76 protein-coding genes, 3 pseudogenes and 1 riboswitch (1 of these 80 running past the window's edge) are annotated in these 115,343 nt (G+C 63.5%); of the genes and pseudogenes, 54 read left to right on the top strand and 25 right to left on the bottom strand.

What is annotated here, in order from left to right; genetic code table 11:
- The 3 genes from folP to BMYO_RS03260 all read left to right on the top strand — a co-directional run.
- Nucleotides 1–105, top strand: partial view of a dihydropteroate synthase gene (gene folP / locus BMYO_RS03270; RefSeq protein ID WP_094667142.1) — the final stretch only. The gene continues 780 nt to the left of window position 1, outside the view; the window shows 105 of its 885 coding nt (coding positions 781–885); the start codon falls outside the window, past its left edge; the stop codon is at nt 103–105.
- A gap of 119 nt (nt 106–224) precedes the next feature.
- The gene (gene folK / locus BMYO_RS03265; protein WP_094667141.1) at nt 225–1,802 is read left to right on the top strand and encodes a 2-amino-4-hydroxy-6-hydroxymethyldihydropteridine diphosphokinase; all 1,578 of its coding nucleotides are present in this window, start codon (nt 225–227) and stop codon (nt 1,800–1,802) included.
- Nucleotides 1,803–1,977: 175 nt separating this feature from the next.
- Nucleotides 1,978–2,505 carry a DUF3180 domain-containing protein gene (locus BMYO_RS03260; RefSeq protein ID WP_094667140.1) on the top strand — a complete coding sequence of 176 codons (528 nt, stop codon included), beginning with the start codon at nt 1,978–1,980 and terminating at the stop codon, nt 2,503–2,505.
- A 91-nt stretch (nt 2,506–2,596) separates the two neighbouring features.
- Here the strand turns inward: BMYO_RS03260 and BMYO_RS03255 are convergent, their stop codons facing one another.
- Together BMYO_RS03255 and ettA are read right to left on the bottom strand one after the other, a co-directional pair.
- Nucleotides 2,597–3,505 carry an acyl-CoA thioesterase gene (locus BMYO_RS03255; RefSeq protein ID WP_094667196.1) on the bottom strand — a complete coding sequence of 303 codons (909 nt, stop codon included), beginning with the start codon at nt 3,503–3,505 and terminating at the stop codon, nt 2,597–2,599.
- A gap of 399 nt (nt 3,506–3,904) precedes the next feature.
- On the bottom strand, nt 3,905–5,584 hold the full coding sequence (gene ettA / locus BMYO_RS03250) for an energy-dependent translational throttle protein EttA (RefSeq protein WP_094667139.1): 1,680 nt from the start codon (nt 5,582–5,584) through the stop codon (nt 3,905–3,907).
- 602 nt (nt 5,585–6,186) lie between these two features.
- Here ettA and BMYO_RS03245 point away from each other — a divergent pair.
- Nucleotides 6,187–6,627: a hypothetical protein gene (locus BMYO_RS03245; protein WP_094667138.1), complete on the top strand. Its 441-nt coding sequence runs from the start codon at nt 6,187–6,189 to the stop codon at nt 6,625–6,627.
- 132 nt (nt 6,628–6,759) lie between these two features.
- Here the strand turns inward: BMYO_RS03245 and BMYO_RS03240 are convergent, their stop codons facing one another.
- Nucleotides 6,760–8,232: an MDR family MFS transporter gene (locus BMYO_RS03240; protein ID WP_211276816.1), complete on the bottom strand. Its 1,473-nt coding sequence runs from the start codon at nt 8,230–8,232 to the stop codon at nt 6,760–6,762.
- 402 nt (nt 8,233–8,634) lie between these two features.
- On the opposite strand from BMYO_RS03240, the gene BMYO_RS03235 reads away from it, so the two are divergent.
- Together BMYO_RS03235 and BMYO_RS03230 are read left to right on the top strand one after the other, a co-directional pair.
- Entirely contained in the window at nt 8,635–9,129 is a 495-nt protein-coding gene (locus tag BMYO_RS03235; protein ID WP_094667137.1) for a MarR family winged helix-turn-helix transcriptional regulator, read from the top strand.
- Nucleotides 9,126–10,634, top strand: a complete 1,509-nt coding sequence (locus BMYO_RS03230; protein ID WP_094667136.1) for an MFS transporter — start codon at nt 9,126–9,128, stop codon at nt 10,632–10,634. Before BMYO_RS03235 ends, BMYO_RS03230 begins: the two co-directional genes overlap by 4 nt.
- Nucleotides 10,635–10,700: 66 nt before the next feature.
- On the opposite strand, the gene BMYO_RS03225 is transcribed toward BMYO_RS03230, so the two are convergent.
- The 9 genes and pseudogenes from BMYO_RS03225 to BMYO_RS03185 all read right to left on the bottom strand — a co-directional run bounded on the left by BMYO_RS03225 (nt 10,701) and on the right by BMYO_RS03185 (nt 26,369).
- The gene (locus BMYO_RS03225; protein WP_211276815.1) at nt 10,701–11,402 is read right to left on the bottom strand and encodes an FHA domain-containing protein; all 702 of its coding nucleotides are present in this window, start codon (nt 11,400–11,402) and stop codon (nt 10,701–10,703) included.
- Nucleotides 11,403–11,429: 27 nt separating this feature from the next.
- Nucleotides 11,430–11,903, bottom strand: coding sequence for a variant leucine-rich repeat-containing protein (locus BMYO_RS12545; protein ID WP_420807289.1), 474 nt, complete (start codon nt 11,901–11,903; stop codon nt 11,430–11,432).
- 207 nt (nt 11,904–12,110) lie between these two features.
- Nucleotides 12,111–12,347: pseudogene (locus tag BMYO_RS12540) on the bottom strand (variant leucine-rich repeat-containing protein); the annotation flags it as partial.
- Nucleotides 12,348–12,375: 28 nt separating this feature from the next.
- On the bottom strand, nt 12,376–13,440 hold the full coding sequence (locus BMYO_RS12020) for a PP2C family protein-serine/threonine phosphatase (protein WP_233428097.1): 1,065 nt from the start codon (nt 13,438–13,440) through the stop codon (nt 12,376–12,378).
- The gene (locus BMYO_RS03205; protein ID WP_233428126.1) at nt 13,437–15,800 is read right to left on the bottom strand and encodes a transglutaminase TgpA family protein; all 2,364 of its coding nucleotides are present in this window, start codon (nt 15,798–15,800) and stop codon (nt 13,437–13,439) included. The genes BMYO_RS12020 and BMYO_RS03205 overlap by 4 nt, the downstream gene beginning before the upstream one ends.
- 182 nt (nt 15,801–15,982) lie before the next feature.
- Entirely contained in the window at nt 15,983–17,209 is a 1,227-nt protein-coding gene (locus BMYO_RS03200; RefSeq protein ID WP_094667134.1) for a DUF58 domain-containing protein, read from the bottom strand.
- A 43-nt stretch (nt 17,210–17,252) separates the two neighbouring features.
- Nucleotides 17,253–18,698, bottom strand: a complete 1,446-nt coding sequence (locus BMYO_RS03195) for an AAA family ATPase (protein ID WP_094667133.1) — start codon at nt 18,696–18,698, stop codon at nt 17,253–17,255.
- Nucleotides 18,699–18,811: 113 nt separating this feature from the next.
- Nucleotides 18,812–24,832 carry an Ig-like domain-containing protein gene (locus BMYO_RS03190; protein WP_094667132.1) on the bottom strand — a complete coding sequence of 2,007 codons (6,021 nt, stop codon included), beginning with the start codon at nt 24,830–24,832 and terminating at the stop codon, nt 18,812–18,814.
- Between the two features lie 112 nt (nt 24,833–24,944).
- Nucleotides 24,945–26,369 carry a serine/threonine-protein kinase gene (locus BMYO_RS03185; RefSeq protein ID WP_094667131.1) on the bottom strand — a complete coding sequence of 475 codons (1,425 nt, stop codon included), beginning with the start codon at nt 26,367–26,369 and terminating at the stop codon, nt 24,945–24,947.
- A gap of 126 nt (nt 26,370–26,495) precedes the next feature.
- Between BMYO_RS03185 and BMYO_RS12015 the strand changes: the two genes are divergently transcribed.
- From BMYO_RS12015 to BMYO_RS03150, 6 genes are all read left to right on the top strand, one after another.
- Nucleotides 26,496–31,088: a PD-(D/E)XK nuclease family protein gene (locus BMYO_RS12015; protein ID WP_233428095.1), complete on the top strand. Its 4,593-nt coding sequence runs from the start codon at nt 26,496–26,498 to the stop codon at nt 31,086–31,088.
- On the top strand, nt 31,085–35,548 hold the full coding sequence (locus tag BMYO_RS12010) for an ATP-dependent DNA helicase (RefSeq protein WP_233428093.1): 4,464 nt from the start codon (nt 31,085–31,087) through the stop codon (nt 35,546–35,548). Before BMYO_RS12015 ends, BMYO_RS12010 begins: the two co-directional genes overlap by 4 nt.
- A gap of 349 nt (nt 35,549–35,897) precedes the next feature.
- Nucleotides 35,898–37,277 (top strand): MFS transporter, encoded by a 1,380-nt coding sequence (locus BMYO_RS03165; RefSeq protein ID WP_094667130.1) that lies wholly within the window; start codon nt 35,898–35,900, stop codon nt 37,275–37,277.
- A gap of 477 nt (nt 37,278–37,754) precedes the next feature.
- Nucleotides 37,755–38,510, top strand: coding sequence for a 4-hydroxy-tetrahydrodipicolinate reductase (gene dapB / locus BMYO_RS03160; RefSeq protein ID WP_094667129.1), 756 nt, complete (start codon nt 37,755–37,757; stop codon nt 38,508–38,510).
- 180 nt (nt 38,511–38,690) lie between these two features.
- The gene (gene dapA / locus BMYO_RS03155; protein ID WP_094667128.1) at nt 38,691–39,596 is read left to right on the top strand and encodes a 4-hydroxy-tetrahydrodipicolinate synthase; all 906 of its coding nucleotides are present in this window, start codon (nt 38,691–38,693) and stop codon (nt 39,594–39,596) included.
- A gap of 64 nt (nt 39,597–39,660) precedes the next feature.
- On the top strand, nt 39,661–41,532 hold the full coding sequence (locus BMYO_RS03150; RefSeq protein ID WP_094667127.1) for a ribonuclease J: 1,872 nt from the start codon (nt 39,661–39,663) through the stop codon (nt 41,530–41,532).
- A 49-nt stretch (nt 41,533–41,581) separates the two neighbouring features.
- Here the strand turns inward: BMYO_RS03150 and BMYO_RS11660 are convergent, their stop codons facing one another.
- Entirely contained in the window at nt 41,582–41,758 is a 177-nt protein-coding gene (locus tag BMYO_RS11660; protein ID WP_158216935.1) for a hypothetical protein, read from the bottom strand.
- On the opposite strand from BMYO_RS11660, the gene pepN reads away from it, so the two are divergent.
- The 24 genes and pseudogenes from pepN to BMYO_RS03035 all read left to right on the top strand — a co-directional run bounded on the left by pepN (nt 41,757) and on the right by BMYO_RS03035 (nt 75,685).
- A complete protein-coding gene (gene pepN, locus BMYO_RS03145; protein ID WP_094667126.1) occupies nt 41,757–44,366 on the top strand; it encodes an aminopeptidase N in 2,610 nt (869 codons plus the stop codon). The genes BMYO_RS11660 and pepN overlap by 2 nt on opposite strands.
- A gap of 295 nt (nt 44,367–44,661) precedes the next feature.
- Complete coding sequence (locus BMYO_RS03140; RefSeq protein WP_094667125.1) at nt 44,662–45,657, top strand: sulfite exporter TauE/SafE family protein; 996 nt, start codon at nt 44,662–44,664, stop codon at nt 45,655–45,657.
- Nucleotides 45,658–46,716: 1,059 nt separating this feature from the next.
- Complete coding sequence (locus BMYO_RS03135; RefSeq protein ID WP_158216934.1) at nt 46,717–49,620, top strand: choice-of-anchor A family protein; 2,904 nt, start codon at nt 46,717–46,719, stop codon at nt 49,618–49,620.
- Nucleotides 49,601–50,887, top strand: a complete 1,287-nt coding sequence (locus BMYO_RS03130; RefSeq protein ID WP_094667123.1) for a prealbumin-like fold domain-containing protein — start codon at nt 49,601–49,603, stop codon at nt 50,885–50,887. Before BMYO_RS03135 ends, BMYO_RS03130 begins: the two co-directional genes overlap by 20 nt.
- A gap of 132 nt (nt 50,888–51,019) precedes the next feature.
- Complete coding sequence (locus BMYO_RS03125) at nt 51,020–52,648, top strand: SpaH/EbpB family LPXTG-anchored major pilin (RefSeq protein WP_094667191.1); 1,629 nt, start codon at nt 51,020–51,022, stop codon at nt 52,646–52,648.
- Nucleotides 52,649–53,004: 356 nt separating this feature from the next.
- Entirely contained in the window at nt 53,005–54,051 is a 1,047-nt protein-coding gene (locus BMYO_RS03120; protein WP_158216933.1) for a Cna B-type domain-containing protein, read from the top strand.
- Nucleotides 54,052–54,207: 156 nt separating this feature from the next.
- A complete protein-coding gene (locus BMYO_RS03115) occupies nt 54,208–55,110 on the top strand; it encodes a class C sortase (RefSeq protein WP_233428091.1) in 903 nt (300 codons plus the stop codon).
- Between the two features lie 179 nt (nt 55,111–55,289).
- Nucleotides 55,290–55,703: a helix-turn-helix domain-containing protein gene (locus BMYO_RS03110; protein WP_094667120.1), complete on the top strand. Its 414-nt coding sequence runs from the start codon at nt 55,290–55,292 to the stop codon at nt 55,701–55,703.
- Nucleotides 55,704–55,736: 33 nt separating this feature from the next.
- Nucleotides 55,737–56,279: a PIN domain-containing protein gene (locus BMYO_RS03105; protein WP_233428082.1), complete on the top strand. Its 543-nt coding sequence runs from the start codon at nt 55,737–55,739 to the stop codon at nt 56,277–56,279.
- Between the two features lie 247 nt (nt 56,280–56,526).
- Nucleotides 56,527–57,912, top strand: coding sequence for a phosphoglucosamine mutase (gene glmM / locus BMYO_RS03100; RefSeq protein WP_094667118.1), 1,386 nt, complete (start codon nt 56,527–56,529; stop codon nt 57,910–57,912).
- Nucleotides 57,913–57,989: 77 nt separating this feature from the next.
- Nucleotides 57,990–58,643, top strand: coding sequence for a peptide deformylase (locus BMYO_RS03095; RefSeq protein WP_094667117.1), 654 nt, complete (start codon nt 57,990–57,992; stop codon nt 58,641–58,643).
- A gap of 193 nt (nt 58,644–58,836) precedes the next feature.
- A complete protein-coding gene (locus BMYO_RS12295) occupies nt 58,837–58,968 on the top strand; it encodes a hypothetical protein (protein WP_263390578.1) in 132 nt (43 codons plus the stop codon).
- A gap of 317 nt (nt 58,969–59,285) precedes the next feature.
- Nucleotides 59,286–60,407 (top strand): peptide chain release factor 2, encoded by a 1,122-nt coding sequence (gene prfB, locus BMYO_RS03090; RefSeq protein WP_094667116.1) that lies wholly within the window; start codon nt 59,286–59,288, stop codon nt 60,405–60,407.
- 311 nt (nt 60,408–60,718) lie between these two features.
- Nucleotides 60,719–61,637 (top strand): annotated as a pseudogene (gene ftsE, locus BMYO_RS03085) (cell division ATP-binding protein FtsE); the annotation flags it as partial.
- Between the two features lie 679 nt (nt 61,638–62,316).
- Entirely contained in the window at nt 62,317–63,240 is a 924-nt protein-coding gene (gene ftsX / locus BMYO_RS03080; protein WP_094667115.1) for a permease-like cell division protein FtsX, read from the top strand.
- A gap of 100 nt (nt 63,241–63,340) precedes the next feature.
- Nucleotides 63,341–64,681, top strand: coding sequence for a CHAP domain-containing protein (locus tag BMYO_RS03075; protein ID WP_094667114.1), 1,341 nt, complete (start codon nt 63,341–63,343; stop codon nt 64,679–64,681).
- A gap of 197 nt (nt 64,682–64,878) precedes the next feature.
- Complete coding sequence (smpB, locus tag BMYO_RS03070) at nt 64,879–65,355, top strand: SsrA-binding protein SmpB (RefSeq protein ID WP_094667113.1); 477 nt, start codon at nt 64,879–64,881, stop codon at nt 65,353–65,355.
- Between the two features lie 162 nt (nt 65,356–65,517).
- The gene (locus tag BMYO_RS03065) at nt 65,518–66,480 is read left to right on the top strand and encodes an ABC transporter substrate-binding protein (RefSeq protein ID WP_094667112.1); all 963 of its coding nucleotides are present in this window, start codon (nt 65,518–65,520) and stop codon (nt 66,478–66,480) included.
- Between the two features lie 153 nt (nt 66,481–66,633).
- On the top strand, nt 66,634–67,581 hold the full coding sequence (locus tag BMYO_RS03060) for an ABC transporter substrate-binding protein (RefSeq protein ID WP_094667111.1): 948 nt from the start codon (nt 66,634–66,636) through the stop codon (nt 67,579–67,581).
- 154 nt (nt 67,582–67,735) lie between these two features.
- On the top strand, nt 67,736–68,719 hold the full coding sequence (locus tag BMYO_RS03055; protein ID WP_094667110.1) for an amino acid ABC transporter permease: 984 nt from the start codon (nt 67,736–67,738) through the stop codon (nt 68,717–68,719).
- 132 nt (nt 68,720–68,851) lie between these two features.
- Nucleotides 68,852–69,601, top strand: a complete 750-nt coding sequence (locus BMYO_RS03050; RefSeq protein ID WP_094667190.1) for an amino acid ABC transporter ATP-binding protein — start codon at nt 68,852–68,854, stop codon at nt 69,599–69,601.
- Between the two features lie 617 nt (nt 69,602–70,218).
- Entirely contained in the window at nt 70,219–72,111 is a 1,893-nt protein-coding gene (glmS, locus tag BMYO_RS03045; protein WP_094667109.1) for a glutamine--fructose-6-phosphate transaminase (isomerizing), read from the top strand.
- Nucleotides 72,112–72,628: 517 nt separating this feature from the next.
- Complete coding sequence (locus tag BMYO_RS03040) at nt 72,629–73,564, top strand: pseudouridine synthase (RefSeq protein ID WP_094667189.1); 936 nt, start codon at nt 72,629–72,631, stop codon at nt 73,562–73,564.
- A gap of 930 nt (nt 73,565–74,494) precedes the next feature.
- Nucleotides 74,495–75,685, top strand: a complete 1,191-nt coding sequence (locus BMYO_RS03035) for a CTP synthase (RefSeq protein WP_158216932.1) — start codon at nt 74,495–74,497, stop codon at nt 75,683–75,685.
- Between the two features lie 278 nt (nt 75,686–75,963).
- On the opposite strand, the gene BMYO_RS03030 is transcribed toward BMYO_RS03035, so the two are convergent.
- Complete coding sequence (locus BMYO_RS03030) at nt 75,964–76,950, bottom strand: LacI family DNA-binding transcriptional regulator (RefSeq protein WP_169834033.1); 987 nt, start codon at nt 76,948–76,950, stop codon at nt 75,964–75,966.
- A 240-nt stretch (nt 76,951–77,190) separates the two neighbouring features.
- Between BMYO_RS03030 and BMYO_RS03020 the strand changes: the two genes are divergently transcribed.
- The 5 genes from BMYO_RS03020 (at nt 77,191) to BMYO_RS03000 (ending at nt 84,935) form a co-directional block, all read left to right on the top strand.
- On the top strand, nt 77,191–78,117 hold the full coding sequence (locus BMYO_RS03020) for a carbohydrate ABC transporter permease (protein ID WP_169834032.1): 927 nt from the start codon (nt 77,191–77,193) through the stop codon (nt 78,115–78,117).
- 55 nt (nt 78,118–78,172) lie between these two features.
- Entirely contained in the window at nt 78,173–79,180 is a 1,008-nt protein-coding gene (locus BMYO_RS03015) for a carbohydrate ABC transporter permease (RefSeq protein WP_094667104.1), read from the top strand.
- 198 nt (nt 79,181–79,378) lie between these two features.
- Nucleotides 79,379–81,457 carry a beta-galactosidase gene (locus BMYO_RS03010; protein WP_094667103.1) on the top strand — a complete coding sequence of 693 codons (2,079 nt, stop codon included), beginning with the start codon at nt 79,379–79,381 and terminating at the stop codon, nt 81,455–81,457.
- Between the two features lie 544 nt (nt 81,458–82,001).
- Entirely contained in the window at nt 82,002–83,351 is a 1,350-nt protein-coding gene (locus BMYO_RS03005) for an ABC transporter substrate-binding protein (protein ID WP_094667102.1), read from the top strand.
- Nucleotides 83,352–83,513: 162 nt separating this feature from the next.
- Nucleotides 83,514–84,935 carry an ABC transporter substrate-binding protein gene (locus tag BMYO_RS03000; protein ID WP_169834031.1) on the top strand — a complete coding sequence of 474 codons (1,422 nt, stop codon included), beginning with the start codon at nt 83,514–83,516 and terminating at the stop codon, nt 84,933–84,935.
- 206 nt (nt 84,936–85,141) lie between these two features.
- Here the strand turns inward: BMYO_RS03000 and BMYO_RS02995 are convergent, their stop codons facing one another.
- The gene (locus tag BMYO_RS02995; RefSeq protein ID WP_094667101.1) at nt 85,142–85,912 is read right to left on the bottom strand and encodes a type III pantothenate kinase; all 771 of its coding nucleotides are present in this window, start codon (nt 85,910–85,912) and stop codon (nt 85,142–85,144) included.
- Nucleotides 85,913–86,234: 322 nt separating this feature from the next.
- On the opposite strand from BMYO_RS02995, the gene BMYO_RS02990 reads away from it, so the two are divergent.
- The 7 genes from BMYO_RS02990 to BMYO_RS02960 all read left to right on the top strand — a co-directional run bounded on the left by BMYO_RS02990 (nt 86,235) and on the right by BMYO_RS02960 (nt 94,860).
- Nucleotides 86,235–87,932, top strand: a complete 1,698-nt coding sequence (locus tag BMYO_RS02990) for an ABC transporter substrate-binding protein (RefSeq protein WP_169834037.1) — start codon at nt 86,235–86,237, stop codon at nt 87,930–87,932.
- 193 nt (nt 87,933–88,125) lie between these two features.
- The gene (locus BMYO_RS02985) at nt 88,126–89,103 is read left to right on the top strand and encodes an ABC transporter permease (RefSeq protein ID WP_094667100.1); all 978 of its coding nucleotides are present in this window, start codon (nt 88,126–88,128) and stop codon (nt 89,101–89,103) included.
- A gap of 47 nt (nt 89,104–89,150) precedes the next feature.
- Nucleotides 89,151–90,119: an ABC transporter permease gene (locus tag BMYO_RS02980; RefSeq protein ID WP_169834036.1), complete on the top strand. Its 969-nt coding sequence runs from the start codon at nt 89,151–89,153 to the stop codon at nt 90,117–90,119.
- A complete protein-coding gene (locus tag BMYO_RS02975; protein ID WP_094667098.1) occupies nt 90,116–90,907 on the top strand; it encodes an ABC transporter ATP-binding protein in 792 nt (263 codons plus the stop codon). Before BMYO_RS02980 ends, BMYO_RS02975 begins: the two co-directional genes overlap by 4 nt.
- A 281-nt stretch (nt 90,908–91,188) precedes the next feature.
- Nucleotides 91,189–91,977, top strand: coding sequence for an ABC transporter ATP-binding protein (locus BMYO_RS02970; protein ID WP_094667186.1), 789 nt, complete (start codon nt 91,189–91,191; stop codon nt 91,975–91,977).
- Between the two features lie 536 nt (nt 91,978–92,513).
- Nucleotides 92,514–93,539, top strand: coding sequence for a pyridoxal-phosphate dependent enzyme (locus tag BMYO_RS02965; protein WP_094667097.1), 1,026 nt, complete (start codon nt 92,514–92,516; stop codon nt 93,537–93,539).
- A 136-nt stretch (nt 93,540–93,675) separates the two neighbouring features.
- Nucleotides 93,676–94,860, top strand: a complete 1,185-nt coding sequence (locus BMYO_RS02960) for a cystathionine gamma-synthase (protein ID WP_094667096.1) — start codon at nt 93,676–93,678, stop codon at nt 94,858–94,860.
- Nucleotides 94,861–94,986: 126 nt separating this feature from the next.
- On the opposite strand, the gene BMYO_RS02955 is transcribed toward BMYO_RS02960, so the two are convergent.
- The gene (locus BMYO_RS02955) at nt 94,987–96,654 is read right to left on the bottom strand and encodes a L,D-transpeptidase (protein WP_094667095.1); all 1,668 of its coding nucleotides are present in this window, start codon (nt 96,652–96,654) and stop codon (nt 94,987–94,989) included.
- Between the two features lie 237 nt (nt 96,655–96,891).
- Between BMYO_RS02955 and recQ the strand changes: the two genes are divergently transcribed.
- From recQ to BMYO_RS02935, 4 genes are all read left to right on the top strand, one after another.
- A complete protein-coding gene (gene recQ / locus BMYO_RS02950) occupies nt 96,892–98,850 on the top strand; it encodes a DNA helicase RecQ (RefSeq protein ID WP_094667094.1) in 1,959 nt (652 codons plus the stop codon).
- A gap of 282 nt (nt 98,851–99,132) precedes the next feature.
- Nucleotides 99,133–99,867 (top strand): ABC transporter ATP-binding protein, encoded by a 735-nt coding sequence (locus BMYO_RS02945; protein ID WP_420807287.1) that lies wholly within the window; start codon nt 99,133–99,135, stop codon nt 99,865–99,867.
- Complete coding sequence (locus tag BMYO_RS02940; RefSeq protein WP_233428075.1) at nt 99,864–101,141, top strand: COG1361 S-layer family protein; 1,278 nt, start codon at nt 99,864–99,866, stop codon at nt 101,139–101,141. The genes BMYO_RS02945 and BMYO_RS02940 overlap by 4 nt, the downstream gene beginning before the upstream one ends.
- Before the next feature lie 15 nt (nt 101,142–101,156).
- Complete coding sequence (locus BMYO_RS02935) at nt 101,157–102,656, top strand: ABC transporter permease (RefSeq protein WP_094667093.1); 1,500 nt, start codon at nt 101,157–101,159, stop codon at nt 102,654–102,656.
- A gap of 111 nt (nt 102,657–102,767) precedes the next feature.
- On the opposite strand, the gene metK is transcribed toward BMYO_RS02935, so the two are convergent.
- A complete protein-coding gene (gene metK / locus BMYO_RS02930) occupies nt 102,768–103,991 on the bottom strand; it encodes a methionine adenosyltransferase (RefSeq protein ID WP_094667092.1) in 1,224 nt (407 codons plus the stop codon).
- Nucleotides 103,987–104,047, bottom strand: a riboswitch (SAM riboswitch). It overlaps the preceding gene by 5 nt.
- 221 nt (nt 104,048–104,268) lie before the next feature.
- Nucleotides 104,269–104,553 carry a DNA-directed RNA polymerase subunit omega gene (rpoZ, locus tag BMYO_RS02925; protein ID WP_094667091.1) on the bottom strand — a complete coding sequence of 95 codons (285 nt, stop codon included), beginning with the start codon at nt 104,551–104,553 and terminating at the stop codon, nt 104,269–104,271.
- A gap of 235 nt (nt 104,554–104,788) precedes the next feature.
- Here rpoZ and ilvD point away from each other — a divergent pair, with 235 nt between their 5' ends.
- Nucleotides 104,789–106,654, top strand: coding sequence for a dihydroxy-acid dehydratase (ilvD, locus tag BMYO_RS02920; protein ID WP_094667090.1), 1,866 nt, complete (start codon nt 104,789–104,791; stop codon nt 106,652–106,654).
- A gap of 101 nt (nt 106,655–106,755) precedes the next feature.
- Here ilvD and BMYO_RS02915 read toward each other — a convergent pair whose 3' ends face one another.
- The 4 genes from BMYO_RS02915 to BMYO_RS02900 all read right to left on the bottom strand — a co-directional run bounded on the left by BMYO_RS02915 (nt 106,756) and on the right by BMYO_RS02900 (nt 109,919).
- Nucleotides 106,756–107,163 carry a Fur family transcriptional regulator gene (locus tag BMYO_RS02915; protein ID WP_094667089.1) on the bottom strand — a complete coding sequence of 136 codons (408 nt, stop codon included), beginning with the start codon at nt 107,161–107,163 and terminating at the stop codon, nt 106,756–106,758.
- An 8-nt stretch (nt 107,164–107,171) separates the two neighbouring features.
- Nucleotides 107,172–108,359 carry a 5-(carboxyamino)imidazole ribonucleotide synthase gene (gene purK, locus BMYO_RS02910; protein WP_094667088.1) on the bottom strand — a complete coding sequence of 396 codons (1,188 nt, stop codon included), beginning with the start codon at nt 108,357–108,359 and terminating at the stop codon, nt 107,172–107,174.
- On the bottom strand, nt 108,343–108,843 hold the full coding sequence (gene purE, locus BMYO_RS02905; protein ID WP_169834030.1) for a 5-(carboxyamino)imidazole ribonucleotide mutase: 501 nt from the start codon (nt 108,841–108,843) through the stop codon (nt 108,343–108,345). Before purE ends, purK begins: the two co-directional genes overlap by 17 nt.
- Before the next feature lie 83 nt (nt 108,844–108,926).
- Nucleotides 108,927–109,919, bottom strand: coding sequence for a zinc-binding dehydrogenase (locus BMYO_RS02900; protein WP_094667086.1), 993 nt, complete (start codon nt 109,917–109,919; stop codon nt 108,927–108,929).
- 331 nt (nt 109,920–110,250) lie between these two features.
- On the opposite strand from BMYO_RS02900, the gene BMYO_RS02895 reads away from it, so the two are divergent.
- Nucleotides 110,251–112,770 carry a 1-deoxy-D-xylulose-5-phosphate synthase gene (locus BMYO_RS02895; protein WP_094667085.1) on the top strand — a complete coding sequence of 840 codons (2,520 nt, stop codon included), beginning with the start codon at nt 110,251–110,253 and terminating at the stop codon, nt 112,768–112,770.
- Between the two features lie 72 nt (nt 112,771–112,842).
- On the opposite strand, the gene fmt is transcribed toward BMYO_RS02895, so the two are convergent.
- From fmt to BMYO_RS02880, 3 genes and pseudogenes are all read right to left on the bottom strand, one after another.
- A complete protein-coding gene (fmt, locus tag BMYO_RS02890; protein WP_094667084.1) occupies nt 112,843–113,805 on the bottom strand; it encodes a methionyl-tRNA formyltransferase in 963 nt (320 codons plus the stop codon).
- Nucleotides 113,806–113,861: 56 nt separating this feature from the next.
- The gene (locus BMYO_RS02885; RefSeq protein WP_094667083.1) at nt 113,862–114,566 is read right to left on the bottom strand and encodes an HAD family hydrolase; all 705 of its coding nucleotides are present in this window, start codon (nt 114,564–114,566) and stop codon (nt 113,862–113,864) included.
- Nucleotides 114,567–114,669: 103 nt separating this feature from the next.
- Nucleotides 114,670–115,343, bottom strand: a pseudogene (locus BMYO_RS02880) (primosomal protein N'); the annotation flags it as partial.

The raw sequence follows: 115,343 nt of genomic DNA, 5'->3' as shown, positions 1-115,343 counted from the left end.
GCGGAACACGGGGCCTGGGCAGTGCGCGTGCACGACGTGGCTGCGAGCCGGTCCGCCGTCATCGCCGGCAACGTGTGGCGCGCGTACCGGCAGTCGCAGGACTGAATCGGCGGAATCGACGGAATCGACCGAATAGACCCAGCGTCAGGCACCTCATCGACGTTCAACGAAGTATCGGCGCATCATCAGCGCATCTGGCGGAGTCAGGACAGAAAGCGAATCATATGGACATCATCCGACTGACCGGCGTACATGCCAATGGCACCCACGGCGTGCTGCCTTTTGAACATGAGCGCGCCCAGACCTTCAGCGTGGACGCCACGCTGTATCTGGACCTTGCCGCGGCAGGGCGCACCGACGCCCTCGCCGACACCGTGGACTACGGCCGCGCGGCCAAGGAGATCGTCGCCGTGATTGAAGGCCCCCATGTGGACCTCATCGAGAGGATGGCCCAGCTCATCGCCGATCGGCTGTTGGCGATGAAGCCGGTCGTCAAGGTGGATGTGACCGTGCACAAGCCGCACGCGCCCATCACCGTGCCCTTCGGTGACGTGTCCGTGTCCATCACCCGCGTGCGCGATGAAGAGGGTCGGGGCGTTCCGGCCGGAGACGCCGCAGAGGCGTCCACTGCCGCATCAGCGGTACCGTCAGACGCGACGGATGGTGCGGGCGTGCCGGCGGTAACGGACGCTTCGGCGCGAATGCATAAGGCCGTGGTGGCGCTGGGCGGCAACATCGGTGAAGTGGCCGCCACGCTGCGCGCCGCCGTGCGGGAGATAGACGGATTGCCCGGCACGCAGGTGGCCGGCATCTCCCCGCTGTTCCGCACCGCCGCGTGGGGCATGGCGGACGGGGCGCCCGACTTCCTCAACGCGGTGGTCGAGCTGGAGACCACGATGGGTCCGCACGCGTTGCTGGCCGCATTGCAGGGCATCGAGGCCGATCATGGCCGCACCAGGGAGCATCATTGGGACTCCCGGCCGCTGGATCTGGACATCATCGACTTCGATGGAATCACCAGCGCCGACGAGGACTTGGCGTTGCCGCACCCACGCGCATGGCAGCGTGCCTTCGTTCTTGCGCCGTGGCATGCGCTTGATCCCAACGCGCGTCTGGCCGGGGCGCATGGCGGGTTGGTTCACGACCTGCTGGCCGCGGCTCCCGATCGGGATGCGGTCAAGCTGGTCGCCGACGACTGGATGTTGGCCGGGCGTTCCGATGGTGACCGGGAACCGTCGCCCGCATCGGATGCGATGGGGGATTCCGGCGTAGGGACTGGGGCTGAGACGTCGCGGCCGTCATCGGTGCCGTCGGCGTCGTCACCGGAGCCGGTCTCCCGCTGGGCCGTCATCTCGATGGACTCCACCTCCACGGACGCCGAACGGCTGTTCCGCGAGGCCATCGTGACCATCGACGGCATCCCCGGCAATCAGGTGGAGGGCATCTCGCCGCTGTACCATGTGGCCCATTTCGATGGGCCGGATGCCATGAGCGCGGTGATCCGCGTCGAAACCAAACTGCCGGCTGCGGACCTCATCGCCGCGTTGGGGGCCGTCGAGTCCGCCCAGGAAGGGCTTCTCGACCTCGATCTGGTGGACATGGAAGGCGTGGTTGCGGACGAGCCGGACTGCCGTGTACCGTGGCCGTCTGCCCGTTCGCATGCCTCGGTGCTGGCCCCGTGGCTCGACATGGACCCGAACGCCGCACTCGGCGGCGATCCGGTGTCGTTCCTGTTGGCCATGGCGCCGGATGCGGCACAGGTGGGGCTGCTGTCCGATAATTGGATACTCGCGCCGCGCTGAGCGAAACGACGCGGGGCGCGAGTCCTCGGCGGCAGGGCGGAGGATAGTCTGGATACGGTGGAGCCGCGCGCGGCCCTGCGGCCACGCATGTGGCGGGTACGTGGCCGTATGCGCAGTTCCGCACACAGCTGTACACGTTAGTCATACACGTCAGTCATACAGGTAAGGAGCATTGATGAAGGCACGACGGACACCATGGTGGCAGTATGTGATCGCCGTCGCACTCGGCCTGCTGGCGGGCATCGGACTGGCCTCCTATGGGGAGAGCTCCGGACTGTCGCTCATCGGTGCGCCGTGGATCGTGGCCATCCTGCTCGCCGTGCTGGGCATCGCGGTGCTGGTGATGGCACTGCAGGTGCACAAATACGCGAACACCGATCCCAAGAAGAGGCCGCACAGTTTTGTGAATCCGACCGTGGCGGTGTACACGCTGGTGCTGGCCAAGGCGCTCGGACTCGCGGGCGCTGCGCTCGCCGGCTGGTATGGCGGCCAGATTCTTATGAGCGTCGGGCACTTCGAGGCGCCGTTCTACCATGACGCGATCATCGAATGCGCGGTGTCGGCCGTGGTGTGCGTGGCCGACATGATCATCGGCATCATCGGCGAATGGCTGTGCCAGCTGCCGCCGAACGAGGGACCGGAGAACCCCAAGATCAAGGCGGCGGCACGCCGTCAGTCCGCCGCGCAGGCATACAAGCAGTAACCGGGCGGCGGCTCCTGCTGCTTGTAGGCCACTGTGATATCGGGTTGGCTACTCGGCTGCTCCGCGACCTCGCTTCCGACCGCCTCCGGCGCTACTTCGATTCCGGTACGCGGACCATGGCCTCCTGGGCGATGGCGGCCACCAGCTCGCCGTCCTGCGAGTAGACCTTGGCCAGCCCGAGCCCGCGGCCGTGCGCGGCGGTGGGCGTGTCCTGCACGTAGAGGTGCCACTGGTTGATGTCCACGTCGCGGTACCACCACATCGAGTGGTCGAGCGAGGCATAGGAGATGCCCGGCGTCGCAATGGACAGACCGGCGCGACGCAGCACCGGCTCCATCATCACCTGATCGCATCCGAGCGCCAGCATCGCACGATGCATGACCTGCGGCACGTCCACATGGCCATCGGCCCTCATCCACACCATCTGCTTGCCGGAATCGCGCTCGGCGGATTCCTTGTCGGGGCGAAGCATGATCGTCGGCGTGATGTGGCGGATGTCGAAAGGTGACTTCTCAGCGTAATAGTCGGCGAACGGCGATTTGTCGGCGAACGGTTCCATCAGCTGCTTGGCGGACTTGAGCGTTTCCGGGTCCGGCAGTCCGGTGGGCATCGGATCGGCGAATTCGACGCCCTTCTGGCCGGCCTCCTGGAACGAGGCGATGGCGGTGAGGATCGGTCCGTCGGACTGGGTCACGTTGACCCGGCGCGAGGAGAACGAACGGCCGTCGCGCAGCGTCTCCACATCAAACAACAGATCCTGACGGATGTCGCCGGCCGCGATGAAGTAGCCGTGGATCGAATTCGGCAGACGCGAGGGCGCCACGGTCTTGGAGGCGGCGACCATCGACTGGGCGATCACTTGGCCGCCATAGACGCGGCCAGTGGGGAAGTAGAGGCTTTCGCCGTTGATATAGGTATGGTCGCGATATGCGGAAGGCTCGCCCAACGTGAGTACCTTCACCAGATGATCCAGCGGCGTGACGGTGACGGTATGGGCCATGATTCCTCGATTCATGTGTAGGGTTCGTTTTTCGCTGCTGGTTGGCAGTTTACGCATCGGCGGTTAAGAGATGGCTGAACGCCGTGTAACGAGCCTGTGAGAAAGGTAAACGTGAGGTTAGTCGTGGAATGTGGCCATGATGCGGACGCCGACATGGGCGTTGTCCGGGTGGTGCGGAGTGGTTTGGAGCTGCTTAGGGATTGCCGCCTGATGCGGTGGAGTGTGGAGAGTGGGCGGGCGCTGGGATCGATGGACCATTCGATTGACGGCTTATGGCACTCGGATACGGGCACTCGGATACGGCAAGGCGGCCGCCACCGACATGGTGACGGCCGCCTTACCGAATGATGCGTACGGGCCTATACCGACCCGCCGCATGCATGTCCGCTGACGGTCGGATCAGCCGCGCACGAGCTTCTTGTGCAGACGGTGCGGGCGGGCCGCGTCCTCGCCGAGGCGGGACACGCGGTTCTCCTGATAGGCCTGGAAGTTGCCCTCGAACCAGTACCACTTGGCCGGGTTCTCGTCATCGCCCTCCCATGCGAGGATATGCGTGGCGACGCGATCGAGGAACCAACGGTCGTGGGAGATGACCACGGCGCAGCCCGGGAAGGCGAGCAGCGCATTCTCAAGGCTTTCCAGCGTCTCGACGTCCAGATCGTTGGTGGGCTCGTCGAGCAGCAGCAGGTTGCCGCCCTGCTTGAGGGTCAGGGCGAGGTTCAGACGGTTGCGCTCGCCGCCGGAGAGCACACCGGTGAGCTTCTGCTGGTCGGAACCCTTGAAACCGAAGCTCGCCACGTAGGCGCGGGTCGGCACCTCCACGCCGGCAACCTCGATGAAGTCGAGACCGCCGGAGACCGCCTCCCACAGGTTCTTGTTCGGGTCAAGGCCCTCGCGGTTCTGATCCACGTAGCTGATCTTGACGGTGTCGCCGATCTTCAGCTCACCGCTGGTGAGCGGCTCGAGGCCCACGATGGTCTTGAACAGCGTGGACTTGCCGACGCCGTTCGGGCCGATCACGCCCACGATGCCGTTGCGCGGCAGGGTGAAGCTGAGGTCGTCGATGAGCACGCGGTCGCCGAACGCCTTGTGCAGGTGGTTGGCCTCGAGCACCAGCGAGCCCAGACGCGGGCCGGCCGGGATCTGAATCTCGGAGAAATCGAGCTTCTTGTTGTTGCGAGCCTCCGTCTCCATCTGATCGTAACGCTCCAGACGGGCCTTGTTCTTGGCCTGACGGGCCTTGGGGGAGGAACGCACCCAGTCGAGCTCGTCCTTGAGGCGCTTGGCGAGCTTCGCGTCCTTCGCGCCCTGGATCTCCATACGCTTGGCCTTGGTCTCCAGATACGTGGAGTAGTTGCCCTTGTACGGGTACAGGTGGCCGCGGTCGACCTCGCAGATCCACTCGGCCACATTGTCCATGAAGTAACGGTCGTGGGTGACGGCGATGACGGCGCCCTTGTACTGGTGCAGGAACTGCTCCAGCCACAGGATGGACTCGGCGTCCAGATGATTGGTGGGCTCGTCGAGCAGCAGCAGGTCGGGGGCCTCGAGCAGCAGCTTGCACAGGGCCACGCGGCGGCGCTCGCCACCGGAGCACACGTTGACCGGGGTGTCCGGGTCGGGGCACTGCAGGGCGTCCATGGCCTGCTCGAGCTGGGAGTCGAGATCCCAGCCGTTGGCGGCGTCGATCTCGGTCTGCAGCTTGCCCATCTCGTCCATCAGGGCGTCGAAATCGGCGTCCGGGTTGGCCATCTCCTCGCCGATCTCGTTGAAGCGGGCCACCTTCTCGGCGATCGGGCCGAACGCCATCTTGATGTTCTCGCCCACGGTCTTGGTGTCGTCCAGCGGCGGCTCCTGCTGCAGGATGCCGACCGTGTAGCCGGGGGTGAGCGTGGCCTCGCCGTTGCTCACGGTCTCCAGGCCGGCCATGATCTTGAGCAGCGTGGACTTGCCCATGCCGTTGGGGCCCACCACGCCGATTTTCGCGCCCGGCAGGAAGCTCAGGGTCACGTCGTCAAGGATCACACGGTCGCCGTAGGCCTTGCGCGCCTTGATCATTTGGAACACAAATTCTGCCATGAGGTGCAGCTACTCCTTAAAAATGTTGGAATTCCGCCGTTTCTTTGGTTCGTGCATGCAGATTGACACATGCGATCGACGGTCACCGTCCGTAGGTCGCGTTGCCGTCGTCCCGCCTTGTCGTCCGCTTCCATGCGGCGCGCGTCCGCATAGCGGCCGATTCCATGCCAAACCACCGCCCACCATGGTAACGGAAGGGCTGGAATGGCGGGGTGGTAGCGGGTTGGATGTGGTGACTCGTGCGTGGTCAGGGTCATCGAACGAGACACGGTGGGAATTCGCGCGGCGGTGCCGTCGGCGTGCCTGCGAGAGATGACTGCCACGGCTGCAGCCGTGGCGATGATGACGAGTGCAGCGATGAGGAATGAGGAAACTGTCGAGTATCGAGGATTCCGTAGGCCTTGGCGGCCATTGTTGTAGTCATTGCCATAACATTGCTGTAGTCGATGCCAAAAGTCTGCTTTAGTGTTTGTCGTATCTTTACGGGACGGCCGGTGGGACAGCTTATGGCGCGGTTTTACGAGGCTCGGGGCGGCGATGCGATGGAGTGACGAGTATCTGGAGTGAGAGCGGAAACGATACTGGCGAAACGGGGGCGATGCATGGGGCCGATCGGACAGGCGGAATCGTTGAAGCGGAAGGCGGCGTTCGTCGCCGGAGCGGAAAGCGTGGTGTGCTTCCTTGGATGGGTGGTCGTATTTGCTTTGGGGGCTGATCGTTCCGTACCACCGGGTTTTTGGAAGCTTGTCGTGCTGGTCGGGGTATTGATGGTCGCTCAGTTTCTATACGTGCGTCGGCTATTGGCGGACATACTATTGGCACAACCGACGTTCCGCCGTAACGAGGTGATGTTCGCCGTGGCGGGTGTGTCACTTGCCGTCCTGACGGGATGGTGGTGGCATACGGATTTCACCGGCATGGCCGGCGTCATCTGGCTTGTGGTGGTGACCGGGGTCGGACTCGTGTGCGGCACCGTGCTATGGACGGTGAATCGTACGTTCATCCGGATATTTCGTGGCCATATCCGGATAAACGTACATTGATGGGTACTCGCCGTACGTTCTGCCGGAAAAGATGGGGGAATGCCCGGACGAACGCACGCCCCATGACCGGTTGTCTCTGGGGTGGTTGGGGGTGTAATCGGCGCGATTCCCGCTGATGTGCGTCGGGAACCGCTACTTGATCCTGCGCCCGCGGTCGCGGATGAACAGGGAGGCGACGAGGCAGACCGCGCACACGATGGCCACGTCGTGGAACGAGGCGCGCATGCCGAGGGTGGAGGCGGCGGCCTCGTCCATTCCGGAGTGGACGGCGCTCGCGGCGTGCGTGTTCATGATGGTGATGAGCAGGGCGATGGCCATCGCGCCGGAGGTCTGGCGCATCGTGTTGTTCATCGCGGTGCCATGGGGGATGCGCTGGCCGGGCAATTGGTTCAGCGCGGCGGTGACCAGCGGCATCGAGCTGAACGCGGAGCCGGCCAGCAGCACCGTGAAGTAGAGCGCCGGCTGCCACACCGGCGTGTGCTCGTTCATCGTGGCGAGCAGCATCGCGGCCACGGTGAGCAGGGTGAAGCCGATCAGGGCGATCGGGCGGCCCCCGATGCGGTCGTAGAGACGGCCGGCCACAGGATTGAACAGACCCATCACGATGCCGCCGGGCATCATGATCAGGCCCGATTCGAGCGCATTGACGCCGAGGTCGTTCTGCAGGTACAGCGGCAGCACGTTCTCGATGCCGATGAACGAGGCGAAGCCGATCACCGACACGGTCAGGCACAGCGAGAACATCGGAATTGCGAATATGCGGAAGTCGAGCATCGGCTGGTCAAGCCTGAGCTGGCGGACGATGAGCAGCACAAGTCCCACTACGCCGACCGCCAACGAGACCAGCACCGTGGCGCTCGCCCATCCGGCCTTGCCCGCGTCGGAGAAGCCGAACAGCACGCCGCCGAAACCGAGCGTGGACAGCACCACGGACGCCACGTCGATATGCGGGTGCGTCGGCTCGCCCACGTTGTAGACGGTGAACCATGCGGCCGCGAGCACGGCGCCGGCGATGGCGACGAGGATGGCGAACATCCAACGCCAGCTGAGCCATTCGACCAACAGGCCGGAGATGGTGGGGCCTAGCGCGGGCGCAAAGGCGATGACCATGCCGAACATGCCCATGGCCTGACCGCGGCGTTCGGGCGGGTAGACGCGGAATAGCACGGTCTGCAGGAGCGTCATGAGCACGCCGGCGCCGCACGCCTGCAGGATGCGGCCGGCGAGCAGCAGCGAGAAGTTCGGAGCCAGTGCGCAGGCCAGCGAGCCGACGAAGAACATGCCCATCGCGTAGCCGAACAGCTGACGTGTGGTGAAGGTCTCAATGAGAAACGCGGTGATCGGGATCATGATGCCGTTGGTGAGCATGAACCCGGTGGTGAGCCATTGCACGGTGCTGTTGGGCACGTCGAACTCGTGCATGAGCGTGGGTAGGGCGGAGATCATCAATGTCTGATTGAGTACGGCCGCGAACGAGCCGATCATCAGCGTGATGATCATGGCGCCGGTGCCGGGGTGCACGGACTGCGCCTGCGGGGTTTGGGGACGGGCGGGCTTATTGGGGGCGTCGGTATCGGTGTGGCTGTCGGGGCGAATCGAGGTCATGGGTGCTTCATCCTCCATGTGACATCTGGAAGCGGCATTCGGTGCGAATCCATCGCATGCCGCATGTCATTGTAATGATGCGATTGCCCACGGGCGCGATCATGCCCGCGCCTGTTTCTCCGTCGTTTTGTTGGATGGGGTGGGTGGTTGGTCCTCAGACGGGTGGTACTCGGCATACTGGGCTGGCATGTGTATCGAGACCACCGGGTCGGTCCTCGGCGGGTAGGGCGAGCTCGTGGCGGGAGGGTCGCTGTGCCCGGCGGGTGGTGACTGTTTGGCGAGTGGTGGTTTGTCCGGCGAATGGTGGGCCGTTTGGCGCGTGCCCGGCTTTTATGTCCCTGCATGTCCCTATATAGTTACTTGCAGTAATTATCAATAGTAACTAATTAGGGGGTGTGACACATGGGGAACACCGAGCTGCCGGTGGAGGAGGTCCGTCGGCTGCTGGACGCCTGCTGGAAGGCGAAGACCGTCACCGAACTGATGCCTGCCCTGCCGAAAGGGCTGAAACCGCGGTACATCCACATCATCGACGCTGTCTGGCATCTCAATGAGCCCGGCGGACAGGACGTGGGTGCCGCGCGCGTGGGCGACGTGAGCGCGTTTCTGGGCGTCACCACGCCATCGATCACGAAACTGGTGGGGGAGATGGCCCAGCTGGGACTGCTCGTCAAACATGCCGATGCGTCCGACCGCCGCGCGGTGACGCTCACCCTTACCGCGCGCGGGCGTGAGCTCCGTCGCGTGTACGTGGAGGAATACCACGCGCGACTGAGTCATGTGCTGAGTGGGCTGACCGTCGAACAATGCGAGACCACCGTGCGCACGTTGAACGAAACGCTGCGTCTCATGGACGAATACCAGATGGACGAATACCAGGAAACGAGGATGTCATGACCGAAACGGTACATCATGGTTCACCGGCCGGCGTACCCGAAGCCGGTGACGGCGGCAAGCGGCCGGTTGCGGGCGGAATCGTCATCGCGGTGGTCTCGCTGGCGATCCTCACCTTCCTTGGCATCCTGTCCGAGACCTCGCTCAACATCGCCTACTCCACATTGATGGAAGAGTTCGCAATTGACGCCTCGGTGGTGCAATGGCTCACCACCGGCTACCTGCTCTTGCTCTCCGTGGCGATTCCAAGTTCTCCGTTCATGGTGCGACGGTTTGCCACCAAGGCGTTGTTCGTCGCGGCGGTGTCCATTTTCACCGCCGGCACGGTGCTGGGCGCATGCGCCGTGAACTTCCCGATGTTGCTGGCCGCCCGTCTGGTCATGGCCCTTGGCACCGGCATCTCGCTGCCGCTGATCACCAACATCATTCTGGAGAAGGCGCCGTTGGAACAGCGAGGGGCCATGCTGGGCATCGTGAGTCTGGTCACATGCGCGGCGCCGGCCGTGGGACCGGTGTTCGGCGGTGTGGTCATGGAATACCTCGACTGGCATTGGATCTTCTACACGATGTTGCCGTTCCTGCTGGTGTCGTTCCTGATGGGCGTGACCACGATCCCCGACATTCGCAAGGGTGAGGAGGCCTCGATCAGTGTGCCGTCCTTGCTGCTGGTGGCTTTGGGACTTGCCGGATTGATCGTGTCGGTGAGCTTCTTCGCCACATGGAACGGCGACTGGCGCTTCTGGGTCGTGCTGATCGGCAGTGTCGCGGTGTTGGCGGTGTTCGCTGCGGTGCAGCTGCATATGGCGCATCCGCTGATTGAAGTGCGCGTGTTCGCCTACGGCGGCTTCGCGCTGGGCATGCTCATCCTGCTCATGAGTTCGGGCGGAGTGCTCGGCGTGAACTTCCTGCTGCCGATCCTGCTGCAGCGCGGTCAGGGCATGGGGTCCATGAACGCGGCCCTCGTGCTGCTGCCCGGTGCCGTGGCCGGTGCGGTGGCCGCCCCGATGATCGGAGGTGCGCTGAAGAACCATTTTCCGCCGAAGTTCATCCTGCCGGGATTCGTGGGAGTGACACTTGTGGACGTCGCGCTTATCGTCGGCGCCTCCAACGTGTGGGCGGTCGCCGTGGCCTACATGCTGTTCATGACGTTCAGCGGATTCGTGCTCGTGCCCGACCAGACCCATGCCTTGAACCAGCTGCCGGCACGTCTCAATGCCGACGGGTCGGCGGTGATGAACACCGTGCAGCAGCTTGCCGGTGCCATAGGCACGGCCGTCGCCAGTGCGCTGCTCTCCGAATTCGTCATGATGGCATCGGCCGATGGCTTGGATGCGCCGGTGGCCAATCGTGGCGCGTTCGCGCAGAGCATGTGGGTGTTCGCCGCGATGGCGGTGTTCGGCGTGGTGCTGGCGGCGCTGATGTTCCGCTTCTCTGTACGCAAGTCACCCGAACTGTTCGAGGTGTCGGATGGTGATGCCGGCGATGACGGCACCGCCATCCGTGCGTGACGGTGGAATGACGGTGGAATGACGGTGGCGCAGGGACTGTGCTACCGCTATTCCACCTGTTCCGCGCTACTGTTCGGTCTGTTCGGTGAAGTGGAAGAACTGGTCTCCGATACGGACGGTGGACGGGGCCTCGAGCTGCCTTGGCGCGCCTTTGACCACCTGGGTCTCCTGCCCGTCCTGGATGATGTAGGTGCCGTTGAGCGAACCGTAGTCTTCGATCCACAGCGCGCCATCCGTATCGATGCTGATGGCGGCATGGTTGCGTGACGTGGTGCGCGTCGGGTCCTCCACACGCTCCGCCTTGGCGCCCTGCGGCACGTCCATGGACGGCTTGCGGCCCAGCAACGTGCTCTTGTCGATCACGATGGTCTGGCCGGTGACGTCGTTGTGAAGCAGATACGTCTTCTGCGGGGCCTTCGACGTGAAGGCGGAGGAGAGCACCGTGCTGTCCCAATCCGAGATGTCGTCTTCGGCGGCATGGGGCGTGATGTCCGCATGGGCCGGGCCGGATTCGGGTGCTGAGGATGGTTCGGGTGCGGTTGATATGGCTGATGATGAGGGTGCTGCGGATGATTCGGATGCTGATGCTGCGGCTGATGATTCGGATGTGGCTGGTGCTGCTGATCCCGATACGGTTGATGATTCGGGTGCTGCTGGTGTCACTGATGCCGTTGATGATTCGGGTACGTCTGCAACGGAATCCACTGTGGACCGGTCGTCCTCATACCAGCCGAATTCCGGTGCCGGGGGATAGGGGATGAAGGCCATGATCGCTGTCCTTTCCTTCGCTGGACGTTACTGGCGGGAGGCCAGGGCGGCATTGATCGCCGGATCGCCCAATTGGGCGAGCCAGTCCAGCAGTGCGGGATACGTATTGGGATTGCGCGCGATGCACACACGCAGTTCGGGCGCATATTGGGCGATCTGGGCGATTTGCATCTGATCGGTGGTGGTCAGTGCGAGCTGCACGGTGAATCCATAGGGGTTGGTCACCACCGGCTCCTCGAAGACCGGCTGGACGGGGGTGGCAGTGGGTTGCGCGGCGGTCTGGGCATACGCGGCATACGAATCGTTCGTCGGAGCGGCGCCGGTGACGTCGGCGGCCCCGGATTGATCGGTGCCGTATGCGGAGGCGTCCGCCGGTAGGTCCGAGACGGACTGCAAATCGGCGTATACCTCATGCTGAGGCGCGTCGTTGGCGGTGGCCTGATTATCTGCCGGCGTCCATGCACCATTGTTCCCGCCGTAAGACGCGGCATCCGAAGCCATGTCGGCGGCTGCGTACGATTCCGACGCGGCCGGGGCGGAGGGTGTCTGGGCCGAAGAGGCCTCAGCCGAATACTCCGGTGCGTCTGGGCCGACTTCCTGCGTTTGCGTATCGGGGGAGGGTTCTTCGCCCGCCGCGCCTGTTTCGACGGAGGACGTGTCGCCGGCATATGCGGTCTGCGAACTCTGCGGATTGTCGGATTCGGCCGTCTCCCTATCGACCACCGGGCCTCCGATGGCATCGGCAGTGAATCCGATCTGCGCCAGCGTCTCGCGGGCGCGTTCGTCGCCGAACTCGGCGAGCCAGCGCTTCAGTCCCGGATAGCATCGGGGGTTCACCGCCACATTGGCGCCGAATTCCGGGTTTTCGTAGGCGATTTTCGCCAGCAGCACCGGATCTGCGTTCGGGTCCTGTACGGCGGCGACCGCGGCATCGTAATCGACCATGGGTAATTCCTCCTTGACTCCCGTTCGGCTATGCCGAACGCAACGTTCGTAGTGTTTGCAGTGTTGAGTCTTCGATGACGCCGATTTCCTCACCCACGTTCAGCCTGTAGGCGCTGAAGGCGTGATGCTTGGGGGAGACCGGTGGCATATCGACCACAATCACAGTGATGTTGTCCGTGCCGCCCGCATTGAGTGCGGCGGCCAGCAGGGCGTCCACGGCTTCCTGCGGGTTGGCGTGGGCTGCGGCGATGGCGGCGATGCGATCATCGGGAACCTCGCCGTGCAATCCATCCGAGCAGACGATGAACCGTCCGACCATGTCCGCTACGTAGACATCCGGCTTGATGCCGTTCGGGTCGCCCAGACATTGGGTGATGATATTGCGTGGAATCGTGGCCTCGGCCACTTCCGGCAGCATGCGGCCCGAATCGATGGCCTCCTGACGCTGCGAATGGTCCCTCGTGATGCGTGTGAGCGAGGTGGCGTCCCATAACGGCGTGACATCGGTGAGTCCATCATCGGTCGTCGTCGGCTCTGCATCCGCGTCGGTCCGGGGCAGTGGATTCATGTGGTAGGTGCGTGAATCCCCTATGTTGACGACATAGGCCTGATCGATGAATTCGCGCGAGGCCTTGGCCGGCTCGGGGTTAGCGGTCGTTGCGGTCGCTGTGGACGTTTCCGCTCGCGTATTCGTTGAGGTTGGCGTAGCTGTCGCGGTCTCCTTGGACGGGGAGGTCGCCTCAGAAGGGATGCTCATCTTGGAAGGAGAGGATGCCTCGGACGGGACGGTCGGCAGGATCAGACCGGAAATCGTGGTACCGGCCACGCCGCCGAGCTCCAGTCCCAGAGCCAGAATGTCGTGTTGGGCTTCGGCCAAAGCGTTGTCGATATCGTCACGTCCTCGTTCGGGCTGGTCGGCGAGCCGGGCGAGCCGTTCCACGGCAAGTCTGCTCGCCCGTTCGCCGCCCATGCCGCCGCCCATGCCGTCACAGACCACGTATACGCCACGACGCGCGATGCCGCTGTCCTGATTGTTCCGGCGCCTCAGGCCCACGTCGCTGGCGATTGCGGTGCGGATGGAACCTGACCTCATGATTTCGTCCCCTTCTTGGGTGTGCGCGCCCTCGTTGCCGTGCGTTGCCGCTTCGATCTGTCGGCGCGCCTACTGGACAGTATAACCACGCTTTTCAACGAAAGTCTGGTCTTCAGACGCCGTAAGGCGGGCAGGGATGCGAGCATGGTTTTACGCAGCCGGTCCACGCTCCGCCAGTATGCGGCGGCCTGACTGGACAGTACCGCCTTGCCGGAGAACGAAGCGTAATCGGCTTCGCGCCCCAACTGGGTGAGGGCCTGTCCGCCGGTGCCGAGCTGGCGGGCTATGGACTCGGCCTGGTCGCGTCTGGTGCCCTTGGGGGTGATGCCGCTTTGTTCGGCGAGGGAGGAGATGGCGTTCCAGCCGGCGGCCACACGGGTTTGCGGGCTGCCATGACGCCTCGCGCGGGCCAGAGCGAGGGCCTTGATCAGAAGAATCAGGCCACACAGGATAAGCAGGGCCCACAGCGGGCTGCCATACAGCGCCACGGCTCCCGCCACCCTCTGGAATCGGGTCCAGAACAGGTTCGCCGAGTCGGCGTCGGCATCAGCGCCGGCCAGTGAGCTTTGCCCCTTGGCCTGGGTTTTGTCGCGCAGAGGGTCGGTGAGCGGCACGGGAGGCTGACGAACCAGCGTTTGCGGGTTCGGCGGGGTCAGATTCTGGTTTTCGTCGGGAATCTTGGTCTCCTTGGGAGTGGGATAGAAGGCCACCCATCCCAATCCCTGCAATTTGATTTCCACCCATGCGGTCACGTCGTTGCCGGTGAATTCGGTGACCGTGGTATTGCCCGTCGTCTTCTTCGTGCGCGCATCGGTGATATCGCCTTCCTGATTCTTGGGCAGGAATCCCATCACCACGCGGGAGGGCAGTCCCAGTTCGCGGGCCATGAGCGCCATGGCGGAGGCGTATTGCTCGGAGTCTCCCACCATGGCGGTGCCGGCGAGCAGCTTGTTCACCCGGTAGTTGCCATGGCCGGCCTCCGAAGGGTAATCGCCCTGAAGACCGTGGGAGAACCAACCGGACTCCCTGAGCGTATCGGCCAGCGCGGTTGCCGCGGCCCCGCCTGAGGCCTGACCGCCGGCTATGGATGTGGCCAGTTTGCTCACCGAATCAGGGACCTCACGGGCTTCGGGCTGACTGACGCGGGACGCCTTGGCTTGGTTGATCCGCTTGTCGGTCGGTTTGACTGGGATGATGCCCGATTCCGTATAGGTCATTCCCTCATGGGTGCCGGAAGGGATGATCGCCGAATCGGTGTCGGCGTTGTAATAGAAGGTGTTCTCGCCGGACGACGTGAATCGGACGCCGGTGGCCATGCCCGCCAACGGCAGCCAGGAGTCCGCGAGCCCCTTGTTCACGGTGAAGGTCGCGGTGAACGGGTAGCCCTGTTCCTTCGTGGCGATGCTCGTGCCCACGCGCTCGTAATTCGAGGAGCCGGCAGCCTCACTGGAATCGGACAGATTCCACACCGAACCGTCGAAACGGTCCATCACCGCGAGCCTTACCGGCGTACCGGCGGGCAGATTGGTGGCCGTGAGCAGCACGTCCTTCTTATGATCCTTGATATAGGATCGCATGCCACTGAGGGGGCTGGTGTAGTCATAGGGGCTCAGCGGAGGGTTGTACCGGTCCCTGAGCACCAAGCGCGGCTGCGACGTCAGCGTGGTGCCGCCGGCCGCGAGTCCGATGGCCAGCGCCACGATGATAAGGCTGGACAGCCAGCGTCCCCATTCGAACAGCTCGAGACGCCAGGACAGCCAGATGATGAGCAGCAACGCGAATGCCGTGCCGCACAGGGGGCGTTGCCAGCCGGTGCCGGTGCCGAGCAGCGCGCTGAGGGCCATGGCGGCCACCAGCGGCGGCACTCCGGCCAGCGAAAGCCATGCATTGCCTTGGACGGCGAATATGCCGGCCAGGAAGGTGAGCCACAATCCCATGGTCCAGAGGGCCATGAGACTGCCATCGGCGGTGCCGATGGGTGGTGTGATGGAAATGAGGTATTTGAACGAACCGAAGGTGTCTGCCCATCCTTTGCTCAATGTGTCGAGTGAGGGCACGACATGGGCGGTGGTGGTGCCATTGAGTGCGATCACCGGGCCCAATATGAATTGCGATACCGCCAGAAACACCAGCTGCCACCACAGGCGCAGGGCTGGAACGGTGCCCGCGCATGCGATGAGCGCCCCGATCAGTGTGGCGGGAACACCGGCGGCGGCCCAAGCTATCGGGTCGCCATAGACATCGATGAGGTTGGCCAGGGCCAGGAGCATCATGACCGTCACCAGCGTCAGACTAATGAGGTTCCGGGCCCATTGCCGATGCGCATGATGGACTCCGTGGGGCAGTTCGCCACGGGTCATCCAGATGACCGAGTGGGTGGAATCGGCCCATGATCCGGTCGTGGTGGACGCCGTCGCGCCGAGTGTGGCACCGGAGATCGACCCGGCCGCGGCGACGGGGATGCTGCCCGGGGTTTTGCCGGGTGCCGTACGGGGCGCGGCGAAGAAGCCCGCCGGCGTGCGTGAGGGCTGGTTGCTGTCGGTCATGCGAGCACCCCCATGATGGGCGGCAGGTCGTCGAGTTCGCCCACCGTCGCGAGCGTGAAGTTGGCGAACCGGCGAATGCCGCGATTCGCGCCGGAATCAGCCTGCAATACCACGCAATTGGCCGAACGCGGCAACGCAAGGGTCATGCGTTTGATCTGGTCGAGGTCCTTCATCGAACCGACGGTGAAGTAATAGAATGAGGCGTCCGGTGCATGACTGAGCGTTTCCTGCGCCAGATTCGGATTGTCGTCGCGGTCCGGCCCGATGCCGCTGGCTGCATCCAGAAACGCCATGGCATTGCGCGGGCGGGCATGCGATGCGCCGGCATGGCAGTACAGGGGCCGATCCTGCAGCAGACACTGCACCCCGATGGAGGCGTGGATGGATACGGCCAATTCGAATTCCTCGCTGCTGGCGTAGTCGTCCGGGTTGACGCTGATCGTCGCCGAGGTGTCGGTGCGTCGTGTGGCCTCGTACTGACGGATCATCAGGGTACCGGTTTTCGCGGAGCTCAGCCAATGCACGTTGCGCACATCGTCTCCGGGCTCGTATTCGCGCAATCCGTAGAAGTCAAGGTCGTCATCGACGATCTGACCGGACGGCTGCCCCTCCAGATCACGAGGCACGCCGGCATTCAAGGTGTTCAGTCGCACTGTGGCCGGATGGATGAACACGGTGAGCCGTTCGGCTAGTTCCTTCTCATGGCGGATCAGGCCGAACGGGTCGCCTTTGCGGATGCGCAGCGGGCCGATGGGCAGCACCGCACGGGAGACCGCACGGAATGTCACTTCGGTCTGCTTGGCCTGTCCGGGACCCAGCATGGGGATGGTGAACCGCTCGTGGGCGTCTCCGATGGGCAGATTGCCGCGGGCCGTGGCGGTCGGAGTGCGGCCACGGTTGTCGATGTCGACGAGAACCGTCACCGTGTCGCCTGCGGTCACTCGGCGGTTGGACAGGGAGATTGCGGCGTTGAATCGGGTGTTGCCCAAGGAGAGCACCACTGCGGCGAGCATCATCGTTCCGGCCACGATGGCGAATGCCAGCAATTCGGTCCAGCCCAGCGGCAGGAAGGCCAGCAGGCATGCCGCCGCAGCCCCCAAGGTCATCCAGCCCAGCGGGGAGACGTAGGAGGTGACGGCATGTCTGACCGCCTTGGCGGCGCGCTTCAGCCTGCGTTCGCGCCGGCGGTGTCGGCGCAGCGCCGTGGCGGATGCGGTATCCATGGGAATCCCTTTCAGACTTTCGTGTGCGGTGAATACGGTGGCGTCAACGCCCGATGGTGGGGGAGGGGACGTCCTCCAGAATCCGGGCGATCAGGCTTTCGTCGGTAGCGCCGTCGAAGGTGGCCTCCGGCGTCAACGTGATGCGGTGGGCGAGCACAGGCACGGCCAGATCCTTGATGTCATCGGGCACCACGTATGCACGTCCGTCCGCGGCCGCCCAGATGCGGGCGCAGCGTGTCAACGCCAAAGCGCCGCGCATGGAGGCGCCCACCATGATCTTCTCATCGTGCCGTGTCGCCTCCACCAGACGCACCACGTATTCCCGGATTGCGTCGTCCACGTAGATGCTCGAAGCCACTTCGCGCAGACGCATCACATCCTCGCCGCTGAGCACGGGCTCGATCTGCCCGGCCCGGTCGGTGATGTCCAGTTGTTTGAGGATGTCCACCGATACGTCGTGTCCGGGGTACCCGATCGAGGTCTTGATGAGGAATCGGTCCATCTGCGCCTCGGGAAGCTTGTAGGTGCCAAGCTGTTCGATGGGGTTCTGCGTGGCGATGACGATGAACGGCTGCGGTACGTCATGGGTTTCGCCATCCACCGTCACCTTCTGCTCCTCCATGACCTCCAGCAGGGCGGACTGGGTCTTCGGTGATGCACGGTTGATTTCGTCCGCAAGCACGATGGACGCGAAGATCGGTCCCTCGCGGAACGTGAAGTCGCCGGTCTTCTGGTCGTAGAACGTCACGCCCACCACGTCCGACGGCAGCAGGTCCGGCGTGAACTGGATGCGCTTGAAACTGGTGGATATGGAATTGGCCAGACCGCGCGCCAGCTGCGTCTTGCCGGTGCCGGGATTGTCCTCCAACAGGACATGGCCTCCGACCAGCAGCGCGGTGACGCATTCCTTGATCGGCATGGTCTTGCCGACGACCACCTTGGAGATGTTGCCTACCAGGGCGTTGAAGGAGTCCCTGAAATCGCGGATTTCATCGGTGGGCTCGGGCAGTAGGCCGGAGTCGATGGGTGAAGGGCGCGACGTGCCGGATCGGTCGGGCTTGGCGGCGCCGGATCCTCGCGTTGCGGCGTTCGCGGTCTTCGCGGCGTGTGCCTGGCTCCCCGTCGAGACTGTTACGGGTGCTGCGGTTTTTGCGGGTCCCGTGGTTTTGACGGTTTTGGCGGTGTTCGGCCCATGCCCTGTGGCCGGGCTCCCCGGCGTCTTGGCGGCTTTGACGTCTTTGGCGGCGTTTGTGGCCTTCGCTCCCGAAGTTCCCGGGCGTTGCGGCAGACTTGGCCGCACCATGGGCTTGGAGGGCGATGAGGATGATGCCGAGGCCCATGCCGGCGTATTGCCCTCGGGGTGTACGGTTTGCACGCCGTCATGGGGTGCCGTCGATATCCGTGTGGCGTCCGGCTCGGACATGTTCGTGTTGTCCGACAGTCTGGTGGCGTCGGACAACTGCGTTGCGTCGTCGAGGTGCTCGTTCATTGGTGTACTCCTGCTGTTGCTTGCTGTTGCGTTGTCGTGCTGTGGTGCTGTGGTGCTGTGGCATGGATGGTGCGTTATCGGCTATGCGCCTGAGGGCATGGGCTGCGTCATGGCTACACGTTCCGTGCTGCGGGATGAGGCTGCGCCGGATGCGACTGTTGCGCCGGCGTATTGGCCAGTCCAAGAATCCAAGGCTCCCGGATCAGTACATGGGCGCCGGATCGGGAGGTGAAGGATGACGTGGAGGCATCCCCCTCGGTCTCTTCGTCCACACCGGGGCGTTTGCCTCGAATCGTGCCTCCGGAAGCGGTGTTGTCGAGTCCGGTCAGACCTTCCGTGCTGGTGACCTTGACGCTCCAACGATAGGTACCGTCCTTGTCGGTCTTGAGATCGGTCACGTCCAGCGGTCTTCCGGGCTGCCAGTCGAATGCAATGCCGTTGATGATGATCTGGTAGCGGGCGCTCTTGCCGTAGGTCTCCACCGAACCGCCATCCACCTTGACCACGTTCTTGTTGTCACCCCAGGTGAGGCTGTTCGGCGCGGTGATTTTTGCCTTGACCTCATAGATGTACGGCGCGCCTCCGGAAGGACCGCCGTAGGCGGGGGAGCCGGAGCGGCCGTTGAACACCTGGGTCACCGATGCCGTGCCGCAGGTGTCCCATGGCTCCATGTCGAAGGTGGCCGACGTCTCGTTCTTGCCGGCGGTGGTGCTGCCGAGGCCGTCCGCCGTCACGTCGAAGGATTGGGCCAGACCCTGCTTGGTCCAGCGCACGGTGCATCTGCCGCCGGAGCCGGATGTGGAGACGCCGGATGCCTTCTGCATGGTGTAGGAGGGGGTGAACCGGGCTTTTCCGGTCGCCGCGTCGGCGGGGCGTTTCGGTTCGACCGTGGCTGTGACCGTGAGCTCGGTGGTATTGAGGTCGCTTTCGTTCACCTCGAACGAGGTGGAGGTGTCGGTGCATGACATGGTGCCCTCGGTATCTCCGCCGAAGACGATCGTCTTGCAACCGGCGTTGTGGTTGTCGCCCAGCGTGATGTTCGCGGTGACTGTGGTGTCCTTGTTTGACAGCGTGATGATGGGGGCTTCCGGGTCTCCCCACACCTCATCGGCCTCGGATGCCTCGGATGCCGGACCCCAGTTGATGGCGTTGTGCGCTTTGACCGTGGCGGTCACCTCGGTGCCGTCCGAGATGTCGCCGTTGGCGAACGAGAACGTCATGCGCGTGGACGTGCCGTTGGTCTCCTTGGTCTGCGGAGCGCCGGCGCCGGTGATGGTCACCGAGTAGTTGTCCACGGCGCCGAAATCGCCTTCGGGGGCGTTCCAGGTGACGGTGGCGGTCTTGTTGCCTCCCGTGACGGTCACCGCGGTCGGCGCGGTGGGCACGCGGTCGGGCGTGGCCTCGACCGCGGCGGACGGCTTGGACCATCCGACCTCGTTTCTGGCGCTGACGGTGAACGAATATGGCTTGTTGTTGGCAAGTCCCGTGATTTGGCAGGAGGTGACCGCGCCGCAGGACTTGCTGCCTTCCGCCCCACCGGTCCAATTGACCCGGTACTCGGTGATGGGGCTGCCGTTGGCGGCACCCGGCGTCCAGGTGAGTGTGACCGCGCCGTTCTGAGGCTCGCCGCCCACCGGAGACAGCAGCGGCGGGTCCGGTTTGTCTATCACGGACACGGTGACGGTGCCGGTCACCTGCCGTTCCTTGACCTTGCTGCCATCCTCGACGGTGACCAGTATGGTGCTGGTGGACGCGCCGATGTCCGAAGCCGCGGCGATGGCGATGCGGCCGGACGGATCGCAGGAGGAGACGGTGAGTTTGGCGGCGTCATCGGCCTTGCAGGCCACGACCGTCAACGGGGAATCGGGGAACGGGTTGTAGGCGTCGGACAGCAGGTCCACGGAATCGGTGGAACTCGCCTTGATCTGCAGGGTCTTGGCGTTGATGCGTGCCAATGGCTTGCTGGACGCCACCACGCGTGCGGTCACGCCGGCGTTCACAGTGCCCTTCTCATAGCCGATCTGCACGGGGATGGTGGCCGTGGTCCCCGGTTTGGCGTCTTTCATGGCGGAGACTTCGAGCATGCCGTCGCCGGAGAGCTTCGAGACGATCTGGTCGGTCGAGCTCGTGCCGCCCGCATAGGTGTAATGCGTGTTTTCCGGCGCGATGCCCTCCGGCGCGTGGGTGAGCGCCTTGAGATCGACGGTCTTGGGTTCGGCGCCCGCTTCGACGTCGATGGTGGAGGAGGTGAACGTGGGCGGCGGTACGTCACGGCCCACGATGGTGATCTGCAGGGAGAGCACGGCCGAATTGATGATATGGGTCTTATCCGCCCCCTGTTTGCCGTCCGTGACGGTGAAGGTGATGGACGCAGGGCCCGAATAGCCGTCCACGGCCGTGAACTTCAGGGTGTGGTCGTCCACGTACAGGTCACTGTTGGCGGCCTTGGTCGCGCTGACCGAGGCCGCAGAGTCGATGTGCGGCTCCTTGCCCGCGCCCACCCGCACGTAGTCGTTGATGTTGATGGTGATCGTCTCGCGCGAATTGGCCTTGAGCTCCGGCGCCTTGGGGCGAAGCGTGGGAGGGAAGACGCCGTAGGCGGGCACCTGGATGAATGCCGTGGAGGTGATGTGGTGCGTGGTGTTGGTCACGGTGTACGGCACCGCCCTGGCCTGCGAGGTCAGGTCCACGGTGATGACGGTCGAACGTTCGCCGCCCTTGACCCGGGCGTGGTCGGCCGCGGAGGGATGCACCCCCACCGTGAGCTCATCGGCGGTGCCCGACGGGTTGGCGATCCACTGTGAGACATCTACATCCACGGACTTCTTATCGATGGTGGCCGCGGACGGCACCCGATAGTCGTAGGCGGTGGGCGGTTCGATGGCCGCATTCGGGTCCACGTTCACCGTGAGCGTGGCCGTGTCCGACAGCTTGGCCTTGTCCTTGACCGTATAGGCGATGTATGCCGTGGTGGCGTTGGCGGGCGTGGTGAAGGCGATCATGTTGTCCTTGACCGTCACGTCGTCGAGACCCTGCGCCTTGACCGTCCGGTCCACGGTGAGGTCGGTGTTGTCGCCTGAAATGTCGTTTTGGGCGACGGGCACGGTAGCCGCCGTATTGGGACGCAACGTGATTTCGTCGTCGCGCGCGTAGACTCCCGAGCTCGAGGAGCTTTGGAACACGCCGACGCGGATCTGCGCCTGCGCGCGCTGGCCGGTCCAGTCCTCCACGGCGTAGGAGAATGTATCGGTGCCGGAGGAGTCGGGATATGCCTCGTAGACCAGATAGTCCGACCCCACTTCGGAGATACGTCCCAGACTCGGCGCCTTGTTGCCCAAGCCCAGCAGCTGGTCGTCGTCGCCATCCGCGTCGATGCCGTTCAGTGTGATTGGGATGCGCACCTTCTGGCCGGCGGCGACCTGCGCCTCGGTGTCGTGCGGGGTCGGCGCCGCCTTGCCTTCGGCGTTGCGCTCATGCACGGTGATGGTGATGGTGGCCGAGGCCACATTGCCCAGATTGTCCTCGACCGTGTAGGTGATCGGGAACGTGCCCGTCTGCTGGGATGCCTGATAGCGCACGGTGTCGCCCGAGACGAATGCCAGCCCCTTGAAGGTGTCCTTGTCGTATTGCAGGTTGTCCTTGAGCTTGACCGTGGTGCCGTCCGGATAGGTCACATGGTCCAGCACATCCACCGACACGATGCCGCCGGCACGTACCTGCGTGTTGATGTTGCCAGCCTTCGGGGCCGAGTTCGAGGCCGTCAGGGCCGGCGGCTGCAGTACGATGACGCCTTTGGCGGTGCCGGCCGCATTGGCTGCGGTGTAGTTGATGGCCAATGGGTTGGTGGGCACCTGACGGGCGGTGATGTATACGCGCTTGTGGCTCACCAGTCCCACCTTGATACCGGAATCCGCGGGCGCGGTCACCGTGGCGACGGACAGCACCCCGCCCATCGGATCGACGTCGTTGGCCAGCGGCTCCACGATCGCCGTATTGTCGGCTCCCAGCAACGCCACGTCATTGGCCGCCACCGGTTTGGCCGCTTCGCCCTGGACCGGCTGCACCTCCACGCGTGCCAGACCGGTGGCGGGCATCGATCCCTGCGTTATGGTGTAGGGCACATAGTAGGTGCCGGGCTTCGAGGCTTTGAACGAGATGGACATGTCCGCCGCGTTGGCCGTGGCGCTGGTGCCGTCAGGGGCATCCACCTGACCAAGCTGAGCCGGTTCGCTGGACGTGCCATGCACATATGGCTCGAGTTCGATGGTGGTGTCGGTGCCGGGGGTGGTGCTCTTGGATACGGGATCGATGATCGCCGCCAGTGTGTTCGCCGGTTTGACGGAGAAATAGATGAGACCGGTGCCGGTGGCCTGACCGTCGGAGACGGTGAGTTGCACGCCCACTCTGCCTGATGCCAAAGCGCCGGTGTTGAAAGTGAGCTGGCCGTCGGCGCGTGTGGACACCTGCACCTGATCGGTGTTCTGCGCGACGGCGGAAACCAAGGTGAGCGGGTCCCCGTCGGGGTCGGCGAAGCTGCCAAGCGCGTTGGTCGTGGTGCTGGCACCCTGTTCCACGTCGATTTCGGGTGGCGTGTCGGTTTGCGTGGGCGCTGTGTTGTTCGAGCCGGTCAGGTTCACGGTCACTTTGGCCGAGGACGTCTGATCGCGTCCATCCGAGATGTCATAGGTGAACGTCACGGTGCCGGATGATGCCGACGAGGCGTCCAGCTGCAGGTATCGCCCGTCATATACGGGAGCGACGGTGACACGAGCGCCATCGGGCGCCCCCACCTTGGTGATGCGCAGCACCGAGCAGTCCGTCTGCTCGTCGTTGCGCAGTACGTCGAGGATACGTTCGGAGCCTGCGCGCGCGCCTATCGTATCGTCCACGGCCTTGATCTGGCCGGATTGCGCGGAACAGGTCTTGGCGAAGTCGCGGTGGTTGTCGGCCGAATCGCTGTTGTGATCCTCCTTGGAGGTCTGTTCCGTTTGGATCTGGTTCCATTGGATTTTGATGACCTTGGTGGAATCCTCGGGGTTCCACACATTGCCGTTGATGACGTCGTTGAGCACCGCAAGCCGGTGGTTGGTGCGGAACACCAACTGCGATGTGGTGTCCACCGAGTCCAGAGTCTGGAGTTTGGCTCCGTCACCGCTCGGCGAGCAGACTCGCACGTAGTTGCTGACCTTTTGGCTCCACGCGGCCATCACGCATCCGTTCAGGGACACGGGTTGCGCGGGCTCGCCTTTGCCGCCGTTGGACAGGAATGAAGGTTTTGCGCCGGATTCGAGCGCCGCCATCGTCAATCCCTGAGGGGAGGCGGCGGCGACCCAGCCGGTCTGGCCGTCGTCGGACGGCGGAGCCTGAAGGGTGAGACGTCCCGCCGAACCGGTGTCGATGCGCCCGCCTTTGAACACGATCGCGCCGTCGATGGCGATGACCGGCGTCTCGCCGACGACGGTGAAGCTGTCCGCGTTTTGCTGGCGACCGGATGACAGTGATTCAAGCTCCCTGACGCGTCCGTTGGCGTTCCCGGCATACAGCACCATGCCGTCGGCGGGGCGGTATCCGTACACCTCCCCGGTATGGGTCACTGCAATGCGCCCGCCCGCTCCGAGCTCCATATCGGGGTCGGCTGTGGCGGGGGAGACGCCGTCGAGGTCCGCCGCCCGCCCGATCCATACATTGCCGGTTTTGTCGTTGATGAAGGCCGCGGTCTCACCGCCGACCATGACCGAGGTATTGGCCCGGATCTCCGTTTTGGCATCGACGCCGACGGTGGAGGCCTTGATGGAAGAGGCCTGATTCGGCTCGGCGAGGATGGTCTGACCATCATGCTGCGCCACGTCGAATCGAGGGGCGGATGAGGAGACGCCGGCGTCCGCCTCCCGGTTCCTCACGTTGAACCGCGCCGCTTTCCTGCTGTTGAGCGACGTGACCCATACGGTGCCGTCATCCAGCTGGACATGCCGTCGGGTGACGGTGCTTACGATCACCGCGCCGGCGACCAGGCCGATGAGCAGGAGCAGCGTGATCACTGGCATGGTCCATGGATGTCTGCCGGATGGCAGCAGTCGGCGCAACGCCGCTCCGATGCGACGCCTCCGGTCGTACGATTTGGCTGATGTGGCCATCGTTCCCCCTGAACTTTTCTCCCCTGTTGCCAGTCTAACGGCGTCGGGCCTTCGATTCAACGCATGCGTTCCGCCGCTTCGGGCGTGCGAACCGCTGTCATGGCCGTCATGGTCACTGCGGCTTGGCTGCGCATGCGATGGACGGATTTGCCGACATCTGGCGGTTCTCGCGGACTATCGAGACCTGAATGCAGGTCTGAGACCCCTCCTGCGCGTCCACGGTCACCTGCGTCTGCGTCGTGGTGGTGGTCTTGGCGCTTTGATCGGCGGCGCTGCCCTCCATGACGGACCATGCGTAGGCGTCCCCGTTCTGCGGGTCCGGATTGGTCCAGGTGAAGGTCACCGACGAGCTGTCCGTGCTGTAAGAACCGGTCACATTCTCCGGCGAGGGGACGGGGGCGTTCGACGTGCCGGTGATCGCATCGTCCCCCTGCCCGGACTTCGCGTCGTCGGTGCCGTCGGTGCCGGGCGCCATCAGTTCCCGGGAGCCCGGGCCCACGGCGCTGTCCATGCGGGGCAGCACCACGAATGCGAACGTCAGACCGATCGCCGCCAGCACTGCGATGACGGTCGTCGCGATGGCGACGGGCCTGACCCAACCACGCCGGCTCACGGATGCCGGTCCGGACTGATTGTCGGCAGACCGCCGACGACGCTCGACATCCTTGGGATATTGCGGCATGCCCTCCACCGTGACTGGCGTGGCGTGGCCGAAATGCGCGAATTGTGCGCGCTGCAAGGCGCGGGCGAATTCAAGCGCCGAATAGTAGCGGCGGTCTGGGTCCTTATCCAATGCGCGACGCAGCACCGATTCCACGTCCGCGGGGACATCCGCACGGTTGATGCGAGGCAGCGGCTGATTGATGATGAGGTCGATGAGCTCGGATTGCGAGCGTGGATGATACTCATGCTGATATGGCGAACACCCCACGAGAAGGGCGTACAACGTGGCCGCCAGCGAATAGATATCCGCGGCCTCGGAACCGTTGGTCCTGTGCTGCAGCACTTCGGGAGGGGCCCACGGCGGGGAGAATCCGGTTTCCGTGCGGTCATACACGTCGGTGGAGATGCCGAAGTCCGCCAGCGCCGGCAGCCCCTGCGCGGTGATGAGAATGTTGCTCGGCTTGATGTCATGGTGGATGATGTTGCTGCGATGGGCGGTGAACAGCGCGCTCGCCAGCTTGATGCCCAGATCGAGCACCTGCTCGCAGGTCAGGGATTGGGCCTTCATGATGCTGTTGTAGGTGCCGCCCGGCGCGTACTCGACCACGATGAAGCCGTGGCCGTCGGAGGTCACACCGGCGTCGTACACCGGAAGGATGTACGGGTGCGACGACAATCTGGCCATGAAATTGGCTTCGCGGTTGAACAACGCCGCGGCGCGGGGGTCGAGGGTCTTCGCGCTGACCTTCACTGCCACGGGACGTGCGGGCATGCGCTGACGGTACAGGTACACCGTTGCCGTGGCTCCAGCGCCCAGCAGTTGCACGAAATCGTAGCCGGGCAACTTTGGCGGCTGATTTTGGTTATTGGCCATCTGCCTTCCCTTCTCTGGGTGCGGATGCTCCCCACATCCGTTCAATAGGATACTGCCGACGATACCGCCGATTATTTCGGTCGGTAAAATTTTTCCCTCCTTGAAAACCGGGGTTACGCTTGAGCCATGAGTGAGCAATGGAACGCATCGGCCATATTGGACGGCTTGGAACGAGACGGCACGGCGAGGTTGGTGGTCGGCGCCCCAGGCGCGGGCAAGACCGATTTCGCGCTCGCCGTCCTGCAGGCGGGACTCCGCCGCTATGGCAGCGCCGACGCGGTCATGGCCGTGTCCGGCCGTGTGACTGCGGATGCCTTGGGCAACCGTGTGATACGGCATATCGGATTCTCGGGTCAGGCCAGACCGGTCACCACATTGGGGGCCGTGGCGTTCCGGGCCATTGCGGCGGCCAGGCGCGCCGAGGGACTTGCCTTGCCGAAACTGCTCAACGGCGCCGAACAGGATGCGCTGCTGAGGCGGGTCATGGCGACGCATGTGTGGCATGCCAGAGTGGGGGATGATTGCCGGACATGCGCGCTGCTGCGCCACTACTTCGCTCAGTCCGATTGGGTCGGTCTGGTCCATGATGCCGATGCGTCGGCATCCCGATTCTCCGTCGGCCCCGGAGCGGAGGAGGGTGGTGCGACCAGCGCCGACATGTTCGAACGCGGCGTTTCGGATGCGTTCATCGGCCAATTGCGAGACATGCTCGCGCGTCTTGATGAACTCGGGGTGAGCTCCGAGCAGGAGGCCGGCCTGATCGCGGATGTCGCCGCGGATGCCAGGCTGACCGTGCAATGGGGGCTGGCGTTCGCACTGCGCCGTGAGTACATCGCAATCCAAGGTCTGGCATATCCGGGTCAGTACCGTCTGGATGCCTCATACCTACTGGTGGCCGGCGCCCGTGCGGTCAGGGCGGCGATCGAGCGTGATGGCCGGGACATGCGCCCGAGCGCGCTGGATTTGCCGCGGCTGCTGGTGATCGATGATGTGCAGGACACCACATTGGCTGGTCTGCGCTTCGTGGAGGCGCTGGACGAAGCGGGCGTTCGGCTGGTGCTGGTCGGCAATCCTGACGAGGCCGTGCAGACCTTCCGTGGCTCCTATCCTGAATACCTCATGCGGCAGGCGGTTACCGGGTCGCTGCATGCCATTGAGCTGCCGTTGGGGGCATGCGCCGCGTTGGTGGATGACGTCTCTGATGACATCGCCGAAGACGGCGACACCGTGACGGAGCCGGGTGGAACCGATGAAAAGGAAGCGGCGTCGGGCTCGGGCGCCATGATCGGGGCCGCCCGTATCATGGCGTCGCGCGTATCGCTGTCCATCGCCTCGCCCGAGGAAGAGCCGTTGCCGCTGGCCAGGCGCCCGGGGAAGTTGGTCGAGGCGCTGCGGGCCGGCAGGATAGGAGGCGAGGGGCGCCGGAGCGGCGGCGAGGTCGACGGGTGCGCCTACGCCGTTGACGGCAGTTTGAATGCGGGATTGTACCGATCGCCGCGCGAGGAACTTGACGATACCGTCTGGCGTATCAAGCATGCACACCTTGACCATCGAGTTCGCTGGAACGACATGGCCGTCATCGCCCATGACAATGCCACGGTGCGTCAATACGGTGAACGGCTGCGTCGTGACGGTGTTCCGGTGCGGTATTCATCCATCACCCGCCCGCTCAAGGACGAATCGCTGGTGCGGGGGCTGTTTGCGCTCGTCGAGCTTGCCGAGCTGCGCCGTGAGGGCGTGTCGGGATGCCGGTTGGGACTGGGTGCCGTCGCGGCTTATGTGCGGGGACGCGTCGCCGAAATCATGGGCGGACCTTTGATTGGCACGGGTGCGCGTCCGGGGAGCGGTATGCCGGCGCGTCTGGCATCCGTCGAATCGGCCATGGATGCCATCGAGTCTCTAGCCGGCATCGCCGGTTCGGGCACCGTAGTGGACAATTTGGTGGCGGCATGGGCGACAATGTGTGAAACATATCGTGAAACGCATTGTGAAACAGATTGTGAAACATCTCTTGACGAGTCTCGGGAGAACGCTGAAGCATCTCTCGACGGTGAGGGGAGGGCATCCCGGCCACTGTATGATGTAGACGGCAACGCTGTGCGGGATGGCTCCCGAATCACGGTCGATGACAGCCTGATCGGAGGAGGTGGCGCCCCCTTCGAGAAAGCTCCGGCATTCGGCTCCGATGCGCTCTACGTGCTGTTGGTGTTCGATGAGGAGACCGTGGCGCCCGCGGACGTGGTGGTCGATGCGGTGCGATTGGTGCTGGGCAAGGACCCACAGGCCCGTGCCTTCGCCAATCTGTGGTCCATGGTGAGCGAGATCGCCCGCAAGCTTGGACGGTTGCCTGCCGAACAGCGCCGTCAGCCCCGCTATGCCTTATCGGTCGCTTGGGACGCCACTGGCGTCGCATCGGCATGGCAGCGCATGGCGTTGGACAACACGGCAGACGGGCGTGCCGCCAATGATCGACTTGACGCGGCCATGCGGCTGTTCCAGTTCGCCGAGGACTCCACTGCCAGCAGGGACATCATGGGATTCATGGCGCAGGTGCGCGGCATGGAGGTGCAGGCCGATTCCCTGGCCCACGTCGGACCGGTGGAGGATGCGTTGACTTTGACGACTCCGGCCGGTGCGTCGGGCCGCCATTGGAAATACGTGTGGTTGCCGGCGGTCCAACAGGATGTCTGGCCCAATCTGGCGGGACGCAACGCCTTGTTCGGGGGCGAGGACCTCGCCGACCTTGTATTGCATGGCGGAATCGACCATGGTGCCATGGATGGGCATGACCCCAGACTGGCCTCGGTGCTGTCCAGCGAGAAGAAAAGCTTCCTGGTGGCATTGACCCGCGCTTCGTGCGAGGTGAGCGTCAGCGCGGTGTGGAACGACGACCTGACCCCATCGGATTTCCTGTTCGGGTATCTGCCGGAACGCTATCCTCGTTCCAAAGCCCAGGCGCGATACACCTCGGTGGGAGGCGGCGAAGAAACCCGGTATGATCTTGCCGGTCTGGATGCCGACCCACGAGGGCTGGTCGCCGCGGCCCGCGTGGCTTTGGCTACTGCGGACGCCGGTTCCGCAGAGTCGGAGGATGCCGTTGCGGCGTTGGCATTACTGGCTGGAAACGGCATGAGTGCGGCTGATCCTGATGATTGGTCCTTCGCGAGGTCCGCAGTCGAAAACGGCGATGACGGTATGATCGGTAAAACCGGTATAAGCGGCGCACTGGAAGGTGAGGCCGGCACACCGGATGACATGAGCGGTGCCGTCGCAGACGATACTGTGAACGGCTCAGCAGGTTACACCTTGAATGATGCCTTAGGCGATGCCACGAATGGTGATGCTGCGGACGTTGGCTCGCGGTCCATTACGCAATCCGTCACAGACGTCACAGACGGTACCGGTGATGTCGGTGCTCGTGATGTCGAGGCCGGCCACAACAGGGGAGATGCCGGTCATGCCGGAGAACCCGTGCCAGTGGCCGCCTTGTCCCCCTCCGCGGTGGACAGTCTTTGGGCATGTCCGGTGTGTTGGATGTTGGAAAACCGTTTCGCGGGTCCCCGACCCGGTTCGGTGGCCACGGCATTCGGCACATTGATTCATACGGTTGCGCAGCAGGGCAGCGAGGAGGGACTGGATCGGTTGAACTCCGATCCCGAGCGCATGCAAAGCCTGGGCTTGGATGCCTCCGCGACCTCCGTCCAGCGCATCGACGCGGTAACGGCACGGCTGCGCGCCATCTACGAATCCAAACGAACCGATCCGAATGCCATCACGGACACCCGTGACCGATACGCCGCGATTCGCAAGGATGATGCCGCCGCGGATATGCTGTCCAACATCGCTGGTTACTTCGTCGCGTCCGACGGCGACGCAGGTGCTTATCTGGGCAGGAATGCAGAGGCCATCGAACTTGGCCGGCTGGAGCATGTCGAATGCGAGCGCGAATTCGCGGCCCGTTTCAATCTCGATGACATCCTCGACACCTATAACGGGCTCGAGGGCATGCAGCCGGTGAGCCGGTCCATACTCATGGCGTGCATGGGCACCTTGGTGGGCGGATGGCCGGAGGGCATGGACGAGCATCTGACGATTCGCCTGTCGGGCCGTATCGACCGTATGGAGACCCGCATACTGGCCGATGGCAGTGAGAGCGTCCGCTTGATTGACTACAAGACCGGCAAGGTCCCATCCGTCAAGCAGATCTTCAACGATCTGCAGCTGGTGTGCTATCAGCTGGGGCTGGCATTCCCGGAAGGCCGGATGCGCGGGGCGGTGGCGCTCGCCGCGATGCCTCCGATTGGGCAAAGCGAGCTGTTCCATGTGGGGCAGAACGGCGCTCCCGCCCAGAGCTACGCGCCCGAGGGCATCTTCCAGCCGCCGCTGTTCACCCATGGCACCTTGAACGCCGAACCGTTCACACCTCGCTTCCATTACAAGGACGCCGGCGCTTTCCTTGACATGCCGACGCCGGACCCTGGCAATCCGCCGGAGGGCGTGGAAGCGGGTGATTGGCGGCGCTTCTCCGCTCTGGCCGGCACCCAGACGATGTGGGCCCTGACCATGATTGCCCGCGTGTTCTACGCTGGTGCGGCCAGTCGTTCGGCAACCATCACGGCCCATCCGCAGCCCACGCATGTGGCGTTCTGCCGCATGAAGCAGAGTTGCCCGGCCTGCGCCGGGCAGGTCGATACCATATTCGAAACGAGGCAAGCATGAGTGCGTTCACTCCCACTAGAGAACAGGCCGCCATCATCGACGCACCGGCGGATGCCGACGTGCTGGTGGTCGCCGGCGCGGGTTCCGGCAAGACGTTCACCATGACGCGACGCATCATCGCGCTCATCGAGCGTGGTGTGCCGCCGGAGCGCATTCTTGGTCTGACCTTCACCCGTAAGGCGGCTGGGGAGTTGCTGGAACGCGTATCTGCGGCGGTATACGCTTCGACTGCGGATATGCCGACTGCGGATGCGCTGAATTCGGATACGCTGACTTTGGATGGGGCGTCAAGGGCCTCGCAATCCGGAATGGAGGGCGCACCCGTTGCTGCGGCTGCATCGGGCATATCCACGACGACGGACCATGATGCCGCCGGAACCGTGCCCGGCGATCGTGCTTTTCTCAAGCCTGCGGTGTTCACGTATGACGCGTTCTTCCAGTCCATCGTGCGTCAATATGGGCTATTGGTCGGCTTCGATCAGAACACTCAGCCGTTGAGCGAGGCAGGTGCGCTCCAATTGGCCACCGAAGTCATCGATGAGCATATGGATCTGGTTTTCGGTCAGGACTTCGGCGCGTTCGGCACGCTGGCGTCGCAGGTGCTGAAGCTGTCCGCAGCCATAGGAAGTGCCATGATCGGCTCGGGCTGCACCAGCTTCGAGGATGCCGTGGAACGCGTCCGCCGCTGGGATACGGCGTTCATCGCATGTCTTGAGCAGGCGCTTGAAGGCGAAACCATGCCCGAGAATGAGCCGCGTATCGCCAAAATCGAGCGGACCAAAAAGGACACGGACGCCACATGGCAGGCCAAGCTGGACAAACGGAGTAGGCAGCTGCACAGTCGGTGCGTCTACCATTGCGGCGAATTGCTGGCCGTCACCCGCAAGCGCGACATTCTCCTGCAGTTGGTCGAGGCGTACAGCCAGGCAAAGCATGACCGCAACATGGCGGAATTCCCTGATTTCACACTTGCGGCGTACCAGCTCATCGAGCGATTCCCGTCCATCGGAGAGCGCATGCGGCGCCGCTATAGCCACGTGCTGCTGGACGAATACCAGGACACCTCCACCACGCAGGCGGCTCTGCTCGCCGCATTGTTCCATACTGATACGGATGGTGCCGATACGGATGCCGAGGACGCGGCGCCCGACGGTCTCCGGGTTGAGACTGTTCGACCCGATGATGTTCGGTCTGACGGCTCGCGCGACGGTTCCCGCAATGGTGCCGTCCGAACGATCGACCGTTCCGCGGTCAACGCCGTGGGCGATCCGTTCCAGTCCATCTACGCATGGCGTGGGGCCAGCCCCGGAGCCTTCCGCATGTTCCAGCAGGACTTTCGCATGCCGTCGGGCTCGAAGCCGTTCCCGTTGACGGTGACTCGGCGCAACAGCAGAATCGTGCTCGAAGCAGCCAACGATTTGACGCTGCCCCTGCGGTCGCGTCCTGAACGCGTTTCCAGCTCGCTGATGCATGAGGTGGATGTCTCACCGCTGGATGCCATGCCAGATGCGGCCGAAGGCACACTCGGCGTATTGGGATTCGACACCGGCGGTCAGGAGATCGACGCCGTGACGCGATTCTGCAAAGCCGCCATCAGCCGGTTCCGCAAACCGTCCGATGATCCATGGAACCCCGGTCTGGTGGACGCCAACGGGCGCCCGGCGGAACAGAAGGCTCCGGTAGCGGTGCTGTTCCGCTCCAAAACCCGTATGCCGGAATATCAGGCGGCATTGGAACAGGCCGGTCTGACCACCTTTGTCGTCGGATACTCCGCCCTGCTCGAACGCCCCGAAATCCGGGATCTGCTGGCCCTGCTCCATGTTGCGGCCGACCACACGGATTCAGCATCGTTGATGCGCCTGCTAGCCACCCCACGCTTCGCCATGTCCGCCGCCGATCTGGCCGATCTGGCCCATGTGGCCGAAACCTGCAACACCGAACGGCGGTTCAAGGCGTTGGTCCAGGCGGGGCTGGCCGATCCGGAGGCCCCTCGCGGCGAGTGGGCGGCAATCGTGCGCGAATACCGTGATCAGGTGGCCAATGCGGTATTCCTCCCCGATGTGCTCCTGCGTTCCGACCTTGACGCGCTGACGGAAGGGCTCAGTCCTGATGGCCGCAACGCCTTGCAGCGGGCCGCCGACGCGCTACGCCGGGTCCATCGCATGATCGGGCATCCCCTGGCGGATGTGGTGCGCTCCGCCGTGGAGGCGTTGGACCTCGACATCGATACCGTGGTGGCCGGGGCGTTGCGCAACCGGCGCCATAAGGCGGACCCCACGCTGGCCCATATGCCGACCGATGCCATCGTGGACTTGGTGGATACCTACAGTCAGGAGATCGCAGTCGATCAGATGCCCACGTTGCAGGGGTTCATGTCGTGGGTCGATCATCTTGCCTCGGTGGAGGATGAGGCCGCCGCCATGCCGGATGGCCCGGTGGATGTGGAGTTGATGACCGTTCATCAGTCCAAGGGACTGGAATGGGACGCCGTCGCCGTCGTGGGGTTGACCGCGGGCGGATTCCCCAGCAATCAGGGGGACCATCTGAAGATCGTCCTTGACGAGCGGCATCCCGGCGGCACGGAGCAAGGGGAGTGGCGGGCGCCGGAATACCACGAGACGGCCGATTCCTGGCTGGTCAATCCGGTGGCCGTGCCGGTGCCGATGCGTGCCGACGCCGGCATTCTGCCACGATTCCCCCACGACGCCGAGGTGGGGGCCGACCCCATAGAGGCATTGCGGTCGCTGGACGATGTGGAACTCATCGATGATGAGGCATTCGGTTCCATGCGCGAATACGGTGACGGCGTGGACGAGGTCGATCCCGCAGGCTGGTATCTGACGCAGTCCGAGGAATACGGCCGTCGTCTCCATGCCGATGAACGACGTCTCATGTACGTGGCGCTCACCCGCGCCAAGAAGGATGTGCTGCTGACCTACTGCCGGCATGCGGGGGAGCCGGGTCGCGACCCCTCACTGGTGGCGAAGGGGTCTCGCGCCTCATCACCCTCCAACTTCTGGCTGGAGGTGCACGACGCGCTTCATGGGCATGCCGGGGTGGTCGAGGCGAAAGACGCAGTCGGTGCGAAGACCGCACATGGTCAGCGGGATGTGCATGGTCTGCCGGGTGCTGGCGCCCCTGAGGGAACGCCACTCATGTCGGATACGGTTGTTCCGGTGGATACGATCGCCCCGCCCGAGGGCTACTTCGTGGGCGAGCACGCCGAACAGTACGGCGAGATGGTCGTCGGCGAAGCGTGGCGTACGCCCATCGAACATGCGAGCCGGGAGACGAGCCTGCCTTGGCCTGCCTCGTTGAGCCCGCAGATCGCGGATAGACTTTCCCGCGGTGTGGAGGAGATTCGGACCCGATCGTCGTCATCGGAACGTAGCGGTCATATGCATGGGACCCTTATGCAGGATGTCTCTGCGCATGAGGTCTCCCGGCATGACGCTTCGTTGGACAGTGTCTCCGCAGACGGTGATTCCCCACAGGACGTCTCCATGACTGTCACCCCTCCACATGATGACTTACCGCATAGTGGCTCGCCGCGCAGTGACTCGCCGCGCAGTGACTCGTCGCATGGCATCTGCCCGGACGGCGACTTGCCGCGAGATGCCCGGGAGACGCCCGACGAGCATCCCGGGCCGTTGCTGGAACGCGCGCGGCTGCTGGTGAACGATGCTGATCTCATGGCGGGGACCTTGGAAGGCAACGAACTGGATGCCGCCGTCAAAGCCAAGGCGCAGCGCATACTTGCGGCGGGCCGTCAGAACGTCACCGGTCTGCAGGCGCGCATGGGCGGTATGGGGGAGCGCGAGGAACGCGCCTACTGGCGTGGCATCGTCCGCCCCATACCACGGGTGTCCTCGCCGGCGGCCGAACTGGGCACACAGTTCCACGCCTGGGCCGAATGGTTCCTCAACGAACGTCGGCCGGACCATGAGGCACTGTCGTACGACGGGCAGTACGCAGACTTGGACGACGGTCTGGCAGGCGGTCCATCCGAAGCCCCCGAAACCGCGGACGTTGCGCAACTGCGCCTGTGGAGCCAACGGTTGGAGACTTCGCGCTGGGCCGGCCGTCTGCCGGTCTGGACCGAACGGTCCATCGTGGTGAACGTGCCGGGCATCGGCCTGGTCAACGGCAAGCTCGATGCGGTGTTCGCCGGCGGACTCCGTCCCGATGATGCCGGCAAACGGTACACCGTGGTCGATTGGAAGACCGGCCGCAGGCCTTCCGATCCGAAGGATACGGCGCGTAAACTCGCCCAGCTCGACATGTACCGATTGCTGCTGGCGGCGGTCGAGGGCATTCCGTTGGACAGTATCGACGCCACTCTCTACTATGTCAGTGAGTCTGATGAAGACCGTCGCGAGCTGCATGCCCGCGGCAAAACAGAACAGGAAATCCTTACCGAGTTGAGCTCCGGCATCCCCGAACAATCCGACAACGACTGAACCGCGAAGGTTCATGACCCTGTTGCGAGAGGCTCGCCCGTGGGGGTGATCGATGCAGTAAATGCAGTGGAACGCATCGATCGCACTCTGCGGACGCGATGATGCAGCCGCGATAGTGCTATCGCGAGATGCAGTCGCGATGACGAAATCGCGATAGCGACGAGCGACGATACGGCCCTGCGAGGCGTATGCGCATATGCGCGTATACGGACTCGTGGGGCTGCCGTCCTCCGTCTCGCCAAGGGTCCGCGGCTGAAACGCACCGCGTGACGTTGCTCGGGGACCGCTACCCTCGGATGGCATGTGTGGGCGGGCGCACATGCCGGAACGCACCCCAGTAAGGAGGATCATGTCTACGACCCGAACCATGACGGAGTCGTCCGCACATTCGCCGTACCAGCGCTTGTTCGCGCTGCCCGGCACCAAGGCGTTCTGCCTGTCCGGTGCCGTGGCGCGTTTGCCGATCTCCATGATGAGCCTCGGCATCGTGCTGGCGTTGAACCATATCTACGATAATTGGACCGTTGCCGGCACCATGAGCGCCGTCTACGTGCTTGCCATGTCCTGCGTCACGCCGTTCTACGCGCGTGCTTTCGATCGGTTCGGACAGGCCCGTGTAGGCCGCATCGCGCTTGCCGTGCAGCTTGCCGCGATGCTCTCGTTCGCGTTCGCGGCGCTGATGCGGGTGCCGATTCCGGTGTTGTTCGCATTGGCCGTCGTCATGGGGCTGACCCAGTTCTCCTTCGGCGCTCTGGTACGTACCCGGTGGTCATATGCCCTGCGTGGGGTTCCGGATGGCGAACAGCTGCTCAACACCGCCTACGCCATGGAAGCGGCCATCGATGAGGTCGTCTTCATCCTCGGTCCGATTCTGGCGGCGTGGCTGGCCACGTCGGTGCACCCCGTCTCCCAGCTGTTCGTGCCCACCCTGGCATGCGGCATCGGCGGCACCGTGTTCCTCTCGCTCAGATCCACGCAGCCTCCGGCCATGGTGGAGCAGATTGCGGTTTCGGCGGCATCCGTTGAATCCAAGGACGCGAAGGCGGCCATGCCGAATGGCTCCGCCACCCCTGCGGCCGGCGAGGAATCGCCCCAGGCAGGTTCCCCGGCCGCCGATCGGCTCACCCTTCGACAGCTCAGGCGCAGTGGCGCCAAACCGAAGAGCGTGCTGCTGTATGGTGGTGTGCTGCCGCTGCTCGCCGTATTCATCGTATTCAACATGAGCTTCACCTCGTTCGACGTGTCGATCACCGCCACGATGAAGGGCATGGGTCTGGAGCCGTTCCTGGGCTTGCAGCTGGCGATGTTCGCGCTCGGTTCCTGCATCGGCGCGTTGATTTTCGGCTCCCGGCAGCTCAAAGGCTCGCATTGGGGGCACATGGTCATGTTCCTTGCCCTGCTCACGGTCGGATACGCCTTCTTCCGCCTCACCATGGACCATCTGGTACTGCTTGGCGTGGTTGAGATCCTCTCCGGTCTGACCGTTTCGCCGTTGTTCGCCACCGGCAACCTCATCGTCAAGGATTTGGTGCCGCCGCAGTCCCTGACCGAAGGGTTGAGCTGGGTAACTACGGCCGGAACGGTCGGTACCTCGATCGGGTCATCCGTGGCGGGCATCGTGCTCGACGCCGCCAGCCCGCATGTCGGCATGTTGCTGCCCTGCGCCTTCACCCTCGCCTCCGTGCCGTTGGCGCTGCTCGGCTGGCGTCTGTCCAAAAGACGGGGATAGGAGGATCGGCGAGGATAATTGGGAACCGGGTAACCGGGGATAGTCGGGTAACCGGGGATAGTCGGATATTCGAATAGCCGGGTAGTCAAGTAATTGGATAACCGGAATATCGGTAGCCGGGTAACCGAACAGCCGGAAGGCCGGTGCGTAGGTGATTAGCTGGTGTGTGGGCGATTGGCCGGTGCATGGGCGATTGGCCGGTGCGCGCATGAACGTGATGGCCGGTCGTCGCTCGTGACGGGATGTACGCGCATGAACGTGATAACCGGTAGTCGCCCGTGACGGGATGTACGCGCATGAACGTGAATGACCGGTCACCACCTGTGCCGAGATGTACACGCATCGGACAGTCCATTGGCCAAGGCGGATACGGGTGGTAGTCTGATTGCCGAATTGCCGGCGCCGGATACGATGGCGCTGAACAGCGGCGAACAACGAAATTACGTAGGCAACTGCATCAGCAGCAAGGGGGAGAATATGATCAAGGTCTCAGTGGTCGGCGCCAAGGGGCGTATGGGCTCGCATGTGGTCGAAGCGGTCACCAACGCGCCTGACACGCAGCTGGCGCTCGCGCTGGACGCCGGCGACGACCTGACCGCCGTCACCCCGGAGAACACCGACGTGGTGGTGGAGTTCACCGTGCCGAGCGTGAGCCTGACCAACGTGCTCGCGCTGATCGGTCAGGGCGTGGACGTGGTCGTCGGCACCACGGGTTGGACCGAGGAGAAGCTCGCCCAGGTGCGCGAGGCCCTCGCCTCCGGCCCCCGCCCGGACACCCAGAAGGTGTTCATCGCCCCCAACTTCGCCATTTCCGCCGTACTGGCCGACTACTTCGCGGTCAAGGCCGCCAAGTACTTCGAGTCCGCCGAGGTCATCGAACTGCACCACCCGACCAAGGTGGACGCCCCCTCCGGCACCGCCATCCACACCGCGCACGGCATCGCCGCGGCCCGCAAGGCCGCCGGCATGGCACCGATTCCGGACGCCACCGAGACGGACGGCGGTTCGCGTGGCCAGGTGATCGACGGCATCCATGTGCACGCGGTGCGTCTGCGCGGCCTCAACGCCCATGAGGAGGTGCTGTTCGGCAACGCGGGGGAGCAGCTGACCATCCGCGCCGACAGCTTCGACCGCACGAGCTTCATGCCCGGCGTGCTGTTGGCCGTGCGCAAGCTCGCCGGCGACGCCCCGGCGGGGCTGACGGTCGGCCTCGACCATTTCCTTGATCTGTAACCAATCGCCGGGGCTGGTTGCCAGGAACGATCACTGGGAACGATTGCCAGGAACAATCACTGGGAACGATCGCCAGTCACGATTGTCGGAACCGGCCCTGGGAAAATCCAATCGGTCCCATAATCATGGCTCATCACACTGAGCCTGCAAGAGTCCACAACGGGAAGTACGGTGAACACTATGAGCGAGCATGACATGCATCTTCTTGATCCTGCACCTTTCGGCCGCATTCTGCCGGCCATGGTAACCCCCATGAAAGCGGACGGTTCCATCGACTACGAGGCCGCGCAGAAGCTCGCCAAGCACCTCGTCGCCGATGGGGCGGACGGTCTGGTGGTCAACGGCACCACCGGCGAATCGCCCGTCACCCACATGGACGAGAAGGTCGAGCTGGTCCGCGCGGTCAAGGAGGTCGTCAGCGTCCCGGTGATTTCCGGCGCAGGCTCCAACGACACCGCGCACACCGTGCGCATGGTCGAACAGACCCAGGAAGCGGGCGCCGACGCGGTGCTCGTCGTCATGCCCTATTACTCCCGTCCCTCGCAGGACGGTGTCGTCGGTCACTACAAGGCCGTCGACGAATCCGCCGAGAAGCCGATCATCGTCTATGACGTCCCCGGCCGCACCGGCCTGAAGGTCAAGGTCGAAACATATGACCGACTGGCCGAACTCGAACACGTCAAGGCCGTCAAGGACGCCACCGGCGATCTTGCGGCCGCAGTGGAGAAGCAGCAGCGTACTGGCCTCGCCTGGTATTCCGGCGATGACGGCCTGTTCCTGCCGTTCCTCTCCATCGGCGCCGTCGGCATCATCTCCGTGATCGCCCACGTCGCCTCCAACCCCATGCAGCAGCTTGTTCAGGCGTTCGATCGTGGCGACATCACCACCGCCCGTCGTCTCGCCAACCAGCTCGCCCCGCTTGTCCACGCGCTCAACGGCGACGGCTATCAGGCCGTGATGGCCAAGGCCGCGCTCAAGGTCAAGGGATACATCCCCTCCACCACCATGCGTCTGCCGAACATCGGTCCCGACGCCACCCAGCTGGAGAAGGCCACCGAGGGCATGCGAGCAGCCGGCTTGCTGTGAACGGGTTGCCCGCCCGTCGCCTCTGAATGACGAAGCAGGGGCACAACAAGAAAACAATCAGGATATGGCAGAACAGAAGAACACTAACAGAAATTCCAATTCACGCCGTCGCGGCTCCGCACGCCGCGGCAACTCCAACGGTGCATCCTCCCGCACCTCGTCCCGTGGCGCCTCCCGCGGCACCACGTCCCGCAAGCCGGCGAACCAGCCGGCGACCGCGCCCCAGCAGGACGCCGTGCTGATCGCCCCGCCGAAGTACCGCAAGGGTTCCATGCGCATCACGCCGCTGGGCGGTCTGGGCGAGATCGGCCGCAACATGAACGTGATCGAATACAACGGTCACCTGTTGCTCATCGACTGCGGCGTGCTGTTCCCGGAGGAGGAGCAGCCCGGCGTTGACCTCATCCTGCCGGACTTCAGCTACATCAAGAACCGTCTGGACAAGGTCGATGCCCTCATCCTGACCCACGGCCACGAGGATCACATCGGCGGCGTGCCCTACCTGCTCAAGCTGCGTCCGGACATCCCGCTGATCGGCTCCAAGCTGACCCTCGCCTTCGTGGACGCCAAGTGCAAGGAGCACCACCAGAACCCCACCAAGGTGGAGGTTCAGGGCCGTGACCGTCTCAAGGTCGGTCCCTTCGAGCTCGAATTCGTCACCGTGACCCACTCGATTCCGGACGCGCTGGCCGTCTACGTCAAGACCCCGGCGGGCTCCCTTATCGATACTGGCGACATCAAGCTCGACCAGTTGCCGCTCGACCACAAGATCACCGATCTCGTGGAGTTCGGCAAGATCGGCGAAAAGGGCGTGGATCTGCTCATGATGGATTCCACGAACGCCGAGGTGCCGGGCTTCGTCAAGCCGGAGACCTCCATCGGCCCGGCGCTCGACCAGGCGTTCGCTCAGGCCACCCGCAAGATCATCGTCGCCAGCTTCTCCAGCCATGTGCACCGCGTGCAGCAGGTGGTGGACACCGCCCACAAGTACGGCCGCAAGGTGGTCTTCGTAGGCCGCTCCATGGTGCGCAACATGTCCATCGCCGCCGATCTGGGCTACCTGCACATCCCCGAAGGCACCGTGGTGGATCTCAAGCAGGCCAACGACATCCAGGACGACAAGCTCGTCTACATGTGCACCGGTTCGCAGGGCGAGCCGATGGCCGCCCTCGGCCGCATCGCCGACGGCAACCACCGCGACATCCACATCAACGAGTTCGACACCGTGATTCTGGCCAGCTCCCTGATTCCGGGCAACGAGCACGAGGTGTACAAGGTCATCAACAAGCTCGTCCAGCTCGGCGCCAAGGTGGTCAACCGCGACAACGCGGCGGTCCACGTCTCCGGCCACTGCAACGAGGGCGAGCTGCTGTACATGTACAACATCGTCAAGCCCAAGTGCGCCATGCCGATCCACGGCGAGAACCGTCATCTGGTGGCCAACGGCCTGATCGCCGTCAAGACCGGCGTGGACCCGCAGAACGTGGTCCTCGCCGAGGACGGCGACGTGGTGGACCTCTACCACGGCAAGGCCGCGGTCGTCGGCTCGGTGCCGTGCGGCTACGTGTACGTGGACGGCGACTCGGTGGGTGAGATCACCGACGAGGAGCTCGAGAAGCGCCGCATCCTCGGCACCGAGGGCTTCGTCTCCGCCTTCGTCGTGGTCGACACCGACAGCCACGAGGTGGTCACCGGCCCGAAGATCTTCCTCAACGCCGTGGCCGAGGACGAAAGCGAATTCGACAAGGTCCGCCATCAGATCGTCGAACAACTGAACGACGCGATGATGCAGGGCACGAAGGACACCTACAAGCTGCAGCAGATCATCCGCCGCACGCTGGGTGGCTGGGTGGCCCGCCAGCTGCATCGCAAGCCGATGATCGTGCCCGTCGTGGCCGATCTCGCACAGGACGTAGACGCCGTGGAACAGCAGTGATCCAGTGACCTGCTGAACCATGAGCCGACAGGCCCGGTGAATCCGCGAATCACTCAGTGTGATTCGGCGGAATCGCCGGGCCATCACCATGAAAACGCGCGGAAACGCGCCAAATCGAACCACAATCGAACCACAGCGAAACCAAACGCACCACAACCAAATCATCACGAGTCACCGGTCCGGTAACCCGGATCACCAGAGGACGACTATAAGGAGTATCAGTCATGCCCGGTTCCAATCTCACCCGCGTTGAGGCCGAGGAGCGCAAGGCCATCGTCGAGGCCCCCATCCATTACCACGTCACCCTCGATCTGACGGTCGGCGCGAAGAACTTCGGCTCCACGGCGCTGGTCTGCTTCAACGCCAAGCCCGGTTCCTCGACCTTCCTCGACCTGATCGCCGACGAAGTCACCTCCATCGAACTCAACGGCCGCACACTCGACCCGGCCACGGCCTTCGTGGACAACCGCATCGAGCTGACCGACCTCAAGGAGAAGAACGAGGTCACCGTCAAGGCGCTGTGCCGCTACTCCAACACCGGCGAGGGCCTGCACCGCAGCGTGGACCCGTCCGACGGCAACATCTACCTGTACTCCCAGTTCGAAGTGCCGGACGCCCGACGCGTCTACGCCGTGTTCGACCAGCCCGACCTCAAGGCCACCTTCGATTTCAAGGTGCTCGCCCCGCAGAGCTGGCTCGTCACCTCCAACATGCCGGCCGCCACCGTCGAGGACGACCCGCGCGAGACCCTGGACGGCACCCTCGGCGACAAGCCGAACGAGTCCACCCGCCTGTGGTCCTTCGAAACCACCCCGGTGATGAGCTCCTACCTCACCGCCATCTGCGCCGGCCCGTACGCCGAATGGCACACCGAATACCAGAATGAGGACGGCCGCGTCGTCCCGATGGCCCAGTACTGCCGCCAGTCCCTGGCCGAGGCGTTCGCCAAGGACGTGGACTACCTGTTCGACATCACCAAGAAGGGCTTCGCCTTCTACGCCAAGACCTGGGGTGTGCCTTACCCGTACGCCAAGTTCGACCAGATCTACGTGCCCGAATACAACGCTGGCGCCATGGAGAACATCGGCATGGTCACCATCCGCGACTCCTACGTGTTCGAGTCCAAGGTGACCGACGCGCTGGCCGAGCGCCGCGTCGTGACCGTGCTGCACGAGCTGGCCCACATGTGGTTCGGCGACTACGTGACCATGAAGTGGTGGAACGACCTGTGGCTCAACGAGTCCTTCGCCGAGTTCACCTCCACCCTCGCCACCGCCGAGGCCACCGAATGGCACGACGCCTGGGCCACCTTCTGCTCCGGCGAGAAGAGCTGGGCGCTGCGTCAGGACCAGCTGCCTACCACGCACCCGATCGTGGCGCCGATCAACGACCTCAACGACACGTATGTGAACTTCGACGGCATCACCTACGCCAAGGGCGCCTCCGTGCTGAAGCAGCTGGCGTTCTACGTGGGCCGCGAGCAGTTCTTCCAGGGCATCCACAACTACCTCATCAAGCACTCCTACTCCAACGCCACGCTCGCCGACCTGCTCGACGAGCTCGCGCAGACCTCCGGCCGCGACCTCAAGGCGTGGAGCGCCAAGTGGCTCGAGCAGTCCGGCATCAACACCATCGCCGCGGATATCGAGGAGAACGAGAACGGCACCATCGCCGAGCTCAAGCTCACCCAGACCGCCCCGGCCGACCACCCGATCCTACGCCCGCACCGCCTCGCCATCGGCTTCTACAACGAGGACGAGGAGACCGGCAAGATCGTGCGCACCGAACGTTTCGAGCTGGATGTGGACGGCGAGACCACCATCGTGGCCGAGGTGGAGGGCAAGCCGCGCCCGGCGTTCGTGCTGGTCAACGACGAGGACCTCACGTACACCAAGATTCGTTTCGATGAGGACTCCCTCAAGTTCGCCGAGGCCAACCTGCACCGGTTCGACGACGCCCTGACCCGCGCCGTCACCTGGCTCGCCTTCTGGGACATGACCCGCGACGGCGAATTCCCGGCCGAGCGCTTCGTGGAGATGACCCTGCGACTGCTGGCCACCGAAACCGAGTCCACCACGTTCCGCTACGCGCTGGCCTGCATGAGCACCACCGCCCATCATTACGTGGCCCCGGACGCCCGCGAGGAGGTGCTGCGCCATGTGGCCGCCGAGCTGTGGAAGCTGGCGAACGCCGCCGAGGCCGGCTCGGACATGCAGTTCCAGCTCGCCACCGCATACCTCGGTTACGGCGAGGAGGGCGACGCCGACTTCGCCGCCAACGCGCACGGTCTGCTGGACGGCACTGTGAGCCTGCCGGGCCTCGAGATCGACAACAACTTCACCTGGACCATCATCCAGTCCCTCACCTCGGTCAACGAGATGACGGACGCCGAGGTGGACGCCCAGCTGGCCAAGAAGGAGACCACCGAGAACCGCGAGTTCGCGTACGGCGCCCGTGCCTCCCGCGCCACCGCCGAAGCCAAGGCGTGGGCTTGGGATCAGGCCCTGCACAACGACGAACTGACCAACTCCCAGCTCGAGGCCGTGGCCCGTGGCTTCTCCGCCACGCCGCGTCCCGATCTGGCCGAGCCGTTCGCCGAGAAGTACTTCGAGACCGTGGACTGGATCTGGGCCAACAAGACCTACCACATGGCCGACGCCTTGCTCAACGGCCTGTATCCGGGTTACGCCGACCCGGCCACGCTGGTCTCGCTGGGTGACGCTTGGCTCGCCGCTCACGCCGATGCCGACAACGCCCTGAAGCGTCTGATCATCGAGAACGTGGCCTCCTCGCACCGTACGCTCAAGGTGCGCGAATACAACGCCGCGCTGTGACGGGTCTGCTTGTCTCGCTGAGCTGATTGGCTCCCTTCATGATTGAGGGGAGCCTTTCGTTTGCGCGGGGAGTTGCGGCTCGGCGCGTCGTGGCTCGGTGCGTTGTGGCTCGAGTGAGCTCGATTCGGGGCCTGCGTTGATTGTGCGGCGTCCACATATCAAGCAAAACCCCGCAGGATGCCCCAGCTGGCGTATTCTCGCTCAAGGCCGTTAGGAAAGTGTTAGGATTTCCGGCTCGTGCGGTATGGCGGATGTGCTGCGACGGGTTTGCGCACGCGGTCAGAAGGATGTTCGCATGATCGCGGGGTTTTCGATCGTCTCCCTGTTCCTGATTCTGCTGGCCGGCATCGGCGCGGGATTCGTGGGATATGCGGTGGGTGCGTCCTCGCTGGTCTCCTATCCGGCGCTGCTGGCCTTCGGCATCCCGCCGGTATTGGCGAACGCATCGAATACGGTCGGCGTGATGGGCACCGGCATCGGCGGTGTGCTCGGCGCGCAGCGCGAGCTCGCGGGGCAGTCGGTGCGCGTGATCGTCTATGTCGCCATTGGCGCGATCGGTGGGGTCATCGGCGCCTTCCTGCTGCTTGAACTTGACCCGTCGGTATTCGAATATGCTGCGCCGGCGCTGATTCTGTTCAGCTCGCTGGTCATCGCCGTCAATCCGCGTGGACGACTTGAAGCCAAGCAGGCCGCCGCCCGCGCCTCGGCGCAGTTGCGCGGCGGTCGGTCGTCCGATCGTCCGTCCGATCCTGGTCGTTCGGTCGGCCCCGGTCAGTCGTCCGATCCCGATCAGTCGTTTGGGTCCGGTCGGTCGGCCGGTCCTGCTCAGGCGTCCGGTCGTTTGGTCGGTCCCGTTCAGTCGTCTGACCCCAGTCGTTCGGCCGGTCAGGCGCTCGACCAGTCGCTCGAACGTCCGGTGCAGCCGCTCCGGCAGGATGCATGGTGGGTCTGGCTCGGCGTGTCCGCAGTCGCCGTCTACTCGGGATACTTCGGCGCGGGTGCCGGCACCTGCGCGCTGGCCATGCTTGATGCCGCGAAAATCGGACCGTTCCACAAGATCAACGCGCTGAAGATGCTTATCGGCACCGGTGCGAACATCACCGCATCGGTGGTGTTCATCGTCAGGGGAGCGGTGGACTGGCCGGCCGCCATCATGCTGTGCATCGGATGCTTCATCGGCGGATACATCGCGCCTCCCATCACCCGTCGCGTCCCCGCGCGCATCATGCGAGCCGCCGCGTTACTCGCCGGCATCGTGCTCACCATCGACTTGGCGCTGAAGACCTACTAACGGCTTGTCCTGCAATTGTGTCCCCTCTGACGATGGGCTGGCCGAAGTGAATGCATGGCGGGGTTCTTCGGTCTACGTCTGTCAAGCGCCGTGGTATCACATGATTAGGAGCCGTAGGGGCTTCGATACGACTCCACAGCGGCTCAGGATTGGGACGCAAGTGCAAAATCAGTGATTCTGCGTTTCCGTCCCGCTTGGATTCGGGATGTAAGTGCAATACCGGCAAAATTGCATTTCCGTCCCACTAATGATGACGTCGAATCCTTGGAATTTCGCCATTCCTCAATAGTCCTCAAATAGGCGAGCGGAATGAGAACGGGACGCAAGTGCAAAATCGGCCGAAATGCATTTGCGTCCCGCTCTTCCCTTTAGATATTGGCAAATTACCGGTGCGTCACATCCCTTGACGAATCACCATCGCCGATGAATGCATTCGGCGCAGCTACCATGCAGCTTCTATCCGTCAAATCACGGCGAGTTGGCAGGAGGCCAGACTCGTTGAATATGCGGGACGCGGACCATGTCGTGTCCCAACGCAAGCTGGTAATCCATCTCCTCGATAATTGAGGATTCGGCTTTTGCTCCGGTCAGCTTCACGGCAACCCTTCGCAACGCGGATATCCCCCCGTTTCTTGCCAGTTAGGGCGATTATCTGCGTTACGAGGGGCGGGTGTCTGCGGTGCTGCGGTGCTCCGCAGTGTCGACTGTCCACAATGCGACACGCCTATACCTCGTATGACAACGCTTGCAATAAATGGTGTACAATCAGCGGTATCGAGAGATGAAAGTAAACGGTAAGGAAGCTGGTCAACGTATTTTCAACAGTTTTAGCGGTCATTATTTGCTGTGGTTTATGCAAACGTATTCTGCTAACGTATGCTGACAACGTATGCTTCCCATGCCCGCTTGCTGGTATCTCGCGATGCGGATTGTGCGCGCCCCGTCGCGTGCCCAAGCCGTCGAAGACGACGTAGAACCACAGCTAGGATGGCCGCCCACAAGTCCATCCCCGAGGGAGAGATGATGAGCGTGCGATTGAACATCGGCAACGGGAGGGGGATGTCCGTTGCCAAGACCGTAGCCGCGGTTGCCCTTGCCGGAGCGATGGTCGCCGCCGCGGTGGGTCTGCCTGCCGTATCCCGTAACGCCTACGCCGAAGAGCTGTCTGCGCAAAACAACACGGACGGGGTCGCCGGGCTTTGCACGCCCACCACCGGAACCATGGGTGATTCGAGTGGTGATATCAACGCCACTGATACCGGTGTTGCCACGTACGTCGGCGGCGACATGTTCGTCGGTAAGCGTTCCGGCGACGTCGCCATGCGCAACAACAACGGCGAGTCCGGCGGCGGCCCGCTCGGCTCCTATGCCGCCGAAATCGAAGGTGCCACCGTGGTGAACGGCGACCTGTACACCAAGCTCAAGAAGGGCTTCTTCACCGCCGGCGTAGTGGCGTTCGGCTCCCAGTTCGTGCCGGGTCAGGGAACCCAGGTGCTGACCGTCGGCGGCAATACTAAGACCACGGCCAAGCCTTCGGACAATAGTCATGCGTTCGCGTGGAAGGACCCCGAGGCTCCGGCGCTGTCAAACATGAGCCGTTCCGTGGTGGGTGTCTCGGACAACAACAAGCTCAAGGCCAATGGCACCGCCACCACCGAATACACCGCGTCCATCGCTGGGAACAAGTACAACCTGTATGGCAAGGACAGGGACGACACCTATGCATCGGTCGTCGCATACTCCGGCAAGGATGGCCGCGTGTCCTGGGACGCCAGTAATCCCCTCAGCAACATCAAGGGCCTTGACAACGGTGCCGATGAAACCGGCACTGGCAAAACTGATTTCACGGAGTACGGCACGTATCTTCAGGATTTGTCCAAGCAGATGGCGGCCTACAAAGGCACTGATGCAATGACGGTGAACACCACCGGCACACTCGGCAACATCGACCCGAACGGCGACGCCAACGTCTACACCCGCTACAAGTACAACTGGAACAACGCCAAGGGTGAAGCCTCCTACAAGTTTGAGTTCACCAGCCTCAACGAGAAGCTCATTACCTTCCACGGCGACGGTAAGTCCGCGCTGCAGGTGTTCACCATCAGCGCCGACGATCTGAAGACCGACAATGGCCAGACCGGCATCAGCTACAAATTCGAGAACATCCCCGAAAACACGTCCATCGTCATCAACGTGACCGGCGGGAACGTCGAATTCCACAACGGCTGGCGTTTCCTGTGGCAGGCTCCCAACGAGACCGCCCCCACAGACCTCTCCAACGGCTACTGGAACCCCGGCGCCAAAGGCACCACAGCGCAGATGAAGGCCTACAAAGACTACGCCGAACGCGCCTCCAAGATCCTGTGGAACTTCGCCGACGCCACGAACGTCACCATCCTGGGCGGGCAGGCGTCCGGCAGGATGGACGCGCAGAACGTGAGCGGAACCGGCAAGTGGCAGTACGGCAACCTTGAAACCGACGACGACCCCGCCGCCGCGATGATGGGCTCCATCCTCGTCCCCAACGGAAACTTTGAGTCGCATGTGAGCACCAATGGCCGCGTGTGGGTCGGTGGAGACTTCTCGATGTACAACCCGACCGCTGCGCATCAGAAAGACAATGCCGGCAACAAGTTCGTCAACAACGCCGGCCAGCACTCCGCATCCGTGATCGACATGGACCAGGAGCGCCATAACCTCCCATGGTCCGGCAACTACACGTCCCAGTGCGCGTCGCTGGAATGGTCGAAGGTCGATGCCGCCGCCGACGACACCAAGCTACTCGCCGGCTCCAGCTGGGCTATCTACTCCAGCGAAGGCGATGCGAGGAGCGGCACTAACCCGCTCAAGCTCGTCACCGACAATGAGCCCGCCGTGGACCTCAACGGCACGGCCGGCATCATCAAGGTCGGCGGTCTCAACACCAACGCCACGTACTATGTCAAGGAGATTGGCGCCCCGCAGGACTATGCGCCAAGCGACGTGATCTACATGGTCACATCCGGCGATCAGGGTACCACGGTTACCATTAGCGAGGATGTCAACGGCAACGACGTCACGGACGGCAAAATCCCCAACGAGAAGCGCGGCACCTCCCTCACATGGAAGAAGACCAAGGAGGACGGCACGACCGCGCTCGCCGGTACGTCGTGGAAGCTGACTAAGAAAGTCGAGGCGGGTACCGGCGCGCAGGACCAGTCATGGACGGTCACCGACAATACTGTCGCCGCCAACGCCGTGAACATCTACCGCAAATCGGACGAGACTCAGGCCAACCCGCTCTCCGAGCTCACGATGAACATGAACGAAACCGTACAGCTGACCACCAAGGTCACGCCAACCGGTGCGCTCCAGAAAGTCGTGTGGAGTAGCCCGACGACGAACTACCAGAACATCCTGCGTATCCAGTCGAACAGTGACGGCACATCCATCGCATACGCGGTCGGCGTCGGCACCGTTGAGGCGCAGGCGTGCACGGTGTCCGAGGCGAACGGCAACGGCAACGACGTGCGCCAGACGTGTGCGACGCTCAACGTCACCGTGGCCGCGAACGTTGTGAACGTGCCCGATTTTGATGTGAAAGCTAACGGTTCATCCATCACCAATGGCAGTACGTTGACGATGAAGCCGAAGGCAACCATCCAGCTCAACGTCACCGCCAAGGATGCCGAAGGCAATGCTGTCGCGCCGACGTATGAGTCCTATGCCACCAATGTCGCCACAGCGAGTGAGACGGGTCTGATCACGGCCGTTGCGGACGGTAAAGCCACCATCGTGGTCAGGGCCGGCAACCAGACGCGCGTGTTCGCAGTGAAGGTCTCGTCCGTCGATCCGGTGCAGTACACGTACGTATACTTCCCGGCGAGTGGCGAAGGCGCGTGGGGTTCCGACACCGTTTGGGTCCATTACGGTACCGGGGAGCAGCTGGCGGGATTCCGCACATATGGCCGTTGCCGGCTGTGACGGCAACTGGAGGGTGGTCGCGATTCCGCGTGTGACCAGGGGCGACGTGCAGTTCGGCTTCCAGCGCAGTGGCTATGCGAAGGCATGGTATGGCAAGTCCGGTGGCGGCAACTTCACGTTCCCGGCGAACGCCGAAGCCGTGACGGTATCCAGTGGCACCATGACGGCTGGATATCCGGCCAACTCGTCGTGCTCGGCGGTCAAGCCGACCTCGTTGGAAGACGACGCCGCTTCTGCAGCGCAAGTTCTTCGTCCGATATATGCGAACGATGGCATTACTGTGCTGACTAACGATGTAGAAAGCTTTAATGACGGCGATTCCCATATTGCGAACGATGGCACTTCTGATGTCGATAGTGATGGACAGGACGATGATGCGACTGTAGGAATCGGAGCCTCCCCAACGGCGACTGATACGCCTGCGCTGGATGACGTCGATTCCGACGCCGGCGAGTTCAAGGTCATCGATTTGGATGACGGCACCTACTGGCTGACCGAGAAGGACGCGCCTGACGGGTACACGGTGAACAAGAACGTCTACAAGATCACCATTGCGGATGGCAAGGTGACGTGGAACGGATACTGGGAGTCGTCTGACGATGTGGGTGACGATGCCAAGCTGAAGTCGTTCACGAACGGTTCCGCAGGGGTGATTGTCGATACGCCGACCGAAATCACTTGGTACAAGGTGAGTTCGGAGGATGAGAATCCGAACCCGTCAACATACCTCAAGGGCGCGCAGTGGAAGCTGACATTGAAAGCTTCCAATACAACGGATGAAACCGTGTATTGCGTGGTGGACGGCAACGGCGACGGCAAGTCGGACGCGAACGGCGATCCGATTTGCCCGAGGGCCGGCGGGACGGCGGCGGCCATCACCCGACTGACCGACGTGAGCGACACCGGACAGGACGGAACCGTGCGGAACGAGGCGGACGGCGTCATCAAGCTCACCGGGCTCGCATTCGGCACCTACGAGCTCGTGGAGACCGTGGCCCCGGACGGATACGACCTCTCGCCGACCACATACACGTTCGTCATCGACGAGAACTCCCGAATCGGAGACAAGGTGACGATCGCCATGCCCGCATCGACCGGCGACCCGAACGCCACGGAACACGTCGACGGCAACCGGATTGTCAACAAGCCGGGAGCGACGTTGCCGGACGCCGGCGGCATCGGCTCAACTGTGTTTGTAATCGGCGGCACCGCGCTGGTGATCATCGCTGCAACCGGACTCGCACGAGTAAGGAGGCGTCGCCCATGAGCATTCCCCAACCGAGGGGAGGGGACCCCTAGCGCAACAACCCGAGTCAGGCCGACTGCGGCCAATCCAACTGAACATGTAATCCAACCAACACAACCCAATTTGTAGAGAAAGAACTCTGAAAGGAATTCAATGATGAAGAAGTTAGCAAAGGCCCTCCTCGGCCTCATCGCCGCCGTGGCGATGCTATTCACCGGCCTGGCCCTTCCCTCCTCGGCCGTGGCTGTGGAGACCGGCAATATAACCATTACTGGTGTTAACGCGGGAGATACGTTCTCGGCATGGCGCATGCTGAATGCGACCACTTCGAATGATGGCAAGAACGTGTCCTATACCGAGGCTAGCTCAGCAAAAACAGCGATTCTGAAGAACGCTTATAACGCTGTTGAAACGGATAATGCGAAAAAGTTGGATGACCAAGCGACGGTATCGGATGTGGTTGCCGCACTTGCGACTATCACGTCAAATTCTGAGACAATGGTTAAGTTCGCTCAGGAGGTCAAGGCTGGCATTGCAGCCGCGAATCCGGCGATTGATGCTGACTCGACTACTACTGCGGACGATGCTACTGCCGTATTCAGCAATGTTCCTGCTGGTTACTACATCATCGAACAAACTAACAAGGTCGAAGGTGAGGATAAGGCCGCTTCCGCTCTGATTGTGGACACTGCTGGTTCTTCCAATGTGACTGTTGCCGCGAAGTCCGATGTGCCGACCCATCAGAAGAAGGTGCAGGAGAAGAACGACACCGATGGCAACACGTCCGAGTGGCAGGATGGCGCCGATTACGACATCGGTGACATGGTGCCGTTCCAGATCACGGGCACGCTTCCGAACGACAACGATTTTGCTACCAAGTTCGCTGCCTACAAAACGTACAAGTTCGTGTTCCACGATAAGGCTTCCGATGGTCTGACCTTTGACAAAGATAAAGCTGATTTGGTTGTCAAGGTCGGAAACCAGACGGTTGCGTCTGAAAAGTACACGGTCGTGACTTCTCCTGCGGATGGTGATACGTTCGACGTGACGCTGTCTGACATCAAGTCGCTGACTGATACCGATGGACAGCCGATTACGGTCGGCCCGGGCACCTCCATCGTGGTCGAGTACAAGATGCAGCTGAATGAGAATGCGGTCATCGGCGGTAATGGTAACCCGAACGTGTCTCACCTCGAGTACTCCAACAACCCCAATACCGGTCATGAGGGCGATACGGGCAAGACTCCCGAAGATAAGGTCGTTGTGTGGACCTACAACATCGTCGCCAACAAGACCGACGGCACGAGCCCGCTGGAAGGTGCAGGATTCACCCTGTACAAGAAGGTTAACGGTTACGCCAAGGATGACGGTGCTGGCGAGGGCTGGCAGAAGGTGAAGGAAATCGCTCCGACGGATACCGACAAGCCGACTAAGTTCGAGTTCAAGGGCCAGGATGCCGGCGACTACAAGCTGATTGAGACCACGGTGCCGGACGGCTACAACAAGGCCGCGGACATCGAGTTCACCATCACTGCCACTTATGACACGAATTCCGATGATCCGAAACTGACCGATTTGAAGGTGACCGTAACGAGTGGAAGCGCAACATTCACTCCGAATACGGGCAATGGCGTCGTCTCCACGGACGTCGTCAACAAGTCCGGCTCCGAGCTGCCTGAGACCGGTGGCATCGGTACCACGATCCTGTACGTGGCAGGCGCCGCGTGCGTGATCGCTGCCGGCGTATGGTTTGGCCTGCGTCGTCGCGGCTCGACCCGCTGATTGCAATTGACGAGATAGCGCTGCCTCGTTTCTATTGAGAGGCTGGGCAGCGCTTTTCTTTGCTGTTTCCCTTGTATGTTGGTTGAAGAGGAATGTTGACATATGCAACTGATGCATATTTATATTCGGCGTACATGTAGCAACTATGAGGCATACTACGGTGATCTCACCGGCGCCGCCGCATAGAATCAATAACGATTGCAGTGGGTGCAGCTGTCTGCCGGGGCGACGATAGTGGTTTCAGCCGGAACGGTAAGTCAACGAAGAGATTGAAGCAAGGAACAATGATGATTCACGCAACTCATGGCCGAAATCAAGGCCGGGACGCGGCGGTGCTCGATGTGCGGGAGCACCCCATGCGCAGTATCTTTGCGGCGGTCTGCTCGCTGGTGCTTGCCTTCGCGATGTGCCTGATGGGCCTCACTCCGATACCCGCCGTCGCCGACGATGCGTCCGCCATCGCCGCTGAAAACGGCTCCATCACCGTCAATTACGTGGACGGCGATACGCCGATCGCCGGCGCGACGGTCAACCTGTACCACGTGGCCGACTGGGCCCCGAACTCCGACCGGAATACGTTTACGCCGGTCAGCCCGTTTGCAGACAGCGGCAAGTACCCGCTTGACTGGTTGCTGCTGAACAGCGGCGGTTCCGGCGACTATCAGCAGTTCGCCACCACGTTGGTCGGTCTCATCGAAAAGAACAAGCCGACGGCCACCAAAACTGCGACCACCGATGCCACCGGCGCCGCCCGATTCTCCGACCTTCCCAAGGGCCTTTATCTGGTCCTCATCGACGCCTACAACGACGGCACCATCTCCTGCGGTCCGTCGTACGTGCTGGTCGCATTGCCGTCCAAGTCGGCGGACAACGCAAACGCCATGACCATGGACGTCACCCTCGAGCCGAAAAACGACTGCGAGACCACGCCTCCCACTCCGCCCAGCGAAACGGTCAAGAAGAAGGTGGTTAAGGTCTGGAAGGGCGATTCCGCCGCGAACCGTCCGGGCAAGATCGTCGTGCAGCTGCTCAAGGACGGCACGGTGATCGACGAGGTGGAGCTGAACGCTTCCAACAACTGGACCCACGAGTGGACCGACTTGCCGGCCGGCCATGACTATCAGGTGGTCGAGAAGACCGTGCCGGACGGCTACACCGTGCTGATGGACCGCGAGAACGACGTCATCACCATCACCAACACCTATACGCCGCCGGAGACCCCGCCGACGACGCCTCCGGACGACCACACGCCGCCGTCCACCCCGCCCACGACCCCGCCGAGCAATAACGTCCCGCCGATCGGCGAGACCGGCTCCAACGTGGTCATCGCCGCGATCGGCGCCGGCGTACTCGGCGGACTGGGCCTCATCCTCCTCATGCATCGCAGGCGCAAGGCGAAGTAGCGGCTCGCGGGAGTTCTGTCACGCCCCTTAGCCGAAACGTCCCTCAGTCAGCTTCGCCACCGGCCCACCCCGACCCCGACCTGAGAGAAGCCGAAATCGATGACCCCCTCGGTCAAGAGGGGGTCGATTCATATGAACTATATGGAAGGAACCGTCATGGCCGCTCATCGTCGAACGGGCAAACGCACGGACGTCGTCTCCCGCATCATTTCCGCGTTCTTCGCGGTGGTGCTCGTCGCGGGCTTGGCGTTGCTGGCGTACCCCACGGTGGCGGACTGGTGGAACCGCATGCACCAGTCGCGCGCGGTGGCCACGTATATCGAGGAGACCGAGGATCTTTCCAAGGCCCAGCGCGAGAAGATGCTGGCCGAGGCGCGCGCGTACAACGCCACGTTGCCCTCGCAGACGGACCGCTGGCGCCCCACCGAGGAACAGCGTAAGCAGTATGAATCGGTGCTGGACGTTTCCGGCACCGGCATCATGGGGTACGTCACCATCCCGAAGCTCAAGGCGCGGTTCCCCATCTACCACGGCACCGATCAGGGCGTGCTGCAGATCGCCATCGGTCATCTGGAGGGCTCCTCGCTGCCGGTGGGTGGCGAAACCACGCACGCCGCCGTCTCCGGTCACACCGGACTGCCGAGCGCCAAGCTGCTCACCGGGCTCGACACCCTCGAAAAGGGCGACACATTCGCGTTCCATGTGCTGGGGGAGACCTACACCTACCAAGTGGACAAGATCAGCGTGGTGCTGCCGAACAATCTCAAGAACCTCGACATCGAGGATGGCAAGGACCTCGCCACGGTGATCACCTGCACGCCGTACGGCGTCAATACGCATCGTCTGCTCGTGCGCGGCCACCGCGTCCCCAATCCCGTCGAACCGGACGCCACCGACTACGACAGTCCCGTGCGCATGATGACCCTCACCATCGCCGCCGTCGTGGCGGGCGTACTGGTGGCCGGCTCGCTGATCGTGCGCTGGCGGTACATGTGCCGCCATCGCCCGTCCGGCTTCCATGTCGGCGACGACAGAACGGCGCAGTCACGGCATAAGTAGTGTGTCGTCTGAAACCTGATTTACGACGAACTTCGATGTTTGCGTGGAGAGACTTAAACCTAGGAAGCTACTTGGGGGCGCCTAGGAACCCGGGCAGAGGCTGGCTTTCTTATGGTCATTCCGGCTTTTTGTCAGTTTTGTCAGGAATTGATAGGATGGTGTCAACGTAAGGAGGAATCATGACTGCCGTACTCGAGATGCCCCGGGCTCAGGGGACGACGATTCCGCGTGGCGACAGGGCGCTGGTCGATGCCGATGGCGATGTGGTGGAGCTGAGCGTCGAGGCGTACGAGGCTGCGTTGAACGCCGCGCTCGGTGTGATGGGCCGTCGTCGTATGGTCACGACCGGCGAGGCTGCGAGGTTGCTGAATTGCTCGGCTCGTACGGTGGCCCGCATCCTTGATTCTGGCCGTCTCCCGTTCACTCGGAACGGGGCCACCGGTCGTCGCATGGTGGACGTGACCGACGTGATGGACTATCAGCGGCATGAGCGTGAGCGGATGGAACAATCCTTGTCGTCGATGCGCCGCGCGGCCGCGGAGATGGGCCTGTATGACGAGGACGACGCTGCCTACGTCGCCGATTTCGACTGACGGACGGGGTGCGCATTGACGAAACCCGTCGTATTGCTTGATGCCAACATCTTTCCGGCGGTCTGGCTGCTTGACGTCATGCTCACGTTGGATGAGCGGCAGGTGATCGATGCCGTGTGGTCCGAGCGCATACTGGAGGAGGCGCGCCGTGCGCTAATCGAACGTCGTGGGCGTACGCCGGAGCAGGCGGATCGTTTGCTGTCGTTCATTACGCCGATGAATCCCACCCATTGCGTCTTTGGCTGGAGCCGGCTTGAATCGACGCTTGAACTGCCGGACCCAGATGACCGGCATGTGCTTGCCGCAGCTCTGGTGGCCGATGCCGATTACATCGTTACATACAATCTCAAGGATTTCCCTGATGCGGGCCTTGAACGATACGCGGTGGAGGCCATTCATCCCGATGAGTTCCTGAACATGATGCTGGGGCGTGATCAGGAGGGCGTTGTGAACGTGATGCGTGCCGTCGTCGCCAGCAAGGATAATCCGCCGCGGACCATGAGCGAGGAACTGGAACATCTGCGCAAGCTGCGTCTCAACGGATTCGCCGACAGTATGGAGCGGGTGATTCGATAAGTCGACTGCGCCGCCATCGCCCGTCCGGCTTCCACGTCGGTGACGATGCGGCAGTTCGTTCGCGTCGCGCGGGTCGCGCGGACTGACCGTTCGCGATGCTGGCGACGAGCCCCGCGCCACATAATAAGAAGATACTGGGGAGAAGCCGGACGCGCCACGAACTCACGCACGGCAGGGCCCGCGGAGTCGACTAGGATGAATCGGGTAACTGAGCTGTACGGCGAGCTATAAGGAATGGGACTTCACTATGCCGAAGATGTTTGGAACCGATGGTGTGCGTGGCCTGGCCAACAAGGATTTGACCGCCCGGCTGGCGCTTGATTTGGGCGATGCGGCGGTGCGCGTGCTCGGCGACGCCGGCACCAAGGACAACCAGCCCGAGGGTCGCCGCCGCGCGCTGGTCGGCCGTGACACCCGTGTTTCCGGCGATTTTCTCGCCTCCGCCCTTTCCGCGGGCATGTCCGCCGGCGGCTTCGACGTGATCGACGCCGGTATCATTCCAACCCCCGGCATCGCCTACCTGACCAGCGTGCTCAACGTCGAGATGGGCGCCGTGATCTCCGCCTCCCACAACCCCATGCCCGACAACGGCATCAAGTTCTTCGCCCGCGGCGGCTTCAAGCTGCCCGACGAGAAGGAGGACGAGATCGAGGCGGTGCTCGGTGAGGATTGGGAGCGCCCGACCGGCGCTGGCGTTGGCCGCGTGAGCCACGACCAGAACACCGCCACCAACCTGTACATCGACCATCTGGTCTCCACCATCGCCCCGCTCGGCGACGACCAGACCCAGCCCAAGCCGCTCAAGGGCCTCAAGATCGTGGCCGACTGCGCCAACGGCGCCACCTCCGTGGTGGCCCCCGAAGCCCTGCGCCGCGCCGGTGCCGACGTGATCGTCATCAACGCCTCGCCGGATGGCTACAACATCAACAAGAACGCCGGCTCCACCCACCCCGAGCAGCTGCAGGCCATGGTCAAGGCCACGGACGCGGTCATGGGCGTGGCCTTCGACGGCGACGCCGATCGCTGCCTCGCTGTGGACGAGGACGGCAACATGGTCAACGGCGATCAGATCATGGGCATTCTGGCCCGCGCCAAGCAGCGCGAGGGCAAGCTCAAGCACGATACGCTCGTGGTCACCGTGATGAGCAACCTCGGCCTGAAACTCGCCCTGAAGGACATGGGCATCAAAACCGTGGAAACCGCTGTGGGCGACCGTTACGTGCTCGAGGAGATGCTCAAGGGCGATTATTCGCTGGGCGGCGAACAGTCCGGCCATGTGATCAACCGCGAGTTCGCCACCACCGGTGACGGCACTCTGACCGCGCTCGTGCTGTGCAACGAGGTGGTCAAGTCCGGCAAGAGCCTCAAGGAACTCGCCGCCGACTTCCCGCAGCTGCCGCAGACGCTGATCAACGTGCCGCACGTCGACAAGAAGGCCGCCAACACCAACGCCCGCATCCAGGCCGCCGTGGCGCACGAGGAGGAGTTGCTGGGCGATTCCGGCCGCGTGCTGCTGCGTCCCTCCGGCACCGAGCCGCTGGTCCGCGTGATGGTCGAGGCCGCCACCCAGGCCTACGCCGACGAGGTATGCACGCGCCTCGCCAAGGTCGTGGCCGAGGAACTCGCGCTGTAGCGGCAGCGGGCGCACAGGACGCGCAGAACACGTAGGATACGTAGGACACCGAACCTTCAAGGCACCCAAGGAACCATATGTTTGGCAAGAACACCAAAGTAGACCTCGAACTCAACCGCATCGTGGAGCAGCTCATCAAGACCGGCGGCAAGGAGAAGATCCTGCCCATCGTGCAGGCCGGCGAACCGGTGCTCCGTCAGCAGACCATCGCCTATACCGGCCAGCTCTCCAAGCACACGCTCCTCAAGCTCATCGACACCATGCACACCACGATGCTCGAGGCGCCGGGCGTGGGACTTGCCGCGACCCAGATCGGTCTGGGGCTGGCGCTCGCGGTCGTGGAGGACCATGTGCGTGACGACGAGGACGATCCGCGCGAAATCGCCGAATTCCCGTTCCATGTGATCATCAACCCCAGCTACACCCCGGCCAGCGACAAAACCGCCAGCTTCTTCGAGGGATGCCTGAGCTTCGACGGCTATCAGGCAGTGCGCAAGCGCTGGCTGGACATCACCGCCGAATGGGATGACGAGGACGGCAAGCGCCACAAGGAGCAGCTGCACGGCTGGCCGGCGCGCATCTTCCAGCACGAGACCGACCACCTGAGCGGCGAGCTGTACATCGACCGCGCCGAAATCCGCTCGCTCACCACCACCGAAAACCTCGAAGACTACTGGTGCAACGACCCGGTCCCCACCGAGGCCGCCGAAGAACTAGGCTTCGCACTCTGACCGCAGTGCTCGCCTCTTGGTTCCCTCCCCGAGGGGCCAAGAGGCACGCTGCTTTTCTATCCTTGGCTCCCCTCTCCGAGGGGAGCCGGTCGCGCAGTGGCCTGAGGGGAGTGAATCGGCCCTGTATGCTCAGCGTGATAACGCGGTTTCCCCACGGATTTCCGTCTCAGCCGCACGCTACACTACTGACCCCGTGAGTGAATATCAGGACAGCCGTCAGCAGCGTGAGAGCCGCCGCCGCACCGTGGTGCGCGTGGTGTGCATCATCATTGCTGTGGCCATGCTTGGCTCCCTGGTGATTCCCGCCATCTATGCGGGACTTTGACGCTGCCTGCACACACCGTGCCCACGGTTGAGCACGTCTGATGCCGCAGACCAATCCCGTCCGTTTCCAGCCAATCGGCGCAATCGGAAGTGGCGGTCCGAAATCGGCGGACATCCAGACCGTGGGACGGCTACCGGCAATCGCGTCGGAGCGGTGGGCGGATGCGGCAATCCGCCCGGGCCGTACCGGTCCAAGGAACCGGACGGCGAACAAGCGAGGCGCGGAATCCCCGGCGGGCCAACGGAATGTGTGCAGGCCGTCAACAACGACGTGGCATCCACAGGTATTTCCAAGAACGAACAGTAAGGTAAAGAACGATGGCAGAATTCGACTATTCCCAGGCGATCGGCGAAGCCCGCGCCAAATACGATTCCATCGCCAAGGCGTTGGACGTGGACCGACTCAAGTCCGAAATCAAGGATCTGGAAGCCCAGGCGGCCGCCCCTGGCCTGTGGGACGACCCGGACAACGCTCAGAAGGTTACGAGCAAGCTTTCCGCAGCCGAATCCCAGCTCAAGCGTCTCGAATCGGCCTCCCAGCGCATCGACGACGTGGAGACGCTTGTGGAGCTCGGCCGTGAGGAGGACGACCAGGAATCCCTGGAAGAGGCCAAGACCGAGATCGGCTCGATTCAGAAGGACCTCGAATCCATGGAGATCCAGACCCTGCTCGACGGTGAATACGACGAGCGTTCCGCAGTGGTGACCATCCGCTCCGGCGCCGGCGGCGTGGACGCGGCCGACTTCGCGCAGATGCTGCTGCGCATGTACCTGCGCTACTGCGAGCGCAACGGCTTCAAGGCCAAGGTCATGGACACCTCCTATGCCGAGGAGGCGGGCATCAAGTCCGCCACCTTCCAGGTGGACGCGCCCTACGCCTATGGTCGACTGTCGGTGGAAGGCGGCACCCACCGTCTGGTGCGCATCTCCCCGTTCGACAACCAGGGCCGCCGCCAGACCAGCTTCGCCGCCGTCGAGGTGGTGCCGCTGGTCGAGGCCACCGATCACATCGACATTCCGGACACCGACATCCGCGTGGACACCTACTGCTCCTCCGGCCCCGGCGGTCAGGGCGTGAACACCACGTACTCGGCCGTGCGCATCACCCACTTGCCCACCGGCATCGTGGTGACCATGCAGGATGAGCGTTCCCAGATTCAGAACCGCGCCTCCGCCATGGCCGTGCTCCAGTCCCGACTGCTCGTGCTGCGCCACGAGGAGGAGGCCAAGAAGAAGAAGGAGCTCGCCGGCGACATCAAGGCCAGCTGGGGTGACCAGATGCGCTCCTACGTGCTCCACCCGTATCAGATGGTCAAGGATCTGCGCACCGGCTACGAGACCAGCCAGACCCAGGCCGTGTTCGACGGCGACATCAACGGCTTCATTGAGGCCGGCATCCGCTGGCGTCACGAGCAGCGCCGCGAAGCCACAGAAGAGTAGTCCCCAAGCCCCCAACCCTTAGGCTTCTCTCTCTGAGGGGAGCTGGCCGTGCGGCGGCCTGAGGGGAGCCCAACGCGAATCTCCCAACTCCAAGGCTCCCCTCCCTGAGGGGAGCTGTCTGCGAAGCGGACTGAGGGGAGCCGGCTGCGACAGACTAATAAGGACCAGCTCCAAAGCGACTAGGGGAGGGAAGCCCGCCCCAGCGCGACCGGCTGAAGGGGAATTCCGACAGCCGCCCGAACATACGGCGAACATACGGTCGCAATCACAAACCTCAACACTGCACCAGCACTGCACCAAAGGAAACGGATATGGCACTGATCTCACTGGAGGATGTATCCAAGATCTATCCCAGGGGCACCCGTCCCGCGCTCGACGGCATCAACCTCGACATCGAGCGCGGTGACTTCGTGTTTCTGGTGGGTGCCTCCGGGTCAGGCAAGACCACGTTGCTGAGCCTGCTCCTGCGCGAGGAGGAGGCCACCAGCGGCGAGATCCGCGTGGCGGGCAACGATCTGCGCCGCATCCCGAACCGTCAGGTGCCGCATTACCGCCGTACGTTGGGCTTCGTGTTCCAGGACTACAAACTGCTCAACAACAAAACCGTATGGGAGAACGTGGCGTTCGCCCTTGAGGTGATCGGCACACGCCGCTCCACCATCAAGTCGCTGGTGCCTAAGGTGCTCGATACGGTGGGACTCACCGGCAAGGAGCGGAACTACCCGCACGAGCTGTCCGGCGGCGAGCAGCAGCGCGTGGCCATCGCCCGCGCCTATGTGAACCATCCGCAGATTCTGCTGGCCGACGAACCCACCGGAAACCTCGACCCCACCACGTCGCTGGGCATCATGGAGGTGCTGGACGCGATCAACCGCACCGGCACCACCATCGTCATGGCGACGCATAACGAGGAGATCGTCAACTCGATGCGTAAGCGCGTGGTCGAGCTGCACAATGGCAAGATCGTGCGCGACGAGGCCAACGGTTCCTATGATTCCGCCCTGTACTTCCCGGACGCCGAGGTCGAGGCTCGTTCCGAACAGGCCTCCCATATCCTGCCCGCCTCGTTCGAGTCGGACAAGTCGCTGGCCCAGGAGGAAGGTCCGTCCGCCGGCATCGCCCGTCTCGCCAATTCCGTGCACTCCGGTCGCACCGGCCGTTACGGCGAGACCTTCGCTCCGCTGGAGGACACGCTGACGTGGGGCAAGGGACTGCCGCTTGATCAGCAGTCCGGTCACACGGATGGTCAGTCGGACGATCACGCGTCCGGTCAGACTGACGGCAAGACGGCTTCTGCGCCGGCCCCCGCATCGGGCAACCGGACCGGCGAACCGACCGATTCCGCCGATCATGCCGGTCGCGGCGGTTCCTCTACCGGGAATGACGCCGACCGTCCGTCTTCCGCGCATCAGTCCGTCGCCGAGAACGACGCCGATTCGCTCGAAGAGACGCAGACCTTCGATCCGGTCGCCGTGGCCTCCGGCGATGATGCTGCCGATGATTCCGCGACGGAAATCCATGATTCCGGCCGGTCGAACGGCTCCGGCGACGCTCGTCCTGCACGCGGCTGGGCGGCCGCGCTGGCGAAGTCCCGTGATGCCGGGGCGGATGACCAATCAGCCCGGACGGACGAGCATGGCACGGACTCCGGCACCTCCGACTCCGACAAAGCTGCCGATGACAGCACACCGCTGGCCCCGCCGGCTCCGCCCGCGCCTCCGGCCCCGCCCGCAGCGGGGCAGCGTCGCGTCGGCCGGCACGCACATCGCGGCCAGTCCCCATCCCGCTCCTCGTCCGCCGAGGCCGATGCCAAGCTCGATGCCGGGGCCGACGCTTCGGTGACCGCCACGGATGACCGGCATGACCGGCATGATCAGCAAGAACCCAAGCATGATACGGAGGTCAAGTGATGCGCGCGCGATTCATTCTGTCCGAAACCTGGACCAACCTGCGTCGCAACCTGTCCATGCTGCTGTCGCTGATGCTGGTCACCTTCATCTCCTTCCTGTTCATCGGCGCCTCCGTGCTGACCCAGGCACAGATCACCAAGGCCAAGGGCGATTGGTACGACAAGGTGGAGGTGGTGGTCTGGCTGTGCCCTGACGGCACCAGCCAATCGGCCAACTGCGCCTCCGGCAAGTCGCCGACGGCCAGCGAGATCACCGCCCTGCAGAAAACCATCCGCGACGAGCTCAACGACACCGTCTCCAAGATTACGTACGTGAGCAAGCAGGACTTCTACGACAACACCTTCACCAAGCAATACCCGAACGGTGAGTTCCAAGGCCGCACCCTGACGGCCGATGACATGCAGGATTCGCTGTGGCTCAAGCTCAAGGACCCCACCAAATACCAGGTGGTGGCCGAAGTGCTCTCCGGCAAGGAGGGCGTCGAGGACGTGACCGACCAGCGGCAGATCTTCGAACCGGTGTTCGCCGTGCTCAACCGGGCCACCGCGGTCACGGCCGTGCTTGCCGGCGTGATGGTGCTGGTGGCCATCCTGCTGACCGGCACCACGATTCGCATGTCCGCCGCGTCCAGACGCACCGAGACCGAGATCATGCGGTATGTGGGCGCCTCGAACTGGACGATTCGTCTGCCGTTCATCCTTGAAGGCGCGATCGCCTCGCTGCTCGGTTCGGTGCTGTCCTGCCTGATGCTGTCGGTGATCGTGCGCGTATTCATCACCGGTTGGCTGGCGAAGTCGGTCACATGGATTCCGTATGTGAACCAGATGACCGTGCTCATGATCTCACCCGGACTGGTTCTGGGCGCGATACTGCTTTCGGTCATCGCCTCGACCATCTCCCTGAGGCGTTACCTCAGGGCGTAATTGGATATACGTCACATCCGTGCCACACCCTGCGAGCATGTTTATCCAGACTGACGTGTTACGGTGGGGGATTAACTGCGACGAAAGGAACATATTGCCCATGACGAAGGCGCATGTGATCAAGCCCGCATTGGCAACGCTCGTGGCCGTCGCCGCCTGCGTGACCGGTTTGGCGTTTGCCCCGGCCCAGTCCGCCCAGGCGGACACCTATTCCGATCTGGTCAACGCGCAGAACCAGCACGCCGCATCGGTGCAGCGCGAGGCCGAGCTCAAGCAGCAGCTGGCCGGCGTCAATCAGGAACTGGCCGATAAGATCCTCGAGCTGGACGACCTGACCAACAACAAGATCGTCGCCGCCCAAGCCAAGGTGACCGCGGCCAATGAAGCCGCCGCAGCCGCGCAGGACGAGGCCGATGCCGCAGCCGAACGTCTCAAGGCGGCCCAGAAGGACAAGGACACCCTCGAGCAGCAGATCGAGCAGACCGGCAAGGACTATGACGACGCGCACGCCGCCGTGGCACAGCTGGCCCGTCAGGAGATGCACGGTTCGGACGCCTCCGATGTGATGAGCGTGGTCACCGGTGCCACCAGCACGCAGGATTTCGTCAATTCGATGCAGTCGCGTGACGCGCTGTCCCGCAATGAGGCCAACGCGGCCTCGTCGGCGGCCACCACGCTGAACACGTCGATGAACCGCAGCGAGCGCCTCGCCGCCATCGAGAAGCAGATTTCCGCGCTGAAGACCGCCGCCGATGAGAAGGCCGCCTCCGCGCAGACCGCCGCCGAGGACGCGCAGGCCAAGCGTGACGCGCTCGACAAGTTGCGTCAGGAGGGCGAGGCCAAGCGCAACGAGCTGGCCGCGCAGGTCGAAAGTCTTGATTCCGAATCCGCCAAGCAGGCCGCGCAGACCGTGCTCATCGCCTCGCAGGTGGACGCCTACAACCGCCAGTACCAGAAGGAACAGGCCGACGCCGCCAACAAGGTGGACCCGGGCATCCAGGGCTCCACGAGCGTGCCGTCCAACCCCACGCCGGCGCCTTCGACCCCGTCGTCGCCGTCCGGCGGCTCCAGCGGTGGCCAGGGCACGTCCAACGGTGATTACGGCAACGCCTACGTGGCCGGCCAGTGCACATGGTGGGCGTACGATCGCCGCAAGCAGATGGGCATCAGCACGCCGTCCTACTTGGGCAACGGCGGTGACTGGTGGCGTACCGCCCCCTCCTACGGCCTGCGCGTGGACCACAACCCCGAGGTCGGCGCGGCCCTGTCCTTCATGCCCGGCCAGGATGGCGCCGACGGCACCTACGGCCATGTGGCCGTGGTCGAGGCCGTCTACGGCGACGGCACGTTCATGATCTCCGAGATGAACGCCCTCGCCGGCCCGTTCAACACCAACACCCGAGTCCTCACCAACACCGGCGCGTACTGGTTCGTGCACTGATTGATTCGCTGAAGTGACTTCCCTCCTTCCTTTTCGAGGGGGAGTTGCATGGGTACGGACGGCTCTATGGCTCAGTAGTTTGGCTCTCCTTTCGCTGGAAGGGGAGCCAAATTCGTATCTGTGATATTCTGTTCTGTTGCGCTGTGATTGCGCGCATATCGCGCACTGCTGTATGACCTCGCGGAAGGAGGAGACCCATGGCCAAGGAGACCGGTACCAAGCTGATCGTGCAGAACAAGAAGGCCCGTCATGACTATGCCATCGAAGACAAGTACGAGGCGGGATTGGCGTTGACCGGCACCGAGGTCAAGTCCCTGCGCGAGGGGCGCGCTTCGCTGGCCGAGGCGTTCGTGTCCATCGACCGTCGCGGCGAGATGTGGCTGGAGGGCGCCAACATTCCCGAATACCTCAACGGTACGTGGAACAACCACGCCCCCAAGCGCAAGCGCAAGCTGCTGCTGCACCGTCAGCAGATCGCCAAGCTGTCGCGCGGCATCGAGGCCAAGGGATACACGATCGTGCCGCTGAGCCTGTATTTCAAGGATGGTCGCGTCAAGGCGGAGATCGCACTGGCGCGAGGCAAGAAGGAATTCGACAAGCGCCAGGCCCTGCGTGAGGAGCAGGACAAGCGCGAGGCCCTGCGTGCCATGCGCTACGCCAACATGCGGCACTAGTGGCAGTTTCAGCCAGTGCCTCTGGCGACGCTTGCTGCGGTTGTCCACAACGTGAGCAATATTCCGCAGTATTAACCACCCTGTAGCATTGCGACCCTACTCTCGCCGATTAGTCGGGAAATATACCCGCCCGATCGACACTAAATGGAGAGAGGAAATCCAATGTCTCTAAGCAAGGGAATGCAATCCATCGCCGCCGCCACGCTGAGCGCGGCAATGCTCATCGCCATCGCCGCATGCGGTACCACCGACGGCTCCAACACCGCCACCGACAGCGGCTCGTCCAGCGATGGTTCCACCACGTCATCCAGCAGCACGCAAGGCTTCGACACCAGCGGTATCAAGAAGGACGACGCCATCGCCGCGCTGCTGCCGGAATCCGTGACCAAGGACGGCACGCTCACCGTCGGCACCGATACCTCATACGCCCCGGCCGAGTTCTTCGCCGAGGACGGCAAGACCCCGATCGGCTTCGATGTCGATCTTTCCAAGGCGCTGGCCGCCGTGTTCGGCCTCAAGGAGGAAACGGTCTCCTCCACCTTCGATTCCATCATCCCGTCCGTTGGTTCCAAGTACGATCTGGGCATCTCCTCCTTCACCGTGACCAAGGAGCGCATGGACGCCGTGGACTTCGTGACCTACTTCAAGGCCGGTTCCACCTGGGTCACCAAGAAGGGCAACCCGGAAAAGGTTGACACCTCCAACCTGTGCGGCGTCAAGGTGGCCGTACAGACCGGCACCACGCAGGAGGAGGAAGTCAACAAGGCCAACGAACAGTGCAAGGCGGACGGCAAGGACGAGATCGAGATTCAGTCGTCCAAGCTGCAGACCGATGTGACGACCGCCGTTGCGTCCGGCAAGGCGTCCATCTTCTACGCCGACTCCCCGGTGGCAGGCTACGCCATCGAACAGACCGGTGACACGCTGGAGGCGCTCGGCGACGACACCGGCGTGACCCCGGAGGCCGTGGCCATCAAGAAGGGCGACACCCAGACCGCCGAAGCAGTGCAGAAGGCCATGCAGAAGCTCATGGACGACGGCACGTACCAGAAGATCCTCGATACGTGGGGCGTCTCCTCGGGCGCGATCGATAAGGCCGAAATCAACCCGGCCATCGAGGAGTGAGCGCAGCGGCCGCGTCAAGGCCAAGCGTTTCCTTAACGCGCTCGTAGCATCGCGGGGATATCGTCCCTCACTGTATATTGGGTGAATTATCGGCGGAATCAGAGTGACTGATGCTCATTCCGTCGCGCCCGAGAGAACAGAGAGGATGATTCCATGTCACTGAAGAATGTGAAGGCCACCGCCGCGCTGGCACTGAGTGTCGCGATGCTGCTGTCCGCCGCCGCCTGCGGCACCTCCGACGGTTCCGACACCGCCGGAGGCTCCGTCTCCGGTTCCGGCGATTCCGACGTGACCATCACCAGCTACGACGTCAGCTCCGTGAAGAAGGACGACGCCATCGCCGCGCTGCTGCCGGAATCCGTGGCCAAGGACGGCAAGCTGACCATCGGCACCAACCCGTCCTACGCGCCGGCCGAGTTCCTTGACACGGACGGCAAGACGCAGATCGGCTACGACATGGATCTCGCCCACGCGCTGGGCAACGTCTTCGGTCTCGAGACCGAAGTGGTCTCCTCCAACTTCGATACCATCATCCCGGCCGTCGGCTCCAAGTACGACCTCGGCATCGCGGCCTTCACCATCACCAAGGATCGCATGGACTCGGTCGACTTCGTCTCCTACTTCACCTCCGGCATGGCCTACGCCGTGGCCAAGGGCAACCCGAACAAGGTGGACGAGAACAACCTGTGCGGCCTCAAGGTGGCCGTGGAGACCGGCACCGTCGAGGAGGAGGCCATCAACAAGACGGCTGAGCAGTGCAAGGCGGACGGCAAGGAGGAGATCACCATCCAGTCGTCCAAGCAGCAGACCGACGCCACCACCGCCGTGGTGACCGGCAAGGCCGACGTGTTCTTCGCTGATTCCCCGGTGGTGGGCTACGCGATTGCCCAGACCGGTGGCCAGCTTGAGCAGCTCGGCAAGGACTTCGACTCAGTGCCGAACGCCATCGCCATCAAGAAGGGCGACTCCGCCACCACCGAGGCCGTGCAGAAGGCCATGCAGAAGCTCATGGACGACGGCACCTACGGCAAGATCCTTAAGCACTGGGGCGTCGAGTCCGGTGCCCTGACCAAGGCCGAGGTCAACCCCGTCACCGAGTGACGGCGTGACGGTAGGCGAGCGACGCGAGCAAGGAATGACGGCGGGCGTGAGCTGGACCACGCGGTCGTGGCCACGCCCGCCTCAGACGCTTTTTGACGCCCCTGACACAACCCGGTGAGGGACCCGGAAAACCGAACAATCGCAAAGGAACACAATGGCGAAGAAAGAAGTCGACGGCGAGGGACTGGATATCCCCAACCGCATCAAGGCGCTGCCGGTCAAGCGTCCCGGTCCGATCGTGGCCGCCGTGATCGTCGCGCTGCTCGTGGCCATGCTCATCCAGGGCATGATCACGAACCCGCGGCTCGAGTGGCCGATCGTCTGGAAATACCTGTTCAACGAGAACGTGCTCAGGGGCATCCAGTACACTCTTGTACTCACCGTGATTTCGATGGTGATCGCAATCATCCTGTCGGTGATTCTCGCCATCATGCGCAAATCCATCAACCCGGTGCTGCGCGGCGTCAGCTGGTTCTTCATCTGGTTCTTCCGCGGCACGCCTGTGTACACCCAGCTCATCTTCTGGGGTCTGTTCGCCGTGCTCATCCCCAAGCTGAGCATCGGGGTGCCGTTCACCTCCATCGAGTTCTGGAGCATCGACTCGTCCGAGGTGGTCACCGCCTTCAACGCGGCGTGGATCGGTCTGGCCCTGAACGAGGCCGCCTACCTGTCCGAGATCGTGCGCGCCGGCCTTGAGGCAGTGGACCCCGGCCAGACCGAGGCCGCGAAGGCCTTGGGTATGAGCCGCACGCTCATCATGCGCCGCATCGTGCTGCCACAGGCCATGCGCATCATCATCCCGCCCACCGGCAACGAGACCATCGGCATGCTCAAGACCACGTCGCTGGTCACCGCCGTGCCGTTCACCTTGGAGCTCCAGTTCGCCACGGACGCCATCGCCAACCGCATCTACAAGCCGATTCCGCTGCTGCTGGTGGCCTGCTTCTGGTACCTGCTCATCACCTCCATCCTGATGGTGATCCAATCCCGTCTGGAGAAGCACTTCGGCAAGGGCTTCGACGCGCGTGCCATGGGTACCCGCGGCAAGCAGCCGCCGCTGCCCGGCAAGACCGAGGGCGAGCCGAAGGACAATGTGAACAAGCTCAACGAGGCCGCATTCACCGGCATGACTGCGTGAGACAGGGGAGAGGCAATCATCATGACTGAATCCGCATCCAAGAGCGCCGCCGTTACGGGCGATTCTTCCGTGGCCGGTGTGGCCGACGGCGTTTCCGGGCTTTCCAACGTGACCGTCCCCGCCATCAAAGCCATGCAGGTCCACAAGGCCTTTGGTTCCCTGCATGTGCTCAAAGGCGTGGACCTGACCGTCATGCCCGGCACGGTGACCGTAATCCTCGGTCCTTCCGGCTCCGGCAAGTCCACGTTCCTGCGCCTGATCAACCAGTTGGAGACGCTGACCGGCGGCTCCATCGAGGTGAACGGCGAACTCATCGGCTACAAGCACGTCACCAAGGATGGGCAGGATGTGCTGCAGACCTTGGACGACAAGGAGATCGCCGCCCAGCGTTCCCATCTGGGCATGGTGTTCCAGCGCTTCAACCTGTTCCCGCACATGACAGCGTTGCAGAACGTGATGGAGGCGCCGGTCCATGTCAAGCACATGGCCAAGAAGGAGGCCCGCGACCTCGCGGTGGCCGAGCTCGAGCGCGTGGGGTTGGGCGACCGTCTCGACTACTACCCCGCGCAGTTGTCCGGCGGTCAGCAGCAGCGTGTGGCCATTGCCCGCGCATTGGCCATGAAGCCGGAAATCATGCTGTTCGACGAACCCACCTCGGCGCTCGATCCCGAGTTGGTGGGCGAGGTGCTGAACGTCATGCGATCCCTTGCCAAGGAGGGTATGACCATGGTGTGCGTCACGCATGAGATCGGTTTTGCCCGCGAGGTGGCTGATCAGGTGGTGTTCATGGATGGCGGCGTGGTCGTTGAAAAGGGCGGCCCCGACATCATCGACCATCCCACCGAGCCGAGGTTCCGGGACTTCTTGCAGCACGTGCTGTAACCTCGCAGTCCAGAAGGGGTTCTCGCAACTGTCTGAGTGGTGCTGGCCCCCTCTGACGGGACGTTGCCGCCAAACAGCTCCGCTATTTACTTCGCGGCAACGTCCTAACAAGGGGAGCCAAAAAGATATTCAACGAACTTACGGCGTAGCATACTGGATTGGGCCTAGGAATGTAGGTCCTTTCCCTCTTAATGGGGTAGGGGAAGGACGGATTCTGGGCATATCGCCACCACGGGGATGCCATCTCTAGGCGTTCTGGGCATATGCGTATCACGAAAGGGCGGTTTCGTCGTCGTTCGTGATACGCATATGCCCAGAACGCCGCATTTGTATCGGATATGCCCAGAATAATTGGTAGGGATATGCCCAGAACTTGTGATAGTCGGTGGAGGGATGTTCAGAACTCGTGATAACTGGTAAAGGTATGCCCAGAACTTGTACGAAGTGAGCGGGCCGGCGGCCGTTTGGGGTCGTCGGCTCGGTTTTCTGGGTGTTTTGGGATACCTACGATGATGCGTCGATGATATGCGCGATGATGCGCGGGCGGTGCGGCGATAGCCCGGCAACAGGCCGGGCCGTTCGACGTGGGACACATGCGTCCGCTAGGCTTATAAGCCATGTGTGGAATTGTTGGATATGCAGGAAATGTCGAAACCGCGTGTGGCAAGCCGCTTGAGGTCTGTCTGCAGGGTCTGGAGCGTCTGGAATACCGCGGCTATGATTCGGCCGGCGTGGCGCTGACCGCGCCTGGCATGGACAAAGTGGCCGTGCGCAAGAAGGCCGGTCGCCTCAAGAATCTGGTGGAGAGCATCGAACGCAAGCCCATGCCGGTCGCCACCGTGGGCATCGGCCATACGCGCTGGGCCACCAACGGCGAGCCGAGCGACGTGAACGCCCATCCGCACACCAGCATGGATGGCAAGGTGGCCATCATCCACAACGGCATCATCGAGAACGCCTCGCAGCTGCGTCTCGATCTGCAGGCCGAAGGTTACCGTTTTGCGTCGGCCACCGACACCGAAGTGGCCGCCAAGCTCCTCGGCAAAATCGTGGACAAAGTGATTGAGGAACAAGGCCATCCGAATCTGTTCGAGGCCGTGCGTCGCATGGCGCGCATGTTGCAGGGCGCGTTCACCATTCTCGCCACCGATTGCCGCCAGCCGGACATTGTGGTGGGCGCGCGTCATGATTCCCCGCTTGTGGTGGGTCTGGGCGACGGCGAGAACTTCCTCGGATCCGATGTCGCCGCATTCGTCGCGTACACCAAGCGTGCGATGGAGGTTGATCAGGATCAGGCCGTGTGCGTGTCCGCCGATTCCGTGGTGGTCACCGATTTCGACGGCAACGTGGTGTCGAATCCCAAGACCTACACCGTGGACTGGGACGCCTCGGCTGCCGAAAAGGGCGGCTGGGATTCCTTCATGGACAAGGAGATTCACGAGGACCCGGCCGCCGTGCAGCGCACGCTGCTGGGCCGGTTCGACGCCAAGGGCGATATCGCGCTGGACGAGGTGCGTATCGACGAGCACGACTTCAAGGCCATCGACAAGATCATCGTCGTAGCCTGCGGCACGGCGAGCTATGCCGGTCAGGTGGCCAAATACGCCATCGAGCACTGGGTGCGCATCCCGGTGGAGGTGGAGCTGGCCCACGAATTCCGCTACCGCGACCCGATTCTGACCCCGCGCACGCTCGTGGTGGCCATTTCGCAGTCCGGCGAAACGATGGATACGCTGATGGCCCTTCGCCACGCCCGCGAGCAGGGGTCCAAGGTGCTCGCCATCTGCAACACGCAGGGCGCCTCCATTCCACGCGAGTCCGATGCGGTGCTGTACACGCACGCCGGCCCGGAAGTGGCCGTGGCCTCCACCAAGGCGTTCGTGGCGCAGATCACGGCGGCCTACCTGCTGGGCCTGTACCTCGCGCAGGTCAAGGGCGCGATGTTCCGCGACGAGATCCATCAGGTGCTCGACTCCCTGAAGGACATGCCGCGCAAGATCCAGTGGGTGCTCGACACGCAGCCCAAGACCGTCCAGGCCGCGGCCGAGCGTATGGTGAACGCCAACTCCTTCCTGTTCCTCGGCCGTCATGTGGGCTATCCGGTGGCGCTGGAGGGTGCGCTGAAGCTCAAGGAAATCGCCTACACCTTCACCGAGGGATTCGCGGCCGGCGAGCTCAAGCACGGTCCGATCGCGCTGGTGGACGAGGGCGAGCCGGTGGTGTTCATCGTGCCGCCGGAACGCGGCCGCAATGTGCTGCACGCCAAGGTGATCTCCGGCATCGAGGAAGTCAAGGCGCGCGGCGCGTACATCATCGCCGTGGCCGAGCAGGGCGACCCGGACGTGGAGCGGTATGCGGACGTGGTGTTCTGGCGCCCGCAGTGCCCCACGCTGATGAGTCCGCTCGTCGACGTGGTGCCGCTGCAGCTGTTCGCCATGGACATGGCCAAGCTCAAGGGCTACGACGTGGACAAGCCGCGCAATCTCGCCAAGTCCGTCACCGTCGAGTGATGTGACGGTCGCTGTGCGTTGAACGCTGGAATATGTGCTGATCGCCGGTGGAGTGGGGAGACGAGTGCTGGACACACTCAAGGCCGTTCGGCCAAGCCTACGGTCCAGCATCGTCTCCCCACTCCACCGGCTTCGTTCCATGTGTAGCTTTCCAGTTGCGACATTTGCTGATTGACCGCCTCTTTGCCGAATATGTGATGCCGGATGCGCTTGGGGCGCTCAGGCCGAGTTTACGGTCCGGCGACGTGCATTCCACCCCACCGGCTGCGTTGAATGGGCGCTGCGATGACTCATCCATTGATTCCTGGGCGTCGGCTAGTCGGACATGCGATGCTGGATGCGCTTGGGCTGTTGATGTCTCTCCGGGCGGAATGCTGAGTCCGACAACACACATTTGTCCTGATGATGGCCATGACATGTATCCTCCTGTCGCGGAGGAATTCGTTACGAGGGGAGAGCAATGCCGCGCCCGCACCGATATGTGACCGAGGAGCCGTATATCCCATTCGAGCTGGACATGCTCTACGAGGATGAGCGGATCATCGTGGTGGACAAACCGCATTTCCTGCCCACCATGCCGCGCGGCATGTGGTACCGATCCACGGCGCTGATGCGGCTGCGTGAACGGCTCGGCGAGCCGGACATCACACCCGCGCACCGGTTGGATCGACTGACCGCCGGCGTGCTCGTCTTCGTGCGGGACCCGGCTTGTCGCGGCGCGTACCAGATGCTGTTTCAGAATCGGCGGGCCGTCAAGGTCTATGAATGTCTGGCACCGTGCCGACCGATCCGTCGGCCGCGATTCGGCACCGTGACCTGGCCTGAGTCTCCTCGGCCCTTCCCGCTGCTGCGGCGCTCGCACATCACCAAGGAGCGCGGCACCCTCACCGCCTTCGAGGAGCCGGGCATCGTCAACGCCGAAACGCTGATTGAGCGCGGGCCGTTGGCGGGATTGGCTGGGGCGGGCGGATTGTCCGGGAGGCCGTTGCCGGAGTTGTTGCCGGAGGCGTTGGCGTCATCAGGGGCGTCGGAGTCATCAGAATCATCGGTTGTCAGCGGGAATGACCGCAGAAGTGGCCATGGGGATGACTTGCGGGATGACTTGAGGAACGGCGTGCACGGCGGCGGATTTGCATCATTGCAATCCGGCGGATTTGCGCCATTGCGATCATCCCAATCATCCCAATCATCCCAATCATCCCAATCGTCTTGCCCTACGCTGGTCTGCCGATACACCCTTCACCCGCGCACCGGCAAGACGCATCAGTTGCGCGTCCACATGAACTCGCTGGGACTGCCTATCGTTGGCGACGACTTCTATCCGCGCATCCAGACCCGTCCGTACGACGATTTCTCCCAGCCGCTTGAGCTGGTCGCCCGCACTCTGCGGTTCACGGACCCAATCACGGGGGAGTCACGCGAATTCGTCTCCCGCATCCCGCTTGGCGGATGAGCGTGATGGCTGAGCATGGCGGATAGGTGCGGCGGCTGAACGTGACGGCTGAGTATGAGAAATCGGTCGGAGGCGGGTGACCCGGTGCCCGAAAGCCGGCGGTGGTCTGTATTCATATCGTGTTTGGCTGTTCGATGATTCCCGCCATCTGCCGTCTGCCGGCGGGTTTTCTGTCGGTCGGGAATTTCCGCCGGTCGGCGGGTTTGCTGCCGGCCGGGGGTTTCTGCCGGCTGGCGAGGTTTCTGTCGGTCGGGGGTTTCTGCCGGTCGGGGGTTTTCGTCGGCCGGCGGGGGTTTCCCGTCTGCCGGTACGGGGGTTGCCGTCTGCCGGTACGGGGCTTCGCGCCTGGTCTGGCGCGGGGCACGCCCGCGAACGCCGCTTCCTCAAGAAAAACGCCCTTCACGCCCGGTCCGGCGCGGATGCCGTCGTCGCTTCGGACTCCATACGTACGTCGGGTTGGTCACAGGGTGTCGCCCTCAGTTTCCTTCCGGAACATCGGCATGAGGGAGAGATGTCGATGTGTGGCAGTCGGGACGGGAGTAAGACCGCGGCAGGATGGCGGATAAGAGGACAGGGCGGACAGAGCGGAACGGCAAACGGGACGAAACGTAAGTTTCAGACGGCATCGACTTACGTTTCGTCCCGTTTTGATACCCAGAAATGGGACGAAACGTAACATGACCTCGTTCCTGACTTACGTTTCGTCCCGTTTTCGTGGTCGAACAGGTGGAGTCGAGCCAGTCCTTGGCCGGTTTCGAACGGTGCCGCGGCAATGGTGACGGGCGACGCGCATGCCGCAGGCTGGATTGCATGCCGCAGCCCGCCCGGATACAACGGTGACAGGATCTACGCCGTCACGTCATGCCAGTGAACCGTGGAACGGTGGCCTCTCCCGAATCCCTCCCGAATCCCGCACTCCCGAATCCTGCAGTGGTGGAAACGGCAAAACGACGTCAAATCGTCACGGCTGTCTGCCCGATAGGCGATGCTGGTACGACACGTAAAGGGGCGTCGATATTGGGGAATGTCGAGATCGCGCGTCGATTATCGGCTGGAAAGTTGGGAACAATGGGAGCATCGTCACAGGGCAAGGGAGCTAAGGAAGCCACCAAGGGAGCCAAGGAATCCAGTGAAGCCAAGGAAGCGGGAGCACAATCCGCGACGCAGCTATGCGTCACCGGGGTGGATGCCGCAGCACGCAAAAGAATAGGCCGAAGGATTCGCCGTGGTGAGATGATCAGTCCCTATCGGGGCATCTATGCTGAAGCGGCATATTGGAATCAGCTAAATCCGAAGCAGCGTACGCTGCATATTCTGGAGGCATTGTCACGTCGTCATCTGAATTGGGTGTATGCGGGACTGAGTGCGGCGGCGGCAATGAATCTGGAGTATACGTGGACCCTGCTGAAGGACGATGCCGTTTACGTTGTTTCGGGCCCCGGTAGGCAGGCGCATACACGCGCGCAAACGACGCCTGTCTTTGTGTCATCGGATCGGTTCTGCACGGTCCGTTACGTGTTGGGGGAGACGACGGTGTCCGTTCTCACCACCACGCCGGCCAGAACGCTTGTCGATTGCGCGCTGCGATACCCGTTCCGAGTGGTATTGGGGATGTTCGATTCGGCATTGCGCAGGAGGCTCACGGATGCGGATGCGATAATCGACGAATGTGATCGCGTTCGTGCCGATTGCGGGCCGGTGTTTCGGCTGCTGCATTATGCCGATGCGCGCAGTGAGAATGGTGGGGAATCGTTGTGCCGGGCGACGTTGATTGATTCGGGGTTCGCTGTTCCGGAACTGCAACGCGAGTTCACCGATCCGGACAACGCATGGCACTCCCGCCGTGTCGATTTCGTTTGGCATACCGACGATGGACGAACGATTGTCCTGGAATATGACGGCATGCGAAAATACGTCGATCCGTCCATGACGAAGCGGCGTGACATCCAGCAGGTGGTGAGTGACGAAAAAACTCGTGACGATATGCTGCTTCGTGCTGGCGTCACGACCGTGGTTCATGCCACGTACGACGATGTGGTGACGCCTGGCGCCTTGTGGTCGAAGTTGATGGATGCCCGCGTGCCGCGTACCGATGCGATTCCGTTCTATGAGCATGAGTGAGGCATGAGCTGTCGGGCGGGTCGGACGGGAGGTGGGGATTGAAGCATCAGGCGGATGCTGCAAGAAGGACGAGGCAGTCATCCATTCGAATGAGACGAAGCCGGACGAAGACAGACTCAGCGGCACACGCGGGACACGCGGCATGAACGGGACGAAACGTAAGTTTCAGACGGCATCGACTTACGTTTCGTCCCGTTTTGGTATCCAGAAATGGGACGAAACGTAATGTACCTTCGTTCCTGACTTATGTTTGCCGAGGAACGGGGGATAGCCCGCCCTCAGCTGATATCGCGTACGGAACCGCGCTCGATGAGTTCGGTCGGAATCACGGTCTTGATGCCGACCGGCACCTTTTCGCCCTCGCACTGTCGGCGGACCATGGAGAATGCGGCGGCGCCGATGTCGTCGAACCGCATGCGCATGGTGGTGAGGTTCAGCCGGGGGACCATGTCCACCAGCGAATCGTCCACGCCCACCACGCTCACGTCTTCGGGTACACGCTTGCCGGCGGACTGCAGCCCCATGATCGCGCCGTACGCCATCTGATCGTTGGCGGCGTAGATGGCCGTGCAATTCGGGTCGTGCGCCAGCGCCACGCCGGCCTGGTAACCGGAGTCGGCACACCAGTCGCCTATATACATGGCAGGCACCGGCGCGCCCATCTGCTCCAGCGCTTCGCGCCATCCACGGGCGCGGCTTTCGGCGGCGCGCGAGGTTGCGGGGCCGGCGATGTGATAGACGGTTTTGTGCCCCTTGCTCATGAGGTAGTCCACCACGGCGGTGGAGCAGCCGTATTGGTCGGCATCCACGGTGGGGCAGTGGTCCGCCGCGCCTTCGCAGATGAGCACCACCGGAAGTTCCTTGGGGGGCCTGTATCCGACGAAGTCCGAGATGCGCTCCTCGAGCATGACGATAACGCCGTCGACCGGCTGGAGTTGCATGCGTTCGATGGCTGCGGCAAGCGTGCGTTCCGCGCCGTGCCGCATCGTTTGGATGGTCACCGAGTAATCGGTTTCAGTGGCGCTGGAGATGATGGAGTCAAGGAGTCTTGCGTTGCCGAAGCTGGAGGTGTTGAACATCACCACGCCGATATCCTGGAACCGTCCGCGTTTCAGGGCGCGGGCCGCATAGTTGGGCCGGTAGCCGAGCTTCTGCATGGCGGCCTCGACCTTCTGACGGGTTTCGGGTTTGACGGCATCGCTGCCGTTGGCCACACGGGAGACGGTCTGCGGGGAGACTCCGGCCTCTTTGGCCACATCTTGCATGGATACCTGAGCTGGCCTCGACATTGCAACCCCCGATTGACTGGATGACGACAGTTATAACAGTTATCAACAACAACGGTCATTGTACTGACAACGGTAACGATAACATCATTGTTTTCGTGACCATTGTATCAGATATGTCTAAAACACAGGATTCAACACGACTGGACAATGTTTGGAATCATGTTATGATGATAACGCAAACATTTTTGGTTAACCTTCGAAGGAGAGGGGTTGGAGATGTCTTCAGCCGATATCACCGCCGGTTCCGCGGAAGCGGGGCAAGTGCGGGTGAATAAGCATAAGGCGGATTGGCGTGGTTGGAAGTTCATGGCGCCTTTTGCGGTGGTGTTCGTGTTCGTGTTCATCGTGCCGATCGTGTACGCGGTTTATATCAGTTTCTTTAAGAAGCAGATGATTGGTGGCACGAGGTTCGTGGGGTTGGAGAATTACGCGCGCTTGCTGGGTGATCAGCAGTTCTGGTCGTCGGTGGGTCGTGTGGCTTTGTTCACGGTGGTGCAGGTGCCGATCATGCTGTTCCTGGCGGCGGCGATGGCGTTGGCGATCGACAGCATGAAGCTGCATGGGACGAAGTTCTTCCGCATCTCCACGTTCCTGCCGTATGCGGTGCCGGCGGTGGTGTCGACCCTGATTTGGGGTTTCGTGTATGGCGCGAAGTATGGTCTGGTGGGTTCCCTGAACGATTTCCTGGGCACGGACATCGACATGTTCAACCCGAGCGTGCTGCTCGCCTCGATCGGCAACATCAACACGTGGGAGTTCACGGGCTACAACATGCTGATCTTCTACAGCTCGCTGTCCACGATCCCGCATTCCCTGTATGAGGCGGCGTCGATCGACGGCGCGTCGGAGTGGCAGATCGTGAAGTCGATCAAGCTGCCGGAGCTCAAGGGTTCCTTGGCGATCACGGTGATCTTCTCGATCATCGGTTCGTTCCAGTTGTTCAACGAGCCGAGCATTCTCCAGAGCATGGTGCCGGGCAATGCGATCACGACGTACTACACGCCGAACATGTACGCGTACAACCTGAGCTTCAGTGGCAACCAGAGCAATTACGCGGCCGCTTTGGCGATCGTGATGGCGGTGATCACGATGGCCATCGCCTATGCGGTGCAGCTGCGGAGCATGAAGGAGCAGATGAAGTGATGCGCGTTCGTGTTGTTGGTGTGATGGTGTCTGTGATTGTGAAGGAGCGTGCGTGATGAGCAACGCGGTGGCGTCGAATGCGACGCGTCTGTCGGACGCGGAGTTGAGGGCCCAGGAGCGGGCCGCGAAAAAGGCGGAGCGTGAGCGTCAGAAGCGGATTGCCGCCGATGAGAAGGCGGAGCGCAGGAGGAGCGCGAAGGCCGGGTTCGCGAACGTGAACAACCCGCGCCGTTCGACCCTGATGACGGTGTTGTGCGCGGTCTTCGCGGTGTACTGCCTGTTCCCGTTCGTCTACCTGATGATCAACGCGACGAAGACGCAGGCGGACTTCACCTCGACGTTCGGCCTGGGCTTCGGCAAGTCGTTCGCCCTGTGGGACAACATCGTGACGGTGTTCACCTACCAGGAGGGGATCTTCGGCCGTTGGCTCATCAACACCTTGCTGTACGTGGTGGTGGGCGCTGGCGGCGCGACCCTGCTGGCGATCATGGGCGGCTATGCTTTGGCGAAGTTCCGTTTCCCGGGCAGGAAGGCGGTGTTCGCGGTGATCATCGGCTCTATCTCGGTGCCGGGCATCGCCTTGGCGGTGCCGCAGTTCCTCCTGTTCGCGAAGCTGGGGTTGACGAACACGCCGTGGGCCATGATCATCCCGTCGCTGATCAGCCCGTTCGGTTTGTACCTGATGTGGATCTTCAGTGATCAGGCGGTGCCGACCGAACTGTTGGAGGCGGCGCGTGTGGACGGCGCGTCGGAGTGGCGCACGTTCTGGACGATCAGTCTCCCGTTGTTGGCGCCGGGTATCGTGACGACGGCGTTGTTCACGATCGTGGCGACGTGGAACAACTACTTCCTGCCGTTGATCATGCTGAAGGACGCGGACTGGTATCCGTTGACGATCGGTCTGAACCAGTGGAAGGACCAGGCCAGCACTGCGGGTGGTCAGGCGATCCAGAACCTGGTGATCACGGGCTCGCTGATCACGATCATCCCGCTGGTGATCGCGTTCCTCATGCTCCAGAAGTACTGGCAATCCGGCCTCGCCGCAGGCGCAGTCAAGGAGTGAGAGCCTAGGCGAATGGAGCGATTCCTGCTGTTGCGCATCGTTCAGATTCCGCCGAATCGGCGGTAATGAACGAGCGGCAATGAATAACACACAGCCGGTGAGCTGGCGTTTCGACGGCTCACCGGCTTTCGTTCCATCGAAGCCGATGAGAACAACGATATTGAAGAACAAGAACGAGGCAAAGGAATTACGATACCAATGAGCGAACACAGGACATTCCAGTGGCCGCAGCCACTTGACGGGCAGAAGCCCCGCATCTGGTACGGCGGCGATTACAACCCCGACCAGTGGCCCGAAGAGGTCTGGGACGAGGATATCGAACTCATGAGAAAGGCCGGGGTCAATCTGGTCTCCGTCGCCATCTTCTCCTGGGCCAAGCTTGAGCCCGAGGAGGGCGTCTACGACTTCGACTGGCTCGACCGCGTCATCGACAAGCTCGGCAAGGCCGGCATCGCCGTAGACCTCGCCTCCGGCACCGCCTCGCCGCCGATGTGGCTTACCCAGGCCCATCCCGAGATTCTCTGGGTGGATTACCGCGGCGACGTCTGCCATCCCGGCGCCCGCCAGCACTGGCGTGCCACCAGCCCGGTCTTCCTCGAGTACGCGCTCAAGCTGTGCCGCAAGATGGCCGAGCATTACAAGGACAACCCGTATGTGGTGGCCTGGCATGTGAGCAACGAGTACGGCTGCCACAACCGCTTCGACTACTCCGAAGACGCCGAGCGCGCCTTCCAGAAGTGGTGCGAGAAGAAGTACGGCACCATCGACGCCGTGAACGATGCCTGGGGCACCGCCTTCTGGGCGCAGCGCATGAACAACTTCTCCGAGATCATCCCGCCGCGCTTCATCGGCGACGGCAACTTCATGAACCCGGGCAAGCTGCTCGACTGGAAGCGCTTCAGCTCCGACGCGCTGCTTGACTTCTACCGCGCCGAACGCGATACGCTGCTCGAGATCGCTCCCAAGCCGCAGACCACCAACTTCATGGTCTCCGCCGGCGGCACCGGTCTCGACTACGACAAGTGGGGCTACGACGTGGACTTCGTGTCCAACGACCACTACTTCACGCCCGGCGAGGCCCACTTCGACGAGCTGGCCTACTCCGCATCCCTCACCGACGGCATCGCCCGCAAGAACCCGTGGTTCCTCATGGAGCATTCGACGTCCGCCGTGAACTGGCGTCCGATCAACTATCGCAACGAGCCGGGTGAACTGGTGCGCGACTCCCTCGCGCATCTGGCCATGGGCGCCGATGCCATCTGCTACTTCCAGTGGCGACAGTCCAAGGCCGGCGCCGAGAAGTGGCACTCCTCGATGGTGCCGCACGCGGGCGCTGACTCCCAGATCTTCCGCGACGTGTGCGAGCTGGGTGCCGACCTCGGCAAGCTCGCCGACGAGGGACTGCTTGGTACCAAGCTGGTCAAGTCCAAGGTCGCCGTCGTCTTCGACTACGAGTCCCAGTGGGCCACGGAGCACACCGCCACGCCCACCCAGGAGGTACGCCATTGGACCGAGCCGCTCGCGTGGTTCCGTGCGTTGGCGGACAACGGCCTGACCGCCGACGTGGTGCCGGTGCGCGGGGACTGGGACCAGTATGAGGCCGTCGTGCTGCCGAGCCTGACCATCCTCTCCGAGGAGACCTCGCGGCGTGTGCGCGACTATGTGGCCAACGGCGGCAAGCTGTTCGCCACCTACTACACCGGTCTGGTGGATGAGAAGGACCACGTCTGGCTGGGCGGTTACCCCGGCTCCATCCGCGACGTGGTGGGCGTGCGCGTCGAGGAGTTCGCCCCGCTGGGCGATGACTTCCCCGGTGCCGTGGACCACCTCGAGCTTACGAATGGCGCCGTTGCGCATGACTTCGCCGACGTGATCACCTCCGTGGCGGATTCCGCGCATGTGGTCGCCCAGTTCAAGGCGGACAAGTGGACCGGTCTCAACGGAGCTCCCGCCATCACCGTCAACGACTTCGGTGACGGCAAGGCCGCGTACATCGGCGCACGACTCGGCCGTGAGGGTCTGGCCCAGAGCCTGCCCGCACTGCTCGGGGAGCTCGGCATCGAGACGCCCTCCGGTGACGACCGCGGCGAGGTGCTGCGCGTCGAACGCACGGACGAGACCGGCGAGAACCACTTCGTGTTCCTGTTCAACCGCACGCACGAGGTGGCCGTGGCCGACGTCGAAGGCGAGCCGCTGGTCGCCTCACTCGCGCAGGTCAACGAATCCGAGCATACGGCTGCCATCCAGCCGAACGGTGTGCTGGTGGTGAAGCTGTAGGTCTGCCTCGCGACTGCATGCATCGCGGGCGCAGGGGTCTGAAGGGGTGGGTTCCGACGGAAGGTCATTTCCATCGGAACCCACCCCTTTGTTGTTGGGAGGCGTGCATTTTTGTTGGCTCTGTTAAACCAACTTTGACATACATGGAGAGACAGTTGGGTTGATTTCCCTGAGAAAGCAACCCAACCTAAACCTGAACGGATTAATCCATGTCAATTCTGGTGTAACAGGGCTTGACAGGGTGGCGGGGGACGCACATTCAGGGTGATGGAGCGGTTCCGCGCAATCCGCCTTCCGGTGTGATGCGGTCCGGCCGAATGATACGAGTGTTTGCGATAACACGCCCGGTGTCTTCGGTTGCATTCTTTGAGACGGTGTGTATACTAGAAGATGTTATCGCAACCATACCAATGAAATCAGCCGGAGAGGGCTGGTTCTCAAAGTCGAGGAAACCCTAGTAGTAATCCCCGATATATGGCAATGGTTACGAGCGACATAATAAGTTTGAATCGTTCTGGACGATTCGAGGAAGGAGAACAGAACGATGAAGTTCACCAACGCCAAGAAGGCCGTCGCGCTCACCGGCGCCGTCGCCATGCTGGTTTCCGTCGCCGCCTGCGGTTCCGATAGCGGCTCCAACAGCAGCCAGCCTGCACAGGAGAAGGATGTGCAGGAGATCACCGTGTGGGCTTGGGAGCCCACGCTGACCCAAGTCGCCAAGGACTTCGAGAAGGAGACCGGCATCAAGGTCGACCTCAAGAACGTCGGTACCAACACCAAGGAATACACCCAGCTGGACAACGCCATCGAGGCCGGCTCCGGCGCACCGGACGTCGCTCAGGTCGAGTACTACGCCATCCCGCAGTACGCCATCAAGGGCAACCTGCTCGACATCACCGACAAGACCTCCGGCTACGAGGACTTCTACACCCCCGGCCCGTGGGCTTCCGTGCAGTTCGCCGGCAAGGTGTACGGCCTGCCGATGGATTCCGGCCCGATGGCCTTCTTCTACGACAAGGAGGTCTTCGACAAGGCCGGCGTTGACGCCGAGTCCATCAAGACCTGGGACGACTACTACGAGGCCGCCAAGAAGATCCACGCCCTCGGCGACAACTACTACATCACCTCCGACACCGGTGACGCCGGCTTCTTCGACTCGATGACCTGGCTGGCCGGCGCCAAGCCGTTCACCACCTCCTCCGACGGCTCCGAGGTCACCATCAACCTCACCGGCGACGAGAAGGTCAAGACCTTCACCGACTTCTGGCAGAAGCTGCTCGATGAGGGCCTGCTCGACACCAAGACCGCCGGCTGGTCCGAGGACTGGTTCAAGGGCATGGCCGACGGCACCATCGCCTCCCTGTTCACCGGCGCTTGGATGCCGGCCAACCTCGCCAACTCCGCCCCGGCCGGCGCCGGCAAGTGGCGCGTGACCCAGATGCCGACCGCCGACGGTTCCGCCACCAACTCCGAGAACGGCGGCTCCTCGCTGGCCGTGCTCGCCTCCTCCAAGAAGGCCGATGCCGCGTACAAGTTCATCGAGTACGCGAACCACGGCGACGGCGTGGCCACCCGTGTGGCCGGCGGCGCCTTCCCGGCCGACAAGGCCTCCATGGAGTCCGACTCCTTCAAGAACGCCACCACCGTCAAGAACTCCGATGGTGAGGATGTGGACTACTTCGGTGGTCAGAAGTACAACGAGGTCCTCGCTCAGGCCGCTGAGAACGTGTCCTCCGACTACCAGTTCCTGCCCTTCGAGGTGAAGGCCCGCACGGTCTTCGGCGACTACCTCGGCAAGTCCTACACCGGCGACCAGAAGCTGTCCGACGGTGTGGCCGCTTGGCAGAAGGCCCTGCAGGACTACGGCAAGGATCAGGGCTTCACCGTCAAGTAAGCCGCTGGCCCGATGACCGAGTCAATCACCGGGTGATGCGGGACCGATTGTCCCCGGTCCCGATCCCCATCACAGGAACCCCGTTCGCACGACTGGTGCGGGCGGGGTTCCGCCGTTTCGGCGTGAGCTTCGCCATACCCGGCGGATAGTAGACTCGTCACCATGCGTACGACCGGACGACGAATCAGACACATGGCGACCGCCGCGGTGGCGGCCATCCTGACCGTATCCCTCGCCTCCTGCGGACAGGCCACGCAGGACAACCGCACGGTCATCAGCGTGTGGAGCTGGGAGCCGAGCATGGGCAAGGTCATCCAGCAATTCGAAAAGGCCAATCCGGACATCCGCGTCGAATGGACCGACATCTCCGGCTACGACAACCTCAACACCGCCATCCAGGACGGCTACGGTACCCCGGACGTGGCGCAGATCGAATACTATGCGCTCCAGCAGTACGCCGTCTCGGGGCAGCTGCTCGACCTGACCGACCGCACCAGCGCCGATTACGCGAACTTCTTCACCCTCGGCACATGGTCGTCTGTGCAGCTGGCCGGTCGGGTGTACGGCCTGCCGATGGATTCCGGCCCGATGGGCTTCTTCTACAACGAGGACGTGTTCCGGCAGGCCGGTGTGGACGCCACACAGATCAAGACGTGGGACGACTACTACGAGGCCGCCAAGAAGCTCAAGGCCATCGACGCCTACATCGCCGCCGATGCCGGCGACGGCAGCTTCTACGACGCCATGGTCTGGCTCGCCGGCGGACAGCCCTTCCACACCTCCATCGACGGCAAGACCGTCACCATCGATCTCGAGCATGATCAGGGCACGCAACGGTTCACTGAATTCTGGCAGAAGATGATCGACGAGGGCCTCATCGACACCACCTCGGCCACATGGTCGGAGCGATGGAAGCGGCGCGTGGGCACCGGCACCATCGCCTCCGTGTTCTCCGGCGCCTGGATGCCGTCGCTGCTGCTGTCGAACGTGCCGGGGGCGGCGGGTCTGTGGCGCGTCACCACCATGCCCACCTATGACGGACAGCCGACCAATGCGGAAAGCGGCGGGTCGGCGCTCGCCGTGCTCCAGTTGACGCGCAAGCCCGACGCCGCCTACCGCTTCGTGGACTTCGTGACCCATGACGCGCAGGGCATCGCCACCCGCGTGGCCGGTGGCGCCTTCCCGGCCGACTACACCACGCTCAACTCGCAGAGCTTCCTCGACAAGACCACGGTGACCAACGACAGCGGCATCGAAATCCCGTACTTCGGCGGCCAGAAGTTCAACCGGGTGCTGTCCGAGGCCGCAGAGGACGTGTCGGTGGGATACCAGTACCTGCCGTTCGAGGTGTATGCGCGCAACGACTTCAAGTCAACGGTGGGCAAGGCCTACCGCTGGACGTCCAGCTTCCAGGCGTATGCGCGACGGCAGGCCGCCATCGAACTCGGACAGACCGATGACGACGGCAACCCGCTGCAGCCGCTCGCCGACCCCGGCAGGAAGGTCTCGCTCGCCGACGGGTTGGCCAATTGGGAGAAGGACCTCAAGGAATACGGCTTCAATCAGGGCTTCACAATCCAATAGCGCCGTTTTGCTGGAATCCGGTGGCGATTCCGCGGCGATTCCGTGGCGATTCCGCGGCATCCGCGTCCGGTGGTGATGCTGTGGGGAGCCGGCTGCGTCCGGCGGTTTGCCGGCCCTGCGACGTTACCAACGGACGCCACAGGGCAAGTGGCGCCGTGCGCATCGGGGCGGCGTCTTCCCTCGCCGTCACCGGCCTCGGCGCGGCGTCACTGCGCGTTGCGGGCGTAGATGTGCGCCATGCCCTTGAAGATGAGGTCCGGGTCGTACACGTCGATGAGTTCTGTGTCGTTTTCGAACACACGGCCCAATCCGCCCGTGGCGATGACCTGGAAATCCTCGTCGCCGAGCTCCTTGCGGAATTGCAGTATCGTGCGCTCCACGCCTCCCAGGAACGTGTAGTACAGGCCGGCCTGCATGCAGGTTTTGGTGTTCGTGCCGAGAATCGTATCCGGTCGGGTGATCTCCACTTCGGGAAGCTGGGCCGTGTCGCCCCACAGCGCCGCCGCTCCCGTGCGGATGCCGGTGGTGATCACCCCGGCGTCGATCACGCCCTTGTCGCTCACATGCGTGAACGTGGTGGCCGTACCGAAATCGGCCACCAGCACCGGACCGCCGTACTCGTAGTACGCGCCGGCGCAATCGGCCAGGATGTCCGCGCCCAGCGACTTCGGGTCGTCCACGCGCACGTTCATTCCGGTCCTGATGCCCGGTCCCACCACCATCGGATCGATGTCGAAGAACTTGATGATCGACGCCCGGAAGGAATGCATGACCTTCGGCACCACCGAGCAGATGACCACGTCGTCCACATCCGCGGGCGCGAAGCCGCTCATTCGCAGGAATTCGGTGAGGAACAGCCCGTATTCGTCCGACGTGTGATTCGCCTTGGTGGTGATGCGGTAGGTGCCGGCCATGCGGCCCTCATCCAAAAAACCGAGCACGATGTTCGTATTGCCGATATCGACGGCGACCAGCATGATAACCCTCCAGCGTTGAGATGGATTTCAAGAGGCAATCCTACCCGTTGCAGCTGCGGTAGCCCATTTCTTTTGGTAGGTTCGTCGTTCTTTTGGCAGGTGCGCCTCTGCCCAGAGGCCGGAAAACGCACGATTGCGACGCCAAGCCACGGGTGGAACCTACCTAAGAAACGACGAACCTACCAAAAAGAAACCGATGCTCGTGAATTACGGCCCCGCGTCTATGATGGGGGCCGGTGGACGACCCGGCGTGGGCGGCCAACCGATATATCGATAATCACACATAACAGAACAGGTAAGAGGAAACACCATGTCTCAAGACATGTCCCGGAACAACGGTGCGCACGCTGGTAGCGGCGCAACCGAGAACACTGCGGCGGCAGCGGAGAGCGCCGCGACCTCCGCAAAAACGGCAAACACGGCAACCGCCGCGACCACCGACGCAAGCCTGGCCTCGCGCGCGAAGCAGCCGAAGAAGAACGGCCCCAAGTGGTGGCTGATTTCGCTGATCGCCGTGATCGTGGCGGTGGCCGTCGTGGTCGGCATCACCTTCGCGTACGCGAAGGACGACAAGAGCGACTCCCAGACCACGGCATCCGCATCGAAGACCGCCGACACCGTGACCATCGGCCTCAAACTCACCCCCACCAACCTCGACATCCGCAACACCGCGGGCTCCGCACTCGATCAGGTGCTCATCGGCAACGTGTACGAGGGCTTGGTGGCGCGAGACGAGAAGAACCAGGTGGTTCCCGCCATCGCCTCCAGCTGGGACGAATCCAAGGACGGCCTGACCTACACCTTCCATCTCAACAAGAACATGACCTTCTCCAATGGCGACACGCTTGACGCCGAGGACGTGGCATGGTCGATCAACGAGCTCATCGCCAAGCAGTACCACGATGCCGATGCGCTCGCCGCCGTGAGCAAGGTGGAGGCCAAGGACGCCGACACCGTCGTCATCACGCTGAAGACCCCGAACTCGAATCTGCTGTGGATCCTGACCGGCCGCGCCGGACTCGTGTTCGACAAGGACGCCACGTACGACCTCAAGACCCAGGCCATCGGCTCCGGCCCGTACACGGTCGCCAAGTTCGTGGAGAACAGCTCGATCACGCTCAAGGCCAACGGCAAGTACTGGGGCGACCACAAGGCCAAGACGCCCACTGTGGTGGTCAAGTACCTGGCCGACGACAACGCCGCGGTCAACGCCCTGAAGTCCGGCGACGTGCAGGTGCTCGCGCCGATCACCGAGACGCTGGCCGGACCGTTCGTCTCCGACACCGACAACTACACGGTCAAGGCCGGCAACGGCACCGACAAGTTCGTGCTCGCCTTCAACAACGCGGCCGGCTCCAAGCTCGCCGACAAGCGTGTGCGTCAGGCCATCCGCTACGCCATCAACCACGAGGAGATCATTGCCTCCCGCGGTGGAGCGGACAAGGCCTTGGGCGGCCCGATCCCGTCACTCGACCCCGGGTACGAGGACCTGACCGGCCTGTACCCCTACGATCAGGACAAGGCCAAGTCGCTGATGGCCGAGGCCGGATATTCGGCCGACAAGCCGCTCGCGCTGACCCTCACCTACGCCAATATCTACGGCACCGAGCTCGGCGACCAGCTGCGCTCGCAGCTGAAGCCCATCGGCATCGACCTCAAGGTCAACGTGGTGGAGTTCTCCACATGGCTGCAGGACGTGTACACCAACCACGATTTCGACATCTCGCTGGTGGACCACAACGAGAGCCACGACTTCGCCAGCTGGGCCGACCCGACGTACTACTTCGGCTACGACAACAAGGACGTGCAGAAGCTGTACGCCGAAGGCGTGGCCGCCACCTCGGACCAGGAGCGCGACGCCAAGTTCGCCGAGGCCGCCAAGCTCGTCTCCGAGGACGCCCCGGCCGACTGGCTGTTCAACTACCGCATCACCACCGTCACGGCCAAGGGCGTCGAGGGCTTCCCCTTCGACCTCAACCAGACGGTGCTGCCGCTGTACAACGTGACGTACACCAAGTAACCGCGGCTCGCGAAAACCTCGGCTCCCCTCTCCCTGAGGGAAGCCGTCTCCCACCCAGTATTCGAACCCGAATGGCTCCGGTCGGCTCCCCTCTCCGAGTGGAGCTGTCGCGAAGCGACTGAGGGGAGCCGTCATCATAGGTAACTGAGAAGATCTCCGAAATCATCCGAGTGCCAAGGAAAGGAGACCGGCGATGCGATTCGTCGTCCGCCGACTGCTGCTGTTCGCGGCGGCGTTGTTCGGCCTGTCCGTCGTGGTATTCGCGGCGCTGCGCATCCTGCCCGGCGACGTGGCCTCCATCATGGCTGGCGTGAACGCCCCGCCCGAGAAGGCGGCCCAATTGCGCGAGCAACTGGGCCTGAACCGTCCGTTGACGGCACAATACCTCGACTGGATGGGCGCGCTCGTCCGCGGCGACTTCGGTACGTCGATCCTGACCGGCCGCTCCGTGACCGCGTTGGTCGCCGCGCGGGCCTCCATCACCTTCCCGCTCATCATCGCGGGGCTGCTTGTCGCGCTCGCCATCGGGCTGCCGTTGGGCTGCGCGGCCGTGCTGGCCCGTTCGCCCCGGGTGCGCGGCATGTTCCACATGCTGGCCATCGTCGGCGGCGCCGTGCCCGCCCTGTGGGGCGGCATGCTGCTCATCCTGCTGTTCGGACGGGGCGTGGGCCTGATTGGCATACTGCCCTCGCAGGGGTTCCCGCTCGACGGCTGGGCCGCGCCGGGCAAGGCGTTGCTGTCGCTGATACTGCCAGCGCTCACGGTCGGCATCATCGTCGGCGCATCCCTGATGCGCTACACCCGTGCCGCATTGGGCGATCTGGCCGGCTCCGGCTACATCGACATGGCCCGCTCCTGCGGCATGACCCGGCCCCAGGCCGTGCTGCGCGTGGGACTGCGGCTCGCCACCCCGCAGCTGGTCTCGGTAATCGGCCTCACGTTCGCTTCGATGATCACCGGCGTGATGGTTATCGAGAACCTGTTCGCCCTGCCCGGCATCGGCAATGGGCTCGTCACGGACGTCGGCAATCGCGACCTCATCGCCGTGCAGAGCGAGCTGTTCCTGCTCGCCGCGTTCTTCCTCGCCATTGGTCTCGTGGTGGACGTGCTCCACCGTCTTCTCGACCCCCGGTTGAAAACCGCCGCAAACCTTTCGGAGGTGAACGCATGACCGTTTCGCCGACTGCCCCCTCCACACCGGTCATCATCTTCAAGTCCATGTGGCGCCGCGGCGAAGGCCGATTCGCGCTGATTGTGCTGGCATTGTGGGTGCTGGTCGCCGCGATCTCGCTCGTCTGGACGCCGCAATCCCTGTGGGCCACCGACGGCTACCACGTCTGGGCCAAGCCGTCCGCCGACCACTGGCTCGGCACCGACGGCACCGGCTCGGACGTGTTCAGCTGGCTCATGGCCGGCTCTCGTACCAATCTGCTCATCGTGCTGCTTACCGTCGCGCTCTCCGCCGTATGGGGGCTTGCGCTGGTCGCCGCGATGGTGGCCCGCCACGCCGCGCTTTCCAATGCCACCGTTGTGGCGGTCGATGCGCTGATCTCCATCCCCACGGTGCTCGTGGCGCTGATTCTGGCGGTGCCGCTCGGCGCGTCGGTCACCGTGATCGTCATCGCCTGCGGATTCGGGTACGGACTCAATCTGGCGCGTGTGGCCCGGCCCGCCGCAGTGCTGGCCGCCCGCTCGTCCTACGTGGAATCGGCGCGGTCCAATGGCGCGAGCGGCTGGCGGGTGCTGACCAGCCACATCATCCCCAACATCCTTCCGGTGCTGGCCGTGCAGCTCTCGCTGTCGGCTGGCACGGCGGTGCTTGCCGAATCGGGCCTGACCTACCTCGGCATCGGCGTGCCCTCCGGCGTGCCGAGCTGGGGGCATTCGCTGGCCACCTCGGTCAAGCTCATCAATGTATTTCCTCTTACCGTGCTGTGGCCGGGTCTGATCGTCACGCTGGTTGTCGTGGCGTTGAACGTGTTCGGTGACGTGCTGCGCGACGCCATCGACCCGGTGTCCAACCCTGCGCTGCGGCTGCGGCAGGCGGGCGCTGTGGTACCCGCCGGGCACGGCGATGACGGCGACGGCGATGCCGATGGCATTGACAATGACGAGGCCGATACGGCACAGAGACGTGCCGAGGATGTGCCGGATACTGCGGTCATGACCGGAAGGAGCGCACGGTGAGCGTTGACATCCGTGGACTTGGCGTCGCCATCGGCGGTCGCGTGATCGTCTCCGACGTGGATCTGAGCATCGCCGACGGCGAGCGGGTGGGGCTCATCGGCTCCTCCGGCTCCGGCAAGTCGATGATTTCCAAGGCCATACTGGGACTGCTGCCGCAGAGCGCGACGGCGTCAGGTTCGATAACGCTGGGCGGCACCGAGGTAATCGGAGCGTCGGAACGCACACTCGCCGACCTTCGTGGCCGATACGTGGGCACGGTGTTCCAGAATCCGGCCGCATCGCTCAACCCGGTGATGACCGTGGGACAGCAGATCGCACTGCCGTTGCGGCTGCACTACGACCTCAGCAAGGCCGAACGGGCCGAACGCGTGGCGGCCATGCTCGACAAGGTCGGGCTACCGGGGGAGACGGCCGGCAAATACCCGCATGAGCTGTCCGGCGGACAGCAGCAGCGCGTCGGCATCGCTACGGCGCTCGTCACCTCGCCGCGCCTCATCATCGCCGACGAGCCGACCACGGCGCTTGACTCCATCACGCAGCGCCAGATAGTGGATTTGCTGACCTCGCTCGTGGACGGCGCGGGTGCGTCCTTGCTATTCATCACCCATGATTTCTCGGTGCTCGCCCGCGCCACGTCCCGATGCTATGTGTTGGACGCCGGACGTATTGTGGAGTCGGGGAATACGGCCGACCTGCTCGCCGCGCCGAAGACCGTCGAGACGCGACGGTTGGTCTCCGCAGCACGCAACCTGACGTTGCATGCCGGCATCGGGAAGGGGGTTCGATGACGCAGACGACTTTGTCCTCCGACCGGGAGAAGCGTCTTGGGCGCGAGACCGGAGACGATGCGGCCCGGACGCCTCTGGCGTCCTCGGCATCCTTGGTACGTCCGCCATCCCGGATCCTTCGGGGCCAACGGACGGACGACGGCCGGGCTTCCGGCTCCGAAAGGGAATCGGATTCCATGCCGCACACTGCCGATGCTGATGTTGATACCGATACCGGTGCCGGCGCAGAGCCGCCCCTGCTCACCGCGCGCAGCATCAACGCTTCGTTCGCGGCCCGCGACATGCATCGCGGCCTGTCGGGATTCGGCCGTGCCCCGCGCCGACAGGTGCTGTTCGATGTCTCCGCCGACGTGCAACCGGGGGAGTGCCTTGCGGTGATTGGCGCATCCGGGTCGGGCAAGACCACGTTCACCCGCATCTTGCTTGGTCTGGCCGCCGCAGACTCCGGGACCATCGTGTATCGCGGTGCCGAGGTGAGCCGGGGCTCGGCCGGGATGAAGGCCTTGCGTGCCGAGTCGTCCATCGTGTTCCAGGACCCGTACGGTTCGCTTGACCCGCGTTGGACGGTCGAGCGGTCGGTGTCCGAACCGTTGTGGTTGCGTCGGCGCGCGCTTGGCTTCGCGGCCGACGAGGTGGAGGGCAAGACCGTGCAGGCGCTGGCCCGCGTGGGACTCGACCCGCGCATGTTCCTTGGCCGCTACCCGTGCGACCTGTCCGGCGGGCAGGCCCAGCGCGTCGCCATCGCCCGCGCCATCGTCAACGAGCCGCGTGTGATTCTCGCCGACGAGCCGATGAGCGCCATCGACGTGGCCGCCCGCGTCCGGATTCTCGAGACCTTCCAGTCGATTCTCTCCGGTGAGGGCTCCCGAGTCCTTGACCCTGCCACCGGCCAGCCGATTCGTCCTGCCATCATCATGGTCTCCCATGATCTGGGCGTGGTGCAGCATATCGCCGACCGCATCGTCGTGCTGAATGAAGGCCGCGTGGTCGAGTCCGGACCTACGGCGGCTGTGCTCGGAGACCCTCAGTCCGACTACACCCGGCAACTCATCGCCGCCGCGTCGCTATAAACGGTGCGCTCATCGCCGCCGGCGTCATGTTCCGTCACGATATTGGCCATGCGTCGAGAGTACCGGGTTCGTGACCGGGCGGCGTGACCGGGCCGCCGGTGCGCCCGGGGCGACACGCGGAGGTCGTGGGCTGTGCTACGCTATGAAGCATGCAGTTCATCTCATGTTGTTGTCGCTAACCGACGCCCCAGGGCGAGCGGTCAGTGACGCATAACTTGAGATAGAGCATTCGAATCGCGGCGGTCGCCGCAGTTGTCTCCGATGAATCACGGTATGGAAGTGTTCCGTACCCGAAGCCATGGCGTATTATGGCGCATCGGTCGAGACGCACGCACAACGGATGGGAACCACCACCGGGCAAAACGGTGAAACGGCGAACGCCGCGCGGCAATCATCCTTGGCAGCCCAACGAATCCCACACGAATCTCAATCAACGGTCATCATCGCTCCTCCGCTCGCCGGGGACGTCGGTTCACGACAGTCAGCATGGACAATCAGTCGAAACCAATCACCCCGTACAGCAAAGGACCTCCATCATGACCATCCACAACAGCCTCGCGGAACTCATCGGCAACACCCCGCTCGTCAAGCTCAATCACATCCCGCAGTCGCTCGGCGTCAAGGCCACCATCGCCGTCAAGGTCGAATACTTCAACCCCGGCGGCTCCTCCAAGGACCGCATCGCCGAGCGCATCATCGACGCCGCCGAGAAGTCCGGACAGTTGAAGCCCGGCGGCGTGATCGTCGAGCCCACGTCCGGCAACACCGGCGTCGGACTGGCGCTCGTGGCCCAGCAGCGCGGCTACCGCACGATTTTCACCCTGCCGGACAAGGTTTCCGAATCCAAGCGTGCGGTGCTGCGCGCGTACGGCGCCGAAGTCATCGTGACCCCCACCGACGCCGGCCCGGACGACCCGCGCTCCTACTATCAGGTGGCCGAACGCCTCGCCAACGAGATTCCCGGCGGCTTCCGTCCGAACCAGTACGACAACCCGAACGGCCCGGAAAGCCACTACTACACCACCGGCCCGGAGATCTGGGAGGCCACCGACCACAAGGTCACGCACTTCGTGGCGGGCATCGGCACCGGCGGCACGATCTCCGGCACCGGCAAGTACCTGAAGGAGGCGTCGAACGGCGCGGTCAAGGTGATCGGCTCGGACCCGGAGGGCTCCATCTACTCAGCCGACTCGCTCGCCGAGGTCCACCAGTACGACATCGAGGGCGTGGGGGAGGACTTCTATCCCAAGGCCTTCGACCGCAACATCACCGACGACATCGTCAAGGTCAATGACGCCGAGGCCTTCGAGATGACCCGCAGGCTCGCGGGCGAGGAGGCGCTGCTGGTCGGCGGCTCGTCCGGCATGGCCGTGGCCAGCGCCATCAAGTACGCGCTCGCCAACGATCTGGACGAGAACCAGATCGTGGTGGTCCTGGCCCCCGATTCGGGCCGCAGCTACCTCGAGAAGATCTTCAACGACGACTGGATGCGCGCCAACGGATACGGCGACATCGTAGACCGGACCGCCAAGCCGTCGCTCGCCGCGCAGTATTTGGCCTGACCGGTCCCTCCCATAACCCATAACCGGTCATCAATAACACTGATACCCGCTGACGCCAACACGCCCATCCGTCATCAGTCCATCATCCATCCCTGAATTACCCTCGAATACGAACACACCGAAAGGAACCACCATCATGTCCGCTGAATACAACGCCAAGTTCGCCGATACCGCCCTCGCCACCCGTGCCATCCACGCCGGTCAGGAGCCGGATCCCACGACCGGCGCCGTCGTGATCCCGATCTTCGCCACCTCCACGTTCAAGCAGGACGGCGTGCTGGGCCTCAGGGGCGGACATGACTACTCGCGTTCCATCAACCCCACGCGCACCAGCTTCGACGAGCAGCTCGCGGCCGTCGAGGGCGCCAAGTACGCGCTGAGCTTCGCCTCCGGCCTCGCCGCCATCGACGTGCTGCTGCGTTCCACCATCCTGCCGGGAGACAATATCCTGCTCGGCAACGACGTGTACGGCGGCACCTACCGTCTGCTGGCCAAGGTGTTCGTGCCGTGGGGCGTGGGCCTCGACGTGGTGGACATCACCGACACGGCGGCCGTGGAGGCGGCGCTCGCCGCCAAGCCGTACAAGTACGTGTGGGTGGAGACCCCCTCCAACCCGCTGCTCAACATCACCGACATTGCCGCCACCGCCGAGGTGGCGCACAAGTACGGCACGAAGGTCGTGGTGGACAACACCTTCGCCTCGCCGGCCCTGCAGCACCCGCTCGCGGACGGTGCGGATGTGGTGGTCTACTCCACCACCAAGTACATCGGCGGCCACTCCGACGTGGTCGGCGGCGCCGTGGTCCTGAACGACGAGGAGATTCGCGAGAAGGTGGCGTTCCTGCAGAACGCGGCCGGTGCGGTGCCCTCCCCGTTCGATTCCTGGCTGGACATCCGCGGACTCAAGACCCTGGACCTGCGCGTCAAGCGTCACAGCGCCAACGCGCTCAAGGTGGCGCAATGGCTGGAATCCCAGCCCTCCGATGTGATCGAGCGCGTCTGGTACCCGGGCCTTGAATCCCACCCGGGCCATGAGATCGCCGCCCGACAGATGCACGGCGGCTTCGGCGGCATCGTCTCCGTGCAGCTTGCTGCCGGCGGCGAGGCGGCCAAGCGTTTCGTGGACCACACGCAGATCTTCACGCTGGCCGAATCGCTGGGTGGCGTGGAAAGCCTCATCGAGGTGCCCGCCGCCATGACCCATGCCTCCGTGGCCGGTACCACGCTGCAGGTGCCCGCGAACCTGGTGCGCATCTCGGTCGGCATCGAGAACGCCGACGACCTCATCGCCGACCTGCAGCAGGCGCTCGAGTGGATCTGATGCCGTGGCGGATGCGGGCGAGCGTTCCGCACAGGTTCGCATACGGTTCCTGAATACGAAGAATCCCGACACCGATGAGGTGCCGGGATTCCTTTTACGATGACCTGTGCGGTTGCTGTTATTGCATCACGCGCCGGTGTACGTGGTGGCATCCAGGCCGGCGGCGCGCAACGGCTCGCCGGAGGACGGGGTGGTGCCATCGACCACCACACGGGTGCCGAGCGGTGCGAAGTCGTACATCCACTTGGCGTCGGCCACCTGCATGTTGATGCAGCCGTGGGAGCCTGGGATGCCCTGCTGGACGTAAATCGGGTGCTCGCCCCACATGTACACGGGCACGCCATGCAACGCCTCGCTGCCGTTGTAGTAGGACACCCACGGGGTGCCGGACTGGGAGTAGCCGGGGCCGCTCATCGTCTGGGATTCGTATTTCAGGTACACGTAGAACGTTCCGGTGGCGGACAGCCGCGAACCGTCGGCCGTGTACTGGCCGGAGGCGATGTTGAACGTGGCGACCGGCGTGGTGCCGCGGTAGGCGGTGGCAGTCTGGTTCGTCAGATTCACATGCACCCACGGATCGCCATTGGCCACGTCGAAGTTGTGGGGGACCTCGACCTCCTTGACGTCATACGGGGTGTCCTTCACCGCCACGGCCGTATCGACCGGCTGGTTCTGCTCCAGGGCCTTGGCGATCTGCGCGGGGGCATCGCCCACGCCGGTCACCTCCACACCGTCCTGGCCCAGGGTCTTGTCGGCGCCGATGCGCTGGCCGCCCTCGGACTTCGGCGCGATGTACACCTCGCGGGTCACCTTCTCCTCGGTCAGTTCCTTGACCACGTCGGCGCTGGCGACGTATGTGCTGATGGCCTTATCGTCCACCTTGAGGCTGATCTCGCCCGTCTTGACATTGGTGGTCGGCTTGAGGAACGTGGCGATCTGCTCGGCCGGGATGGTAATGTTCCGGTCCTTCGTGTTGCCGAGGTTGATGGTCAGGCCCAGACGCGCGTTGGCGTCATCGCTGACCTGCTGGGCCGCGGCCGGGTCAACGACGTCCTTGCCGGTCTCCAGCTTCACGGCGACCGTGGTGTGCTCGCCCGGGTTGGCGACCGTCTGCTTCACGGCGGCGGTGATGGTCTGCGTGTTCGGCTGCTTGCCATCCTTGCCGGCGACGACTTCGAACTGCTGGGAGCCCTTGTTGTAGCTCACGGAGGTCAGCTGCACGCGGTCGGCCTCGTCCACCAGACCATCGGTCACGTACTGTTCGGCCGTGGCGTTGTCCGTGCTGGCGGCAAGCGCCACATGCGGCTGGTCGAAGATGTTGAGCTTGGCGAAATCACCGGTCTTGGCGTTGAGCAGGGCGTCCACCGTCTTGGACGTGTCCACGGACACACCCAGATCGCTCAGGGAGGCCTTGGCGGTCTTGCCGTCCGCAGTGAAGCTCACCACCGTGTTCTTCACCTGCTGGTTGACGGTGTCGGTGAGCTCGTCCTTGGTCTGTCCCATCACGGACACGTTGCCCAGATGCACGCCGGGCGCGGCCTTGTCCTGGAAGTACCAGCGGCCGATGAAGAAGTAGGCGATAAGCGCGGCGAGCAGCACCGCGAGCACGGCGAAGAGCACCACGAGTCCGGTCCTGTTGCGGCGCTTCGCATGGGTCATACGGGACCTGCGCTTACGGGTATCGGCCGCATCCGTATCGGCGGTAGTCCTCGGCATGCCGTCAAAACCCACGGGACGCAGCACTGTGGTCTGCTCGTCGTTCGGGCGTGGGAATGAAGTTGTTACGTCGGTCATATCCACCTTATTCTTTGCACATTCTGCACATCATATTGCGGGAAAGATACACTACTCCCTTTCCCCTTGTCTGCATAGTAATACGGCCGGGCTACCGCATTCCTCGCCACTGCGCCCGTTGCGCCGCCGGCGCAACCGTTTGTGACCAACCTCACGCGGCGCAGGGCGACGTGGTGGCCTCCGGGCCGGGACGCTCGGCATCCCCTCGGCCCGACGGCGTCGCTACACTGGTCAACTATGACAGCACAGGATGCATTGGGGGCGCTCAAACGGTATTTCGGCTACGATTCGTTCCGGCCGGGGCAGCAGGGGATCGTCGAATCGCTGCTCGCCGGGCGCGACGTACTCGGCGTCATGCCTACCGGCGCCGGCAAATCCGTGTGCTATCAGGTGCCCGCCGCCTTGTTGCCGGGCGTCACGATCGTCATCTCCCCGCTCATCTCCCTGATGCGCGATCAGGTGGATGCGCTGAACGATCTGGGGCTGCCGGCCGCGTTCGTCAACACCACCCAGACCCCGGACGAGCAGTCGATGGTGTTTGCCCAGGCCGCCGCGGGTGAGGTGAAACTGCTGTACGTCGCCCCGGAACGTTTGGAGACGGGACGGTTCCGCGACTTCGCCTCCCGCACGCCGATCGCGCTTGTGGCCGTGGACGAGGCGCACTGCGTCTCCCAGTGGGGGCAGGACTTCCGTTCGTCGTATCTCGGCATCGGCGACTTCATCGCCTCCCTGCCGAGCCGTCCGCCGGTGGGCGCGTTCACGGCGACCGCCACCGAACGGGTGCGCCGGGATATCGTGGGGATGCTGGGACTGCGCGATCCCTCCGTCACCGTCACCGGATTCGACCGGCCGAACCTGTACTTCGACGTGGTCAAGCTGGAGACCAAGTACAAGGCCGCCTGGGTGGCCCGCTACGTGGCCGATCACGCGGACGAATCCGGCATCGTCTACTGCGCCACCCGCAAGGAGACGGAGGCGCTCGCGGCCACGCTCAACCAGATGGGGCATCCGGCCGTGGCCTATCACGGCGGCATGGCCCCCGACGTACGCGAACGGGCCCAGCGCGACTTCATCACCGATCGGATGCCGGTGGTCGTCGCCACGAACGCCTTCGGCATGGGCATCGACAAATCCAATGTGCGGTTTGTGATCCACCACAACATGCCCGAATCCATCGAAGCCTACTACCAGGAGGCTGGACGCGCCGGACGCGACGGCGAGCCCAGCCGATGCACGCTGCTGTGGAACGAATCGGATATCGTCACCCGGCGTCGTCTACTGGACAACGACTACGACAACGAACGGCTCACGCCCGAGGAGCAGGAGATTGTGCGCCAGTCCAAGCGCAGACTGCTGGACGGCATGGTCGGATACTGCCGTACCACTGAATGCCTGCACCGGTACATGACGCGGTATTTCGGGCAGGAGCTCACGCCGGCGGGCGCGGCGAACGGGACGGCCGGGGCCGCCGAGAGCACCTGCGGAGCCTGCTCGAACTGCGAAAGCACGTTCGAGACCATCGACGTGACCCGCGTGGCCCAGGCCATCAGCCGGTGCGTGCATGACGTGAACCAGCGGGTCGGGTCGGGCAAGATCGTGAAGATCCTGCGCGGCTCCAAGGCGCAGGACCTCGCGTGGCTCAATCCGGAACAGATGCCCACCTTCGGTATGCTCAAGGACGTGAACGAGGCGCGTATCCGCGACGTGCTCAGCCAGATGGCCACGGACGGCTATCTGGCCATCGCCGAAGGGCGTCTGCCGATCGTCATGTTCGGTCGTCGCGCCGTCGAGACGGCACAGCCGGACTTCCACTATGAGATCAAGCGGGTGGAGCGCAAGGCCGGCGGGACGGGCGGCTCCGGGCGTTGCGGCGGCAACGGGGCTGGCAATGGCACCGGGAACGCCGGATTCGCCGGCGCGGTATCCGACGGCGACGGTCGGGCGCTGGGCTCCTACATCCCGGACGACGAGGACGAGGCGCTGTTCCAGAAGCTGCGCGAACTGCGCCGCACCATCGCGCAGGAGATCGGCAAGCCGCCGTACATCGTCTTCTCGGACAAGACCCTGCGCGACATGGCCCGTATCAAGCCGGTCACCGACGCCCAGTTCCTCGCCGTCAACGGTGTGGGCCAGCACAAGCTCGACCTGTACGGCAAGCGGTTCATGGAGGCGGTCGCCGCGTTCGATGCCGGGTGAACCGGCGACTCGCCCACCCCTATTGGCACCCGACCGGCATCAGGGAACACCCCTAATGGGTGCGCAACCTGAACGTTCGCACTAGACTCACTGGAAGAAGTGTGATTCGCGTCACCGCGATGCAACGGTCGTGAGAGGTGCGGTCACGCGCGCAGCGCTCGCCAATGGCGACGAACGAGAGAGAAGGTGCCCGTGCCTCGATCAGACAGTCCCGCCGGCATATCCGGCGATCCGCCCGTTGGCGGCCACATCGGCGGTTCCGCCGGCCGTCCCATCATCGAAGTGAGGAACCTGCGCAAGGAATACCCCGTCGAGGACGAGACGGTGGTGGCGCTGGACCGCGTGAACCTTGCGATTCCGCAGGGGCAGATCTGCTGCATCTTCGGCGAATCCGGCTCCGGCAAATCCACGCTGCTCAACCAGCTGGCCGGCATGGAGAAGCCGACCCGTGGTGGCGTACGCATCGGGGGAGTGCCGGTCAGCCGTCTCGACGAGCGCGAGCTCGCCGCATTCCGCCAGAAGCATCTCGGATTCGTGTTCCAGTCGTACAACCTGCTGCCGAACCTCACCGCCGTCGAGAACGTGGCGATGCCGCTCATGTTCCGCGGCGTGCCTAGGGAACAGCGGGAGCGGGCGGCCCGCGGCGTGCTCAAGCGCGTGGGATTGGGCCATCGCCTGAGCCACTATCCGCGTCAGATGTCCGGTGGACAGCAACAGCGCGTCGGCATCGCGCGTGCATTCGTGACCAAGCCGGAAGTGGTGTTCGCCGACGAGCCCACCGGCAACCTCGATTCCAAGACCAAGGCCGAGGTCATGGACATGATCTGCTCGTTCGCACGAGATTTCAACCAGACCATCGTGCTGGTCACGCACGACCCGCAGATGGCCTCGTACGCCGACCGCATCGTCACGTTGTTCGATGGGCGGATCATCGATGACCGCTCCAACACCGCCCATTCCGATTATTCCGACCATTCCCACCGTTTCAACGCCGCAGTCCAAGGAGTCGACCGATGAAGCACCTCACCAATCGCATGTTCGCCGTCATCACGGCATTGCTCGCCATCCTCGCGCTGGCGTTTGCCGTCGTCTCCCTGCCGCATCCGGCATACGCCGAGGATGGCAATGCCTCCGCACAGACCTCGGACGGCGGCGGTGCCGCGCCGGTGGCCGGCCCCGTGCCGAACATCATCGTCACCAACTTCACGTACGGCGGCGATTCGGTGGCCGCCGGCTCCAAATTCGACTTGGCCTTCACCTTCCAGAACATGGGGCAGGTCGCCGTCTCGAACATGGTGGTCACGGTCGATGGCGGCGAGAGCTTCGCCATCGCCGGCGGCACCAACACCTTCTACGTGGATGCGCTGTGGGCCGGATACTCGTTGACCCAAAGTCTGCCCATGCAGGCCGTCTCCTCGGCCAAAAGCGGCGCACAGCCCATCACCGTGAGCTTCCGATACGAGTATGTGGACTCCGGCTCACGCTCCTCGAACCAGTCCGACATCAAGATCTCCGTGCCGGTCAGCCAGCCCGACCGCTTCGAAATCGGCGAACCGGCACTGCCGGATCAGGCCTTCGCAGGCGAGGAGACCACGGTCACGATGGAATACGTGAACAAGGGCAAGGGCGACATCTCCAATGTCGAGGCCACGATGGAGGGTGAGGGCTTCGACGCCACGATGAAGACCCAGTACGTGGGCAATGTGGCCTCCGGCGCCACCGGCTCGATCGGCTACGCCTTCACGCCGCAGTCCTCGGGCGAGCTCGACGCCAAGCTCAAGATCACCTATGAGGACTCGGACGGGCAGACCAAGACCAAGGAATTCCCGGTCAAGCTCGCTGTGAGCGAGCAGATGCCGGTGACCGACCCCACGATGGACCCCGCGATCAATCAGACCGTCGATCAGGGCCTGCCGTGGTGGGTCTGGGTCGTGGCGGCGGTGGTCGCGGCCGGTGTGATCGTGGCGATCGTGGTGCTGGTCCGCCGCCGTCGCAGCAAGAAGGCCAAGGACGATATCGATGAGGAATGGGATGACTGGTCTGGGAACTCCGGCGCGTCCGGTGCCTCCGGTTCCATGGCTGGCGATGCCGCATCCGGTGTTGCCGGTGGCACCGGCGCGGGCGCCGGCACGGGGACTGCGGACGCCACCGCCACCGAGATCATCGACTCCGGCAAGGCGGCGCTGGGCGGAGGTGCCGCCGTCTCCGGCAGGACCGAAGCCGCCGCGCCGGGCGCCGACGGCGGCAAACGGGCCGGAGGGTTCCGCGCAGCCGCCTCGCATAAGGCCTGACGGAAAGGCCATGCCATGCGATTCGGCGATATCCTGCGGCTCTGCCGCCAGAACCTATGGAGACGCAAATCACGCACGATTCTGACCGTGCTCGGCGTGATCGTCGGCTGCTGCTCCATCGTGCTCATGATCTCCCTCGGTCAGGGCATCAACGAGCAGAACGAGAAGATGCTCAAGCAGATGGGCGATCTCTCCATCGTCACCGTCTACACCTCCGGCGGCGGCAGGACGAACACCGGTGCCGGCACCACCGAGGTCAAGCTGGACGACAAGGCCCTCGAGAGCTTCCGTTCGCTGGGCAACGTCTCCGGTGTGACGCCGGTGATGAACCTGCCGTACAACGCCACGCTCAAGGCTGGTTCGGGCGGACGGTACGTGGCCGACTTCGTGCAGGTCATGGGCATCGACATGACGCAGTTCGACCAGATGGGCTACAAGATCAAGGACGGCTCCATGCCGGTCCGCGATGGTCAGGTCTTGGCCGGCGAGTGGCTGGCGTACGACTTCATGGACACCCTGCGCGGCGGCGAGATGCGGTACGCCAACCGCGGCGACGGCTCGTATTCCTGCACGTATAACGAGGCCACTGGCCAGTGCGAGGAGCCCGAGGATCAGGACCCGTATTTCGATCCGATGAAGACCCAGCTCACGCTGGTCACCGGCACCGATTACCAGGGCAGCTCCTACAGCATGCAGATGATGGGCGGCGGTTCCGGGAGCGGCACGGGCTCCCAGTCGGAGACCGTCACCGTGGACCTCACCGTCTCCGGCATTACCAAGGCGGACCAGAGCAAGGGATACTCCACCTCCAGCGGATTGGTCATGGACCTGAAGGACCTGAAGGCGCTGATCGCCAAAGTGGACCCGTCCACGGCCAAGAAGACCTCGACCACCTACGATCAGGTGTTCGTCAAGGCCTCGGATCTCTCGTCCGTGCCCGAGGTGGAATCGCAGATCAAGGCGATGGGCTTCGACACCTCGTCCTACGAGGACATGCGCAAGTCGCTGGAGGAGCAGTCGAGGGCCATCCAGCTCATCCTCGGCGGCATCGGCGCGGTGTCCCTGCTGGTGGCGGCCATCGGCATCGCCAACACGATGGTCATGTCCGTGACCGAACGCACGCGCGAGATCGGCATCATGAAGGCGCTCGGCTGCTATGTGCGCGACATCCGCGTGATGTTCCTCACCGAGGCCGGGGCGATCGGCTTCTTCGGCGGACTGGTGGGATGCATATTGAGCGGTCTGATATCGCTGGCCATCAATCTCGTCGGCATGACGTATCTTTCATCGATGTACATGGGCAGTTCGGGCGACGCCGCATCCCTCTCGTTCGGGGAACGCTTCTGGCAGGCGCTGGCGGGCGGCGAGGACGTGACCCGCTATTCGGTGATCCCGTGGTGGCTGTTCCTCTTCGCCATCCTCTTCTCGACGCTGATCGGCGTTATCTTCGGCTTCGGACCCGCCAACAAGGCGGTGAAGATTCCCGCGCTGGACGCCATCAAGAACAGCGAGTGATGCTTGCGACAATGATGGGGTCGCCTGTCCAAGAAGACAGACGACCCCATCATCAGCAATCAATCGGCATGGGTGCCGCCGCCGATAACCCGTATCGGTCGGCGTCCATGCTCACTGCTCGGCGATAGCGGCCTTGAGCTCGCCCACACGGTTCGTGCGCTCCCACGGGAACTCCACGTCGGTGCGGCCGAAGTGGCCGTAGGCGGCGGTCTTCAGGTAGATCGGGCGTTTGAGGTCGAGTTCGTCGATGATGGCGGCCGGGCGCAGATCGAACACCTTGCGCACCGCAGCGGCGATCTGGCCGCGCGTCACGCCGTCACGCTCCGTGCCGAACGTCTCCACGTTGATGGAGACCGGGTCGGCCACGCCGATCGCGTAGGCTACCTGGACCTCGGCCTTGTGGGCAAGTCCGGCGGCCACGATGTTCTTGGCGACCCAGCGCGTGGCGTAGGCTGCGGAACGGTCGACCTTCGACGGGTCCTTGCCGGAGAACGCGCCACCGCCGTGATGGGCCGCGCCGCCGTAGGTGTCCACGATGATCTTGCGGCCGGTCAGACCGGCGTCGGCGGCCGGGCCACCCAGCACGAAGGAACCGGTCGGGTTCACCAGCTGGCGGTACCCCTCGTACGGCACTTTGTCGCCCAGCACGTCCTTGAGCACCGGGTCGATGACGTGGTCCTTGAGCTGCGCCTCGAGCCACGCATGGCTGGCCTCGGGATCGTGCTGGGTCGAGATCAGCACGGTGTCGAGGCGTACGGGCTTGTCGTTGTCGTCGTACTCGATGGTCACCTGGGTCTTGCCGTCCGGGCGCAGGTGCGGCACCTCGCCGGACTTGCGCACTTGGGTGAGGCGGTAGGCGAGACGATGCGCCAGATAGATGGGCAGCGGCATAAGCACCGGGGTTTCGTCGGTGGCGTAGCCGAACATCACGCCCTGATCGCCGGCGCCCTGCGCCTCGTAGCGCTGTTCGCGGCTCGCGGCCGATTCCTCGGCGGCGTTCAGACGGCTGACGCCCTGGTTGATTTCGGCGCTCTGGCCGGTGATGGCCACGATCACGCCGCAGGAGTCGGCGTCAAGGCCGACTTCGGAAGAGGTATAGCCGATGTTGCGCAGGGTCTCACGCACCTTGGCCTGCACGTCGCAGTAGCCTTCGGACGTGACCTCGCCGAAGACCAGGAACACGCCGGTGGCCGCCGAGGTCTCCACGGCCACATGGCTGGTGGGGTCCTGGGCCAGCAGATCGTCGAGAATGGCGTCGGAGATTTGGTCGCAGACCTTGTCGGGGTGGCCTTCGGTCACGGATTCGGCGGAGATAAGCCGCTTTTCTTCTGTCATATCATCCCTTTCGTAGGACTTATCGCCCCGCGTCGGACGCGAAGCACAATGATACGGTGTCGGCGATATTGAGTTATCAGATATGTGCCTGTCACTGTGGAGAGGACATACGAAAGGGCTCGTGCCAACCAGCGCGGTGGCGCGAGCCCTTATAGCGTGTTCGCTCCTGAAGTCGATTTATAGCCGTTGGACGCGGCTCAGGCAAGTGTGTTGTCTGAATTCGGTCCGTGGCGAACATCTCGGGAGCGGGGCGAATGCAGAGCGAAGTCAGATCAGATCAGTTGCCCTCGTTGGTGTCGTCCTCGCCCAGGGTCTCCTCAAGCAGACCCTCGTCGATCTCGCGGAAGGCGATGGACAGCGGCTTCTCGTTGTTCTGGTATTCGACCAGCGGGCCGACGTTCTGCAGCAGGCCCTCATTGAGCTGGGTGAAGTAGGAGTTGATCTGACGGGCGCGCTTGGCCGCGAAAATGGCCAGCGCGTACTTGGAATCGGCGTGCTGCATGAGGTCGTCGATCGGCGGGTTCGCAAGACCAGTGGGATGCGGGTCGGTGCCAAAAGCCATGATGCTTATCTCCAGACTTGGAAAAATCTATCTCAACCGAAGCAAGTGTAGCCGTCCGTGGGGACACCGTGGGGATGCCGGGCAGAGGCCGCCGGATGCGGCGGTCGGTCGGAAGCCCGGCGGATTCGGCGAATTATCGTGCCAAGCGCCGACCTCGCCAACGTTACGTTTTCGAAAATTCCATAATGTGACTCTTGACAAAACCCGTGTCCCGCGCAAGGGCTTGAATGGAACCATGACTGAAATGCGATCTGCAAAACTCATGTCCGGCCGCGTCTTCGCAGGCGCGCGTGCCCTCTACCGCGCCGCTGGCGTCAGCGGCGACGATATGGGCAAGAAGCCCATCATCGCCATCGCCAACTCCTTCGACGAGTTCCTCCCCGGCCACGTCCACCTCAACAAGGTGGGCCGCATCGTTTCCGAAGCCATCAAGGAGGCTGGCGGCATCCCCCGCGAGTTCAACACGATGGCCGTGGACGACGGCATCGCCATGGGCCACACCGGCATGCTCTACTCCCTGCCTTCCCGCGATATCATCGCCGATACCGTGGAATACCAGTGCAATGCGCACTGCGCCGATGCCCTGATTTGCATCCCGAACTGCGACAAGGTGGTTCCGGGCATGCTCATGGCCGCCCTGCGTCTCAACATCCCGACCGTGTTCGTTTCCGGCGGCCCGATGGAGGCCGGCACCACGGTGCTCGCCGACGGCACCGTCAAGAAGAACACCGACCTCATCTCCGTGATGTACGCCTCCGCCGACGATAGCGTCTCCGAGGAGGACCTGCTCAACTACGAGAAGACCGTGTGCCCGACCTGCGGTTCCTGCGCCGGCATGTTCACCGCCAACTCGATGAACTGCCTGACCGAGGCCATCGGTCTGGCCCTGCCGGGCAACGGCACGATCCTCGCCTCCCACGGTTTCCGCAAGGAGCTGTTCCGCAAGGCCGCGCGCCAGGTCGTCAAGATCGCCAACCAGTACTACAAGGACGACGACGATTCCGTGCTGCCGCGCTCCATCGCCACCAAGGAGGCGTTCGAGAACGCCATGACCATGGACGTGGCCATGGGCGGTTCCACGAACACCGTGCTGCACATTCTGGCCATGGCGCAGTCCGCTGACGTGGACTTCACCCTGGACGACATCGAGCGCATCTCCCACACCGTGCCCTGCATCTGCAAGGCCGCGCCTTCCGGCAAGTGGGAGATCTCCGACGTGCACCGCGCGGGCGGCATCTGCGGCATCCTCGGTGAGCTCGATCGCGCCGGCAAGCTGCACAGGAACGTCCATTCCATCGATTACCCGACGCTCGAGGACAAGCTCGCCGACTGGGACATCATGCGCGACACCTGCACCGAAGAGGCCAAGACCATGTACCACGCGGCGCCGGGCCACATCATCTCCCCGGAACCGTGGACCCATGAGACCCTGTTCGACTCGCTCGACACCGACCGCGTGAACGGTGCCATCCACGACATCGACCACCCGGAGATCCACGAGGGCGGTCTCGCCGTGCTGCGCGGCAACCTCGCCCCCGACGGTTGCGTGGTGAAGACCGCCGGCGTGCCGCAGGAGATCTGGAAGTTCCGTGGACCGGCCCTGGTGGTCGAGTCCCAGGAGGAGGCCATCAAGGTCATCCTCGACGACACGCTGAAGCCCGGCATGGCTCTGGTGATCCGTTACGAAGGCCCGAAGGGCGGCCCGGGCATGCAGGAGATGCTGTACCCGACCTCCTTCGTCAAGGGCAAGGGCATCGGCAAGCAGGTGGCCATGCTCACCGACGGTCGCTACTCCGGTGGCTCGTCCGGTCTGGCCATCGGCCACATGGCCCCCGAGGCCGCGAACAAGGGCCCGGTGGCGCTCATCAAGAACGGCGACATCATCGACATCGACATCGAGGCCCGTTCCGTGAACGTCGAACTGACCGACGAGCAGCTGGCCGAGCGCCGTCGCGAGCTCGAGGCCGGCGACGGCTACGTGGCGCACCGCGACCGCAAGGTCTCGCAGGCCCTCAAGGCCTATGCCGCCTTCGCCCGTTCCGCCGACAAGGGCGCCACCAGAGACCCGGATCTGATTAACAAGCTTTCCGGCCTCGCCTGATGTGCTGCGAGCCGGCGGCTCAAGGTAAGTCAAGGTAAGTAGAGTGAAGGGCGGTCTCCGTATGTCGGAGACCGCCCTTCACTCATATCCGGCTGCTGCGCTCAGTCTTTTGCCTGCTCCGCCTTACGGCAGTCGGCGCACAGGCCGAAGACCTCGAGCGTGTGCGATTCCACGGTGAACCCGTGGCTTTCGGCCACCTTGCGCAGCCAGGTCTCGCTTGGCGGGTCGATTTCGACGGTCTTGCCGCAATTGCGGCACACCAGATGATGGTGATGTCCGTCGTCGCCGCACAGGCGGAATAGCTGCTGCCCGTCAAGCCGGATGGTGTCCGCGGCGCCTGCGTCGGCCAAGGCGTTGAGCTGGCGGTATACGGTGGCCAGCCCGATTCGGGACCCAGCGTCCTGCATGCGACGGTGCAGCTCCTGCGCGGAGATGAACTCGTCGCATGCCGCCAAAGCCGCGTGGATGGCATCCTTCTGTTTGGTCTGACGTTCGATATGTTCAGCCATACAGACGGTCACGCCCTCTTCTCGTACGGCTTCAGATCATCCCAGCAGCCGGTGGCCTCGAGCTCGGCGACGGTACGGGCGGTGTCGTCCGTGAGCACGGTGATATGGCCCATCTTGCGGTTGTGCCGTACCTGGGCCTTGCCGTAGTCGTGCACGTTCCACTCCGGATGCTGGCCGATGAGCGCGCGCGTGGGGGCCACATGCTGGCCGAGCACGTTGACCATCACAGCCGGGCTCAGCAGCCGGGGCTGGATGAGCGGCCAGCCGGCGATGCCACGGATATGCGCGTCGAACTGGTCGATCGAGCAGGCCTCGATGGTGTAGTGGCCGGAGTTATGCGGGCGCGGGGCGAGCTCGTTGACGATCACGCGGTCGTCTTTGGTCACGAACAGCTCGATGGCGAGCGTTCCGGCCAGTTCGAATCCCTTGGCCAGCGCCAGGGCCATCGCATGCGCGGTCCGGGCGATTTCCGGACGCACCTCGGCCGGGGCGATGGTCATATGCAGGATGTTGTTGCGGTGGTCGTTGCGCACGATAGGGAAGGTCACATAATCCTTGCCGTTGCCGGACACGAGGATGGACGCCTCGAACGCGAAATCCACGAAGCCCTCGAGGATCGAGGGAGGGAAGCCGCCGCCGCGGTCGCCGCGCGCGCGGATCTTCTCCAGATCGGCATCGTTCCTCAGCACATGCTGGCCGTGGCCGTCGTAGCCGCCGGAACGCGTCTTGAGCACACACGGGTAGTGCAGCTCGTCGATGGCGGCCTCGAGCTCGTCGAAGTCGTTGACCTCACGCCACGGCGCGGTCTCGATGCCGTGCTGGTTGATGAACGTCTTCTCGTTGATGCGGTCCTGCGTCACGCGCAACAGGTCGGTGCCCTGCGGAGCGGCCACCAGATGACGCACCTCATCGATGGACTCGGCGTCCACGTTCTCGAACTCATAGGTGAGCACGTCGGATTTCTCCGCCAGATCGTGGATGGCGGTCTTGTCGTCGTATTCGCCGACGATCTGGAAATCCGCCACCTGCGCGGTCGGGCAATCCGGGGTCGGGTCGAGCACGCCGATGCGGAAGCCCATGTATTTGGCGGACAGGGCCATCATGCGGCCGAGCTGGCCGCCGCCGATGATGCCGATTGTGGCGCCCGGCTGCAGCATCTGCACAGCGCCGTGGGTTTCCTCAAACAAGCTGGGCATTGGATTCGGCCACCTTCTCCTTCAGCGAGTTGCGGTAATCCTCGAGCTTGTCGGCCAGCTCCGGTTCGAACGCGGACAGCATCTGCACGGCGAGCAGACCGGCGTTGGTGGCGCCGGAATTGCCGACTGCGGTGGTGGCCACCGGGATGCCACCGGGCATCTGCACGATGGACAGCAGCGAATCCCAGCCGGAGAGCGCATGCGAACGCACCGGCACGCCGATCACCGGCAGCGTGGTCTGGGCGGCGATCATGCCCGGCAGATGGGCCGCGCCGCCGGCGCCGGCGATGATCACCTTCAGGCCGTTCTTGCGCGCGTTATGCGCGAAATCGGCCATCAGCTCCGGTGTGCGGTGCGCGGAGATGACCTGCTTGTGGTATGCGACGCCGAATTGGTCGAGGATGTTGCAGGCGAGCTTCATGGTCTCCCAGTCGCTGGCCGAGCCCATGACCACGGCGACTTCAGGCTTGGATTCGTTTGCCATTATCATTTACTCCCTAGTTATTGAGAATATGGCCCACTGTACTCCGCTCTTGCGAAGAGTCGGCAAGCGTGATTCTTCGTGCGTTACAGCTCGATGACGATCTTGCCGAACACGTCGCCGGCGTCGAGCTTGGCGAAGGCCTGGGGTGCGGCGTCGAGCCCGGCGAACGTCGAATCGATGGTCGGGTGGAGGTTGGCGTGTTCGACGAACCGCAGCAGTCTGGCGAAATCCTCCCGCGAGCCCATCGTGTTGCCCTGCACACGGATGTCCTGGAAGAACACTCGCGTCAGCTCGGCACCGGGCTGGTCCCCGGTGGTCGCCCCGCAGACGGCGATAGTGCCGCCGGGGCGCACGGATTTGACCGAATGCGACCAGGTGGCCGCTCCCACGGATTCGATGACCGCATCCACTTTACGCGGCAACCGTGCGCCGGCCTCGAAGGCCGCGTCCGCGCCGACCGCCAGCGCGCGCTCGCGTTTGGCCTGGTCCCGCGAAGTGACGAACACCTCAAGCCCGGCCGCATGGGCCAGCTGGATGGCCGCCGTGGACACGCCGCCGCCGGCGCCTTGGACGAGCACCGTGTCACCGGGCTTGACGTTCGCCGAGGTGAAGATCAGGGAATAGGCGGTCAGCCAGCTCGTGCCGAGCGTCGCCGCCTCGGCCATGGTCAGGTTCGCGGGCTTGGCGAACACGTTGGCGGAGGGCACGGCGACATGCTCGGCCATCGTGCCGGGGTACTTCTCGGAGAGGATCGTGCGGCGCTCGCCGGGGGCCACGCCTGCGCCGTCGGTGCCGATGAAGGTGTAGAGCACCACCTCGTTGCCGGCCTTGAGTCCATGCTTGCCGGGGATGTCCTCGTCCAGAACGCCTGCGCCGTCGGTGCCGAGGATCATCGGCGTCTGTTCTGCGGACAGTCCCACGCCTCTGAGCGACCAGAGGTCGTGATGGTTCACACTGGCCGCACGCACCGAAATCGTGGACCAGTACGGGCGTGGTGCGGGTTCGGGGCGGTCGCCCACAGCCAACGCGGCGAGCGGGTTGGCGGAATCGACGGTGGATGCGTATACGGCCTTCATGATGAGCTCCTTCGCTGGTATGGGCGCGAATCGCCTGATGCGGTTCGACCGGCATGGTCCGGGCGGTGCGGCCTGTTGGTCTCGGACCGCGTGACACGGCCGCGTGACACGGTCCGGACGACACGGACCGGGTGGCATGGTCCGGGTAACACGGTCCGGGTAACACGGTCCGGACGGATGCGTCGGCGTAATGTTCCGGCTCAATTATCGCACCGATGGCTGCCCGATATACGGAGATGTTGGGGGTATTGACGACTCCATCGCATGCCTGAAGGCATCGAACAGTAGGATTACGCCTTCGGAAAGGCTAGTGGAGGGGAGTTCGACGGGTATGAATGGCATGATGACGGGAGCTTCCGAATCACTTGATTCCGATGCGCTGCTGCGTTCCATAGCCGGCCCGGCCGACGTCAAGAGGTTGTCGGACGTCGAAGTGCATGAACTCTGCCGTCAGATTCGCAGCACGCTGCTGCGCTATGGTCATCTTCACGGTGGCCATATCGGCTCGAACCTCGGCATGGTGGAGGCCACGGTGGCGCTGCACCGGGTGTTCGACTCGCCGCGCGACCGCATCGTTTTCGACGTGTCCCACCAGAGCTACGTGCACAAGATGCTCACCGGACGGGCGGCGGCGTATCTGGATGCCGACCGGTTCGGCGAGGTCACCGGGTTCACGAATCCCGGGGAGAGCGAACATGACCAGTTCGTGCTCGGTCATACCGGCACGTCCATCTCGCTGGCGTGCGGTCTGGCCAAAACCCGCGATATGGAGGGCGAGGCGAGCGGCATCGGCAACGTGGTGGCGATCATCGGCGACGGTTCGCTGAGCTCCGGCGTGGCGTTCGAGGGATTGAACAACGCGGCCGAACAGGGCGGTAACCTCATCGTCATCGTCAACGACAACGAGATGTCCATCGCCGGTGATTTCGGTGGTATGTACGGCCCTCTCGCGCGGCTGCGCGCTTCCGGCGGCACCGCCCAGCCCAATCTGTTCGAGGCGTTCGGATTCGAGTACCGGTATGTCGGGCGCGGCAACGATGTGGACGCCCTGACCGCGGCGTTCCGCGAGGTCAAGGACATCGATCATCCGGTGGTGGTGCATATCCACACGCTCAAGGGGGCGGGCTATCCCGACTGTGGTTGTGGTTGCGGCCGGGACGCCGGTTTGTCCGTGCCGTCCGAGCGGTCGGATGATGCGAGCCAAGAGGGATGTGGAATGCACGGCGCGAACCGGGAGGGGCGCGGAATGCCTGGTGCGAACCGGGAGGGGCGTGGAATACACGGCGCTATCGAACGGGACGATTCCTCGTGTCGGAACGCGGCCCCGGAGTCTTCGGCCTCCGATGCGGGCGTGCGCCCGGCATGCAACGTGTCCCACACCGAACCGTGGCATTCCGATCACTGCAACCTGTCCGACCATGATCCGCACGAGGGTCAGTGCGAGGCCTCCCATTGGCAGAATCCCGACGCCGCGCTCGGCCGACCGGACGACCCGCGCAAGCATTACGGCAAACTGGCCATGGCGGCGCTTGAGCCACGATTCGCCAATGAGCCTGGTCTGGTGGTTATTTCGCCGGCCACTCCCGGCTCCAACGGCATCACCCATGAGTTCCGCGAACGGGCTGGAGCCCATTACGTAGACACCGGCATCACCGAATCGCATGCCGTCGCGTTTGCAGCGGGCATCGCCCGCGCCGGCGGAACCCCGGTGGTGGCCACCACCGCATCGTTCTTCCAGCGGGCCTACGATCAGTTCTTCCAGGAGATGAGCCTGAACCGCTCGCGGGTGACCGTGCTCGATTTCCTAGGTGGCCTGTCCGGCTCGGACAACACCCATTCCGGCGCGTACGACGTCATGATGTTCGCCAATATCCCGGGTGTGACGATGCTGGCGCCGACGTCACAGGCTGATTTTCTGGCCGATCTCGCCTGGGCCACGATGCCGGACGATCACGATGATGGAGCGCGGAAGCCTGATGATCGGCCCCGCTTCTCCGCGACCGAAGGGCGCAACATTGCCGATGCGCAGGGCGGCATCGGTGGAGGCGCCTTTGCGTATGACCATGCCGGCGAGCGGAAGCGGTCGGAACAGACTCGGTCGTGCGAGGGCGCTTCTGCCGGCTGTGGTGGTCTGGTAGCCCCGCCGGATGGTCCCGTGGTGATTCGTGTGCCGGGCGAGCCGATTCTGGCCGCCGAGCGCGATGCGTCGTTGCTGCCGTTGACCGGTGGCCGGCCCTCGCCGCAAGTCGTTTCGGGTGATACCGCGACGCCTGATGATGTGAATTGCGACTCGTCGCGACAGTTGCACCCGTTGCACTCATCAGGGAATCATTCGGAAGCTTTGTCTATCGGTCAGATGTCTGATCCACTGGCGTGGCGTGTGACGCATGCCGGTTCCCGCGTGGCGATCATCGGTCTGGGCAACACGTATCCGCTGGCCGAACGCACGGCAGCCGCGTTGATGCATGATCGTTCGGTCGCCGCCGGCGGGCGTCGTACGGATGCGGGAGAGGATACGGCGTCGGGACACGGCCCTTCCGGCGCATCGCTGAACGTCACGGTCATCGACCCGCGGCAATGCAGTTCGCTGGACGTTGCGGCGCTGGAATCGTTGCGAGAGGACCACGAGCTGGTCGTCACGCTGGAGGACGGCCAGCTTGAAGGCGGCTGGGGCGAGAAGGTGACCGCGTATTACGCGAACCACCGCATTGACGGCGCCCGGACCCCGCGCGTGCTGAACTTTGGCGCCGATAAGGAGTTCACCGACCGTGTCTCCTTGGCCGACCTCAATGAACGCTATGGACTTACGGTGACGCATCTCGTCAAGGTCATTCGTGCCGCGCTCGTATAGCGGATGATTGTCGTGGTCCGGCGTGCGAGCCGGTCAGCTCGCACGCAGTGCGTCCGTAATTGCAGGAAGGGCCTACCGCAGGTGGGCGGTGGGGGAGAGCCGGGCGCCTCGGGCCCAATCGGCGGCGCGCATGGCTTTCTTGCCCTGCGCCTTGACCTCAATCAGCTCCAGTGCCTCGGTTCCGGTGCCGACCCAGACATTCCGCTTACCCACGCTGATCGCGCCGGGCTCCAGACCGGTCGGCGTGTTCGGATTGGACTGATCCGCCGGTTGCGCGGCGAGGATATGCAAGGTGATGGCATCGTCCGACTTCCCGGCCTGCAGCTCGGTCCATGCGCCGGGGTGAGGCGTGCATGCGCGAATCTGACGGTCGATGGCCTGTGCCGCATCGGTCCACGAAATCCGGGCGTCCTCGACGGAGATCTTGTGAGCGTATTCCAGCCCATCGGCGGGCTGCGGGGTGAATGTGGCTGTGCCGTCACCCACCGCGGCCAGCGCATCCACATACATGGGCGCGCCTTCGTGGGCCAGCCGTTCCAGCAGTTCGCCGGAGGTTTCACGGCCGGTCAGGGGAATCGTCATCGAGGCGACGATCGGACCATCGTCCAATCCCTCGCCCACCTTGAACACGTCGGCGCCGGTGGTGGGGTCGCCCGCCCAGATCGCCCGCTGCGCCGGCGCGGCACCGCGCCACTTCGGCAGATTGGAGAAATGCAGGTTGTACCAGCCCATCGGCACCGCATCCAACACCGTTTTGGGCAGGATGTTACCGTACGCGATCACCGCGGCGATATCCGCATTGAGCGCGCGCAAGGACTCTAGGAATTCGGGGGAGCGCGGCTTGGCGTCGATGACCGGCAGACCCAGTTCCAATGCCGTGGCTTTGACCGGGCTCGGCGTGAGCCTGCGTCCACGACCAGTAGGCGCATCCGGGCGGGTGATCACGCCGACCACCTCGAAGCGCGGGTCGTCGGTGAAGGCCTTCAGCGAGGGCACCGCCACATCGGGCGTGCCCGCGAACACCAGTCTGAGCATAATCCTCCTTATCAATTGGTCTGATGAAGCGCCCCGTATATGGGGGTATTTCTGCCTTACCGCACGTTCGGGATGTCGAGGCCGTTGGCGATGAGCAGTTGACGCAGCTTGACCGGATCCTTGAACCGGGTGCCGCGGATGCCGGCCGCATTCGCGCCGACGATGTTCATGGCCTTATCGTCGATGAACAGCGCGCCATCGGCTTTGATACCGAACTGCTTGAGCGCCGCCTCGTAGATCTCCTTGTGCGGCTTGCGCAGGTGCACGAAGCCGGAGACGAGCTTGCCGTCCAGCTGCTGGAGGATGTCGCACTGCTCCTCGGCGATGTGGAACGAACCGGCCTCCCAGTTGCTTAGACCCCATACGCCGATGCCTGCGGCCTTGAGATCGTTGACCAGTACGCGGGCACCGGGCACGATGCCGGTCAGGGAATCACGGAAGTTGGCCATGTAATACTGGAGGATGTCCGCCCACTTGTCCCCCTTGCGTTCGCGCATGATGGCGATCGCCTCTTCGGGGGCGGTGCCTCCGTCCATGAGGTCGTTGATGTCGTAGAACCCGGAGATGTCGTTGTCCAGGAACTGTTCGATGGTTGTGCTGCTATAACGAGGGATGAGCGCCGCCGCCGGGTCCCAGTAGATCAGCACATTGCCGAAGTCGAAGATCACATCGGTGATCGGCTTGCCGGCATTCGCCGCCGCCTCGCCGTCCGCGACCAGCACGTCGTACTCCATATCCGGTTCACCGGGCCAACCCTTCATAGCTTCCTCCTTTGGTTCGGTGTGTGTCCTATTCCATGCTTCCATGCGTAGGCGACGATTGGATCAGGCGATTGGACAGTCGAATGGCCCATTCGTCAGATCGTCAGATCAGATCCTTGGGGTCCACCCGGAACCGCAGTTCGCCCGCCTCCCTGGCGGCCACATGCCGCGCGGTCTCCCGGTGCAGACGGATCGCCAGCTCGGCTCGGGACCGCTGCGGAACCCGCACCACGGCCTTGACCCGGTCCGCGGTGGCTTCGAGTTCGCGGGCGTCCACGGTGTCCGGCTGCGCGATGGGCACCGGCCCGAGCATGCCGGGCATGTCGTCGCAGACGGACCAGTCTCCGCCAAGAGCGCCGATGCGTTGCATCAGTGTCATCACGGCATCACGACGCCCCCATACGCAGCCCGCGGCCACCGCCGGTGGCATGCCGGTCTCGACTCGCTCCTCCATATCCTTGGCGGCAAGTATCCGCGAATCCCAGAGCATCAGCGATTGGGCGATGGCGGGATCGGTCTCGCCCAGAATCAGGGCCTGGCCTCCGCGCGATCGGGGCGCGCACAGTGAGACGGCCCGCATCCATGCCGTCAGTGTGTCGAGTCTGGCATCCACCCCCAACGCGTACAGGCTGGTCCAAGCGTCCAGTATGGCCACCGCACGGTATTCGTGGCCGGCTGCGCCCTGTTCTGTGCTGACGGGCCGTACGCGAGGTTCGAANNCAATTCCGGCGGACAGGATCGACGGCCCAGATATAGCGGCCATCGAGGCTGTCGCAG

Origin of the sequence: Bifidobacterium myosotis, assembly GCF_002259745.1 — a bacterium.
GTDB classification, from domain to species: Bacteria; Actinomycetota; Actinomycetes; order Actinomycetales; family Bifidobacteriaceae; genus Bifidobacterium; species Bifidobacterium myosotis.
The sequence above is the reverse complement of the archived record's forward strand: the minus strand, read 5'-3'. Positions and strand labels throughout refer to the sequence as shown.

Coding starts and splice junctions, on each gene's coding strand:
- BMYO_RS03040 (WP_094667189.1), top strand. CDS start 72,629: ATGCTCTACGAGGATGAGCGGATCATCGTGGTGGACAAACCGCATTTC.
- BMYO_RS03065 (WP_094667112.1), top strand. CDS start 65,518: ATGTCTCTAAGCAAGGGAATGCAATCCATCGCCGCCGCCACGCTGAGC.
- BMYO_RS03200 (WP_094667134.1), bottom strand. CDS start 17,209: ATGGATACCGCATCCGCCACGGCGCTGCGCCGACACCGCCGGCGCGAA.
- glmM (WP_094667118.1), top strand. CDS start 56,527: ATGCCGAAGATGTTTGGAACCGATGGTGTGCGTGGCCTGGCCAACAAG.
- BMYO_RS03010 (WP_094667103.1), top strand. CDS start 79,379: ATGAGCGAACACAGGACATTCCAGTGGCCGCAGCCACTTGACGGGCAG.
- BMYO_RS03015 (WP_094667104.1), top strand. CDS start 78,173: ATGAGCAACGCGGTGGCGTCGAATGCGACGCGTCTGTCGGACGCGGAG.
- metK (WP_094667092.1), bottom strand. CDS start 103,991: ATGACAGAAGAAAAGCGGCTTATCTCCGCCGAATCCGTGACCGAAGGC.
- BMYO_RS03030 (WP_169834033.1), bottom strand. CDS start 76,950: ATGCAAGATGTGGCCAAAGAGGCCGGAGTCTCCCCGCAGACCGTCTCC.
- BMYO_RS03255 (WP_094667196.1), bottom strand. CDS start 3,505: ATGGCCCATACCGTCACCGTCACGCCGCTGGATCATCTGGTGAAGGTA.
- BMYO_RS12545 (WP_420807289.1), bottom strand. CDS start 11,903: ATGGCTTCGGATGCCGCGTCTTACGGCGGGAACAATGGTGCATGGACG.
- recQ (WP_094667094.1), top strand. CDS start 96,892: ATGACAGCACAGGATGCATTGGGGGCGCTCAAACGGTATTTCGGCTAC.
- BMYO_RS11660 (WP_158216935.1), bottom strand. CDS start 41,758: ATGACTGATACTCCTTATAGTCGTCCTCTGGTGATCCGGGTTACCGGA.
- BMYO_RS02980 (WP_169834036.1), top strand. CDS start 89,151: ATGTGGCGCCGCGGCGAAGGCCGATTCGCGCTGATTGTGCTGGCATTG.
- BMYO_RS03060 (WP_094667111.1), top strand. CDS start 66,634: ATGTCACTGAAGAATGTGAAGGCCACCGCCGCGCTGGCACTGAGTGTC.
- BMYO_RS03075 (WP_094667114.1), top strand. CDS start 63,341: ATGACGAAGGCGCATGTGATCAAGCCCGCATTGGCAACGCTCGTGGCC.
- BMYO_RS02985 (WP_094667100.1), top strand. CDS start 88,126: ATGCGATTCGTCGTCCGCCGACTGCTGCTGTTCGCGGCGGCGTTGTTC.
- smpB (WP_094667113.1), top strand. CDS start 64,879: ATGGCCAAGGAGACCGGTACCAAGCTGATCGTGCAGAACAAGAAGGCC.
- prfB (WP_094667116.1), top strand. CDS start 59,286: ATGGCAGAATTCGACTATTCCCAGGCGATCGGCGAAGCCCGCGCCAAA.
- BMYO_RS03230 (WP_094667136.1), top strand. CDS start 9,126: ATGACCGAAACGGTACATCATGGTTCACCGGCCGGCGTACCCGAAGCC.
- BMYO_RS03140 (WP_094667125.1), top strand. CDS start 44,662: ATGATCGCGGGGTTTTCGATCGTCTCCCTGTTCCTGATTCTGCTGGCC.
- BMYO_RS02900 (WP_094667086.1), bottom strand. CDS start 109,919: ATGAAGGCCGTATACGCATCCACCGTCGATTCCGCCAACCCGCTCGCC.
- fmt (WP_094667084.1), bottom strand. CDS start 113,805: ATGCTCAGACTGGTGTTCGCGGGCACGCCCGATGTGGCGGTGCCCTCG.
- BMYO_RS03095 (WP_094667117.1), top strand. CDS start 57,990: ATGTTTGGCAAGAACACCAAAGTAGACCTCGAACTCAACCGCATCGTG.
- folK (WP_094667141.1), top strand. CDS start 225: ATGGACATCATCCGACTGACCGGCGTACATGCCAATGGCACCCACGGC.
- BMYO_RS03190 (WP_094667132.1), bottom strand. CDS start 24,832: ATGGCCACATCAGCCAAATCGTACGACCGGAGGCGTCGCATCGGAGCG.
- purK (WP_094667088.1), bottom strand. CDS start 108,359: ATGCCCAGCTTGTTTGAGGAAACCCACGGCGCTGTGCAGATGCTGCAG.
- BMYO_RS02895 (WP_094667085.1), top strand. CDS start 110,251: ATGAATGGCATGATGACGGGAGCTTCCGAATCACTTGATTCCGATGCG.
- BMYO_RS03000 (WP_169834031.1), top strand. CDS start 83,514: ATGCGTACGACCGGACGACGAATCAGACACATGGCGACCGCCGCGGTG.
- ettA (WP_094667139.1), bottom strand. CDS start 5,584: ATGGCAGAATTTGTGTTCCAAATGATCAAGGCGCGCAAGGCCTACGGC.
- BMYO_RS03115 (WP_233428091.1), top strand. CDS start 54,208: ATGGCCGCTCATCGTCGAACGGGCAAACGCACGGACGTCGTCTCCCGC.
- dapA (WP_094667128.1), top strand. CDS start 38,691: ATGAGCGAGCATGACATGCATCTTCTTGATCCTGCACCTTTCGGCCGC.
- ftsX (WP_094667115.1), top strand. CDS start 62,317: ATGCGCGCGCGATTCATTCTGTCCGAAACCTGGACCAACCTGCGTCGC.
- BMYO_RS03245 (WP_094667138.1), top strand. CDS start 6,187: ATGGGGCCGATCGGACAGGCGGAATCGTTGAAGCGGAAGGCGGCGTTC.
- BMYO_RS03165 (WP_094667130.1), top strand. CDS start 35,898: ATGTCTACGACCCGAACCATGACGGAGTCGTCCGCACATTCGCCGTAC.
- BMYO_RS03055 (WP_094667110.1), top strand. CDS start 67,736: ATGGCGAAGAAAGAAGTCGACGGCGAGGGACTGGATATCCCCAACCGC.
- purE (WP_169834030.1), bottom strand. CDS start 108,843: ATGGCAAACGAATCCAAGCCTGAAGTCGCCGTGGTCATGGGCTCGGCC.
- BMYO_RS12015 (WP_233428095.1), top strand. CDS start 26,496: ATGAGTGAGCAATGGAACGCATCGGCCATATTGGACGGCTTGGAACGA.
- BMYO_RS03150 (WP_094667127.1), top strand. CDS start 39,661: ATGGCAGAACAGAAGAACACTAACAGAAATTCCAATTCACGCCGTCGC.
- BMYO_RS03130 (WP_094667123.1), top strand. CDS start 49,601: ATGGCCGTTGCCGGCTGTGACGGCAACTGGAGGGTGGTCGCGATTCCG.
- BMYO_RS02955 (WP_094667095.1), bottom strand. CDS start 96,654: ATGACCGACGTAACAACTTCATTCCCACGCCCGAACGACGAGCAGACC.
- BMYO_RS03185 (WP_094667131.1), bottom strand. CDS start 26,369: ATGGCCAATAACCAAAATCAGCCGCCAAAGTTGCCCGGCTACGATTTC.
- BMYO_RS02970 (WP_094667186.1), top strand. CDS start 91,189: ATGCATCGCGGCCTGTCGGGATTCGGCCGTGCCCCGCGCCGACAGGTG.
- BMYO_RS03225 (WP_211276815.1), bottom strand. CDS start 11,402: ATGGCCTTCATCCCCTATCCCCCGGCACCGGAATTCGGCTGGTATGAG.
- BMYO_RS12010 (WP_233428093.1), top strand. CDS start 31,085: ATGAGTGCGTTCACTCCCACTAGAGAACAGGCCGCCATCATCGACGCA.
- BMYO_RS03120 (WP_158216933.1), top strand. CDS start 53,005: ATGCGCAGTATCTTTGCGGCGGTCTGCTCGCTGGTGCTTGCCTTCGCG.
- BMYO_RS03205 (WP_233428126.1), bottom strand. CDS start 15,800: ATGACCCGTGGCGAACTGCCCCACGGAGTCCATCATGCGCATCGGCAA.
- pepN (WP_094667126.1), top strand. CDS start 41,757: ATGCCCGGTTCCAATCTCACCCGCGTTGAGGCCGAGGAGCGCAAGGCC.
- BMYO_RS03260 (WP_094667140.1), top strand. CDS start 1,978: ATGAAGGCACGACGGACACCATGGTGGCAGTATGTGATCGCCGTCGCA.
- BMYO_RS03005 (WP_094667102.1), top strand. CDS start 82,002: ATGAAGTTCACCAACGCCAAGAAGGCCGTCGCGCTCACCGGCGCCGTC.
- BMYO_RS02995 (WP_094667101.1), bottom strand. CDS start 85,912: ATGCTGGTCGCCGTCGATATCGGCAATACGAACATCGTGCTCGGTTTT.
- dapB (WP_094667129.1), top strand. CDS start 37,755: ATGATCAAGGTCTCAGTGGTCGGCGCCAAGGGGCGTATGGGCTCGCAT.
- BMYO_RS02885 (WP_094667083.1), bottom strand. CDS start 114,566: ATGAAGGGTTGGCCCGGTGAACCGGATATGGAGTACGACGTGCTGGTC.
- BMYO_RS02940 (WP_233428075.1), top strand. CDS start 99,864: ATGAAGCACCTCACCAATCGCATGTTCGCCGTCATCACGGCATTGCTC.
- BMYO_RS03125 (WP_094667191.1), top strand. CDS start 51,020: ATGATGAAGAAGTTAGCAAAGGCCCTCCTCGGCCTCATCGCCGCCGTG.
- BMYO_RS02965 (WP_094667097.1), top strand. CDS start 92,514: ATGACCATCCACAACAGCCTCGCGGAACTCATCGGCAACACCCCGCTC.
- BMYO_RS03020 (WP_169834032.1), top strand. CDS start 77,191: ATGTCTTCAGCCGATATCACCGCCGGTTCCGCGGAAGCGGGGCAAGTG.
- ilvD (WP_094667090.1), top strand. CDS start 104,789: ATGACTGAAATGCGATCTGCAAAACTCATGTCCGGCCGCGTCTTCGCA.
- glmS (WP_094667109.1), top strand. CDS start 70,219: ATGTGTGGAATTGTTGGATATGCAGGAAATGTCGAAACCGCGTGTGGC.
- BMYO_RS02990 (WP_169834037.1), top strand. CDS start 86,235: ATGTCCCGGAACAACGGTGCGCACGCTGGTAGCGGCGCAACCGAGAAC.
- BMYO_RS03110 (WP_094667120.1), top strand. CDS start 55,290: ATGACTGCCGTACTCGAGATGCCCCGGGCTCAGGGGACGACGATTCCG.
- BMYO_RS03235 (WP_094667137.1), top strand. CDS start 8,635: ATGGGGAACACCGAGCTGCCGGTGGAGGAGGTCCGTCGGCTGCTGGAC.
- BMYO_RS03240 (WP_211276816.1), bottom strand. CDS start 8,232: ATGACCTCGATTCGCCCCGACAGCCACACCGATACCGACGCCCCCAAT.
- BMYO_RS03135 (WP_158216934.1), top strand. CDS start 46,717: ATGTCCGTTGCCAAGACCGTAGCCGCGGTTGCCCTTGCCGGAGCGATG.
- BMYO_RS02935 (WP_094667093.1), top strand. CDS start 101,157: ATGCGATTCGGCGATATCCTGCGGCTCTGCCGCCAGAACCTATGGAGA.
- BMYO_RS02960 (WP_094667096.1), top strand. CDS start 93,676: ATGTCCGCTGAATACAACGCCAAGTTCGCCGATACCGCCCTCGCCACC.
- BMYO_RS03195 (WP_094667133.1), bottom strand. CDS start 18,698: ATGAACGAGCACCTCGACGACGCAACGCAGTTGTCCGACGCCACCAGA.
- BMYO_RS03050 (WP_094667190.1), top strand. CDS start 68,852: ATGCAGGTCCACAAGGCCTTTGGTTCCCTGCATGTGCTCAAAGGCGTG.
- rpoZ (WP_094667091.1), bottom strand. CDS start 104,553: ATGGCTTTTGGCACCGACCCGCATCCCACTGGTCTTGCGAACCCGCCG.
- BMYO_RS02915 (WP_094667089.1), bottom strand. CDS start 107,163: ATGGCTGAACATATCGAACGTCAGACCAAACAGAAGGATGCCATCCAC.
- BMYO_RS12020 (WP_233428097.1), bottom strand. CDS start 13,440: ATGAGGTCAGGTTCCATCCGCACCGCAATCGCCAGCGACGTGGGCCTG.